At 44.6% G+C, this 115,343-nt stretch carries 97 protein-coding genes and 2 tRNA genes (1 of these 99 running past the window's edge); 58 read left to right on the forward strand and 41 right to left on the reverse strand.

Translation table 11 applies throughout. From position 1 onward, the window contains the following. The first annotated feature begins 10 nt into the window (after window positions 1-10). On the forward strand, window positions 11-6,781 hold the full coding sequence (locus JQC93_RS05005) for a tandem-95 repeat protein (protein ID WP_328833256.1): 6,771 nt from the start codon (window positions 11-13) through the stop codon (window positions 6,779-6,781). Between the two features lie 70 nt (window positions 6,782-6,851). On the opposite strand, the gene JQC93_RS05010 is transcribed toward JQC93_RS05005, so the two are convergent. Continuing rightward, window positions 6,852-8,045: a class I SAM-dependent methyltransferase gene (locus JQC93_RS05010; RefSeq protein ID WP_205157399.1), complete on the reverse strand. Its 1,194-nt coding sequence runs from the start codon at window positions 8,043-8,045 to the stop codon at window positions 6,852-6,854. A 71-nt stretch (window positions 8,046-8,116) separates the two neighbouring features. On the opposite strand from JQC93_RS05010, the gene yccX reads away from it, so the two are divergent. Beyond that, window positions 8,117-8,389, forward strand: a complete 273-nt coding sequence (gene yccX / locus JQC93_RS05015) for an acylphosphatase (protein ID WP_205157400.1) — start codon at window positions 8,117-8,119, stop codon at window positions 8,387-8,389. 42 nt (window positions 8,390-8,431) lie between these two features. Here yccX and JQC93_RS05020 read toward each other — a convergent pair whose 3' ends face one another. From JQC93_RS05020 to JQC93_RS05045, 6 genes are all read right to left on the reverse strand, one after another. Continuing rightward, the gene (locus JQC93_RS05020) at window positions 8,432-8,761 is read right to left on the reverse strand and encodes a TusE/DsrC/DsvC family sulfur relay protein (protein ID WP_205157401.1); all 330 of its coding nucleotides are present in this window, start codon (window positions 8,759-8,761) and stop codon (window positions 8,432-8,434) included. A gap of 93 nt (window positions 8,762-8,854) precedes the next feature. Continuing rightward, window positions 8,855-9,517: a Bax inhibitor-1 family protein gene (locus tag JQC93_RS05025; RefSeq protein WP_205157402.1), complete on the reverse strand. Its 663-nt coding sequence runs from the start codon at window positions 9,515-9,517 to the stop codon at window positions 8,855-8,857. A 192-nt stretch (window positions 9,518-9,709) separates the two neighbouring features. After that, entirely contained in the window at window positions 9,710-10,459 is a 750-nt protein-coding gene (locus JQC93_RS05030) for an amino acid ABC transporter ATP-binding protein (protein WP_205157403.1), read from the reverse strand. 21 nt (window positions 10,460-10,480) lie between these two features. Next, a complete protein-coding gene (locus tag JQC93_RS05035; protein ID WP_205157404.1) occupies window positions 10,481-11,578 on the reverse strand; it encodes an amino acid ABC transporter permease in 1,098 nt (365 codons plus the stop codon). Between the two features lie 12 nt (window positions 11,579-11,590). After that, window positions 11,591-12,793, reverse strand: coding sequence for an amino acid ABC transporter permease (locus JQC93_RS05040; RefSeq protein ID WP_205157405.1), 1,203 nt, complete (start codon window positions 12,791-12,793; stop codon window positions 11,591-11,593). 75 nt (window positions 12,794-12,868) lie between these two features. Continuing rightward, entirely contained in the window at window positions 12,869-13,897 is a 1,029-nt protein-coding gene (locus JQC93_RS05045) for an amino acid ABC transporter substrate-binding protein (RefSeq protein ID WP_205157406.1), read from the reverse strand. Window positions 13,898-14,349: 452 nt separating this feature from the next. Here JQC93_RS05045 and JQC93_RS05050 point away from each other — a divergent pair, with 452 nt between their 5' ends. Then, window positions 14,350-15,297, forward strand: coding sequence for a precorrin-2 dehydrogenase/sirohydrochlorin ferrochelatase family protein (locus JQC93_RS05050; RefSeq protein ID WP_205157407.1), 948 nt, complete (start codon window positions 14,350-14,352; stop codon window positions 15,295-15,297). Window positions 15,298-15,353: 56 nt separating this feature from the next. Here JQC93_RS05050 and JQC93_RS05055 read toward each other — a convergent pair whose 3' ends face one another. After that, a complete protein-coding gene (locus JQC93_RS05055; protein ID WP_205157408.1) occupies window positions 15,354-15,836 on the reverse strand; it encodes a YajQ family cyclic di-GMP-binding protein in 483 nt (160 codons plus the stop codon). Window positions 15,837-15,847: 11 nt separating this feature from the next. Then, entirely contained in the window at window positions 15,848-16,903 is a 1,056-nt protein-coding gene (locus JQC93_RS05060; protein ID WP_205157409.1) for a 3-deoxy-7-phosphoheptulonate synthase, read from the reverse strand. Between the two features lie 175 nt (window positions 16,904-17,078). Here JQC93_RS05060 and JQC93_RS05065 point away from each other — a divergent pair, with 175 nt between their 5' ends. Both JQC93_RS05065 and JQC93_RS05070 read left to right on the forward strand, forming a co-directional pair. Beyond that, window positions 17,079-17,747 (forward strand): hypothetical protein, encoded by a 669-nt coding sequence (locus JQC93_RS05065; protein ID WP_205157410.1) that lies wholly within the window; start codon window positions 17,079-17,081, stop codon window positions 17,745-17,747. An 87-nt stretch (window positions 17,748-17,834) separates the two neighbouring features. Continuing rightward, complete coding sequence (locus tag JQC93_RS05070; protein ID WP_205157411.1) at window positions 17,835-18,311, forward strand: DUF4442 domain-containing protein; 477 nt, start codon at window positions 17,835-17,837, stop codon at window positions 18,309-18,311. A gap of 23 nt (window positions 18,312-18,334) precedes the next feature. Here JQC93_RS05070 and JQC93_RS05075 read toward each other — a convergent pair whose 3' ends face one another. Then, complete coding sequence (locus JQC93_RS05075) at window positions 18,335-19,705, reverse strand: hypothetical protein (protein WP_205157412.1); 1,371 nt, start codon at window positions 19,703-19,705, stop codon at window positions 18,335-18,337. A 206-nt stretch (window positions 19,706-19,911) separates the two neighbouring features. On the opposite strand from JQC93_RS05075, the gene JQC93_RS05080 reads away from it, so the two are divergent. Continuing rightward, window positions 19,912-20,754: a CvfB family protein gene (locus tag JQC93_RS05080; protein WP_205157413.1), complete on the forward strand. Its 843-nt coding sequence runs from the start codon at window positions 19,912-19,914 to the stop codon at window positions 20,752-20,754. A 208-nt stretch (window positions 20,755-20,962) separates the two neighbouring features. Here the strand turns inward: JQC93_RS05080 and rsmF are convergent, their stop codons facing one another. From rsmF to JQC93_RS05095, 3 genes are all read right to left on the reverse strand, one after another. Next, complete coding sequence (rsmF, locus tag JQC93_RS05085) at window positions 20,963-22,390, reverse strand: 16S rRNA (cytosine(1407)-C(5))-methyltransferase RsmF (protein WP_205157414.1); 1,428 nt, start codon at window positions 22,388-22,390, stop codon at window positions 20,963-20,965. Between the two features lie 113 nt (window positions 22,391-22,503). Next, complete coding sequence (locus JQC93_RS05090) at window positions 22,504-25,137, reverse strand: PqiB family protein (protein ID WP_205157415.1); 2,634 nt, start codon at window positions 25,135-25,137, stop codon at window positions 22,504-22,506. Next, window positions 25,134-26,405, reverse strand: coding sequence for a paraquat-inducible protein A (locus JQC93_RS05095; protein ID WP_205157416.1), 1,272 nt, complete (start codon window positions 26,403-26,405; stop codon window positions 25,134-25,136). Before JQC93_RS05095 ends, JQC93_RS05090 begins: the two co-directional genes overlap by 4 nt. A gap of 130 nt (window positions 26,406-26,535) precedes the next feature. Here JQC93_RS05095 and JQC93_RS05100 point away from each other — a divergent pair, with 130 nt between their 5' ends. From JQC93_RS05100 to rmf, 14 genes are all read left to right on the forward strand, one after another. Beyond that, a complete protein-coding gene (locus tag JQC93_RS05100; protein ID WP_205157417.1) occupies window positions 26,536-27,003 on the forward strand; it encodes a GAF domain-containing protein in 468 nt (155 codons plus the stop codon). Between the two features lie 131 nt (window positions 27,004-27,134). Further along, a complete protein-coding gene (proQ, locus tag JQC93_RS05105; RefSeq protein ID WP_205157418.1) occupies window positions 27,135-27,755 on the forward strand; it encodes an RNA chaperone ProQ in 621 nt (206 codons plus the stop codon). Window positions 27,756-27,772: 17 nt separating this feature from the next. Beyond that, window positions 27,773-29,767 (forward strand): carboxy terminal-processing peptidase, encoded by a 1,995-nt coding sequence (gene prc, locus JQC93_RS05110; protein ID WP_205157419.1) that lies wholly within the window; start codon window positions 27,773-27,775, stop codon window positions 29,765-29,767. A 240-nt stretch (window positions 29,768-30,007) separates the two neighbouring features. Further along, window positions 30,008-30,673: a hypothetical protein gene (locus tag JQC93_RS05115; RefSeq protein ID WP_205157420.1), complete on the forward strand. Its 666-nt coding sequence runs from the start codon at window positions 30,008-30,010 to the stop codon at window positions 30,671-30,673. Window positions 30,674-30,823: 150 nt separating this feature from the next. Then, on the forward strand, window positions 30,824-33,442 hold the full coding sequence (pepN, locus tag JQC93_RS05120; protein WP_205157421.1) for an aminopeptidase N: 2,619 nt from the start codon (window positions 30,824-30,826) through the stop codon (window positions 33,440-33,442). A 238-nt stretch (window positions 33,443-33,680) separates the two neighbouring features. After that, window positions 33,681-33,899 carry a DUF2835 family protein gene (locus JQC93_RS05125; RefSeq protein ID WP_205157422.1) on the forward strand — a complete coding sequence of 73 codons (219 nt, stop codon included), beginning with the start codon at window positions 33,681-33,683 and terminating at the stop codon, window positions 33,897-33,899. Between the two features lie 169 nt (window positions 33,900-34,068). Further along, window positions 34,069-38,910, forward strand: a complete 4,842-nt coding sequence (locus tag JQC93_RS05130; protein WP_205157423.1) for an NAD-glutamate dehydrogenase — start codon at window positions 34,069-34,071, stop codon at window positions 38,908-38,910. 46 nt (window positions 38,911-38,956) lie between these two features. Continuing rightward, window positions 38,957-39,967 carry a quinone-dependent dihydroorotate dehydrogenase gene (pyrD, locus tag JQC93_RS05135; protein WP_205157424.1) on the forward strand — a complete coding sequence of 337 codons (1,011 nt, stop codon included), beginning with the start codon at window positions 38,957-38,959 and terminating at the stop codon, window positions 39,965-39,967. A 151-nt stretch (window positions 39,968-40,118) separates the two neighbouring features. Next, entirely contained in the window at window positions 40,119-40,661 is a 543-nt protein-coding gene (locus tag JQC93_RS05140) for a cell division protein ZapC (RefSeq protein ID WP_205157425.1), read from the forward strand. Window positions 40,662-41,165: 504 nt separating this feature from the next. Continuing rightward, window positions 41,166-43,301: a bifunctional 23S rRNA (guanine(2069)-N(7))-methyltransferase RlmK/23S rRNA (guanine(2445)-N(2))-methyltransferase RlmL gene (gene rlmKL / locus JQC93_RS05145; protein WP_205157426.1), complete on the forward strand. Its 2,136-nt coding sequence runs from the start codon at window positions 41,166-41,168 to the stop codon at window positions 43,299-43,301. Continuing rightward, on the forward strand, window positions 43,301-43,537 hold the full coding sequence (locus JQC93_RS05150; protein ID WP_205157427.1) for a glutaredoxin family protein: 237 nt from the start codon (window positions 43,301-43,303) through the stop codon (window positions 43,535-43,537). Before rlmKL ends, JQC93_RS05150 begins: the two co-directional genes overlap by 1 nt. Continuing rightward, complete coding sequence (locus JQC93_RS05155) at window positions 43,515-45,446, forward strand: ABC transporter ATP-binding protein (RefSeq protein WP_205157428.1); 1,932 nt, start codon at window positions 43,515-43,517, stop codon at window positions 45,444-45,446. The genes JQC93_RS05150 and JQC93_RS05155 overlap by 23 nt, the downstream gene beginning before the upstream one ends. Window positions 45,447-45,458: 12 nt before the next feature. Next, window positions 45,459-47,390: a DUF3466 family protein gene (locus JQC93_RS05160; protein ID WP_205157429.1), complete on the forward strand. Its 1,932-nt coding sequence runs from the start codon at window positions 45,459-45,461 to the stop codon at window positions 47,388-47,390. Window positions 47,391-47,526: 136 nt separating this feature from the next. Further along, a complete protein-coding gene (gene rmf / locus JQC93_RS05165) occupies window positions 47,527-47,700 on the forward strand; it encodes a ribosome modulation factor (protein WP_084888053.1) in 174 nt (57 codons plus the stop codon). A gap of 244 nt (window positions 47,701-47,944) precedes the next feature. On the opposite strand, the gene fabA is transcribed toward rmf, so the two are convergent. Beyond that, entirely contained in the window at window positions 47,945-48,475 is a 531-nt protein-coding gene (gene fabA / locus JQC93_RS05170) for a bifunctional 3-hydroxydecanoyl-ACP dehydratase/trans-2-decenoyl-ACP isomerase (protein WP_084888051.1), read from the reverse strand. A gap of 64 nt (window positions 48,476-48,539) precedes the next feature. Beyond that, window positions 48,540-50,198 carry a S16 family serine protease gene (locus JQC93_RS05175; protein WP_205157430.1) on the reverse strand — a complete coding sequence of 553 codons (1,659 nt, stop codon included), beginning with the start codon at window positions 50,196-50,198 and terminating at the stop codon, window positions 48,540-48,542. A 176-nt stretch (window positions 50,199-50,374) separates the two neighbouring features. Here JQC93_RS05175 and matP point away from each other — a divergent pair, with 176 nt between their 5' ends. Together matP and JQC93_RS05185 are read left to right on the forward strand one after the other, a co-directional pair. Then, complete coding sequence (matP, locus tag JQC93_RS05180) at window positions 50,375-50,824, forward strand: macrodomain Ter protein MatP (protein WP_205157431.1); 450 nt, start codon at window positions 50,375-50,377, stop codon at window positions 50,822-50,824. A gap of 57 nt (window positions 50,825-50,881) precedes the next feature. After that, window positions 50,882-51,193, forward strand: coding sequence for a DUF3634 family protein (locus JQC93_RS05185; protein WP_205157432.1), 312 nt, complete (start codon window positions 50,882-50,884; stop codon window positions 51,191-51,193). A 214-nt stretch (window positions 51,194-51,407) separates the two neighbouring features. Here JQC93_RS05185 and JQC93_RS05190 read toward each other — a convergent pair whose 3' ends face one another. From JQC93_RS05190 to JQC93_RS05200, 3 genes are read right to left on the reverse strand one after another with little or no spacing between them, the layout of a single operon-like run. Then, window positions 51,408-53,147, reverse strand: a complete 1,740-nt coding sequence (locus tag JQC93_RS05190) for a hybrid sensor histidine kinase/response regulator (protein ID WP_205157433.1) — start codon at window positions 53,145-53,147, stop codon at window positions 51,408-51,410. A gap of 13 nt (window positions 53,148-53,160) precedes the next feature. Next, window positions 53,161-54,369: an FIST signal transduction protein gene (locus tag JQC93_RS05195; protein ID WP_205157434.1), complete on the reverse strand. Its 1,209-nt coding sequence runs from the start codon at window positions 54,367-54,369 to the stop codon at window positions 53,161-53,163. 12 nt (window positions 54,370-54,381) lie between these two features. Continuing rightward, entirely contained in the window at window positions 54,382-54,735 is a 354-nt protein-coding gene (locus JQC93_RS05200) for a hypothetical protein (protein WP_205157435.1), read from the reverse strand. Between the two features lie 277 nt (window positions 54,736-55,012). Between JQC93_RS05200 and ccoN the strand changes: the two genes are divergently transcribed. The 11 genes from ccoN to ttcA all read left to right on the forward strand — a co-directional run bounded on the left by ccoN (window position 55,013) and on the right by ttcA (window position 64,984). Beyond that, window positions 55,013-56,440 (forward strand): cytochrome-c oxidase, cbb3-type subunit I, encoded by a 1,428-nt coding sequence (ccoN, locus tag JQC93_RS05205; RefSeq protein ID WP_084888037.1) that lies wholly within the window; start codon window positions 55,013-55,015, stop codon window positions 56,438-56,440. Between the two features lie 12 nt (window positions 56,441-56,452). After that, window positions 56,453-57,073 carry a cytochrome-c oxidase, cbb3-type subunit II gene (ccoO, locus tag JQC93_RS05210; protein ID WP_205157436.1) on the forward strand — a complete coding sequence of 207 codons (621 nt, stop codon included), beginning with the start codon at window positions 56,453-56,455 and terminating at the stop codon, window positions 57,071-57,073. 9 nt (window positions 57,074-57,082) lie between these two features. After that, a complete protein-coding gene (locus JQC93_RS05215; protein WP_084888033.1) occupies window positions 57,083-57,256 on the forward strand; it encodes a cbb3-type cytochrome oxidase subunit 3 in 174 nt (57 codons plus the stop codon). Then, window positions 57,253-58,233, forward strand: coding sequence for a cytochrome-c oxidase, cbb3-type subunit III (gene ccoP / locus JQC93_RS05220; RefSeq protein ID WP_205157437.1), 981 nt, complete (start codon window positions 57,253-57,255; stop codon window positions 58,231-58,233). Before JQC93_RS05215 ends, ccoP begins: the two co-directional genes overlap by 4 nt. 89 nt (window positions 58,234-58,322) lie before the next feature. Beyond that, window positions 58,323-58,802 carry a FixH family protein gene (locus JQC93_RS05225; RefSeq protein ID WP_205157438.1) on the forward strand — a complete coding sequence of 160 codons (480 nt, stop codon included), beginning with the start codon at window positions 58,323-58,325 and terminating at the stop codon, window positions 58,800-58,802. Between the two features lie 3 nt (window positions 58,803-58,805). After that, entirely contained in the window at window positions 58,806-61,163 is a 2,358-nt protein-coding gene (locus JQC93_RS05230; protein ID WP_205157439.1) for a heavy metal translocating P-type ATPase, read from the forward strand. Beyond that, a complete protein-coding gene (gene ccoS / locus JQC93_RS05235; RefSeq protein ID WP_084888026.1) occupies window positions 61,163-61,318 on the forward strand; it encodes a cbb3-type cytochrome oxidase assembly protein CcoS in 156 nt (51 codons plus the stop codon). Before JQC93_RS05230 ends, ccoS begins: the two co-directional genes overlap by 1 nt. Beyond that, entirely contained in the window at window positions 61,318-61,968 is a 651-nt protein-coding gene (locus tag JQC93_RS05240; RefSeq protein ID WP_205157440.1) for a sulfite exporter TauE/SafE family protein, read from the forward strand. The genes ccoS and JQC93_RS05240 overlap by 1 nt, the downstream gene beginning before the upstream one ends. A gap of 112 nt (window positions 61,969-62,080) precedes the next feature. Continuing rightward, window positions 62,081-62,830 (forward strand): FNR family transcription factor, encoded by a 750-nt coding sequence (locus tag JQC93_RS05245; RefSeq protein WP_084888023.1) that lies wholly within the window; start codon window positions 62,081-62,083, stop codon window positions 62,828-62,830. A 127-nt stretch (window positions 62,831-62,957) separates the two neighbouring features. After that, the gene (gene uspE / locus JQC93_RS05250; RefSeq protein WP_205157441.1) at window positions 62,958-63,902 is read left to right on the forward strand and encodes a universal stress protein UspE; all 945 of its coding nucleotides are present in this window, start codon (window positions 62,958-62,960) and stop codon (window positions 63,900-63,902) included. 146 nt (window positions 63,903-64,048) lie between these two features. Further along, on the forward strand, window positions 64,049-64,984 hold the full coding sequence (gene ttcA / locus JQC93_RS05255) for a tRNA 2-thiocytidine(32) synthetase TtcA (RefSeq protein ID WP_205157442.1): 936 nt from the start codon (window positions 64,049-64,051) through the stop codon (window positions 64,982-64,984). 69 nt (window positions 64,985-65,053) lie between these two features. Here the strand turns inward: ttcA and JQC93_RS05260 are convergent, their stop codons facing one another. Together JQC93_RS05260 and JQC93_RS05265 are read right to left on the reverse strand one after the other, a co-directional pair. Continuing rightward, on the reverse strand, window positions 65,054-65,692 hold the full coding sequence (locus JQC93_RS05260; protein ID WP_205157443.1) for a DUF2987 domain-containing protein: 639 nt from the start codon (window positions 65,690-65,692) through the stop codon (window positions 65,054-65,056). A gap of 41 nt (window positions 65,693-65,733) precedes the next feature. After that, entirely contained in the window at window positions 65,734-66,579 is an 846-nt protein-coding gene (locus tag JQC93_RS05265; RefSeq protein WP_236009373.1) for a DUF2189 domain-containing protein, read from the reverse strand. Window positions 66,580-66,811: 232 nt separating this feature from the next. Here JQC93_RS05265 and JQC93_RS05270 point away from each other — a divergent pair, with 232 nt between their 5' ends. Beyond that, window positions 66,812-67,843: an extracellular solute-binding protein gene (locus JQC93_RS05270; protein ID WP_205157444.1), complete on the forward strand. Its 1,032-nt coding sequence runs from the start codon at window positions 66,812-66,814 to the stop codon at window positions 67,841-67,843. 42 nt (window positions 67,844-67,885) lie between these two features. Here JQC93_RS05270 and cobB read toward each other — a convergent pair whose 3' ends face one another. Then, window positions 67,886-68,590: a Sir2 family NAD+-dependent deacetylase gene (gene cobB / locus JQC93_RS05275; RefSeq protein WP_205157445.1), complete on the reverse strand. Its 705-nt coding sequence runs from the start codon at window positions 68,588-68,590 to the stop codon at window positions 67,886-67,888. A 183-nt stretch (window positions 68,591-68,773) separates the two neighbouring features. On the opposite strand from cobB, the gene JQC93_RS05280 reads away from it, so the two are divergent. The 3 genes from JQC93_RS05280 (at window position 68,774) to JQC93_RS05290 (ending at window position 72,372) form a co-directional block, all read left to right on the forward strand. Further along, window positions 68,774-71,122, forward strand: coding sequence for an ATP-binding protein (locus JQC93_RS05280; RefSeq protein WP_205157446.1), 2,349 nt, complete (start codon window positions 68,774-68,776; stop codon window positions 71,120-71,122). Between the two features lies 1 nt (window position 71,123). After that, window positions 71,124-72,014, forward strand: a complete 891-nt coding sequence (locus tag JQC93_RS05285) for a mechanosensitive ion channel family protein (RefSeq protein ID WP_205157447.1) — start codon at window positions 71,124-71,126, stop codon at window positions 72,012-72,014. An 88-nt stretch (window positions 72,015-72,102) separates the two neighbouring features. Next, on the forward strand, window positions 72,103-72,372 hold the full coding sequence (locus JQC93_RS05290; RefSeq protein ID WP_205157448.1) for a DUF2960 family protein: 270 nt from the start codon (window positions 72,103-72,105) through the stop codon (window positions 72,370-72,372). A 70-nt stretch (window positions 72,373-72,442) separates the two neighbouring features. On the opposite strand, the gene nagK is transcribed toward JQC93_RS05290, so the two are convergent. Beyond that, window positions 72,443-73,354: an N-acetylglucosamine kinase gene (gene nagK, locus JQC93_RS05295; protein ID WP_205157449.1), complete on the reverse strand. Its 912-nt coding sequence runs from the start codon at window positions 73,352-73,354 to the stop codon at window positions 72,443-72,445. A 235-nt stretch (window positions 73,355-73,589) separates the two neighbouring features. On the opposite strand from nagK, the gene JQC93_RS05300 reads away from it, so the two are divergent. Together JQC93_RS05300 and JQC93_RS05305 are read left to right on the forward strand one after the other, a co-directional pair. After that, complete coding sequence (locus JQC93_RS05300; RefSeq protein WP_205158016.1) at window positions 73,590-74,375, forward strand: sterol desaturase family protein; 786 nt, start codon at window positions 73,590-73,592, stop codon at window positions 74,373-74,375. A 22-nt stretch (window positions 74,376-74,397) separates the two neighbouring features. Next, a complete protein-coding gene (locus tag JQC93_RS05305) occupies window positions 74,398-74,931 on the forward strand; it encodes a C40 family peptidase (RefSeq protein ID WP_205157450.1) in 534 nt (177 codons plus the stop codon). Here JQC93_RS05305 and JQC93_RS05310 read toward each other — a convergent pair. The 3 genes from JQC93_RS05310 to JQC93_RS05320 are packed head-to-tail and all read right to left on the reverse strand — an operon-like array spanning window position 74,928 to window position 77,217. Next, window positions 74,928-75,272 carry a DUF3802 family protein gene (locus tag JQC93_RS05310; protein ID WP_084887997.1) on the reverse strand — a complete coding sequence of 115 codons (345 nt, stop codon included), beginning with the start codon at window positions 75,270-75,272 and terminating at the stop codon, window positions 74,928-74,930. The genes JQC93_RS05305 and JQC93_RS05310 overlap by 4 nt on opposite strands. A 29-nt stretch (window positions 75,273-75,301) precedes the next feature. Next, window positions 75,302-76,258 carry a GGDEF domain-containing protein gene (locus JQC93_RS05315; protein WP_205157451.1) on the reverse strand — a complete coding sequence of 319 codons (957 nt, stop codon included), beginning with the start codon at window positions 76,256-76,258 and terminating at the stop codon, window positions 75,302-75,304. Further along, on the reverse strand, window positions 76,258-77,217 hold the full coding sequence (locus JQC93_RS05320; protein WP_205157452.1) for a response regulator: 960 nt from the start codon (window positions 77,215-77,217) through the stop codon (window positions 76,258-76,260). The genes JQC93_RS05315 and JQC93_RS05320 overlap by 1 nt, the downstream gene beginning before the upstream one ends. A gap of 211 nt (window positions 77,218-77,428) precedes the next feature. Between JQC93_RS05320 and JQC93_RS05325 the strand changes: the two genes are divergently transcribed. Beyond that, complete coding sequence (locus JQC93_RS05325; RefSeq protein WP_205157453.1) at window positions 77,429-78,304, forward strand: fructosamine kinase family protein; 876 nt, start codon at window positions 77,429-77,431, stop codon at window positions 78,302-78,304. A gap of 25 nt (window positions 78,305-78,329) precedes the next feature. Continuing rightward, window positions 78,330-78,533 carry a CPXCG motif-containing cysteine-rich protein gene (locus tag JQC93_RS05330; RefSeq protein ID WP_084887989.1) on the forward strand — a complete coding sequence of 68 codons (204 nt, stop codon included), beginning with the start codon at window positions 78,330-78,332 and terminating at the stop codon, window positions 78,531-78,533. Window positions 78,534-78,562: 29 nt separating this feature from the next. Here the strand turns inward: JQC93_RS05330 and JQC93_RS05335 are convergent, their stop codons facing one another. Continuing rightward, window positions 78,563-79,174: a riboflavin synthase subunit alpha gene (locus JQC93_RS05335; RefSeq protein ID WP_205157454.1), complete on the reverse strand. Its 612-nt coding sequence runs from the start codon at window positions 79,172-79,174 to the stop codon at window positions 78,563-78,565. 86 nt (window positions 79,175-79,260) lie between these two features. Between JQC93_RS05335 and JQC93_RS05340 the strand changes: the two genes are divergently transcribed. Then, window positions 79,261-80,631 carry an MATE family efflux transporter gene (locus tag JQC93_RS05340; protein ID WP_205157455.1) on the forward strand — a complete coding sequence of 457 codons (1,371 nt, stop codon included), beginning with the start codon at window positions 79,261-79,263 and terminating at the stop codon, window positions 80,629-80,631. Window positions 80,632-80,691: 60 nt separating this feature from the next. Here JQC93_RS05340 and JQC93_RS05345 read toward each other — a convergent pair whose 3' ends face one another. Next, window positions 80,692-82,758, reverse strand: a complete 2,067-nt coding sequence (locus JQC93_RS05345) for a methyl-accepting chemotaxis protein (RefSeq protein WP_205157456.1) — start codon at window positions 82,756-82,758, stop codon at window positions 80,692-80,694. A 229-nt stretch (window positions 82,759-82,987) separates the two neighbouring features. Here JQC93_RS05345 and JQC93_RS05350 point away from each other — a divergent pair. Further along, window positions 82,988-83,064, forward strand: a tRNA-Val gene (locus JQC93_RS05350). 39 nt (window positions 83,065-83,103) lie between these two features. After that, window positions 83,104-83,180: transfer RNA gene (locus JQC93_RS05355), tRNA-Val, on the forward strand. A gap of 64 nt (window positions 83,181-83,244) precedes the next feature. Here JQC93_RS05355 and JQC93_RS05360 read toward each other — a convergent pair. Genes JQC93_RS05360 through JQC93_RS05385 form a run of 6 tightly spaced genes read right to left on the reverse strand, consistent with a single transcriptional unit; the run spans window position 83,245 to window position 89,582 of the window. Beyond that, entirely contained in the window at window positions 83,245-84,513 is a 1,269-nt protein-coding gene (locus JQC93_RS05360) for a BatD family protein (protein WP_205157457.1), read from the reverse strand. Beyond that, the gene (locus JQC93_RS05365) at window positions 84,497-86,101 is read right to left on the reverse strand and encodes a vWA domain-containing protein (protein WP_205157458.1); all 1,605 of its coding nucleotides are present in this window, start codon (window positions 86,099-86,101) and stop codon (window positions 84,497-84,499) included. Before JQC93_RS05365 ends, JQC93_RS05360 begins: the two co-directional genes overlap by 17 nt. Continuing rightward, window positions 86,091-87,155 (reverse strand): VWA domain-containing protein, encoded by a 1,065-nt coding sequence (locus JQC93_RS05370; RefSeq protein WP_205157459.1) that lies wholly within the window; start codon window positions 87,153-87,155, stop codon window positions 86,091-86,093. The genes JQC93_RS05365 and JQC93_RS05370 overlap by 11 nt, the downstream gene beginning before the upstream one ends. Beyond that, window positions 87,152-87,634 (reverse strand): DUF4381 domain-containing protein, encoded by a 483-nt coding sequence (locus JQC93_RS05375; RefSeq protein ID WP_205157460.1) that lies wholly within the window; start codon window positions 87,632-87,634, stop codon window positions 87,152-87,154. Before JQC93_RS05375 ends, JQC93_RS05370 begins: the two co-directional genes overlap by 4 nt. A gap of 1 nt (window position 87,635) precedes the next feature. Next, window positions 87,636-88,586, reverse strand: a complete 951-nt coding sequence (locus tag JQC93_RS05380; RefSeq protein ID WP_205157461.1) for a DUF58 domain-containing protein — start codon at window positions 88,584-88,586, stop codon at window positions 87,636-87,638. Between the two features lie 9 nt (window positions 88,587-88,595). After that, window positions 88,596-89,582 (reverse strand): AAA family ATPase, encoded by a 987-nt coding sequence (locus JQC93_RS05385; RefSeq protein WP_205157462.1) that lies wholly within the window; start codon window positions 89,580-89,582, stop codon window positions 88,596-88,598. Window positions 89,583-90,030: 448 nt separating this feature from the next. Here JQC93_RS05385 and JQC93_RS05390 point away from each other — a divergent pair, with 448 nt between their 5' ends. The 4 genes from JQC93_RS05390 (at window position 90,031) to JQC93_RS05405 (ending at window position 94,631) form a co-directional block, all read left to right on the forward strand. Further along, complete coding sequence (locus JQC93_RS05390; protein WP_205157463.1) at window positions 90,031-92,157, forward strand: sensor domain-containing diguanylate cyclase; 2,127 nt, start codon at window positions 90,031-90,033, stop codon at window positions 92,155-92,157. Between the two features lie 110 nt (window positions 92,158-92,267). Beyond that, window positions 92,268-92,732 carry a dCMP deaminase family protein gene (locus JQC93_RS05395; protein ID WP_205157464.1) on the forward strand — a complete coding sequence of 155 codons (465 nt, stop codon included), beginning with the start codon at window positions 92,268-92,270 and terminating at the stop codon, window positions 92,730-92,732. Window positions 92,733-92,744: 12 nt separating this feature from the next. Then, on the forward strand, window positions 92,745-93,740 hold the full coding sequence (locus JQC93_RS05400; RefSeq protein WP_205157465.1) for a Gfo/Idh/MocA family protein: 996 nt from the start codon (window positions 92,745-92,747) through the stop codon (window positions 93,738-93,740). Between the two features lie 12 nt (window positions 93,741-93,752). Then, window positions 93,753-94,631: a TonB-dependent receptor gene (locus JQC93_RS05405; RefSeq protein ID WP_236009375.1), complete on the forward strand. Its 879-nt coding sequence runs from the start codon at window positions 93,753-93,755 to the stop codon at window positions 94,629-94,631. On the opposite strand, the gene JQC93_RS05410 is transcribed toward JQC93_RS05405, so the two are convergent. From JQC93_RS05410 to JQC93_RS05420, 3 genes are all read right to left on the reverse strand, one after another. Continuing rightward, on the reverse strand, window positions 94,628-95,269 hold the full coding sequence (locus JQC93_RS05410) for a DUF2726 domain-containing protein (RefSeq protein ID WP_205157466.1): 642 nt from the start codon (window positions 95,267-95,269) through the stop codon (window positions 94,628-94,630). The genes JQC93_RS05405 and JQC93_RS05410 overlap by 4 nt on opposite strands. A 109-nt stretch (window positions 95,270-95,378) precedes the next feature. Then, window positions 95,379-96,647, reverse strand: coding sequence for a glucose-1-phosphate adenylyltransferase (glgC, locus tag JQC93_RS05415; RefSeq protein ID WP_205157467.1), 1,269 nt, complete (start codon window positions 96,645-96,647; stop codon window positions 95,379-95,381). A gap of 223 nt (window positions 96,648-96,870) precedes the next feature. Then, window positions 96,871-98,367 (reverse strand): DUF3612 domain-containing protein, encoded by a 1,497-nt coding sequence (locus JQC93_RS05420; RefSeq protein WP_205157468.1) that lies wholly within the window; start codon window positions 98,365-98,367, stop codon window positions 96,871-96,873. 104 nt (window positions 98,368-98,471) lie between these two features. Here JQC93_RS05420 and JQC93_RS05425 point away from each other — a divergent pair, with 104 nt between their 5' ends. After that, complete coding sequence (locus JQC93_RS05425; protein ID WP_205157469.1) at window positions 98,472-99,017, forward strand: aldolase/citrate lyase/malate synthase family protein; 546 nt, start codon at window positions 98,472-98,474, stop codon at window positions 99,015-99,017. 83 nt (window positions 99,018-99,100) lie between these two features. After that, the gene (locus JQC93_RS05430; protein WP_205157470.1) at window positions 99,101-100,261 is read left to right on the forward strand and encodes an alpha/beta hydrolase; all 1,161 of its coding nucleotides are present in this window, start codon (window positions 99,101-99,103) and stop codon (window positions 100,259-100,261) included. Between the two features lie 124 nt (window positions 100,262-100,385). Here the strand turns inward: JQC93_RS05430 and JQC93_RS05435 are convergent, their stop codons facing one another. Beyond that, a complete protein-coding gene (locus tag JQC93_RS05435; RefSeq protein WP_205157471.1) occupies window positions 100,386-101,426 on the reverse strand; it encodes a succinylglutamate desuccinylase in 1,041 nt (346 codons plus the stop codon). 414 nt (window positions 101,427-101,840) lie between these two features. On the opposite strand from JQC93_RS05435, the gene JQC93_RS05440 reads away from it, so the two are divergent. The 6 genes from JQC93_RS05440 to purT all read left to right on the forward strand — a co-directional run bounded on the left by JQC93_RS05440 (window position 101,841) and on the right by purT (window position 108,125). Then, window positions 101,841-103,214 carry an L-cystine transporter gene (locus JQC93_RS05440; protein ID WP_205157472.1) on the forward strand — a complete coding sequence of 458 codons (1,374 nt, stop codon included), beginning with the start codon at window positions 101,841-101,843 and terminating at the stop codon, window positions 103,212-103,214. A 144-nt stretch (window positions 103,215-103,358) separates the two neighbouring features. Beyond that, the gene (sbcB, locus tag JQC93_RS05445; RefSeq protein WP_205157473.1) at window positions 103,359-104,774 is read left to right on the forward strand and encodes an exodeoxyribonuclease I; all 1,416 of its coding nucleotides are present in this window, start codon (window positions 103,359-103,361) and stop codon (window positions 104,772-104,774) included. A 12-nt stretch (window positions 104,775-104,786) separates the two neighbouring features. After that, on the forward strand, window positions 104,787-105,146 hold the full coding sequence (locus JQC93_RS05450) for a CidA/LrgA family protein (RefSeq protein WP_205157474.1): 360 nt from the start codon (window positions 104,787-104,789) through the stop codon (window positions 105,144-105,146). Next, entirely contained in the window at window positions 105,146-105,826 is a 681-nt protein-coding gene (locus tag JQC93_RS05455; protein ID WP_205157475.1) for an LrgB family protein, read from the forward strand. Before JQC93_RS05450 ends, JQC93_RS05455 begins: the two co-directional genes overlap by 1 nt. Before the next feature lie 103 nt (window positions 105,827-105,929). Next, entirely contained in the window at window positions 105,930-106,817 is an 888-nt protein-coding gene (cdd, locus tag JQC93_RS05460; RefSeq protein WP_205157476.1) for a cytidine deaminase, read from the forward strand. A 132-nt stretch (window positions 106,818-106,949) separates the two neighbouring features. Next, window positions 106,950-108,125, forward strand: a complete 1,176-nt coding sequence (gene purT, locus JQC93_RS05465; protein WP_205157477.1) for a formate-dependent phosphoribosylglycinamide formyltransferase — start codon at window positions 106,950-106,952, stop codon at window positions 108,123-108,125. Between the two features lie 52 nt (window positions 108,126-108,177). On the opposite strand, the gene JQC93_RS05470 is transcribed toward purT, so the two are convergent. From JQC93_RS05470 to pheS, 4 genes are all read right to left on the reverse strand, one after another. After that, window positions 108,178-108,834, reverse strand: a complete 657-nt coding sequence (locus JQC93_RS05470) for a thiopurine S-methyltransferase (protein WP_205157478.1) — start codon at window positions 108,832-108,834, stop codon at window positions 108,178-108,180. A gap of 71 nt (window positions 108,835-108,905) precedes the next feature. Next, window positions 108,906-109,196 (reverse strand): integration host factor subunit alpha, encoded by a 291-nt coding sequence (gene ihfA, locus JQC93_RS05475; RefSeq protein WP_084887945.1) that lies wholly within the window; start codon window positions 109,194-109,196, stop codon window positions 108,906-108,908. A 419-nt stretch (window positions 109,197-109,615) separates the two neighbouring features. After that, on the reverse strand, window positions 109,616-112,003 hold the full coding sequence (pheT, locus tag JQC93_RS05480) for a phenylalanine--tRNA ligase subunit beta (protein WP_205157479.1): 2,388 nt from the start codon (window positions 112,001-112,003) through the stop codon (window positions 109,616-109,618). Window positions 112,004-112,021: 18 nt separating this feature from the next. Beyond that, window positions 112,022-113,005, reverse strand: coding sequence for a phenylalanine--tRNA ligase subunit alpha (gene pheS, locus JQC93_RS05485; protein WP_084887942.1), 984 nt, complete (start codon window positions 113,003-113,005; stop codon window positions 112,022-112,024). Between the two features lie 307 nt (window positions 113,006-113,312). Between pheS and JQC93_RS05490 the strand changes: the two genes are divergently transcribed. Together JQC93_RS05490 and JQC93_RS05495 are read left to right on the forward strand one after the other, a co-directional pair. Continuing rightward, complete coding sequence (locus tag JQC93_RS05490) at window positions 113,313-114,356, forward strand: DUF3080 family protein (RefSeq protein WP_205157480.1); 1,044 nt, start codon at window positions 113,313-113,315, stop codon at window positions 114,354-114,356. Further along, window positions 114,353-115,343, forward strand: the 5' portion of a protein-coding gene (locus JQC93_RS05495) for a PQQ-dependent sugar dehydrogenase (RefSeq protein ID WP_205157481.1). Its footprint extends 80 nt past the window's final position; 991 of the gene's 1,071 nt are visible here — the first part of the coding sequence; it begins with the start codon at window positions 114,353-114,355; the stop codon falls past the right edge of the window. The genes JQC93_RS05490 and JQC93_RS05495 overlap by 4 nt, the downstream gene beginning before the upstream one ends.

The following is a 115,343-nucleotide window of genomic DNA, read 5'->3' on the forward strand; positions in this document are numbered from 1 at the left end:
TGGCACGATTGTGTCGACCACACCGGTTCTTGCTAACCCATCTCAAGGCTCGATCAACACAGACACTGATGGCAACTTTGTGTTTACACCAGCCGAGAACTTCTACGGCGATGTGGTGGTTAATTGGACCACCGAGGACGACGATGGCGCGACAGCGACCACCACCTCGACCATCACCGTGGGCGATGTGAACGACGGTCCGGCTATTACTGCGGATGATAAGACCACCGACGAAGATGTCGCGGTTGTCTTGACGTTCGATGCGAGCGATGTGGATGGTACGATTGTGTCGACCACACCGGCTCTTGCTAACCCATCTCAAGGGTCGATCAGCACAGACAGTGACGGTAACTTTGTATTCACCCCAGCGGAGAACTTCTACGGTGATGTCGTAATTAACTGGACCACCGAAGACGACGATGGCGCAACAGCGACCACCACCTCGACTATTACCGTGGGCGATGTGAACGACGGACCGGCCATTACTGCGGACAACAAAACTACCGACGAAGACGTTGCGGTTGTTCTAACGTTTGATGCCAGTGACGTGGATGGCACCATAGTGTCGACCACGCCGACTCTAGCGGATGCGACTCAAGGCTCGATCAGCACGGACAGTGACGGTAACTTCGTGTTCACCCCAGCCGAGAATTTCTACGGCGACGTCGTAATTAACTGGACCACCGAAGACGACGATGGCGCCACGGCGACCACCACCTCGACCATCACAGTGACGGATGTGAACGATGGACCAACGATCACCGCAGACAACAAGACCACCGACGAAGACGTTGCGGTTGTCCTAACATTTGATGCCAGTGACGTGGATGGCACCATTGTGTCCACGACACCTGTTCTTGCTAACCCATCTCAAGGGTCGATCAGCACAGACAGTGACGGTAACTTTGTATTCACTCCAGCTGAGAACTTCTACGGTGATGTCGTGGTTAACTGGACCACCGAAGACAACGACGGCGCAACAACAACAACCACCTCGATCATCAATGTAGGCGAAGTCAACGATGGACCTATAGCCGTAAATGACTTAGCAACAACCAACGAAGACACTGCAGTCATCATTAACGTATTGGACAATGATACTGACATAGATGGTGATGAGTTGTCTGTAGTCAGCGCTACAAGCCCGAATGGCAGTGTTGTCATTAATGGTGATGGGACAATAACCTTCACACCAAACAAAGACTTTAACGGTGAAGCGACGATCAATTATGTCATTTCTGATGGTAATGGTGGCACATCAAATGCTGATGTTAGTGTCACTGTGACACCAGACAATGCTGATACTATCTTGAACGACGATAGTATCAGCGTTACCGAGGATTCGAATGCAGTAGGAAACGTGCTTACTAATGACGTTGAAGACGACAGTCCACTAACAGTGGTTGAATTTACCATTGATGGTGTAACAGGCTCCTTTAACGCTGGGGATACCGTGGTACTGTCTGGCGGTGAGTTTACGTTAAATCAAGATGGCAGTTATGTGTTTGAGTCAAACGAAAACTGGCACGGCCAAGTACCTACAGTCACTTACACTACTAACACGGGCGACACTGCCGACCTTAGTATTGAGGTCACCCCAGTTGACGACCCAAGCAAGCTTGTTAAAGATTCTATTACGGTAGATGAAGACACCGTTGCGAATGGAAATGTTTTAGCTAATGACAGTGACGTTGACAGTTCACTGCTGGTTGCTACTTTTCAAATTAACGGTCAAACCTACAACGCTGGTCAGTCAGTGACGATTCCAGGCATAGGTGATTTCACCCTTAGCAGCAATGGTGATTACACCTTTACTCCAATTGCTGACTGGAACGGTAATACGCCAGATATTATCTACACCACCAATACGGGTCAAAGTGAAGGGTTGAGCATTGAGGTGTTACCTGTTAATGATGCACCTGACGCTAATGACGATAACTACTTAGTGAATTCAGGTAGTAGCGTGAGCCTAGACTTAACTGCAAATGACACCGATATTGACGGAGACGATGTAGTCTTAGTCTCTATAGATGGAGTTGCTCTCACTGGTGGCGCGCAAGTTATTACCTTGGGTGATGGCAGTGGTGTGGTTAACATCGACAATAATGGCAACATTGAATTTGTTCCTGCCGATGGGTACGAAGGTGATGCTACCTTTGAGTATGTGATTTCAGACGGCGATCTTCAAAGCACCGGTAATGCCACTATTGAGGTCAATACGGTCGATGCGGAAAACGATGGCGATAATGACGCGATTTACCAAGTAAATGCGGACTTCACGAGTGGAGTGGTTATCCCTGTAGATGGTAATGGTCAGCCGCTGTTTAGTATTGAAGCGATAACTTATGATAGCAATGGCAATGCCGTTACCGGATCTATTTCAGTATTAGATGGTTATGGAATCGGTGTTGCTAACTCTATTCGCGACACGGGGCAAGTGCCTGACCAAATTGAGTTTGATCCAGACACAGGGCGCTCTGAGCAGCTGAAAATTGAGTTTAGCGAACTGGTTAACCAAGTTGATTTTGGCGCCGAGCGGTTGTTTGGTGATGAAAATGGCGGTGAGCAAGGTGCTTGGTCTGCCTACTACAATGGGGAGCTCGTTGCATCTGGTACGTTCGAGAACCCAGCGGGCTCAACGTCCGGCGACTTTACGATAGATACTGGCGATATTGTGTTTGATACATTGGTCTTTGAAGCCAATGAAAACAGTGTCCTTACAGGCGACTCGTCTGACTATGTTATCTCGTCCATCAACGCTTCTGGTGTCGACTTGGGCGATGGAGCCATTGTTGCTAGCGAAGATAGCGGCATCACAATATCCGACCCTGCACAAGGCTTGCTGGCAAATGATAGTGATAGCCAAGGCGACAGCTTTGGTATTACTCATGTGAATGGTCAGCAAGTCACTAATGGTCAAGTTATTGCGCTAGCAAGTGGTGCACTGCTTACGATTTACGCTGACGGTACCTATGGTTACGACTCAAACGGCGCATTTGAATACTTGTCAGCCGGCGAACTAGTCAAAGATTCATTTACTTACACCATTACCGATGAACACGGTGCGACGGACACAGCAACCGCAACCGTCAATGTCATTGGCAACAATGATGTTCCTGTAGGGTCAGAAGACTCGGCAGCGATGGAAGAAGGCGCAGTGCTAGTCTTCAATCCAGATCAGTTAGTCGCAAACGACTCAGATGTTGATGGTGATAGTCTACAACTTGTGACTTTAGCTACCGATGCGTCAGGGTCGGGACAAGTCGACATTTCTTCACCGGGCGCAACATTTACCACCGCACTCGGTGGAACGGTTGTGGTCAACGAAGACGGTACGTTCTCATACCAAGCGCCGTCAGGGCTTGACCATAGTGATTCTGCGACATTAGTTGACAGCATTTACTATCAGGTTACTGATGGAAATGGCAACTCTACTTGGACAGAAGTTGAAATAGATATTAGCGATAGTGTACCTGTCGCAATTGATGACTCTGACAGTGTAGGGTTTGGCGGTGTCGGCTACGGCAATTTAATTGAAGGTGAAAATAACGGTAGCGGTAAAGACGAACTTGGCAACGACGCTACTGAAGTCACTAGCATTACTTACGAAAACGTCACTTACGATAGTTGGGATGAAAATGGCGAGCTAACCATTACAACCGACAACGCTGTGGTCACGTTTAATCAAGATGGTAGTTACCGCTACGAGTCTACTCAGTCTGAGGGGCAAGTAGAGTCGTTTTCAGCTATCGATATGCTAAGCAACCAGGGCATTACGCTTTACGCCTATAGCGACTATACACAAGTGGATGTTAATAACTTAAATGGTGACTCTGCGTCGGTAGTGAGTAATGGTGGCAATGTTGGCATCTATTACAACAACAACGCCGGAAATGGTGACCAAATTCGTTACGATGAAGCGCTGGTTACTAAGTTTAGCGAAGAAGCTCACGTTGCTAACTTCACTTTAGACGGTGTGCAGAACAGCGAAACAGTCTATTGGCAAGCTTATGATGCTCAAGGAAATCTTGTAGATAGTGGTAGCGTTAACAGTAACGACTTAACCATTGCAACTAATACAGGGTTTACAAGTGTTGTTCTTTATACCGGCTCAACCAATAACTTCACTGTTGATAGTGTTGATGTCCAGTATGGCGTAGGCAGCTCGATTGAAGATTCTTTCCAATATGAGCTTACAGATGCAGATGGTAGCACTTCTTCGGCGGAGCTTACGGTAACCCAAGATTCTCTTCCTGACGCAAAAGACAACGTCGCTGATGTTTACGAAGCGGGCCTAGACAGTGGAAGTGAAACTGGTACAGGCAGCAATATTGTGTCGGGCAACCTTCTTGATAACGATGGTGGTATCAGTGATTCCACAGTAATTACAGAAGTGGGCAACCAGACGCCTGTTAATGGGGTGATCACTGTCGATACGGTGTACGGCACATTAACCGTATATGTGGATGACTCAAATGGTCGTCGCGCAGGCGATTTTGACTACGAACTTACTGAAACCTCATCGGGTGACGATGTAGTAGACAGTGTTGAATACGTTATCGAAAATGGTGTCGGTGTAACCGATTCGGCGCAGCTCGATATTAAGATAGTTGATGATGTGCCGATGGTGTCCGACATTGAGCGCAATCTCACGACCGACGCTGACCCTGTTACGACTAACTTAACTTTCGTGTTGGACTTGTCTGGCAGTATGGATTATGCCGCAGGCAATGGTAAAACCTATCTTGAAACAGCCATCGAATCGTTGAGAGCGTTGGTTAATGAAGTCGATGATACTGGTAATGTTAACGTTCAAGTGGTTACGTTCTCGGGTAGTGACATTGAGAACTCAGGTTGGTTGATTGACGACATTGACGAAACCATCAATTACTTGGAATCACTTGAAGCCAGTGGTGGAACCTTATATCACGATGCTTTACAAGAAGTGATGACAAGCGGCGCCTTACCAGCTGCGGATCAGAGCTTTGTGTACTTCATTTCTGATGGTGTTCCAAACTCAGGATCAGAAATAACCGATGCTCGTCAAACTGATTGGGAAGACTATTTAGACACTGCTAATTACGACATCGCCTTTGCCATTGGTATTGGTAATGCACCTCTAGATGAGCTTACACCTATTGCTCACTCGGTCGATCCTAATGACGATGATAGCGAGTACGCCGTTATCGTTGATGACGCTGATGATCTTACAGATACGGTGTTAGAGTATTTCGACAACGGCACTATTACGGGTGAAGTGAAACTGCTCGATACAGAAGGCGGCATTTTGGAAGGCGCTGATGGCGTCTCAATCACAGCCGTAACTATTGATGGCGTGACGTACCAGTATGATGCGTTGACACCAGAGATCACGGTCCAAACAGTTATGGGTGGTGAGTTTAGAATTAACTTCGAAAGCGGTGAATACTACTATGGTATTGAAGTTGATCGTAATGTTCTAAATGAGAAAGAAGTGATTGAGATTCAAATCGAAGATGGTGATGGAGACCAAGATTCCTTGGATCTGACCCTAAACATCGATTATTACGCTGCAATTGATGCCAACGTGAATAACATCATCACTAACGCAGCAGAAGGCACTACGCTGAATGTAGACTCTGACTACTTGCTTCATGGTGATGCAACCAGTTCCGATACCACATTTACTGATATCACTAGTGATGACGTATCGGTGAGCAATACCGATGGGCAAATCACTATCGAAAATGGTAGCAGTGGCGATGTACTTGAGTACTTGATTGAAGGTAACGGTACCTCCGACAGCGCACGAGTCGAGTTGGATTATCAAGACTCGTCACAATTAATCGGTACCAATGCCAACGACATAATTATTGCTCAATCAACGGCTAGTTCCGGCGTGCCAATAATGCTCAATGCTACTGTAAGATCAGGATCGACTTTCAGTACAGCGAATCAATTTGGTTTCACGTTTGCGACAATTGCTGCCGGTCTGTCTATTACTGAGCTAAATATAGATTTGAGCAGCATAGACAATGATGGTTACTGGGATGTGAGCGAAAATATTCAGTTCAATAGCAGTAACTCTGTCGGTATTGATGAATCCAGTAATATCTGGGATGAGATGAACTCTGACTCTGCAATATTAACAGCTAATTTTGCAGAAGGTGACTTCACTTCTGGCGATGAATTCTGGTTCTCATTTGATACCGATTCCTTCGGAAATAACCAAGGCAGTAGTTTTGTAGGAGTGTCATTTAATATTACATTGAGTGATGGTTCAGCTCTCCAAGGAACTTTTGTGTCAGATGGTGCGAACGGTGCAACCGCCGTAATCAGTCAAGGTATCGACAGCTACCTAGATGGCGCTGCCGGTGACGATGTCCTTGTCGGCGGTGATGGAAGCGACCTACTAATTGGCGGCGAAGGAGACGATCTACTGATAGGTGGCAAGGGTAACGATATCCTCACCGGTGGTGAAGGCAGCGATCTGTTTGCTTGGCATGAAGGTGACCTTGATGGTAGCACAGATACAATCACTGACTTTGACCTTGCCTTTGATGTGCAGGGTGATTACCAAGGTGAGAAAGTGGACTTAAGCGATCTATTCCATGACGTTGAAAGTGATGACGTAGGTGCGTTGCTCGATACCATTGCACAAACGGTATCGACTACGGACAACGGCTCTTCAATTACAGTAGATAGATTGGGCGATAAGGTTACGATTGAGTTTGATGGTGTATCTTCTACAGACTTAACCAATAACCTAGCGAATATGTTGATCATCAAAGACGATATATAGTCCTAGAAAGAAAAACGCCAAGTCACTCATTTGTGACTTGGCGTTTTTTTATGAATTGCTTTAGTTGGTATTAAAGCACGCGGCAAGCGAAGCCTTTGAGATAAAAGCCCTCTGGGTAGGCAGTATCACATAGGTGATCGGCTGCTTGTTCGAATCGTTCTATGAACTTTACCGATCGACCCGCGTCTAGAGCAGCATCAGCGACTATTTTTTGGAATAGGCTTTGATCCATGAGACCTGAACAGGAGTAGGTCAGTAACGTTCCACCAGGGTTAAGTATTTCGATGGCTAAGCGGTTAAGGTCTTTGTAGCCGCGACTTCCTGAGGTTAGAGTTGATTTAGAGCTCACCATTTTTGGCGGGTCCATGATAACAACATCAAATTTGGTTCCCTGATCGCGATATTCTCTCAGTAATTTAAAAACGTCTGCGTTTAGAAATACCGCACGCTTTTTACTGATATCGAAATCATTAAGCTCTGCGTTTCGCTTAGCGGCGTCTAAAGCAGGTTGTGATACATCTGCATTGATAACTCGCGTAGCACCACTCTTGAGCGCGTAGAGGCCAAATCCACCAGTATACGAGAAGCAATTGAGCACGGTTTTACCTTGCGTATACTTCATAGCGCGTTGACGACTGTCTCGCTGGTCCAAGTAAAAGCCTGTTTTATGACCATTTACGATATCGACACCAATTTTAACGCCGTTTTCTTCAATGGTTACGCTTTCGGGTGGTAATTCACCGTGAAGCACACCAACACGTTGCTCGAGGCCTTCTTTTTCTCTTACCTTAACGTCCGAACGCTCGTAAATATGGCACGAGGGGAAAACCCGGGTAAGTGCTTTGACTAGTGAGTCTCTATGTTGTTCGGCACCGGCGCTAAGTAGCTGACATACAAGGTAGTCTTTATACTTATCGATGGTGACTCCAGGTAGGCCATCAGACTCTGCAGCGATCAATCGAAAGCCCGTTGCCTGATCGCGCTCGATAATGTCTTGTCTTATGTCGAGTGCTTGTTGGATGCGAAATTCAAAGAAATCGATATCAATATCGCAATTATCAAAGCTCCAAACACGCGCACGAATTTGAGAATTAGGAGAGTAAGCGGCCTTTGCGAGCCAGCGTCCTTTAAAATCTAATACGTCTACAGTGTCGCCTAATTGAGGTTCGCCAATCAATTTTTCAATGGCACGAGAGAAAATCCACGGATGTCGACGGAGCAGTGATTTTTCACGTCCCTTGGCTAGTTTTATTGCTAAAGTCATGTTTGGATGCCTAAATTAAAGTGTCGCCATTTTTCATGAAAGGGCCACCAAAAGCAACTTTGGGAGGGAATATGACACAGAAAACTGCAAAAGCATGGGTATCGGGTCGTGTTCAGGGAGTCGGCTTTCGATATTTTACTGCGCACCAAGCGCAAAAGTGGGGTCTTACCGGTTATGCAAAGAACCTTAACGATGGACGAGTTGAAGTTCTCGCAAGCGGGGATGAATACTCTGTAGAGTTACTGCTGGACTGGTTAAAGACCGGACCGCCGACTTCAACGGTCACCGAGATTGCTGTTGAGTATGTTGACCACGAACCAATGACTCGCTTTAGCATGTATTGACTTTATTTGCTTGCGAGACTGCAAAGGTTTTGACTTTAAGCGTTATAAACACTTGGCCGGTTTAGGCAGCCCCGCAAGTTTCGTGGCTTGCTTAGCAGGGCCTTCTCTAAACAATGTAAACAAATATTTGCTGCTGCCTTTCTCAGGACCGTGTGCTTTGGCTACAGCTTTAACAAGCATTCTTACGGCAGGAGAGGTCTTGAATTCCAGATAAAACTCACGCACAAACAAAATGATTTCTAAATGGTCTTCGGTCAGAACAATGCCTTCTTGCTCGGCAAGCACAGGTATCATCGCTTCTTCCCATTGTGTGTAGTCTTTTAGGTAGCCTTCGGCGTCTGTGTCTATTGACGTGCCGTAATAGTCAAACATAGTCTGCTCGTATCATTTTCGATGGGCGATAGTGTAAACGAGAGCAAAAAAAAAGCCTAGACTAAGTCTAGGCTTTCTATGTCATTCGACAAATTAGTCGTTGTTCATTACACCAAGAATGCTCAGTAGGCTAATGAAGATGTTGTAGATGGATACGTACAGCGATACCGTCGCCGAAATGTAATTTGTTTCTCCACCGCGAATGATGTTTTGCGTTGTAAGCAAAATAACGCCCGTTGAGAACAGAATAAACATTCCGCTCATTGCTAGGTACAGCATTGGCATTTGTAGGAAGATGTTAGCAACCATACCAACAAGCAGTACCACAAAACCAGCCATTAGCATGCCGTTTAAAAACGAAAGATCACGCTTAGTTGTAAGAGCGTAAGCCGATGCACCTAGGAAGGCTAGGGCAGTACCACCCAGAGCAGTGACGACAACGTCACCCATACCAGCGCCAACGTAGGCGTTGAGAATTGGCCCAATTGTGTAGCCAAGGAAGCCTGTGAATAGGAAGGTAAATACCAAACCCATGCTGTTGTCGCGGTTCTTCTCAGTTAAAAAAAGTAGGCCGTAAAAGCCAACTAGCATGATGATTAGACCTGGACGAGGCAGGTTGAAGGCCATTGAAATACCAGCAACAAGAGCCGACCATATCAGCGTCATAGAAAGTAAAAAGTATGTGTTACGCAGAACCTTGTTGGTTTGCAATACACTTTGCTGCTGCGCAGTGCGTTCTACCATTGGACTGTTCATTAGATTCCTCACAAATCTTAGTTGTTACTAGTTATGTAGTGGCAAATGATTAGAATTTCAAGGGCCATGTATTATATAAGTACGAAATCATAAGCGATAAGTTTCAATCCGTTAACCCCAAAATGTAACAAAATATAACACGCAACCTACGCGCATAAAAAAGGGTGACTGTCGTCACCCTTTAATTGCCGCTTAGTGGTGCAATATTTGACTCAAGAAGTTTTGGGTCCGATCAGACTGAGGATTTTCAAAGAAATCTACCGGGTTGTTTTCTTCGATGATCTCGCCCGCATCCATAAATATCACGCGGTCAGCGACCTCTTTTGCAAAACCCATCTCGTGCGTTACACACAGCATAGTCATGCCTTCTTCCGCAAGCTCAACCATTACGTCCAACACTTCGCGAACCATCTCAGGGTCGAGCGCAGAAGTAGGCTCATCAAACAGCATTACTTGTGGACTCATACAAAGTGAGCGAGCGATGGCAACCCGTTGCTGCTGACCACCCGATAATTGACCTGGGTATTTGTCCGCTTGATCCGGGATTTTAACACGCTCTAAGTATTTCATAGCAACGGCTTCAGCTTCTTCCTTTGGCATTTTCTTCACCCAAATTGGTGCTAAGGTGCAGTTTTCCAACACCGTTAAATGCGGGAAAAGGTTAAAGTGCTGAAAACACATTCCGACTTCTCTGCGAACCGCTTCGATATTTTTAAGATCTTCAGTAAGCTCAGTGCCCGAAACCATAATGTGGCCTTTCTGATGCTCTTCTAAGCGGTTAATACAGCGGATCATGGTCGATTTACCCGAACCTGATGGGCCACATATAACGATTTTTTCGCCTTTTTTAACATTAAGATTAATGTTCTTTAGTACGTGAAACTCGCCGTACCATTTGTTCATATCCTGTAACTGGATCATGTACTCTTGTTCAGTTGTCATAATACGTCCTTGACTAAATTCTTATCGCTTGTGACCAGTATGAAGCTTGTTTTCGAGCCAGATAGAGTATCTTGACATACCAAAACAAAATACCCAAAACACTAGCGCGACAAATACATAACTTTCGATTGCAAAACCTAACCATTCGGGGTCAGTGTTGGCTGATTGACCAATACCCAGCACGTCAAACATACCGATGATCAACACCAAGCTAGTGTCTTTAAACAAGCCAATAAAAGTATTTACAATCGATGGAATGGTGATTTTTAAAGCTTGCGGCAGAATAATCAGACGCATTTTTTGCCAGTAGCTTAATCCTAAAGCGTCAGCCGCTTCATATTGGCCACTAGGAATAGCTTGTAAACCACCACGAATAACCTCAGCCATATAGGCAGCACTAAAGAGTACTACACCAACTAGGGCGCGGATCAGTTTGTCTGTTTCCATACCTTCCGATAGAAAGAGCGGAAGCATTACCGATGCCATAAACAATACAGTGATCAGTGGAACGCCACGCCAAACTTCGATGTAGACGGTACACATGCTGCGAATAATAGGCATTTCGGAACGACGGCCAAGGGCGAGAAATACACCAATAGGCAGTGATACAACGATACCGATTAAAGCAATGATTAGTGTTACTAGTAAGCCACCCCATTTGTGGGTTTCAACCACTTCTAGCCCAAATACGCCGCCATATAATAAAATGGCAATTAGAAATGGGTACACGTTTACAAAAAATAACCATATCCAAGTGCGTTTTGGGGTCTTTTCCCACATCAGTGCTGCGACAAAAATCGCAAGCGTTGCATAGAAAAGGCGAGGGCGCCACAGCTCAGCTTCTGGGTAGAAGCCATACATAAACTGTTCCCAGCGCACGCTAATAAACACCCAACATGCCCCTGCACTGGTACAGTCATCGCGTGTTGTGCCAATCCAATCAGCGTTAACAAATGCCCAGTCAACAATAGACAACACCATCGATAGGACTAGGTAGCCGAGAATCAAGCTCACAATGGAGTTGATAGGGCCGTTAAATAAATTTTTACGCAACCATCCTACAACACCTACAGAGTTTGTTGGTGGTGGCAGGTCTGGTTGAAATTGATGTATGCTCATCTGTTATCCCTCTTATCTCTCAACCAAGGCAACTTTCTTGTTGTAGTAGTTCATTAACGCCGACGTTACCAAGCTTAGTGTTAGGTAAACACCCATGGTCATTGCAATAATTTCAATGGCTTGTCCTGTCTGGTTAAGGGTTGTTCCAGCAAATACTGACACCAAATCTGGGTACCCAATCGCCATAGCAAGCGACGAGTTTTTGGTTAAGTTAAGGTATTGACTGGTGAGTGGCGGGATAATTATTCGCATTGCCTGTGGAATAATAACCAATTTTAGCGTGCGAGTTCTTGGCAATCCTAGTGACATTGCTGCTTCAGTTTGGCCATGGCTAACTGCATTGATGCCTGAACGTACGATCTCAGCAATAAATGACGCCGTGTAGATACTTAACGCCAGTGTTAGGGCGGCTAGCTCAGGAATAATGCTAATCCCCCCTCTGAAGTTAAAGCCTTTAAGCACTGGCATCTCAGCGCTAATGGGCATACCTGTTGCGAAATAAGCAATCAGAGGAAGACCGACAATTAGACCAAGACTAATACTGGCGACAGGAGTTTGTTGCCCAGTTAAGCTCTGCTTATTACGAGCCCAAACATACAACACGATTGATGCAATGACTGCGGCTACAAAAGCGGCGATGACAACGCCACTTCCTGGCTCAAACACTGGAGCAGGGAAGTAAAGACCACGGACATTTAGGAACACCGCTTCACCCAAGCTCATACTCTCTCTTGGCGACGGCAATGCTTGCAATACCGCAAAATACCAGAAGAAAATTTGAAGAAGCAGTGGGATATTACGAAAAATTTCGATATAAACGGCAGCCAAACGACTGACTAACCAGTTAGACGATAAACGTGCAATACCGACCGTAAAACCAAGTATTGTAGCGAAAAAGATACCCAATACTGACACTAAAGCCGTATTGAGCAAACCTACGATAAAGGTTCTACCGTAGCTGAAGGTTTCGTCGTATTCGACAAGCGTTAGACCGATGCCAAAGCCTGCCTCCTGATCTAAAAATCCAAAACCGGTAGAGATCCCGCGAGAATCTAAATTACTCAGAGCATTGTTTACAATGGTGTAAAAAAATAGGCCGAGCAAGAAGATGGCAATGACCTGAAAGGCGACCGAGCGGAAGGTTGGATTATAAAGCAGGTTTGTGTTTTTAGGCGGTGCGCTGCGATCCGCCGCATCTGAAGAGTTAGGATTCATACAACTATAACCTCAAATCCATGTAAGGGAAAAAGGGCGGTTTCCCGCCCTAGTGTTATTATTTTTAGATTCCCATTAACGCAATGGAGGAGCGTACATGAAGCCACCAGCATTCCACAGTGCGTTTACACCGCGAGAAATTTGAAGTGGTGAACCTGTACCAACCGTACGTTCAAAGCTTTCACCGTAGTTACCAACTTGTTTGATGACTTGGTAACCCCAATCATCAGCGATACCTAGAGCCGTACCTTTAGGACCGTCAACACCTAAGATACGCTTAACGTTTGGATCGTTTGACTTAAGCATTTCGTCAGCGTTCTTTGAAGTGATGCCGTATTCTTCAGCATTGATCATCGCGTTTAGCGTCCATTTTGCAACGTTAAACCACTTGTCATCACCTTGACGTACTACCGGGCCTAGAGGCTCTTTAGAGATGATCTCTGGAAGTACTACTGCTGAGCTTGGATCTTTAAGGTTTAAGCGAAGTGCGTACAGACCAGATTGGTCAGTCGTTAGTACGTCACAACGACCGCTGTCGAATCCTGCAGACGTTTGAGCAGCAGTATCAAATACTACTGGCTTGTATTCCATGCCTTGTGCACGGAAGTAGTCAGCAAGGTTAAGCTCGGTTGTTGTACCAGACTGAACACATACTGCGGCGCCATCTAGCTCTGTTGCTGAAGAAAGACCAAGCTCTTTCTTAACCATGAAGCCTTGACCATCGTAGTAGTTTACACCTACGAAGTTTAGACCTAGAGCGGTATCGCGATGCAGTGTCCACGTAGTGTTACGTGACAATACGTCGATTTCACCTGATTGAAGCGCAGTGAAACGTTCTTTCGCTGTTAGTGGAACATACTTAACTTTAGTCTTGTCGCCTAGTACTGCTGCGGCTAGAGCCTGGCAATATTCAACGTCAATGCCTTCCCATTCACCTTTAGAGTTTGGGTTAGAAAAGCCTGGAAGACCGGTACTTACGCCACACGTAAGTGCGCCAGATTCTTTAACTTTGTCTAGAGTGCTATCGGCAGCAAAAGCGCTGTTAGACATAACAGCAGCTGATGCAGCAACAACTGAAGCTAGAATGGTGAGTTTATTGGCCATTGTATCCTTCCTGTTATTTTCCATGATGATTCAGTAAATTACTGAAATAACGTTCTACATGTTGTGTATGCAAATGTTTGTTAGTGATCCATTTCTATGCAAGATAAAAACCAATCATTTAAAAAACTAGATTAGGATTGTTGATTACACAAATTGTTAATTTAAAATGATTTTATGTATCTACCTAAGCTATGCACTCTTAGAATGCAGAAATGTTGCGCTCATGTAAATAGTGCAACGTGCATGTTAATAGTGCAGATCGACGTTAATCTTATCTTTAGTTAGTTAGCTGGTCTTTTGAGTTGGCTTTATGGCTTAAATGCAGTTTTAAATATTGATTTTGATAATAATTTCACACTAATAAACTAGTAATTTGAGAATTATGGAAAGCGGACAACCCTTTGTTGCACTACTTTGGTGAGTCACGCCAATTCTTAGGTTAAGGAGACCGTATGCAGTACTTTCCTCTATTTTTTGATCTTAATCACAAGCCTGTGACCGTAATTGGGGGGGGGGACGTTGCGTGTCGGAAAATAGAGCCTTTACTCAAATGTGGTGCTGAGGTGACGTTAATTGCCCCACAAATTCACCCAGATCTGCAGCGATTGGCTGAGCAAAAACAGTTAACTTGGATACAATCTAACTATCATAAATCCTTGATTGAAAATCCAGTTCAGATTTGGGCAACCACCAATCAGCCGCAGGTTAATCGACAAGTGTATGCTGATGCAAAATCGTTAAGGATTATGGTCAATGTTGTTGATGACAAACCGTATTGCGACTTTATTACCCCTTCGATGATTGAACGAGGGTCGATTCAGCTCGCGATTAGCTCTGGTGGAGCATCACCGGTATTAATTCGCAATGTGCGTAAAAATTTAGAAGCGGTGTTACCGCAAAACCTCGCGCTGCTTGCTCAATTTGCGAAACATAAAAGGGATTGGGTGAAATCAAATTATGCGACGGTAGAGAGTCGACGACATTTTTGGGAGGCCTTTTTCGATCTCTCAGAAGTGAATCGTGCTACAAGTGAAGAGCAGCTTGAAACTGCGCTACAGAAATGTCACGACAACCTTCAGCCACGGAAATCTCGGGTCATTGTCGTAGAGTGGGGCGAGGACATTGAATTGTTGTCACTAAAAGCCGCTAGATTAATGCAGTTGGCTGATGTTGTTTATAGTCAGCCAGACCTACCTAGTGAGTATTTGGACATGTCTCGTCGTGATGCCGATAAAAAGAGCTTTTCGACTCTCCGAGATTATCACTTGCTGCTTGATACACTTGAGGCAAAAGATGGTAGCGAAGGGCTGATCCACGTGTTGTTCGTTGCCAGCAACAGCCGTGAGACTTACCAACCGTCGTCGAATCTCGTGGAATACGTTTTTTACGCAAAACACTAACAAAAAAAGCCGGTCAAATGACCGGCTTAACTTCATATATTTTTTGATTAACTATGTTAGTCGCGAAAGTTATCGAACTGAAATGGCTGACCAAGGTCGGCTCCGCGTACTAGCGCCATTGTTGCCTGTAAGTCATCACGTTTTTTTCCAGTCACGCGCACTTTTTCACCCTGAATAGCCGCTTGAACTTTAATCTTCGCGTCTTTGATGGCTTTAACAACTTTTTTCGCTGTTGGAGTGTCTATACCTTGCTTAAACTCAACAAGTTGACTCCATTTTTTGCCAGACGCTGATGGTTCTTTCGACTCCATCGCGTTGACGTCAACGCCACGCTTAGTAAGGTTTCCACGTAAGATGTCGCGCATCTGCTTAAGCTGAAAATCGCCTTCAGCGCTAAGCTTTACATTGTCGTCGATCTTTTCAAAGCTCGCTTCAACACCACGGAAATCAAAGCGAGTCGAAAGTTCACGGTTGGCGTTGTCGACTGCATTACTCAGTTCAACGGTGTCAATTTCAGAAACAATATCAAATGAAGGCATGTTAACTCCTGCTATTTTTGAGTGCTTTTTACTGCATCTGCCAAGATATCTAGCATCGCAACGGTGTTATCCCAGCTCAAACATGGATCAGTGATTGATTTTCCATATTCAAGATTGTCAATGTCCGTCATCGGCTGATTACCTTCTTGTATGAAGCTTTCAGCCATAATGCCACCAATTTGTGTGCTTCCAGAGCGAATTTGCTGCGCAATATCTTTAGCAACATCAAGCTGTTTATTGTGCTGCTTTTGGCAGTTAGCATGACTAAAATCGACCACGACACGTTGCGGAAGATCAAACTCTGCCAACGCTTGGCAAGCGTTCGAAACCGACTCACTATCAAAGTTCGTTCCATTATCGCCACCGCGCAGAATCACGTGGCCAAAAGGATTGCCGCTGGTACGATAGACCGTCATGCGGCCAGACTTATCTGGGGAATAAAAGTAGTGAGACGCTTTAGAAGCGCGCACAGCATCGATAGCGATTTTTACGTTGCCATTGGTGCCATTTTTAAATCCAACCGGGCAGGACAAGGCTGAGGCCATTTCGCGGTGAATTTGAGACTCAGTGGTACGTGCACCGATTGCACCCCACGAAATTAGGTCGGTAATGTACTGACCTGTGATCATATCTAGAAATTCTGTGGCTGTTGCAAGACCCAGTTTATTAATATCAAGTAGCAATTTTCGTGCTTTACTCAATCCTGTTTCTAGCGCATAGGAACCATCAAGATTTGGATCGGTAATTAAACCTTTCCAACCCACAACAGTACGAGGCTTCTCGAAGTAGGTGCGCATCACAATGAAGATTTGATCGCGATACTTTTCCTGCAGCCCGTTAAGGCGTGCTGCGTACTCCATTGCGGCTTCAGTGTCATGGATAGAACAAGGACCGACAATAGCAAGCAAACGTGGGTCTTGACCCGTCAGGATCTGCTCAATAGTTTGGCGAGAGTGCTCTATGTGCTCGGCCACTTCATTTGTCAGTGGGTGAGTGGCAACAAGTTCACTAGGCGTTGGCATCGGACCTAGTGGCTGTGTGCGAAGTTCATCAGTTTTTAAAGGCATTGTTCTAAGCTTTTTCATTTGTGAGCGCATAAGATAGCGGAAAAAGCCGGTGGAATAAACACTTTAACTGTTGCAAGCGGCATAGGTACAAATGTTTGTCGATTGCCGCTAGGGTTTCGAGTCTGAATACGGTAATCTCGTCGTAACAGATTGAAAATGTAGTAAGGAGCTGACATTGAGCAACCAACAGTCTTGGTGTAAACCGATCGTACAACCTGAATCAAACGAAAGTGTAGGCAATTGGATCGATATTCCTACATTGCTTAATGAGCAATCCAGTGATTTAGCCACCCAAATTGAGAAAATCACAACCCAAATGGCGTCTCTGTCTCAAGAAGAGCCGTTGTACCTGGTCTTTCCCAAAGCCGAGCCTCATGCTGAGCCCCTCTGGGACGCATGTTGCACCATTGCCGCTTCGCTTAAGACAACGGGCTATGTACTTAACGTCGTTGTCCCGCATGTTCGCTTAATGAGCGAAGCCGCTTCAGCGATCGATGCGCTGGCGGCGCATGGTCTCCCTCGTGGGATCCCAGGTTTGAAGGTACTCATGAGTATCAGCTGTGCGGCGTCCGCGTTGGCGTTAAACAAGCTTATTTCGTATGTTGACGGCGTTGTTGTAGACGTAGAAGAGTTGGGAATGAGCACGTTCGCAACAGCGCAGCTTGATAGTCCAATGCAATCGAGCGCAGTGTTAGAGCAGTTGGTGTATGACTGTATATTGTCTGCGTCAGAGGCTGGGAAACCTTGTTTTATTGGGCCTTACGGTTTAGTGACGCCGTCACTAAAAGAGCGAGTTACTGATAAGAAGTTACGCATATCTGGTGTGATCAACACATTGAAATAATAAACTTTTGTTAAAAAGTTGTTGTCTTGTTGTGGGTGGAGTAGGATAACTGGTCTAATCAGTTGTAAATTTCTTAGGGAACCCTAAATGCTGTCTCCACTCACTAAAGCCAATCTTGGTTTACTGGTATTTGCTTTTCGTAAAGTCCCCCTCATTTGGATGACACGTCCACGTTTGCTCGCCATTGACGGTGAACAAGTGCAAGTGAAGCTCCCACTCAATCGTCGCAATAAAAATCACCTCAACAGTATGTATTTTGGCGCGTTAGCCGTTGGTGCAGATGTAGCCGGTGGCTTTTTAGCGATGCATAAAGCGCACCTGCTGGGCAAAAAAGTCTCGCTGGCATTTAAGTCGGTACAAGGTGAGTTTTTAAAGCGCCCGGAAGCAGACGCTGTGTTCGTATGTAAAGATGGTGCGTTAATCGACGACATGCTAAACCGAAGCATCGAAACTGGAGAGCGTATTAATGAAGCGGTAGAGATTTTAGTTTATTGCCCAACGCTGTCTAAAGACGAAATCATGGCCCGTTTCGCGTTGACGTTGTCGGTAAAGGTTAAGCCTTAATTCTATCGCCCATTTGAGTCGCTTTAGGACTTTTTCTTATCTAATTCAATTTGTTCTATATCGACAATTTTAGAACGGCTCACGATCAATTTAAATCTAGAGTAGGTAGGCGCGCCATCGTGTCGGTCTTCTTTTACTATCAGATTAATTAAGTGGCGCTTTTCGACGTTCTCGCGGCTCACCTGCCCGTCGTTAAGGCTATAAATGCGATTAGAGTTTCTATCCATGAAACGAGTAATAGGACGTAAATTAAACATCATGCTCTCACGGGTCTGTTCATAACCACTGAGAAATAGTGTTGTCGATAGGGCGGCTTTTGAGTGGTAGTGCAGCACTTGCTCCTCACGCTGTGAAACTCGCGTTTTACGAATGGTTTTGATTCGATCTGGTAGTGATTCAAACCGAGTATAGTCAAGCCATTCCAGCTTTCCGCCCACACGTTTTTTTGTACTAGGGTCAATATAGTCTTTACGCCATTTTGGCTTACCTTTACGTATCCAACGCCACATGACATCACGTAGATCGTCTTTGAATATTTCTCGCAGCGCGTAAATAACACTCATTGCAAACACAAAAGACGCGGTGATTTCACCCAAATAGTCCCGTGCAGCGATTAATGACAACGATACAAACACCATCACCAGACCAGTAGCAATGCCTTTAATAGCCCGGCTTTGGTTTTTACCAACTGTTGAGGTTTTACTTTTAAGTACAATAGGATGCTCTATTAAGCGTCGAAGCAATCGCATTTTGTTGGACAAGCGAGTGACGTCTTCATTGACTTTTTTACTATTGTATTTTTTGAGGACGCGATGCGCTTGTTCGCGCTCGCAAATGGTAATGAGCCTGTCACGCAATAGCGTGTATTCTTTGCCTCTGGGGAGATGCGCGACTAAGGCTAAAAACTTTTGTTCTGTGTACCAAGAGAGGTAGTTGTCGATGTTAACGTAGTAGCGTACCTGGGCTTCTTCATAGGGAACGGAGCGACGTAATTTCTTAAGGATATCAAGAGACAAGTGAATAACTTCGTCCACCTCATCTTCTGTGACAGTGTCACTTACTTTAATCGAAGCACGCAACCCGTTGACCGCTGAGTCAAGCGCAATCACGTATTGATAAGCATATAAACTTAAGCTGACACGGTATTGATTGTCCGATAACTTACCACGCTTTGCTAATCGGCTATGCACCAGAGGGAGGTGAGTTTTATCACTGAAATAAGCTCGTTTTTCGGTCATGGCGCTGTAGTACAGCTCATTCTCGGATAAAACCTGACTATTTATTCCAATTTCACTGGGGAAGAAAAAGTAAAAGTCTAAGTCTAAGCGTTTAGCCGATTCCATGACGTGAGAAACTTTGAGTGTTAATGCGTCTAATTTATCGACTGAAATCAAATGACTATCTCCTTATTGCTCTCCTGCCATGTTACGCAATTGCACTCGCAGATACAATTAACCATGGTCTTTTAAAGAACGGTTTTCAATAAAAAAGGGCACCACAGAGCGGGATCTAAGCATCAATAAACAAATGCTGCAAACTTATGTTCGAAAAACCCTTCTCACAGAGTATACTTAGCGCAAATAAGTAAGTGTGGCCAAGTATGATTAATGTAGGACAAATCAATCACCTCAAGATTGATAGACAAACCGATTTTGGATATTTCTTAGATGCAGCTGACTATGGCAGCGTGTTATTACCAAAAAACTTGGTAAAAACACCGCTCAAAGTGGGTGAGTCCGTTGATGCGATGTTGTATTTCGATTCAGACAACCAACTTTGTGCAACCTGTGAAGAGCCTATTGCGCAAGTAGGTCAGTGGGGTTTGATGAAGGTTGTAGGCGTTAACGCAACAGGTGCGTTTGTCGACTGGGGAATTAAAGCGAAAGATTTGTTAATACCGTTTAGTGAACAGCGCCGTCGATTTGCGGAAGGTCAAACTGTGCTCGTCTATGTGTACACCGATAAAGCCAGTGGCAGAATTGTCGGCACTACAAAGTTCAATAAGCTGTTAGATAAAACACCTGCGACGTACGAAAACAACCAAAAAGTGTCGATAGTGATCGCCGAAAAAAGCGACCTGGGTTATAAAGCCATCGTAGAGGGCACTCACTGGGGGATGATTTTTACATCGGATGTATTTGGAAAGCTGTTTATCGGTAAAACGTTATCGGCTTACATCAAGGACGTACGCGACGATGGAAAAATAACCCTATCGCTACAAAAAATGGGTGTGGCAAAATTTGATGAGTTAAGTGAGCGTATTCTCGATTTACTCAACAAAAAAGATGGGTATTTGCCTATTAGTGATAAATCGTCACCAGAGGCGATTTTTGATCTATTTAGAACCAGTAAAGGTACCTTTAAAAAGAGCATCGGCACATTATATAAAGCACGTAAGATCACGATTGAACGTGATGGAATTCGTCTTACCGATAGCGAGTAATAAGCGCTGATATTACCAAAGTTATTTAGGTAACACCTTAGCAAAGAACTAAAACACCCTGCACTCAACAGGGTGTTTTTTTTACCCAAAAAAGAGCCCAGAACTTATCCTGTTCTGGGCTTAGGGGAATGGCTCTTTTTCAGAGCCTGCGCTAATCAATGCTTTTATTTTAGTACAGGCTGCTAAGAATGCCATTTATCAGGCTTGGTTAGAATGATATACCGTCTCGAACCAGTTCTCGTGGCAATCCATTTTTAATACGATTGCCAACCCATTTGCCTAACCCGATGGGCTTTCCATTGTGCAAAACAAATACAGAGCCTTTCCCTATCGTGGCCTCGCTGGGCCTTATATCTTGTCCTTGATACCACTGCGATAATTCTGCAGACGTTAGCTCTATGCCCGTTAAGTGACTATTTTGTGCAAGGCTCACTACCGTTTGCGCAGACCATTTGATGCCTTTTTTGTGCAGCTCACCTAGTTTACTGCCAATTCGTTGAAAGCGAACACAGTCTAGTAGGGGCGCGATCTCTGTGGGAAATAGCCAAAGCTCTTTGTCTCGCTGCCAAAGATCCAATTGATTCAAGTTAATGTCGAGTTTTAGTTCAGTTGTCAGGCGTTCGCGCGTGTCTAGTACGGTTTTCTTACTGCATCGTTCAAAGGGAAATTTGCCTCGCTTCTTACTCGATTTTGGCGCTGCAATGCTGGCTGTTTTAGTTAGCTTAGCAACAAAGAAACCTTCGCTGTCGTAATGGTGCGGGTAAACGTGTAGCGCACCATTTACCGTGGCAGAGCGGCTAGCACCGTCAAACAGGGTTGTGAGGTCGTCTATACGGATACTCGATGCGAACGTTTGTAGTGCGTGTTCAACAACGTCTTGGTTTTCTAGGTGGTTGAGGGTGCAGGTCGAATAGACCAAGCTGCCACCAGGTTTTAGCGCATAAAAGGCACTCTCGATTAACCGCTTCTGTAGCTCAGCAATATCGCTAGTTGAAGATAGACTCCAGTTTGCCATTGCGTGCTCATCTTTACGAATAGCACCTTCGCCGGAGCACGGAGCATCCAACAAAATCGCGTCAAACTGCTCAAAACAATATTCGCCAAATACCGTAGCATCAAAATGCGTGATTGCGTGATTAAGAACACCGCAACGCTCTAGGTTGTGGTGCAATATCTTGATTCGAGAAGCAGAGAGTTCGTTAGATACTAAGGCGCCTTGATTGTTCATATACACCGCTAGCTGAGTTGACTTAGAACCAGGGGCAGACGCCATGTCGAGCACTCGTGTAGGCTCTGTTAGATTGTTAAACAAAGCAACTGGCGGCATCATCGAACTGGCTTCTTGGATATAAAATAGGCCTGTCATGTGCTCGATACTATTGCCCAGCGCTCGCTCACTTTCATCAGCCTCAATCCAGAACCCTTCTTCACACCACGGAATTGGCGTTAAGTTCCAGCCGTGTTGTTTGGCAATAAGAGCAAACTCTTCAACACTAATTTTAAGCGTGTTAACGCGAATACTTTTTCTTAAGGGTTTTTGACAAGCTTGAATAAATGATTCGAGTTCAACTTTAGAAGCGAGTTGAGTTTCAATTAGGTCTATGTAGGCATCAGGAATAAAAACGTTAGCGTGCACAATATATCTCTGGAATCTAGCAGTATTGGCAGTAGTGTACTGAGTTTATCGATGCCAAACCACCACTTAGTCACCTTGTGCGATTAAGTGGTGGATGCTGATTGTTGGTAGTGCTAAGGCTTAGGTATCGCGGTGCGCCACGCTAGCCATTTTGGATCAGCTTGAGGATGCAAAATAAAGCTGCTGTTTTCTTTGGCAACGGGTCTCAAAGCTTCGTCTGGTGTAGCAAATGCGATCCCACCGTTAATGATACTGTCGATTGTGCCCGCTTTAATGTTTGCACCACTAAGTCCAATAGAGACATCCAACCCCGATTCATTCCAGAAATAGGTGTTGCTGCGGATCAGGTAGGTGAATTCGTTTGAGACTTCAACAGTAATTAGTATTCGGTCAGACAGCGAACCAAGCTCAACATCGACGACTTGGCCGACAGTAAGGTTTCTAAAATGAACTGGAGTGCCTATGTTTACTGAGCTTCTGTGCGGCGTTTGCAGTACATACTGCGTAGTTTGTTGCTCCTTGCTAGTGTAATCAAGGTCAAATTTCAACTGCTTGGCGCTGCTCTCTGCAGGGGTAACATCGATAACAGGCACTATGGCCGCGGATAAGTTTTTAACGCCTTCAAAACTGATTTGTGGCTGTCTTACTGTATAGCGAGTGCCTTTGGTTGCCAAGGCACGAGCGTACTCAGGGTAAAGTCGCGCCGTATAGGTGATTAAGCCAGTATTAAAGTTGGGGTGCATCTGAGTGACTTCGCCAACCTGAACACTTTGGTAGTGAATTGCTGTTCCCACGTTTATATTGTTCGCCACGCCAGAAGTTAACTCTACGGTTGTCCCATAACTTACCGCAGTCTTGTAGCTATCGAAAAGTGTGTAATAACGCCCGGTCTTATTGCTGATTTGTGGCCCGTTGTCAAAGGCTATGGCCCCTTGTAACAGCTTGCTAAGTGGTTGCGCTTCAATGGATACACCTGCGAGCGAGGCATCAACGGTTACGCCAGAGTGAGTCCAAAATACGGTGCTGTCTTTAATGAGATGTTGATAGTTTTTATCCACCAACAGATCGACCACCATCCCTTGGTCTGTCAGTTGATACGATTTCACCTGCCCAACAGGCAAATTGCGATACAGTAGTGGGCTTCCGACACTGACAGAAGGCAATGTACTGCTTAGTAGCTGTACTTTTTGTAGGCCAATAGCGCCATAATTTGCAAGCTCTGCCAATTGCTGGTTCTGATACAGTGTAAATTGATTTTTATCCGAAGAGGTTCCCTGACTGGTAAAACTGATCGATCCCGCGAGCAATTGGGGGACAGGCGGTATGTCTACATTCAGCGCACCATCGGCAAATTGTGCTGATATTTGCGAGTTAAGGTAAAAACGGTTGCCGTTCTTAATTAAAGACGAGAACTCTTTTTCTACCAATACTTCGATAGCGACTTCGTTGCCGGTTAATGAGACGGTACTCACTTCTCCAACCTGAATACCTTTGTAGACGAGTGGGGAGCCACTGGATAAGCCAAAGCTTTGATCTGCAATAAGAGTGATAAGCTGCGCGTTGTTCGTTTGGACGCTGAGTTCATTTTGACGAATAGCAACAAAACGTCTTGCTTTTTCACCTTCTCCCGCAATCAAACTTAAATGATTGCCTTTTATTAAGTTGGCTAGATTTTCTAGTTTGGTCACCGACAATTTTGCTTCTTCAATCACCCAACTTGAGCCTGTATTGAGTAAATCAGCAAACATAGGCTCGACGGTAGCCTTAGCAAAAATTTGCTCGCGGTCTTCCGACAAATAAACGTTATTGATCACACCAATCTCTAAACCTTTGAATAGCAGGGAGGCGCCATTGTTAGCTATACCGTGAGATTCGGGCAGGGCAATAGTAATCGATATTCCTCGACCGGCTGTTTCTACATCAGGAAATAGCTTAAAACTGTGTTTGGCTTCTATGTCGTCGCCTTCTTCAGGTAGATCGACGGCAATGGCACCACTGATCAGTGCAGATAGAGACTCCATTTTAATATCGACACCATCTAGGCCAAATGACGTTCGGATACCGCTGACATTCCAGAATCGACTATTTTGATTAATGAGGTTTTGATAGCGTGGGTAAATGACCGCATCAATATGGATGTCTTTGGATTGCCTATCGAGCTCATAGTTGTATACTTCGCCAATAGGGATTTTTTTGTACAGTATTTTAGAGCCAATATTGATCGAGCCTAAATCCCGTGACACCAATTCAATAGGCAAACCTTGTTTCAATAATGCGTCGCTAGGGCGCTCACTCAGTGCGGTATAGACATACTCTTTAAGTTTTTCTGGCTCACTACTCGGCAAAATGGATATGTAGTTACCTGAAACAAGGGCATCTAGTCCAGTCACACCAGAAATTGACGCTGAAGGTTTCACTAACCAAAACTGAGTATCCTCACCGAGTAATTTAGTCGCTTCGGGGTATATATCGGCATCGACATAAATCTGGCTTAGATCGTCCGCAAGATTGATGTCACGGACCATGCCTATTTCTAGACCTTGATATCGAATCGCTGTGCGGCCTGCAATCAGGCCCTGGGCGTCTTCAAAATAAATTTGTACCTGTTGGCCAGCCTCTTGAATGGCTTTGGTGACAAACCAACCTGCAAGGATGAGTGTCAGTGCTGGAATTATCCAAACCGGTGACATACCACGGTCTTTACGAAGCGTAGGTTTCGCGGGAGAGTGGTTGGCAGGAGTGGTCATTGATTCACCTTTTCATTGATATTACGCCAAATGAGATTGGGCTTGAGAGATTCGGTTGCCAGCATAGTAAAAAATACCACGACGGCAAAAGCAATAGCGCCTAGACCGGGTGTGAAGTTAAGAATTTGTCCACGGTCGACCAATGTCAGCATGATGGCGATCACAAGGATGTCCATCATAGACCACTTCCCAATCCATTTGACGGCAAAGTAAATAGTCATTCGTTGTCGATGAAATCGTTGTCGATCAAACTGAATGGCTAACAATATGTATGCAATGCCAATGATCTTAAAAATCGGCACGATGATACTGGCAATAAAGATAATGGCCGCAATACCGGGCATATCATTCTCAATGAGCGAGGCGATCCCCGATAAGATCGTATCTTCTAACCGTTGCCCGTTTGTAAAGAGAATCGAAATGGGGATGAGATTCGCCGGAACGATGGCGACTGTTGCGATAAGCAGGAATCCCCAAGTGTTGCGGACCATTTTATAGTCGTTACTGGGCTTAATGAGACTTTCACATCGCTCACAATGCCCATGTGCTGATTGGGTTAAGTGGCAATGTGGGCAATCAACTAGGATCGCTTCGCTACTGTGCTCGGCTACGGTGACGCTACTGTGTTCATGTGAAAAGTCGGCATGTCGCGTTTCAAACACTTCCCAATACCGACGACTGCTTAAACGTGTAATGAGCAAGAGAATGAGAATCTGCAAAAGGGCGAGAAATAATAGTCCATGGCGAAAGTAGAGATCGGAGTAATCTTGAAGTTTGAAGGCCGAAATGGCGATGGAGATTAAAAAAACATCCAACATCATCCAATGCTTGAACCATTGAATAGCGGTTAAGCTACGTTTCAACCAGCGACGACTTCGATACCGAATTGCCCACTCAGCCATAAAGGTGGCAACAAGAACAACAGCTGGAGTAATTATGGTGGTTAACCCTACAAACAGCGCCAGACTTGTAAAGCCATCGTGATACAGTGCAGCGACGCCACCCCATAAGCTGGCAGTTATCCATTCACCAATTAAACGAATGGATAAAAAAGGTTCGAAAAGAGCTGGGTAGAATAGCACTGCGCAGGCAATCGCTAGAGGGAGGTTGCCTGCAACATTTATGGATTTTCCTCGATAAAGCTGAGTATTGCAGCGTGGGCAATACGCACTCTGTTGTTCAGGCAGCGATAACCATTCCACCGCAAGATCGCAGTGCTGGCAAACTCGAGTTTGCGATTTCAATGATGTAGAGGCTTGAAAACTCACTCATTAGTACCCAGATATTGATTATCACACTCTCAGTGTATAGTGCTTTGACAATGGTGCGAACCTATTTGTCAAAAAATGCAACAAAACAATTATTAAATCAAGCAGATGTAAGAGAATTAAAGTCATCATGGAAAGAACTGATTATAGCAGTATTACGGCACAAGCTGTCGCACTTACAGAAGGCGAAACTAATTTAGTCGCTAACCTATCTAACTTGTCAGCCATATTGGATATGGCTCTTGCCGACATTAATTGGGTGGGTTTTTATCTGTTTGAAGAGAGCAGTGAGCAATTAGTGCTGGGACCATTCCAAGGTAAACCTGCGTGTGTAAGAATTGAGCCTGGTAAAGGGGTATGTGGGACTGCATATGCTACGCAAAGTATTCAACGTATTGCCGATGTCCATCAATTTGAAGGGCACATCGCTTGTGATGCCGCGAGTAACTCAGAAATCGTCCTGCCGCTATGGGTCAATGGTGAATGCATCGGGGTACTCGATATAGACTCTCCAAATTACAATCGCTTTACTGAAGATGACGAACAAGGTCTGCAGCACTTTATCACTCGAGTTGGTGAAACTTTGTCCAACATCTAAGGCGTTTTTCAAGAGAAGTGTAATTAATTCTACTTAAACACACTGATGACGGTGGTTTTTGATTCCTTTCTCTCTATAATACAGCCCAGATTTTAAATAAAAATGCGCAACGAGAGTTACCAGGATCCAAAATGGAAAACACAGATAAATTGAAAACTACCAACGAAGTTATCGCTTATGTTGCTGAATGCTTCCCTAAGTGCTTTACTTTAGAGGGCGAAGCGAAACCTTTAAAAATTGGTATTTTTCAAGACCTTGCTGAGCGATTGGATAAAGATCCAAAAGTAAGCAAGACGCAACTTCGTCAGGCGCTTCGCAAATACACTTCTTCTTGGCGCTACTTACATGGCGTTAAAGCAGGTGCCATTCGTGTTGACCTTGATGGCAACGACAGTGGTGTACTTGAAGAAGAGCACGTAGAACATGCGAAAAAAGCTCTAGCAGAAAGCAAAGCTCGAGTCGTTGAACGCCGTAAAGAGAAAGCGGTTAAGGCGAAACAAGAAAATCGTACTGCGAACGCTGAACCAAAAAAGAACAAACCACGTAAGAACAAGCCTAAGCAAGAGAAAAAACCAGAAGTGACTCGTTCACCAATGGAGCAAAAGGATGTTGTTGCTGGTAAAACCGTTCATGTGAACATGGGCAAAGGTGATATGCCAGCGACAATCGTAGAAGTCAACAAGGATGACGTACGTGTTCAGTTAAACAACGGCCTTCAAATGGTTGTTAAAACGGAGCATTTACGCGCCTAGCGGAGTAATTCTCACTGATGAAAATTCGTTTTAAGCGTACTATGATCGCAGCCAGTTTGTTTTTGGCTGCGAGTAGTTATGCGGTTGAGTCTGAGCTGTCAAAGTCAGACCTTCCGATCCTTTCACCAGAAGCACAACATCAGACTGCGGCCAAGCGTGTAACCTCAAGGTTTACTCGATCTCATTACAAGCATTTTAGTCTCGATGACGAATTTTCAATTCGAATTTTCAATCGTTACATCGACATGCTCGACTACAATCGCAGTATCTTTACTGAGGCTGACATCGAGTCGTTTGCAGAGCAATCTACGACACTTGATGATGAGTTAAAAAGTGGTACAAACAAAGTCGCTTTTGACATCTACAACTTGTCGATGCAAAAACGTTTTGAGCGCTTTCAGTACGCATTATCCTTGTTAGATAATGAAATCACCTTTGATGGCGATGAGACGATTGAACTGGATCGCTCTGAAGCTTCATGGCCAACCAGTCAAGCCGATATTGATGAGTTGTGGCAACAACGAGTTAAGTATGACGCGTTGAATTTGGCTTTGGCCGGAAAAGAGTGGGAAGAGATCAAAGACGTTCTCACCAAGCGCTATAACAACGCAATGAAACGTTTGACTCAGTCTCAAAGCGAAGATGCTTTTCAGTTGTACATGAATGCATTTGCGCGTGAAGTGGATCCACATACGAGTTACTTATCCCCACGTAATGCTGAAACTTTCCAGGCAGAGATGAATTTGTCGCTTGAAGGTATTGGCGCAGTTTTACAAATGACCGACGATTACACTGTCATTCGTTCATTGGTTGCTGGTGGTCCAGCGTCAAACAGTAAAGCTTTAAACGAAGGTGATAGAATCATCGGTGTCGGCCAAGATGGCAAAGATGTTGTTGATGTCATTGGTTGGCGACTGGACGATGTGGTTGCGTTAATTAAAGGGCCTAAAGGCACCAAAGTTAACCTGCAAATTTTACCTGAAGGTAATGACGCAAAAAGTCACACTGTCACTATTGTTCGTGACAAGATACGTTTAGAAGACCGAGCTGTAAAATCGGAAGTCATTGAAAAAGATGGTAAAAAGTTTGGTGTTTTAGAAGTACCAAGTTTTTATGTCGGCTTGGCTAAAGATACCGATGCGCTAATCAGTGAGCTGAAGAACGATAATGTCGACGGTATTATTGTTGATCTACGTAACAATGGTGGCGGGGCATTGTCAGAAGCAACAGCACTGTCTGGCTTATTTATTACCCAAGGTCCTATTGTTCAAGTTAGAGATAGCTATGGACGAGTGACGGTGAATGCCGACAATGGCAATACCATAAGTTATGACGGTCCATTGACGATTCTGGTCAATCGATACAGTGCATCAGCCTCTGAAATTTTTGCCGCAGCTCTTCAAGATTACGGTCGAGCAATTGTTGTAGGGGAAAATAGCTTTGGTAAAGGTACTGTTCAGCAGCATCGCTCTTTGAATCACATCTACGATTTATTCGACAAAGAATTAGGGTACGTGCAATACACTATCCAAAAATTCTATCGGATCAATGGTGGCAGTACTCAAAATCGAGGTGTCGTTCCTGATATTGCTTATCCGACAGCGATCGATCCTGCTGAAACCGGTGAAAGCGTAGAAGATAATGCATTGCCTTGGGATCAGATTGACGCTGCTAAATATCAAGTGCTTGCAGATCGTTCTCAGCAAATCCAATCGTTGACCACGCAGCACCAGGCGCGTATCGCAGATGATTTGGAATTTCAGTTTATCGCTGAAGATATCGAAGATTACAAAGCCAAGAAAGAGAACAATGTTCTTTCACTAAATCTAGAGGCACGCAATGCCGAGGATGATGGTGAAGAAGATCTTCGACTAAAACGAATCAATCAACGACGTGCATTAGAAGAGCAAGAGCCCTTTGCTTCGCTTGACGATGTACCTGATGACTATGAAGCGCCGGATCCATATTTAGATGAAACCGTCAGCATAATGTTAGATATGATTAAAGCGTAATTAGCATTGCAATATGGCTGATTGAAATAAGCCCTTAACTTAGGTTAAGGGCTTTTTTTTGCTTGTTCATTAGGCATTTTCGAGTAGGTGACAATGGAGATAAAGCGGGAAATGTATAAAGAACGGCTCCCTTTGTACCAGGTGGTGTAGATAACCCCAAAGTGTGATATTGATCCAAAAAATTGCGAAACACGTATATATAAACCAAGCTTACTACAGTAAATCGGGTGAGGGGGATCTATGCATAGAGCCTTTAATGCGTTTTTTATATCAATCGTTTTGACGCTGGTATCTTTTTCTAGCGCCGCTGAAAATAACCGTAATACGTTTGACTATCCCTTTTTGTTGGGTGATTGGTACTTACTTAACCCTAATGTAGACAACGGTAATGACGATTTTAGAACCATTCGCCTTTCATTTACTTCTAATTTCGATTTCTTAATTCAGATTCAAAAGCGCGACTATAGTGTCGACCAGTGGTCAGGCAGTTACAGTGTCGGTGATGAAGCTATTGTTCTCGGGCTCAATACTGATGTTCCTCAATATTACGAATATAAGATCAGTCACAACAGACTGTTACTGAACGGAATTACCTTCTATAAATTGTTAAACAAAGAAATGGCGGGCATTTGGACCAGTGAAAGTTTGTCCGGAGAGGATCTTTTAGCGAGCAATGTGTCGAAAATGGATCTGGTTTTACAACCTGATTTTGTTTTCTTGTTCCGCTCGAGCAATGACAGTGGTGCTCAATCTGTACATCATGGTGTCTACTACATTGAAAACGATCAATTGATTCTGCTCTACGAAAACGGCGAACATGAGTCAACCTTTACGCTTCAAGATGACCAGCTAACTTTAGAGGGTGAAGAAAGCGACATGTTTGCGGTACTAAATAGAGTGAAATGACATGATGTTTTAATAATTGATTGATTTACAGACAGAGTGCGAGGTATAGCGGTGGCTATGCCTCGCTTTTTTATTGTTAAAGCTTGAATTTATAACAGAATGCCCTTATCAATAAGGGTATTGTATGGAAACAAGTGTTTAGGAAATAGAATGACCACTCAGTCAAACGAAAACAAACCTCAAGCGAAGTACCGCAAAGATTACCAAGCGCCATCACACCTTATTCAAAAAACCGAACTCTACTTCAATTTAAATGAAGAGCAGACTCGCGTTATTGCCACCTCAACGGTTACCCAAAATGGTGAAAGTAATACTTTGTCATTGGTTGGTGAGCAGCTTAATTTAGTTAAATTGCTAGTGAACGATGTTGAGCATTCTGATTTCGAGAAAAAGGAAGGCGTTCTAGACATTTTTTCCCTTCCTAAAGAGTTCACTCTTACCATTGAAACAGAAATTGACCCTGTGAGTAATACCGCGTTGGAAGGGTTGTATAAATCTGAGGGTGCTTACTGCACTCAATGTGAAGCAGAAGGTTTTCGCCGAATTACGTATTTCCTAGACCGACCGGACGTATTGGCAATTTACACTACAACCATTGAAGCCGACAAAAAAGCGTACCCCTACTTACTCAGCAATGGTAACAAAATCGACGCTGGTGATTTAGACAATGGTCGCCACTGGGTTAAATGGAATGACCCGCATCCCAAACCAAGTTATCTGTTTGCGCTTGTCGCCGGTGATTTTGATGTTGATCGCGACGTTTTCGTTACGCGCTCTGGTCGCAAAGTTGACCTAGAAATATTTGTGGATAAAGGCAATTTGGATCGTACACCTCATGCCATGCTGTCTTTGAAAAACTCAATGAAATGGGATGAAGAACGATTCGATCTGGAGTATGACCTCGACATTTACATGATTGTTGCCGTCGACTTCTTTAATATGGGGGCGATGGAAAACAAAGGGCTAAACGTCTTTAACTCCAAATTTGTGCTCGCGAATAACAATACCGCCACCGACGCCGATTACCTCGACATCGAACGCGTTATTGGCCACGAATATTTCCACAACTGGACGGGCAACCGCGTGACGTGCCGTGACTGGTTCCAACTAAGTTTAAAAGAAGGCTTAACAGTATTTCGTGATCAAGAGTTCTCATCTGATCTTGGCTCTCGCGCTGTCAATCGTATTTCGAACGTTCGCACCATGCGTGGACCGCAATTTGCTGAAGATGCTAGCCCAATGTCACATCCAATTCGCCCTGAAAAAGTGATTGAGATGAATAACTTTTACACCTTAACGGTGTATGAGAAAGGCAGTGAAGTGATCCGTATGATGCATACGTTGTTGGGTGAGGCTCGTTTCCAAAAAGGGATCAAACTTTACTTCGAACGTCATGATGGTACTGCGGCGACGTGCGACGATTTTGTTGCTGCGATGCAAGATGCATCTGGCGTAGATTTGTCTCAGTTTAGTCTTTGGTATAGTCAGAGTGGGACACCGCAACTTTCGGTCACCAGTCGCTTTGATGAACAATCGAAAAGCTTTACGCTAACGGTGAGTCAAACGACACCGTCGACTCAAGATCAGCAAACCAAACGCCCATTGCATATCCCATTTGATGTTGAGCTTTACTCATCGACTGGTGAGATCATACCAATGGTGATAAATGGCCAGGTGGTGGACAATGTACTTAGTGTTACTGAAGAGTCTCAATCCTTCGTCTTTGAAAATATCGATGCAGCGCCAATCCCGTCATTGCTTCGTGAATTTTCTGCGCCCGTTAAACTGGAATATGATTATTCCGATTCGCAACTCGTTACCTTGCTCAATCACGCGACAAACGCGTTTGCAAAGTGGGATGCGGGACAGATGTTGCTGGCAAAATACATTAAGTTAGGTGTCGAGGCATATGCTAAGCAAGCAGAATTTGCCTTAAGTCAGGATGTGCTTGATGCATTTAGAGGTATCTTACTCAACCCGGATCTAGATCCTGCATTTATTAGCGAGGTACTCACAATTCCATCACACAATGAAGTGTCTGGATGGTTTGAGACGGTCAATGTTGATGCAATAGCGTCTGTGCTGAAAAGCATGAAAGTGCAATTGGCCAGTGAGCTTGAAGATGAATTCAGTGCGATGTACCACAGTTTGGTGCAGCACAATTACGATATTTCTCACTCGAGTATTGGTAAACGTGCGCTACGAAATCTAAGTCTAAGTTACCTAGCGTATTTGCCAAAGTATGGCGAGACCGTGAAGGCGCATTATGACAATGCGAACAACATGACCGACAAAACCGCTGCACTATATTGTGCTAACAGTGCGTCATTGACTGTGCGAGAAGGCTTAATGGAGCAATTTAGTTCCGAATGGTCGCACGATGGTTTGGTCATGGATAAGTGGTTTATGCTGCAAGGGTCTAATCCAAGTTCGACTGCGTTACAAGGAATCAAGCACGCTATGACGCACAGTGCGTTTAGCTTAAAAAACCCTAACCGCACTCGAAGTTTGATGAGCAGTTTTTTCAATGCAAACCCTGTTAACTTTCATGCAATCGATGGTTCCGGTTACCAATTTGCTGGCGAGATCATCGCGCAAATGAATACCATCAACCCGCAGGTAGCGTCTCGACTGATTGATCCGTTGCTTAAATTCAAACGCTTTGATGCTACGCGCCAAGATTTGATGAAACGTGAACTTGAAAAACTTCGTGGCATGGATGGTTTAGCGGCAGACTTGTTTGAAAAAGTCACCAGTGCACTGGCATAGTTCTAGGCTGGACTAATACCAATCGAAGCAATTAGCTGGTCAGATAAACGCGAAGGAAAATCGCTGATAGCAAGGTAAAGATTGCCGTAGATAGTTGTTCTACCAACATTATCTTTAACGCCGTTATCAGTGATTGTAACGAGCAAGAATGATTCGGTCATTGCTTTGGTTGGTATAGAAATGGGTAAGGGGAGTGAATGCTCCTCTTACTTTTTTAATGATTAAACACGCGATAGTAATGAAACAGTTTCACTTTTCAATCAGCCTCACTCCACAGGAATTTAAACTGGCGTACGCCGGCAGTGTAAAACACGTGATCGTTCTAACGGACGAGGGAAGTCGCGTGCAAATTCCAGTGATGCGATTGCAACCTTATTTACTTCCTAACGGTGTTTTTGGACGCTTTCGCCTTATTATTGACCAGAACAATAAGTTTGTTCGGTTGGAAAGGCTATAGAACCTTCACTACAAAGATAGATATTTAGCACCTCGGTCACATTCCCAAATATTCACCTATTAGCACCCCACAAAAATCTAACGTTTAGGCAATAAACCCATTACAATATTGTTATCGACATTGTGTTGATTTGCCTACAATAAAAGATAAAGATTTAGTGGAGCGTAATATGCCTGCACGTGAAACCCTAGTTCCTGTCCTACTTGAAAAAGTTTATCACCTAATAGCAACAAAAATTGATGATGAGCAGAGTCCGCTCGTCTTAAAGCTCGCAAAGCATCTATTCAGTAATATCTCACACGATGATTTGTTACAGCGTAATGAATCAGATTTGTACGGTGCGATTGTCAGTATATGGAAACATCTGTCAGATACACCAAATGCACAGCCTTCTGTAAAAGTATTTAATCCAACGGTGGCACACCACGGTTGGAAGTCTACCCATACCATTGTTGAAATTGTCATGCCTGACCAACCGTTTTTGGTCGACTCTATCAAAATGTGTTTGGCACGATTAGACATAACTTCGCATCTCATGCTTCATGGCCCAACGGTTATTCAATACGAAGAGGGTGCGATAACGGACATCGACAAAAATTCTCAAGGATTCAAGCATTCGATATTCCATATAGAAGTCGACAAAATGAATGACAAACATTCGATGCAGGCCTTGGAGCAAGAGTTGAATGAAATTATCGCCGATACTGATCTTGTGGTTAGAGATTGGCAACCGATGGCGGATCGTTTGCAAGAAGTGATCACCGAGGTTGAGACATATACCGAAAACGTCAATATCGACAATCAACATGTCGCCGAGACGGTGAGCTTCCTTCGCTGGTTAAGTGATCATAATTTTACCTTTATGGGGTACAAAGAGTTTCGACTTTTAAAAGAGTCAGATGAAACGGCGTTGACGCCAACCGAGGAAAATGGTTTAGGGCTGTTTAGCGAGCCTAAACGAGTAAGGGCGGTCAAGCTGTCTGAGTTCTCGGCTGCTGCACGAAGCGAAGCTCGCAAACCTTATTTGCTGATCTTAACCAAAGGCAATAAACCCTCGCGGATCCATAGACCAGCTTACACCGATTACATCGGAATAAAGATCTTTGATGGCAAGGGTAAGGTGATTGGTGAGCATCGCTTTACTGGTCTGTATACATCTGCGGTGTACAACCAAAGCGTGGCAAATATTCCTTTGGTTAAAGAAAAAGTCTCTAGGATCCTTGAGTCTAGCGGATACTTAGTTGGATCGTATTCCTACAAAGCGTTAAATAACATCCTAGAAAACTACCCACGTGACGAGCTACTCCAAGCCAAAGAAAAAGAGTTGCTGGACACTGGAATGGGCGTGGTGCAAATGCAAGATCGCGATTTAATCCGAGTGTTTGTACGTAAAGACCCATTTGGACGATTCCTCAGTTGTATGGTGTATGTGACCAAAGACCGGTACAACACAGAGTTGCGTAAGCAGACGCAAAAGGTGTTAAGTCGTTATTTTGGCACACAAAAAACGGTAGAGTTTACAACTTACTTCTCGGAAAGCCCACTTGCGCGCACGCACTACATCGTGCGTGTTGACGATAACAGCATGGATGTGGACGTAAAATTGATTGAGCAGAATTTGATGGAAGCTTCTTCGAGCTGGGACGATCGTCTCAAAGAAAGCATTGTAGCAACCTACGGCGAAAATGACGGACTGGCATTGTCTAAAGAATACATGCATGCCTTCCCGCGTTCGTACAAAGAAGCGATGCTCCCTGGTTCGGCAATCGCTGATATTCAAAAACTTGAAGCACTCAGCAATGACCAACGTTTGGGTATGCTTTTCTATCGATTACAAGAAGAACGCAGTAGCTCGAACGCCGTTCGATTGAAACTGTACAATTTGAATGAGCCATTGCACCTTTCTGACGTGATGCCAATGTTGGAAAACTTAGGATTGCGTGTGATCGGTGAGTCTCCTTACGAGATCGAGCGAGGCAATGGAGAAACAAGTTGGATCTTGGACTTCTCGATGCTGCATAAGTTTGATACTGCGATTGATCTTGAGCAATCAAGAGATCGTTTTCAACAAGCGTTCGCGGCCATTTGGAACGGACAACTTGAAAATGATGGGTTTAATCAACTGGTGCTTGGTGCGGATCTTAACGCGAGAGAAGTTACAATCTTACGTGCCTACGCTCGTTACATGCGACAAGTCGGCTTCCCATTTAGCCAGAGTTATATAGAAGAAACATTAGTTAATCATACTGATATCGCTCATCTGCTGGTCGAATTGTTCCATGTGCGCTTTGATCCAAATATAGGTCAACGAGAAAACAAGCAGCAGCGGATCATAAAGCAGATCGATACCGCGCTCAATGAAGTCGAAAGTTTGGATGATGACAGAATCATTCGCCGCTATTGTGAAATGATGCTTGCGACGGTTCGAACGAATTATTATCAAACTCTTAACGGGCAACCGAAAGCTTCGCTATCTCTTAAACTATTACCTGCCGAGATACCAGAAATACCGAAACCTGTTCCCGCATTTGAAATTTTTGTGTATTCGCCAGACATTGAAGGTGTGCATCTACGAGGCGGTAAAGTTGCTCGAGGTGGTTTGCGTTGGTCGGACAGACAAGAAGACTTTAGAACAGAAGTGTTGGGTCTAGTAAAAGCACAACAAGTTAAAAATACCGTTATAGTTCCAGTAGGGGCTAAAGGCGGATTTGTGTGTAAACATCAGCACAAATTTAAGACTCGTGATGAAGTGTTCGCTGAAGGGCAGCGCTGTTACAAGCAATTTATCCGGGGCCTATTGGATCTCAGTGACAATTTTGTCCAAGGAGAACTAACACCTCCAACCAATGTGGTTCGTCACGATGAAGATGACGCTTATTTCGTGGTTGCCGCCGATAAAGGTACAGCGACATTTTCGGATCTCGCGAACTCAGTATCTGAAGAATACAATTTTTGGTTAGGTGACGCGTTTGCCTCTGGAGGATCAAACGGTTATGACCACAAAGCTATGGGGATCACAGCCAAAGGTGCGTGGGAGTCGGTAAAACGTCACTTTAGAGAACTTGGCATTAACTGCCAAACAACTGACTTTACCGCAATGGGTGTCGGTGATATGGCAGGGGATGTATTTGGCAATGGCATGTTGCTATCGAAACACATTCGTCTGCAGGCGGCGTTTAACCACATGCATATTTTTATCGATCCAAATCCGGACTCTGCGAGTAGTTGGATCGAGCGTGATCGTTTGTTCAAACTGCCACGATCTTCGTGGGAAGATTATGATCAAGCGTTGATCTCGACGGGTGGGGGGATCTTTTCTCGAAGAGCAAAATCGATCCCGCTCTCGGTAGAGATCCAGCAAATGTTAGGTACAGACAAAACCAAAGCGTCTCCAAACGAATTGATCCAAATGATTCTAAAAATGGAGGTTGATCTGCTATGGAATGGTGGGATCGGTACTTACGTGAAAGCATCCACAGAGACTGATTCGGAAGTTGGCGACCGCGCCAATGACGCACTACGCATTAACGGTAACGAGCTTAGAGCGAAAGTTGTTGGTGAAGGGGGAAATTTAGGACTCACGCAACTTGGGCGAATTGAATACGCGTTAACCGGTGGTCGTGTAAACACTGATTTTGTTGATAATGTTGGTGGCGTAGACAGTTCTGATAACGAAGTAAATATAAAGGTGTTGCTAAACAGTGTGGTTGCTGCTGGCGACATGACAATGAAACAGCGCAATCATTTACTGGAAGAAATGGAAGAAGAAGTCGGCCAAATTGTGCTCGAGCATGCTTATTGCCAATCTGAGTCGATTTCTATTAGTGATACACTGGGCGCATCAGGTGTAAAAGAACAACTTCGATTCGTTCATCAACTTGAGAAATCCGGGCAACTGGATCGTCAATTAGAATATTTACCTAATGACGAAGACTTTGCAGAAAGAGAAAAGTCGAATATTGGATTATCCCGACCAGAGCTGTCTGTATTGGTGGCGTACGGCAAGATGGGGCTGAAAGAGCAGTTGGCGTGTGATGAAGTAGCGGGTGATGAGTACCATGCGGCGCAATTGACTAATTATTTCCCGTCTAAATTACGCACCGAGGAGTTACAGCGTAACATGTTGGCGCACCCATTGCGTGCAGAAATAGTTGCTACTGCGTTAGCCAATCAAATAGTCAATGAGATGGGGTGTAATTTTGTTGCACGCCTGCAAGAAGAGACCGGAGCTAAAGTTGTCGACATTGCCAACGCTTATGCGGCAGCTAGGCATGTGTTTGGCATGGGACATTGGATTGAAAAGATTCGCCGATTGGATAATGTGATTTCTACAGAAGTACAATATGAGCTGCTGTTTACCATTCGCCGTGTCTTACGCCGCTTAGCTAAGTGGCTATTACGAAATCGTTCGCATAAATTGTCCGTCGTCGAAATCATTGAGCAGTACCAAGGCGATGTCGACAAAATTGTGGTTAATTTAGATCGCTTCTTAGTCGAGACTGAGGTGAATGAGCACGAGCAAGTTGCCGAGAATTGGCAGCAGCAGGGGGTGACCGCTGATATTGCCCATTTCGTATCGCGCTTATCGTCGTTGTACAGCAGTTTTGATATCTCAATCGTTGCTAAAGAGTGCGGTCACTCAATAGAAGTGGCTGCCAAACTTTACTTTACGTTAGGTGATCGACTGTCACTTCATTGGTTCTTAAATCAGATCAATAACAAAGTGGTCGACAACAATTGGCAAGCACTAGCAAGGGCAGCATTTAGAGAGGACTTAGATTGGCAACAGAGACAATTATCGAGCCAGGTATTGCGAAGTCAATGCATCGATAATTTTGACGATGTTGCACAAGTCATCGAATGTTGGATTGAGTCGAATTCAGAGCCAGTAGCACGTTGGATGAGCACGTTGGATGAATTTAAGGTCGGTTCTACACATGAATTTGCAAAATTCTCGGTCGCAATGCGCGAGTTGATGTTATTAAATTTGAATTGCGAGTCAAAAGAGTAAATAATAACGCCCCGTTTATACGGGGCTTTTTTTTATCGGAGGCACAATGCTCTACCGTCTAGCCAGACTTGGCTTGTTTCAATTCGACGCCGAAAAGGCGCATGATCTTGCAATTCAATATCTTCCTAAAATCACCGGAACACCGTTAGATTTCGCCTTTCGTCAGCGCTTGCCGCAACGTGAAGTTGAATGTATGGGGTTAACGTTTAAAAATCCAGTTGGCCTTGCGGCAGGACTGGACAAAAACGGTGAATGTATCGAGGCATTTGGCGCAATGGGTTTTGGCTTCGTAGAAGTTGGAACAGTAACACCGCGTCCTCAACCGGGTAATGACAAACCACGAATGTTTCGATTAGTCGAAGCAGAAGGCATCATTAATCGCATGGGCTTTAATAACCTTGGCGTTGATAATCTTGTAGAAAATGTTAAACGTGCCAATTTTGATGGTGTTCTTGGGATCAACATTGGTAAGAACAAAGACACCCCCATTGAAGAGGGTAATCAAGATTACATAATTTGCATGGAAAAAGTGTACGAACATGCCGGTTACATCGCGGTTAATATTTCTTCACCGAATACTCCAGGGCTTCGCAGCATGCAATATGGTGAAGCGTTAGATTCCCTGTTGTCTGAGCTAAAAGAAAAGCAACAAGAACTTGCAGCCAAGCATGGGAAATACGTACCGGTTGCATTAAAGATCGCACCGGATCTTGATGATCATGAAATTGAGCAAATTTGTGAGTCTTTGCTTAAGTATGATATCGACGGTGTGATTGCAACCAATACCACGCTTGACCGCTCAATGGTTTCTGATTTGAAACACGGGCAAGAGTCGGGCGGATTAAGTGGCCGACCTGTTCAACTGCGAAGCACGGAAGTGGTTAAACGTCTTAGCGAGCTATTGAAAGGTGAAATTCCAATTATTGGAGTAGGTGGGATCGATTCATACGTTTCGGCAAAAGAGAAAATGCAAGCAGGAGCAAGTTTAGTACAGGTTTACTCCGGCTTCATTTATCACGGACCAAAATTGGTCGCTGATATTGTAAAAAATATTTAAGTATTAGCATAAACGAACGTAAAAAAGAGGAAGCTTGCTTCCTCTTTTTTTTTGCCGATCCCTTTGTAGAATTATCGATGCAGTGACATGTTGTACGGATTTTTGAGCGTCACTCTCGTTGTTTGATAATGAGCGAAGTAGAGAAGGACCTATGCTGAAACTTAGCGATACATGGAATTGGTATTACGACCATTCAAAATCTGCACTGATGCTGGACCTTGATGACGGCATGTTATTCAAAGCCAACCTTAAGACCAAGGATCTTATTCCTTGCGCATTCCAAACCAATCAATTCAATGTCGAAGATGCACAGGCGTTCCATACGTTTCGTGATTCCATTGCGACACTTCCGCTTAATGAGCCTCGCCAAGCAGAGCTCAATTTAAACTGCGTCGCTGCAAAGCGCTTCCACAAGCCTGTTCAACCCAAAAGCTGGTTCTTTGATGCCGGTAATGGGGTAGACATTCCTTGTGAAGGTATGCTGGTGCAGATGCAAAATAGCTTAAACCAGGGTATTTTTATTGTCGTAGAAGCTGGCGACAATGCGAGTATTTGCGCGTTAGTTGATCTTCAAGACTTTCAACTTAACGGCTATAAAACGTTAAAGTTTGGTGACATGGTCAAAGTCATGCACGATAGAATGACGCACATCGAATATGTTGAAGTGGCTCAGCCCATTTCTATGGTGTCGTAAATCTGCGTTTTCGTTGGACCCAGTAACCTCCAAACCGAACTCATAACCCCATAAGTTAGAACCAACTTTGGCCATTCGGCTGTATTCACATTGGCAACATGTCCAACTTCTTTAGCTATGATTGTCTAAATCGTGAGCTAAGTCGCTACTATTTCTAAATTAATTTTTACTCATCTGATTCCAATTTATCTTGGTTTACTAGCATTATTTCCCTGTTTTGAGCGTTTGTGTTGCTTTTAAAGTACGCATAAAACCTTCTGGTCTATACCAGTTTTGCGGTAAATAATTATGCATTAGATGCTGAGGGCCCCATAATTTAAGGTTATAAAGCATAGTAAGTGGTCACTTATTAATTGTTGAACTTAAAGAGATGAATTTATCGGGTCATTGACGAACACTTAGCCAGATACGAGGATTTATCGAATTTCTACTGTGAAAACTGTGCCTAATAGAGCGGTTTCGGGATATAATTGTCCGATTAAACGCGCACCAATTAAGAGCACAATGAAAAAGATATTAGCGATTACCGCCAACGGCTTAGAGCAACTGCTGGCCGATGAACTTACCGACTTGGGTATTACAGACTATAAACTTACTCAGGCGGGGGTATTTTTTAAGGCGGATCTGGCTACGTTATACCGTTGTTGCTTGTGGAGCCGAATCGCGTCCCGATTTGTTGAAGTGCTCAGTGAGTTTGATTGTCGTGACGATATGGATCTGTATCTGTCCGCTTCTTCAGTTTCGTGGAGCAAGCATTTTAGTGCTGCTAAAACATTTGTTGTTGATTTCAACGGAACTAACCGAGAAATTAGAAACAGCCAATACGGTGCAATGAAGGTAAAAGATGCCGTTGTTGACCATTTTGAAAAAGTGGGCGATCGACGTCCGTCGATCAATAAAGATCAGCCGGATCTGCGCATTCACTGTCGTTTGCACAAAGAAAAAGCCCTAATTGGTCTTGATCTAGTCGGAGGCGGGTTACACCACCGTGGCTATCGTTTGCAATCGGGCCGTGCGCCGTTACGTGAAACGCTAGCCGCCGCAATTATTAGTCGCTGTGCATGGCAAAAAGGCCTTCCATTGTTGGATCCTATGTGTGGTTCAGGCACTCTGGTGCTAGAAGCGGCGATGATAGCGTGTGATATGGCACCGTCTGTAAACCGACAGCAGTGGTGCTTTGAATCCTATAAAGATTTTGACTACGAACTATGGGCTGAGATTAAAAGTGAAGCTAAAGTCAAAGCGCGCAAAGGCATAAAAGCGTGTGAGTCGACATTTTTTGGCTATGACATGGACAGCTATGTCATTAAAACCGCTCGTGATAACGCACGACGCGCAGGATTGGATAGTCTGATCGATTTTCAAGTCGCTGACGCGACTCAGATTGATAAGCCGCAAGAGTTTGAACACGGTGTTATCGTATGCAACCCACCATATGGTGAGCGACTCAGTAGTGAACCAGGCTTAATCGCGCTGTATACAGAATTAGGCGTTCGCCTAAAGCAACAATTCTCTGGCCATAAAGTATCGCTGTTTTCGAGCTCTGAAGAGCTGTTAAGCTGCGTGGGTATGCGAGCAGATAAGCAATATAAGATGAGCAATGGTGCGTTACGTTGTCACCTGAAAAACTATTCTATTTCCGAAACGGCTGCGCAGCAAGTCCAAGAGAAACAAGGTCAAACCGCAGAGGCGCCGTTGGTGGCTGGAGATTTTGCCAATCGATTGAAGAAAAACATTGGCAAATTGTCTAAATGGGCTAAAAAAGAACAGCTTCAATGCTATCGCTTATATGACGCGGATCTGCCCAACTATAACGTGGCGATTGACCAATATGACGATCACTTGGTGATCCAAGAATACGCAGCTCCAAAAACCGTCCCAGAAGAAACCGCAAAACGCCGATTGACTGAAATCGTACGAGCGACTATCGCGGTTACAGGGGTACCGGCTAACAATGTTGTGCTTAAAGTACGAGAAAAGCAGAAAGGGCGCAGTCAATATCAAAAATTGTCGACCAATAATCATTTTATGGTCGTTGAAGAATATGGCGTAAAACTTCGAGTAAACTTACACGACTATCTCGATACTGGCTTGTTCCTCGATCATAAACTGACCCGTAAGCGCTTAGGGGAAATGGCAAAAGGATGCTCTTTCCTAAACTTGTTCGCATACACAGGCTCTGCCACTGTGCACGCTGCCGCTGGTGGTGCGGCATCTACCACCACAGTGGACATGTCCAATACTTACCTCAACTGGGCGCAAGAGAACATGGCTGAGAACGGCCTTAAAGGTAAGGAGCATCAATTTGTTCAAGCAGATTGCCTTAAGTGGCTTGCTGCAGAACAAAATCAATACGATCTCATCTTTATTGATCCGCCTACGTTCTCTAACTCAAAACGCATGGAACAGACATTTGATGTCCAACGTGATCACATTGCTTTGATGACCGATCTTAAACGTATCCTTAGTGCTGAAGGGACCATCGTGTTCTCTAACAACAAGCGCCACTTTAAAATGGATTTGGATGCCCTTAACGAGCTTGGACTGTCGGCAAAGAATATTTCGTCTCAAACCTTGCCACTGGATTTCGCGCGTAACAAGCATATACACAACTGCTGGATCATTACTCACGCAAGCTAATGGTCACGTTATACAGTACTCAAGGCTGTCACCTATGCGAACAAGCACTTCAGATTTGTACTGAGCTTGGAATATCGCCAGTAGTGGTTGATATTGCGTATGATGAGACTCTCTTTAAACAGTATGGCTGGGTTATCCCAGTCGTAAAGGTTGCGTCTAACGAGCTAAATTGGCCGTTTGACGCTCAACAATTATCTCAATGGTTAACAATACATGGCATTACTCACCATTCATAATGGTCAATTGGCTTACGGCGATACTCCACTGCTCGATAGAGCGGACTTTACACTTGAAGACAATGAACGAGTATGTCTAGTGGGTCGAAACGGCGCGGGTAAGTCCACGCTGATGAAGGTTATCGCGGGATTAACCCAAATGGACGACGGCAAACTGCAAATTATGCAAGATGTTGTCGTGTCTCGCCTTGAACAGGATCCGCCTCGCAACGTCAGTGGGACAGTATTTGATTATGTCTCTGAAGGGCTCGCAGAGGTTGGCGCTATTTTAAAACGTTACCATGACCTTCTTGATGTCGTGGCGATCGATCCGAGCGAAAGCAATTTCAAGAAGCTGTCTAATGTACAAGAGCAGTTGGATCATCTTGGCGCGTGGCGTTTTGAAGATCGCATTAAGAATGTAATGGCGGCGCTTAAGCTTGAAGGCGAAACATTGCTTGGCGATTTGTCTGGCGGTTGGCAGCGTAAAGCGGCGCTCGCGCGTGCGCTGGCATGCGATCCCGATGTGTTGCTGCTCGACGAGCCAACCAACCACTTAGATGTAGATACTATTGAGTGGCTTGAGAACTTTCTAAAAGACTTTAAAGGCTCAATCATATTTATTTCGCACGATAGGGCGTTTATCCAGTCAATGGCGACTCGAATTGTCGATTTAGACCGCGGTAAGTTAGTCTCATTCCCAGGGGACTACGCAAAATATCTATTAGAGAAAGAAGAGCTACTTCGTGTAGAAGAGCTTCAAAACGCCGAATTTGATAAAAAGCTTGCGCAAGAAGAAGTCTGGATAAGGCAGGGCATTAAAGCTCGTCGTACTCGCAATGAAGGGCGCGTTAGAGCACTCAAAAAACTTCGCCAAGAGCGTAAAGAACGTATTGAAGTACAAGGTCGTGCCAATATTAACATTGATGAAGGTGTTCGAAGCGGCAAAATTGTCTTTGAAGCGCAGAACCTCAAGTTTGGTTTTGAAGGCAAATCGATCATTGATGATTTCAGCTTTAATATCATGCGCGGCGACAAAATTGCGCTTATCGGGCCCAATGGATGTGGTAAATCGACCTTACTTAAACTGTTGTTAGACAAACTGGAACCAACAGATGGAAAACTTCGCTGTGGAACCAAGTTAGAAGTGGCTTACTTTGATCAATACCGTGAAATTCTCGATCCAGAAAAAAGCGTGATCGATAATCTTGCCGACGGCAAACAAGAAGTCACAGTTAACGGACGTGAGCGCCATGCGTTAAGCTACTTACAAGATTTTCTATTTTCGCCACGACGCGCCAGAACACCAGTAAAAGCACTGTCTGGCGGCGAGAAAAATCGCTTATTATTGGCTAGAATATTCCTTAAGCCTAATAATTTATTGGTGCTTGATGAACCAACTAACGATTTAGACATTGAAACGTTGGAACTTTTGGAAGATTTACTTGCCAATTATAATGGCACTTTACTACTTGTGAGCCACGATCGTGCTTTTGTTGATAACACAGTAACGTCCAGCTGGATTTTTGAAGGGCAAGGTCGTGTTGGCGATTATGTTGGTGGCTACCACGACGCACGTCGTCAACAGCTTCAAGCAGCAAAGGCTCGCGGTGAGCACTTGGTGACAGCGTCACAGAAAAAGGCCTCTAATGAGAAAAAGGACAAGCCTAACGCACAAAATGTCCCGGCAGAGCCTGTACAGAAAGCGAAAAAGCTGTCATACAAGTTACAACGTGAGTTGGATGAACTGCCACAGAAATTAGAAACACTCGAACAAGACATCGAAGCGCTACAAACTCAAGTGAATGATGCGCAATTTTTCTCCCAAGATGTTACGTTTACGCAACCGGTTCTTGATGAACTGGCTGCCAAGGAACAGGAACTCGATATTGCCTTTGAGCGCTGGGAACAGCTTGAAGCAATGAAATAGGATTATATCGTTTTGATTAAAAACACCTTTAGATTAAGTACCATCGTAGTAGCCTTACTGACAGCGACAAGTGCGCATTCGGCTTTGTATCAAATAGTTGAAGTCAACTTGGAAGGTCAGGGCAACGAGGCTTATGGCGTTGCTGTTACAGAAATTGACAGTATCGAGAATTGCTTTGAAACCACATGTACGAGCTCGGATGTTCAAACCGGTAACGAAATACGAAATGGTACTGATGGCTTTCCGTTTAAAGATGAAGCACCTCTGGCGTACGACAATCGATTTCATATCCTCAATCAAAAAGATCTAGAGTACTACTGTGACCGTGAGCGGGGCTACAACAGTTGTGAAAACTGGGCGATCTCACAGTGGTACGGCTCCAATGGTTTTGGTGGGCTGAGACGTGAACGTGAAGCATATTATGAAGGGTATTACGCGAATGCAAAGGGCTTTGTCGATATGACTGAGCAAATGACAGCCCCACTGCGCTCTAGCGCAGTGAATGAATCAGCACCGTTTTTAAGCGGTACCAATAATGTGGTGATAACCAACTTTACGAGCGGTAAAAATGTCATTGGTACCACAAGTAGTGGTTATTATTCCTTAGGCACTACTTATGGATTTGGTTATCGTGAACGCGGCTTTGTCGATAATACTTTGCTATTGCCTAATCAAAATGGAGGTATGAGCGAAAAAATGGGGCGTTCCATGGCATTCGACTCTTTCGATCTTGATGGAGTAACCTATGTCATTGGTAGTGCGTCGGTGTCAGATTTTGCACAAGGCGATAGTAACAAAGATTATGGGGGTGACCTCGATAATTGTCCAAGTGCATCTTATCCAGGTGAGTTACGCGAGTGTCATCATTTTGCGTTTGCTACCAAACCGTACATTTGGTCGTTAGAAGGTGCAGGTGAGTCTGTTACTGGCTCGCCAATCGCTGATTGGGCCCATGGTGAAAGCGGAGGCTCGAGGAATGATTACACGGCTTTAGCCAGTGCTAGAGGGGCAGCCATACCTACAGTTGGTTCCTATGTTGGTAAGCCTGTGCTTGCTGGTTATAACGTAGTTCGTCCAGATGGTGATAACAATTACGGTATGCAAGCTGGAATTTACTACCCAAACGATGCGTTTTCTTTAGCAGCAGTTGATAGTGTAGTACCGTCAAATCAATGGACCTTCAAAAGTATTGCTAACGCAACCATTTATGACGGTGGTGAGAACGCTTATATCTACAGCAACTCAAGAACCACAGGTATAAGTGAGAACATGATCGCTGTCGGCGAGTCTAAACTGCGTTACAACCGAGCTTTGAATGGTGCCTTGGCGAATAGACTTTTTTGGGCTGATGCGAACTCTTCAACCCCAACAGCGAACTATTTCCTAGACGGCGTGTTCTTTAGTGGTGCCGGCGGTAAAGCTAATGCAATCAACAATTTCAATGAGGTTGTTGGGCAAGTTGATGCAGAAAATGCTCGTGAGGATGGTGGTAAGCAACGTCGCAAGCGCGGATTCATTTACCCATTAGGAGACATCAATGGGCTAGCAACGGCAGAGACTGCAGCAAAAATTGAAGCAAGAAGTACTATTTTGAAAAACAAGTCTTGGTGGATTGATGATCTTACCAACGGAGGCTCGTTTAGCGACGCTAACAATGCTTATCGTATTATTGAAGCGGGTTCAATTAATGACGCTGGTGTAATTAGTGCTACTGCAATTAAGTGTGTTGGTGGGTATGACACAAACGCGCACAACTCCTATTGTGGTGGCGGTACGCAGACTGAAAAGGTGGTTGCAGTTACATTGATTCCTATCACAGGCGCTACTTCAGCGGACATCGTTGAACGCAGTGCGGACGTTGCACCAGTAGTACGTCAAGGTGCTGGACTCGGCGCTTGGCTAATCGGATTATTCGGGATCTACATTTTTAGAAAGCGCCACTAATAACTAACAGAAGTCTAGCGCAGCTCACAATTAGTGTGCTGCGCTTTTTTGTTTCTTGAGTATTACGCTTTTATGAACAATTCTTAATAGGTGGAGACATCCACAGATTAGTAAAGCTCATACAGAGGGAATGACTATGAAGAGACAGAAAAGGGATCGTCTAGAGCGCGCCCAATCTCAGGGTTACAAAGCTGGTGTTAATGGCCGTTCAGCTGAAACGTGTCCTTACCAGCAAGTGGATGCCAAATCCTATTGGCTAGGAGGTTGGCGTGATGCAAAACACGACCGGGATTCAGGGCTAATCAAATAGATATCCAGCTCTTCGTATTTTGGCCCGAAAGGGCCATTTTCTTACCTAATTGACGCACTATAACTAAATGCATTGGTCGCATTTGTCGAACAGACCTTGAGTTCAATAAAATAAGAGGTTGGGGGATCTTATCTAGTAAGTAGATAATGAGTGGGCTAGGGCTTATGCTTTTAGCATTAGACAATCAATTGAAAAAAATAGGCCCCCCTAAAGGGCGACCTATTCTGAGCAAATCTTTAAGCTATTAGAAAGCGGACGTATCTTTAAATAGACCAACTTTTAGATCTTTGGCTACGTAAATCTCTTTGCCATCGACCAATACACGGCCGTCAGCCATACCCATAACCAGTTTACGGTTTACAACGCGCTTCATATGAATCTCGTAGGTGACTTTTTTGGCAGTAGGCAGTACTTGGCCAGTAAATTTAACTTCGCCTACACCCAATGCACGACCTTTACCTTCGCCACCAATCCAACCAAGGAAAAAACCCACCAATTGCCACATTGCATCAAGACCTAAACATCCTGGCATTACTGGGTCGCCCGGGAAGTGACAGTCAAAAAACCAAAGGTCTGGCTTAATATCTAGCTCAGCCACAATCAGGCCTTTGCCAAAATCACCTTCAGTTTGAGACATCTTCAGCACACGGTCCATCATCAGCATATTAGGTGCTGGCAATTGCGGTCCTTGAGGGCCAAATAGTTCGCCGCGACTAGACGCGAGAAGATCATCTCTGTCGTAAGAGTTTGCAATATCGCAAGGTTTTTGAGTCATTGTAATTTTTCTCCATATTGGGTTTAGGCATCTTAGTGAACACGTGTAAGCCAAACAACTCCGATCAGTCCATCTTAAGCCATTGCTTAAATTTTTGTAACACAGTTTGTGATGGGTGTGGGTTATCTAATTGGTGGATCCTATCCTCAATTCTATTTACCACAGATTGTTCCGCGTTTTTAAACGGCATGCCAATCAAAATTTCTAACGCTTGGTCTACGTTATCAACGCACCAAATGTGGAAGCGTCCTGCTCGAATGGCTTCGATGACGTCTTTATGCAAGGCCAGGTGACGCAAATTGGCTGACGGCATAATAACGCCTTGTTCACCGGTTAGCCCTTGGTGATGACACACATAGAAGAAGCCTTCTATTTTCTCGTTGAGGCCGCCTACGGCCTGTACTTGTCCAAATTGGTCCATAGCACCAGTTATTGCGATGTGTTGCTTGATCGGTGATTGTGACAAAGCGCTAGACAGCGCACAAAACTCTGCGAGTGACGCGCTGTCGCCGTCAACTTCGCTGTAGGATTGCTCAAACACTATAGAAGCGGAAAACGGTAAGGGTTCATCAAGTTTCATTTCACTGCTAATGTATGCTTGCATGATCATCATACCTTTAGCGTGTAAATTGCCGCCTAAATCTGCCTTGCGCTCTACGTCGGCAATGTCACCGTCACCAAAGTGGACCACACAAGAAATTCTCGCTGGCTCACCATAACTAACTGGGTGTCCAGGGATGTCAACAACGGTCAATCCATTCACTTGACCAATCTGCGAGCCTTTGGTCTTAATCACGACCTGACCATCCAGAATATCGTCTAGAGCTCGATTGACTAAGTAAGACTCACGATAAGCACGCTTTGCAAGCGCCGCTTCAATGTCTGACGCTGAGATTGCCTTGCTTTGGCTTTGTAGTAACGACTCAGATAAAAGTCGCTCGATCCAAATTGGGCAGAGTGGAGTGTAGTGCTGTTCTTCACAGGCGCGAGCACCTGCGGTGAGTACTTTAGTTACCGCGTCACTATCAGCTAAGCTTATATGAAGTGGCTCAGCAAGGTGTTTTAGCCAGCCTACATAGGGTGCGACATTGTTTTGGTCTAATTTAATCTCTAATTCTATCTCGCTAAACAGTGTCATTGAAGACAGTGCCGCCGAATCATGGTATTCAACATCAGAAATTTGGTTTCGGTCGCCAACAAAGATCAGTTTAGCGTTTGTAGAATACGTAATTCGTGCCGACAGAGTGGGTCCGTGCAAATGGCATTTAGTGACGGGCTCACCCATTATTAGCGATTTAATTTTTTCCCACGAACCAGGCTCTGTCATGAGTGTCCGGATAGGTAATACAATGATGCTCTCTGGGTGCGACTCAAGTAAGCCTATGCTTTGATTCAGTATTTCGCCATTTTCAGCGACGGAGTAATGTCCAAATAGCTGTGCCAACGAACTTGATTCTGTGGTGATCACATCGATGTTGTGATGTGATGATGACACCATACGTCTTGCGGCATCTGTAACTAGTTGTCGGTAACGAGTGTTGTCGAGCCCACACACCCACATCAAACGGCAATGGCGCTGGAGCTCTATGAAATCGGATAGGGCTGCGGCGAACCTAGGCTGTAATTGCTCAAATGAAGTGTGAGGTATAGACGATACGTCTTCGATTATCGGTGTTAACTGAAGATAACTAGGAGTGACTTTTTCCCAAGAAATTGACTGCATTGTGGTGTTTTATCCTTTTAGCTTGCGCACAGTATATCAGAGCGCGACGCATTACCTAGTAAAAGGACAAAAACCGTCAAATTTGTGAGATCGTTAGGGCACTTTATGGTGCAAAATATTGAGAAATCGCACAACATGGGTTACGCTGTCACCCATGACCTCAAGGAAGAATAGTGATGAAGTATCAGCAACTTGAAAATTTAGAATCCGGTTGGAAATGGAACTACCTGATTAAAAAATGGAAAGACGGCGTTTCAGTTACTCGTCACATAGATTCCAGCGCTCAGCAAGCGGCGATTGATGAATTACGTGCGCTCGAAAGCGATCCTACTCAAGTCATTGAGTGGATCGATGAGCATATGTCACCAGAACTCGATGTTAAATTGAAGCAAGCAATACGTGCAAAGCGTAAGCGCCACTTTAATGCGGAGCAAGTTCACACCAAGAAAAAGTCGATCGATTTAGATTACCAAGTTTGGGAAAAGCTGTCACAGCGTGCCAATGAGCTTGGCTGTACGTTGTCAGATGCGATCGAATATCTTTTATCTGAAGCATCGCGAAGTGAAAAAGCGAGCCAAACAGTCACGTCACTCAAAGAAGATCTCACTAAATTGCTGGCACCTTAACGAGCAGCTTGGTCTGCTTACTATTGCCACGTTGTACCATGTTAGAGGAATGAAGCTATGTTGATGACCACAATTGCGATTGCAGCTATTGTAATATTTCTTATGGTGTTTATCGATCGCCCAAACAGTAAGTTTGTATTTAAAAGTGGCGAACTGGTTGCGAAAAGAGGTCAAGTTGGTGCTAAGTTACTGCATGACTTTAAAGAAATTGCAGAACGTAATGACGTAACTGGCACCATTAAAGTGTATCAGCGCAAGTCCAACGACAAATTAGTGATCTCCAAATCCGTACCAAATAAAATTCAACAACGCTTTAGAAATGTGTATCCACACCAAGTGGCTAAAACCAAAGGTAAACGCCGCGCTTAATAGAAGCTCTGAAATTAGAGGTTACCAGGGTATTCGTGTGACAAATTCAGTCATATACACAAGTTAACTGGCTTATTTGACAATAGATTTTATTGCGCATAATGTATATTATGTTAAATATGGTTTATGGGAAGCATTCTAGGTTTAGCCATTAAGCCCTATTGTTCAACGTAATCCCTACCTTCAAGTAATGTTGAGCGTTTTGTGAATCAATTTAATTAGCCGCAATATCGTTATTGCCAGAAATAAGGTGTTGGTTTATCAGCGCCTGTTTAATTTCATTAAGTCTCACAGGCTTACACATAAAGCCACTCATTTTGGCGTGCTTGCACTTCTGTCTATGAGCTTCATCGTTGTGGGCTGTTAAAGCAATGATTGGTGCTGTAACGCCCATTGTATTGAGGATTTGGGTTGTTTCAATGCCGTCCATTTTGGGCATCGAAAGATCCATGAATACCAAGTCGTAATAATTCACGCCGTTTTCTTGAACCAAGTCTACGGCGTCAAAACCACTCGCCGCTTCATGGCAGTTTACTTCAAGTTTTTCGGTCATCAGTTTAATGAGTAATCGATTGGAGTCACTATCATCAACGACCAACACCGTTGGTGAGTCAATTTCATCGCTGTCGCTCGTTTCGATAAAATCGTTTGATTCGTTTACTTTCATTTGCTGGTCGCACGGCAAACTGACACAAAATGTACTGCCCACGCCATATTGACTAGTGACAGTAATTGTCCCGCCTAATAGTTCGGTCAATTGCTTTGAAATCGATAGCCCTAATCCTGTACCGTCATATTGACGCGTAGAGGTATTGTCGGCTTGGCCAAAAGGTTTGAATATGGTTTGTAGATCTTGTTCCGATATGCCAATACCCGTATCAGTAACAGCTAAATGTATCTGTTTATTGGATTTTTTCGCAACTACTGTGATTGTTCCTCTATGAGTAAACTTGGCTGCATTTCCAATCAGGTTAAACAATATTTGCTGTAAGCGACTTTTGTCAGAGATGAATTCGTTTGGTAGGTTATCTGAAAATTTGATGTCTAGCTTTACGCCTTTCGCCTCTAATTGAGTTCTAAAGTGCGATGCACTGTTGGTGACGGTGTCACGCAGATTTACACTGTTAAACTTAACAGATAAAGTGCCCCGCTCTAACTTGGTGATATCTAGTAAGTCGTTGATTAATTGTAATAAAAGCTCACTTGAATCTTCCATGCTATTAGCCAATTGTAGCAGTCTAGCTTCTTGATTTTCGACTTTGAGGATATCGAGCATGCCCAATATGGAATTGAGCGGTGTACGCAGTTCGTGCCCCATCATTGCGAGAAATTCAGATTTAGCCTTGTTGGCTTGTTCAGCGTCCAGTTTTGCCTGATTTAGCGCTAGCGTTCTGTGTTCAACCATCGTCTGGAGGCGCATTTTATAATCGAAATCGAGCATAGCACGCTCGAAAAGTGGTTTAAGCCGATGCAGTGCGTCTCTTAACCTTGGTGAAAAGCGCTGCTCCGGAGAGTCAATGAGGAATATAATCGACTGGCTTGACGTCGATGATACGCCGGTCATTAGCACCAGGCTTTTCTTTGTATCTTGGTGATGACAAAGTCCGGGGATTTGGGTGTTATCAAACAGAAACAGCGTCTCACCATTCAATACCCGTTCAAATTTTGTCTGCATGGGCCAGTTAGCGATGGTAAACAGTGTTTTGTCAGTGGACAGTAGCGTGGTGAAAGCGTTGGCGTTGGTTCGAGATATCACGACCGCTTCTTTGAATTCTATGAAGTTTTTAAGACCAGTAACCAATTGATCAAAGATTTCGGACGGCGTTGACGCTTCGCCGATAGCGGATAAAGATGAATGTATCATCATGTTTTCTTTGATTAATTGAGATTCACGCGCCCTACTTCTTTGCAGTTCGTGCAATACCTGATTGTACTTTTCTTTTAGGCTATCCAAATTGCGTTACCTTCTAAGAGAATGCCACGGTGGAGATCATTAAGTTTCCGTGTGCATTTTTGCCTTCGACAGTCATTCCCTGTTCACCGAAGGTAAATGGACACAAAAAAGGTACGTTGTTGTAGGTGTCATTAAGTTGTTTGGCAATATGAGGTAGATGATCATAAATGCTGTACATTGAGCCTGCGCAAAACATTGAAAGATAAGCGGAAGGTCCCAGTGGCGACATTAAAGATGCGCTCGCGTCGCCAACGATTCTCGCCACTCTGTCTACCATATGTTCATGGCTACCAATCATTAATTTAATATTTACTCCCTGTGGCATTTCTGCAAACAGTTCAATTGAACCATCGTCACATAAACGAACTGGGTGAAACAGGTGATAGTATATTTCGTTTTCGGCACTGATGTATTGAACGCCAAGAGGTACGTGACCTGTATGTTGCATCAAATCCTGATATTGCTCATCGTGCAGTATCGACTTTGTCCAGGCGCGATAAACAGACGCTGCTGGCAGATCGTCTATTGATAGGACAAAGCGGCCGTTTGCTGCAGTCACTACCCCACTTTTTCTGGTGGTGATATAACCGGTACCAAAAGAGGTGTTTAGATTGGCGTTGCCATAGATAAACGTGAGAGAAACACCCTGAGTAACTACACCTTCTTGGGTGAAAATGCTCCATTTCCCTTCAATATGATCGTCTGCTGCAGTGCCCCCCAGAACGGGAACCTGCAGACCAAAATAGTTGTCAATACATTCAAGGACGCCTTCTTCAGTCCCTACGGTCCCATGCATCAATATAAGTCCAGGCACTTCACCTTGGCGATTAGATTTTTCTATTGCTTTATCAATGGCTTTAGTTGTTTTGGTACAGACTTCATCGCGCTCGTTAGTATCAAACGTTGTTATGGCATTACAGGTCCAAAAATGGGGATCTAAAGTATAAGATACCCCAACGACAGGGCCCTCAATAAACCCTTTGTTAGTCAGTACACCGCGGCACGTGGAACAGCCATGAATTGGCGTATTTGGGTAGTGCTCACGAAGGAGCTGTTGCAGCCGCTTCGCGTCATAGTGATGGGTGTAATAGATCAACATTGATTGAGCTCTGATTGGCCCAACCTCGGCTACAAGTTCTTCTATAGCTTGATCTGCCGTAGGTTGAACACTGACAGCAATGCGGTGTGACTCCTGCTGCATTGAAGCGGCTATATTGTCCATGACACCATCACCTTATTGAGGGAGTTGATTAATAGTAAGTCGTTGATGACCAGATTCCAACACTAACCCCTTGGTATTGGGCGTAAAGTTCATTTCTGTTAGGTCAGCCGTGTCATCCATTGGTTGCCCGTCGATTGCGGTAACCGAAAAATCTATATTTTGCGAACTTTGTAATTTTAGACCGACTTTAGACCATTTTAGCGTCAATTTATGCTGTTCAAACTCTAAGTTACAAACTTGTTGCACAGTGCAATTGACTTGTTCATCACTAAAAATGACGGTACGCCATACGAATGCAACAATGAGCAACAACATTGTCAAGAGTATTTGTATGAGTCTTGCTCGTGTTAGAGGCTGTGCAGCCATATATTTTGTTCCTTTGTTACTAAGTTCAAAGTTTTAGAAATAAAACGTCAATGCCGTATTAACTGTAAGGTTAATCCACTGTCATTGATTTGTTAATTCCAGTATCATTTACCACGAAAATGCCATTTTTCTAAAACGGATTTTGTAAAATTCTATTATTTAGCCAGTTTTTGCTGCTTAAATCAGCATTTTTACAGTTTGGATGGCATTACGACATAAAAACAAATGATAGTGTCGTGTTGGAAAGTGTAGTTAATAAGAAATTGGAAGCATGCAAATGAGCCAAGAAGCGCAGCTTGAACAAAGCTACAACTATACTGTCGTACGTCAATTTACCCTTGTCACCATTTTGTGGGGTATTGTCGGAATGGCAGTTGGGTGTTTAATCGCCGCTCAACTCGTATGGCCACAGCTCAACTTTGATACGCCGTGGTTAACTTATAGCCGATTGCGTCCACTGCATACTAATGCAGTGATTTTCGCGTTTGGTACTAGTGCCCTTTTTGCAACCTCATACTATGTGGTGCAAAGAACCTGTCAAACCCGCCTATTCGGTGGTCCACTGGTTGCGTTTACGTTCTGGGGATGGCAAGCCATCATCCTAGCAGCCGCAATCACCCTACCCCTCGGTTTCACCTCTGGTAAAGAGTATGCGGAACTTGAGTGGCCAATCGATATCGCAATTGCCTTGGTATGGGTTTCATACGCGGTAGTGTTCTTCGGAACGCTAATTAAACGAAAAACCTCGCACATTTATGTTGCAAACTGGTTCTTCGGTGCGTTTATCCTTACTGTTGCTGTGTTGCATATTGTAAATAGCATGGCGGTGCCTGTGTCACTGGGTAAGTCATACTCTATTTACTCCGGTGCCGTGGATGCGATGGTCCAATGGTGGTATGGACACAACGCCGTAGGTTTCCTACTTACTGCGGGTTTCCTTGGCATGATGTACTACTTCGTACCTAAGCAGGCTGAGCGTCCAGTTTATTCATACCGTTTATCCATTGTTCACTTCTGGGCATTGGTTTCCCTTTACATCTGGGCGGGTCCTCACCACCTGCACTACACAGCACTACCTGACTGGACTCAGTCTTTAGGTATGGTTATGTCTTTGGTTCTGTTCGCTCCTTCTTGGGGTGGCATGATCAACGGTATTATGACGCTGTCTGGCGCATGGCATAAACTCCGTTATGACCCAATCCTTCGATTCCTCATTGTGTCACTGTCTTTCTATGGCATGTCGACCTTTGAAGGTCCAATGATGTCAATCAAGACGGTGAACGCACTTTCTCACTACACGGATTGGACCATAGGTCACGTACACTCTGGCGCATTGGGATGGGTAGCAATGGTATCTATCGGTTCTGTGTACCACTTAGTGCCTCGTCTATTCGGTCAAGAACGTATGTACTCTGTTAGCCTAATCAACGTGCACTTCTGGTTAGCAACTATCGGTACAGTGCTTTACATCGTTGCAATGTGGATCTCTGGCGTTATGCAGGGTCTGATGTGGCGCGCAGTAAATGCCGATGGTACGTTGACTTATAGCTTTGTTGAATCAGTACAAGCTTCTTACCCGTATTACACGGTTCGCTTTATTGGCGGATTTATTTTCCTAGCTGGCATGTTCTTAATGGCGTACAACACCTACAAGACCATCGCAGCTCCGAAAAATAGCCTAAAAGCTATTCCACAACCGGCGTAAGGAGAGAGCAACATGGCAAATAATTCAAATAACCGCCACGAAATCGTCGAGAAAAACGTCGGCTTGCTGGCTATTTTGATCATCATTGCAATCAGCTTTGGTGCTTTGGTTGAAATCACTCCATTGATTTTCCAAAAGCAAACGACTGAGCCTGTGGATAATCTTCGTGTTTATTCTGCTCTCGAAATGGAAGGTCGCGATGTTTACATTCGTGAAGGTTGTAACGTATGTCACAGCCAAATGATCCGTCCTTTCCGTTCTGAGACAGAACGATACGGCCACTACTCTGTAGCGGGCGAGAGTGTTTGGGAACACCCATTCCTTTGGGGCTCTAAACGTACTGGACCTGATCTGGCTCGTGTCGGTGGACGTTATTCTGACGAATGGCACCGTGTTCACTTGATCGACCCACGTGAATTAGTACCAGAGTCAAACATGCCTGGCTTCCCTTGGTTGGAAGAAAATGTTCTAGACGGTAAGTTGACCCAGCAGAAACTTGAAATATTCAAGAATCAGTTTGGAGTTCCTTACACTGACGAACAGATCGCTAACGCGAAGTCAGACGTAGAAGGTAAAACAGAGATGGATGCCATCATTGCTTATCTTCAATCTCTTGGCCACGCGATGAAATAAGGAGCGACTATGGATATTGGAACTATTCACAGTATTTGGACTGTCCTTCTTTTTGTTAGCTTCTTCGGCATTGTCTGGTGGGCTTACGGCAAAAAGCGCAAAGCGCGATTTGAAGAAGACGCCAATCTAGTGTTTGCAGACGAGCAGCAGTCATCGGAAAATCAGGGAGAAGATAACAAATGACTACATTTTGGAGTTTATGGGTCATCATCATCACCGCGGTCTGTCTGATCGGCGTGTTTGCCATACTTGTGTGGTGTCTAAAAGACGACATGGGTGTGAAAGACGGTGAAGATATGGGCCACGAATACGATGGTATTCGCGAGCTTAACAACCCGCTGCCTAAATGGTGGACATACTTGTTCTTCAGTACAGGTGTATTTGCGGTTGTCTATCTTCTACTCTTCCCAGGAATGGGTAACTTTCCTGGCCTACTCGGATGGACAAGTTCGGATCAAACCGTAACCAACATTGAACAGTCTCGTGCATCAATTGCACGTTCACAAAGTGAAAAGACGCTAGATAAATACGCGAAAGAACTTGATGACGCCGAAGCCTATTTTGGTGAAGCATTTAAGCGCTTAGCGTATGAAGAAGATGGTACAACTTTCCGCTCTATTCCTGCGATTGCAGAGAACGAAGAAGCGATCAAAGTTGGCCAACGCCTTTTCCTACAAAACTGTTCGCAGTGTCATGGTTCGGATGCACGTGGCCAGAAAGGCTTCCCTAACCTAGCAGATGCTGCTTGGCTATATGGTGGTGAGCCTGCCGCGATCAAAACAACGATCATGGAAGGCCGCATTGGTCAAATGCCGGCGTGGAATGACGTGCTTGGCGAAGACGGTGTTCGTGAAGTGGTGAGCTACACCCTCAGCCTTTCTGGGCGTAAGGTGAATGCTCGTGAAGCCGCAGCAGGTAAAGCGAAGTTTGCTGTATGTGCCGCGTGTCATGGTACAGACGGTAAGGGTAACCCTTCAGTTGGCGCACCAGATCTCACAGACAACATTTGGTTGTTTGGTGATTCACGCGCTGAAGTAACACAAACAGTTGCATACGGCCGCTCAGGCGTCATGCCCGCTTGGAAAGACATTCTAGGGGAAGAGAAAGTTCAGCTTCTCTCTGCTTATGTCTGGAATCTTAGCAACCAAGAAACAAAATAGTAAAACGATATTAACAGCCCCTTTTCTAGGGGCTGTCTTTTCCCTACTCTACACACTTCATTACAAATTAAACTTAAGAGAACTTTTTTATGGTACAGCCTTGGTATAAGCAGTTTTGGCCCTGGTTTCTTATTGCACTGCCGTTGACGGTGGTTGTGGGGACTTTATATACCGTGTTTATCTTCTCCCAGAATTCAGTGTCACTCGTTGCTGAGGATTACTATAAAAAAGGTAAAGGCATTAATGTCGATATCTCCAAAGTTCGTGTTGCCAATGAACTTAACCTATCTGCACAAATTAAAAGCAGTGATGGGGCAATTATCATTTCGTTTAATAAAGGCGATTTAGAACACTACCCCGCACTCAATGTTGCAGTAACGCATCGCACACTGGCAGACAGAGACTTTAACGAGTTGGTCAGTGCCAGCGCAAATGGTGAGTATCGTTTAGCGCTAACGCAAGATATTGACGGTCCATGGTTCATTGAACTGTCTCCACACAACCATGAGTGGTTAATCCAGGGACGTGTTAGCTTCCCTACTTCTGAATTTACGCCACTGGCAAACTAGGCAATGACAAAAGAGTGTTATCACTGCGGGGAAGATGTCCCCGCAGGCAGTGATTTTCATGTAGAAATATTGGGTGAAGATCGCGAGATGTGTTGCGTGGGCTGCGAAGCCGTTGCATCCACTATCGTTGAAAGTGGTCTAACGTCCTACTATCAGTACCGCACAGAGTCTGCAGAGCGCGTCGATTTAGTTCCTAAAGAGCTTCTCGAGTTGTCACTTTATGACAATAAAGACGTTCAAGCGGAGTTCGTTCAGCACCAGGATGGCGTGTTAAAAACAACGCTATCGTTAGAAGGTGTGTCTTGCGCGGCCTGTGCCTGGTTAATAGAGAAACAGCTCAATCAAATGCCAGGCATCGCGTCAATTCGTGTAAACACATCGACTCATCGTGCCATGGTAGAGTGGCAAGACGATGCCATAGAACTGAGTGAAATACTCACGTCTCTACACCAAATTGGCTATAAAGCCGCTCCCTTTGAAGCTGATGCTCAAGAGCGCGATTACCATAACAGCATGAAGCAATACCTATATCGATTAGGTATTGCAGGCCTTGCAACGATGCAAGTTATGATGCTGGCGGTAGCATTATACTTAGAAGTGTTTGGAAGCCTTGAGCCAGAGTTTAAGCACTACTTTAGGGTTGTGAGCTTAATCTTTGCCACACCAGTCCTACTCTATTCGGCACTGCCTTTTTATATCAATGCTTATCGCAGTCTAAAAGGACGGACATTGGGGATGGATGTGCCCGTATCGCTGGCACTTATCTTTGCGTACGTTGCTAGTTTGTGGGCAACAGTGACACAGCAAGGCGAAGTCTTTTTTGAATCGATCTCAATGTTTACCTTCTTTTTGTTGCTGGGTCGGTTTTTGGAGATGCGTGCAAGACGAAAAGCGGCGGCAGCCAGTGCAAACCTTCTCAAGCTCGTCCCCACCTTGGCAACCACCATTGATGGTGAACAAGTGCCAGTTAAAAGTTTGCAAGTTGGAGACAAGCTAAGAGTATTACCAGGCGAGCATATTCCCGCTGACGGTGCGTCTTTATCCCCGGTTGCACATGTTAATGAATCGATGCTGACCGGTGAATCGATTCCGGTAAAGAAAGCCTGCGGAGACCCTGTATTTGCTGGATCAGTAAACGGTGAAAGCGTCATTGAACTTGAAGTGACGGCGTCACGAAATGACAGCGTGCTTTCAAATATTGTTCGCCTTCAAGACGAAGCTCAATATACCAAACCAAAGATTGCTGAAGTGGCCGATGTGGTTGCTCGTTATTTTGTCGCCGTGATATTAGCCATATCTGCGTTAACGTACACGTATTGGACCATAAATGGTTCTGATGACGCCTTTTGGATATTGCTGTCGGTTCTTGTTGCCACCTGCCCCTGCGCATTATCTTTGGCAACCCCTACCGCTCTAACCTGTGGCGCGTCTCAACTTGGTCGCCAAGGGTTATTGATGAGAAAGTCGCACGTTATAGAAACACTTTGTAAGGTGAACCACGTTGTTGTTGATAAGACCGGCACACTGACCCATGGTGAATTTACTATCTCTAAGATAGAGGCAATGGACGAATTCTCAGAGCAACAAGTGATTGCGCTTGCAAGTGAGCTTGAACGTCATGCTAATCACCCTATTTCTAAAGCGTTTACCGCCTTTGAAAGCCAAGTCAAATTTGACGAGGTGGAAAATGTGGTTGGTAGCGGCGTAAAAGGGATCTTAGGTGAGCACGAGTATCGCATTGGCTCTATGGCGTTTGTTTTAAATGGCGAACACCAAAGCGACCCGTCGGTAATATACCTGTCGTGCAATGGTCGCCTCATAGCACGCTTCCATTACAGCGATCCAGTGAGAGAGCAAAGTGCTGATTTTGTTGCTCAACTCCAATCGCTAGGGATTAAAGTAACGTTATTGACCGGTGATATTGAACAAAATGCCCAGCAAGTTGCTCACGAAGTTGGGATAGATACGGTTGTGAGTGAAGCCAAGCCGCAACAAAAACTGGAGTATCTACGACAGTTGCCTAAGGATGATGTGACACTAATGGTCGGTGATGGTATCAACGATGCGCCAACATTAAGTGGCGCTCACCTGTCTGTGGCTATGGGCAGTGGTACCGACATCGCAAAAACCTCAGCCGATATGGTATTGCTGGGCGATAAGCTTGAAAAGATACTCAGTGGGCGTACCATTGCGTTAAAGACACGTCGTATTATCCGCGAAAACTTGGCTTGGGCTTTGGGGTATAACCTCATTATTTTGCCGCTTGCCGTGATGGGGCTAGTCGCTCCATACATTGCGGTTGTAGGCATGTCGGCCAGTTCGCTGATTGTTGTTACTAATTCATTGAGGTTATTGAAGTAATGGAAAGTCTCTACATCCTCATTCCTATTGCAATAGTATTAGTAGCCGTTGCCGTCGGAGTATTTCTTTGGGCAGTTAAATCAGAGCAATTTGAAGACCTTGATCGTCAAGGACATAACATTCTGTTTGAAGATGACGAGAAAAAACAACCTTAATGGATCTTGATTTAGCAGGCGCGTTTGCGGTTGGCCTCTTTGGCACTACACACTGTGTTGCTATGTGTGGTGGTATCTCTACAGCACTCGCAGCCACCACTCAAAAACCGGTCGCGCTCTTTTTATACAGTGTGGGTCGGTTATTTAGCTATTCATTATTTGGCGCGTTCATCGGCGGCGCTGTTGCAAGCTCGGTAGAGTTAAGTGGTTGGAACCAAGGGCTCGACATTCTTCGGGTTTTTGCGGGCATTTTGATGGTTCTATTAGGCTTGTATATTGCAGGTTGGTACAGAGGCATCTCTGTCATCGAAAAAGCCGGTCGCGGATTGTGGCGCCTGCTAACTCCACTAGCTCAACGCTTGTTGCCACTCAAACATTCTATCTATGCACTTCCGCTTGGTATGCTGTGGGGATGGCTGCCATGTGGGTTGGTTTATTCGATGTTGAGCTGGGCTGCGATGTCAGGCAGTGCTAGTGGCGGCGCTCAAACAATGTTAGCGTTTGGGATAGGCACGTTGCCTGCAATGTTGTCTCTTGCGTTCTTTGCGCAATACGTGCATAAGCTCACTTCGTCGTCTTGGGTACGTAAAACTGGTGGCATATTGCTTATCTTGTTAGGTCTATATACCTCACTCAACGGTGTGATTTAACCGCTGTTTTTAGCAATTTCCTGCTCTGTTCTGGTGCTCTTAAGTTAAAAACCTATCCATTTTTTATTTAGTTTGGTAAAATATTGACGTACATCAATTATCAGTTAGTACTATGATTTCAGAAAAACCGGCAACAAATCGCGTACAATCAGGTGGCTGTGCCATCCACTGTCAAGATTGCAGCATCTCTCAACTTTGCATCCCTTTCACATTAAGTGACAGCGAGTTGGATCAACTCGACCAAATTATTGAGCGCAAAAAACCAATTCAGAAGAGCCAAGAGCTGTTTAAAGCCGGCGACGAGCTGAAATCCCTGTACGCTATTCGTTCAGGAACCATCAAAAGCTACACCATCACCGAGCAAGGCGATGAGCAAATCACGGCATTTCATCTTGCGGGCGATTTGGTAGGTTTTGATGCAATCAATCAAAACAAACACCCGAGTTTCGCGCAAGCGCTTGAAACCTCAATGGTGTGTGAAATCCCATACGAAATCTTAGACGATCTTTCAGGTAAAATGCCTAAGTTACGTCAGCAAATCATGCGTTTGATGAGTAATGAAATCAAAGGCGATCAAGATATGATTTTGCTACTGTCTAAGAAAAACGCTGAAGAGCGTCTTGCCGCGTTTTTGTATAACTTGTCGGAGCGTTTTTCTCAACGTGGTTTCAGTCCGCGTGAGTTCCGTCTTACTATGACGCGCGGTGATATTGGTAACTACCTTGGTTTGACGGTAGAAACCATTAGCCGATTACTTGGTCGTTTCCAAAAAGCTGACATTTTATTGGTAAAAGGCAAATACATCACGATCAACGATCATGATGCACTAATGACTCTTGCTGGCGTATCAAAAGAGTCGTAATCCCCTGTCAAAGTGGCTCACTTAGTGAGTCACTTCAATAAATCCCCAATTTCTTTCCTAAACATATAAAAATTCAACGCTTATTCGGCTACAGTTAAACTAGATCCTACGACATAGTGGTGACTGTATGAGTATTTATAACAACATCTTAGTGGTTGCGGACATCAATAATGATGAGCAACCTGCATTGGCAAGGGCCATGCAATTAGGGCGCAAGAGTAAAAGTCCCTGTAGTGTCACTTTTTTCCTGTCGATATACGATTTCTCCTATGAGATGACCTCGATGCTGTCGAGTGAAGAACGCGATGCAATGCGTGCAGGCGTTGTGCACCAGCGTACGCAATGGATGAAAGAAGTTGCTGAGCCATATTTAGATAATGACATCACTCTAGACATTAAAGTGATTTGGCATAATCGACCTTACGAAGCAATCATCGAGCAAGTCTACGCGGCCGGTCATGAGATTGTGATCAAAGCGACTAGGCAGCACGCCGCTTTAGAATCGGTGCTATTTACCCCAACCGATTGGCACCTCTTGCGTAAATGCCCTACTCCTGTATTGCTGGTTAAGAATCATGATTGGCCAGAAAATGGTCATATTGTGGCATCGGTTCATGTTGGTTCAGAGCAAGAGTCTCACCAAAAGCTCAATCAAGCGATGGTCGAGCAAGCGCTCGATTTGTCAGAGCGCCTAAATGCAACACCGCACTTGGTAAACGCTTATCCGCTTACACCGCCTAATATTACGGTAGAATTGCCTGAATTTGATCCTACGTTGTACTCCGACTCGGTTAGAGGTCATCACCTCAAAGCTATGAAGGAGCTTAGACAGCACTATGGGTTACCTGAAGAGCAAACCAGTGTAGAGCAAGGGTTGGCGGAAGACGTGATTTCTAAGTCGGTCGCCGATTTGAAAGCGGGTTTAGTGATTCTAGGAACAAGTGGCCGCTCTGGGCTGTCAGCGGTGTTTATTGGCAACACAGCAGAAAACGTCATTGATAAGGTCGATTGTGATCTCTTGGCGCTCAAACCAGAGGGATACATCAGTCCATTAGATCCTAACAGTGTTTAAGTGAAGTAATGAATTACTTTGGGGGAGCTTTGCTCCCCTTTTTGTTGCTCAAATTTTTCTGGACTCGATAGGTATTCTGCGTATCATACCGACTCACTTTTGCCGCAGCTGCGGGTGCACAATTTAAGAGTCAAGGTAACCACATAATGTCAGAGCAACAGACTGAGCTATCGAAAGCGCAACAATACAACTTCAATAAGCTTCAAAAGCGCATACGACGCAATACTGGTCAAGCTATTGCAGATTTCAATATGATTGAAGATGGCGATCGCATTATGGTGTGTTTGTCTGGTGGTAAAGACAGCTTTACCATGTTGGACATCTTACTGAGCTTAAAAAAGAGCGCGCCCGTCGACTTTAGTTTGATCGCGGTTAATCTTGATCAGAAACAACCTGGCTTCCCTGAAGATATTTTGCCTCGCTATTTAGAGTCTTTGGGCGTTGAGTACAAGATTATCGAAGAAGATACTTATTCAATTGTTCAAGATAAAATCCCTGAAGGTAAAACAACCTGCTCGCTCTGCTCTCGACTTCGTCGCGGTATTTTATATCGCAATGCCAAAGAGTTGGGTGCGACAAAAATTGCTCTCGGCCATCATCGTGACGACATCATCGAAACGCTATTTTTAAACATGTTCCATGGTGGCAAGATGAAAGCGATGCCGCCAAAACTTGTTTCTGACAACGGCGAACATGTAGTTATTAGGCCATTGGCGTACTGCCGCGAAAAAGACATCATTAAGTATGCTGATCTAAAACAGTACCCAATCATTCCATGTAACCTTTGTGGCTCACAGCCAAACTTACAACGTCAAGCCATCAAGCAAATGCTAAATGGTTGGGACAAGCAGTTTCCTGGGCGTATTGAGACGCTCTTTAGATCGATTCAGAATGTCGTGCCTAGTCATCTAGCTGACTATGAGTTGTTCGATTTTAAGTCGATTGACCGAGACTCAGGGGTAATTAATGGCGGTGATATTGGCTTTGATAAAGAAGAGTTCAACGATGTATCGCCAGCAGACGATATCGGTGTCCAAGCGTTTGAACCCGGTGAAATGCTCAATGTGACACAAATCGATTAACAAAAAGGCCAGTTCAATTTGAACTGGCCTTTTTGGTTGTTTACGCATTCTTATTCTACTAACAGCGAGCTATTGCTGTATGTACGGCATGATTCGCGATGGAGACGTTGGTAACGTTGCGACTACCCCATCCTTCAGGTCCGCTAATGTAATGTGCGCTCGATGGCCTGTTATTGGCAGAGTCTGATTGTTGCTAAGCATCACTTCGCCAGTTTCAAGTTCGATAAATTCTAACGTAATGCCTGAAATTGTGGGTGCGAACCAACTAGAGAACATCCCACTGATGTCTTCCAACAACAACTGAAATTCTGGAATGACAACTTCAAGGTAGTCCGAATGAATGTCTAGTGCATAAGGTTCGTTGGCGACCAAAGCAACTGAGTAATCACACTGAGTTGTTGAGTCGGTATGAACATAGACTAATGGGTTGGCGCTTTTTAGGTTGCCATCTAACGGCAGCGGTAACTTTCCACTTGGTGGGAACGAAAGCGTTTCATAATGCGCTTCTTTTTCCATCCAAGACTTTTCTACGCTGCACGGTAATTGGGTGGTTGGGTTGACAAAGTACACACCAGTTCCAACAGCAGTGTACTCTTCTTTTAGGCTATATTTCAGTTTTGAGTAGAGCTCAGAATAGCTAAAGCGATACTCGGTGGCTTGCGCTTGAAAGCACAGTAGCATGCACAGTGGTGCTATCCACTTATTCATTTAATATTCCTTGTCCATCTTGGGAATGTATTGCTGAGGCATTACGCGTCAAAGGTGTCACGTCCACCAGAAGGCTTTTGTACGTCGGGCTCACTAGGCTGTGATTCGGTGTGCGTCGTGCTCGACGGATCCGCTTTAGTTGCAACAACGGTCAAAGTGATGCCAAACATTTCACGGTAAATAATCGCTTTTACGTGGAAGTAAAACGGCAACGTGATCACCAAGCCGATCCCATATAAGGCAATCGATAAGAAAACGAAGGTCACCACAATGCTATACAGCGCAGCCAACGGCAAGATTTTACGGTTACAGGCGCGCAGTGAATACCAAAATGAGCGCATTGGCGACATGCGTTTTTCGCAAATTAACAATACCGAGTGACTAAACACCAAAGACAGGTAGATTGAGAGCATAGGGACTAAGTTGCTAGATGACGCTTGTAAAATTAGCGAGGCTAGCGTTGCCAGAATAACCGGTACGGTAAAGGCCAACCCTTTAGTAATGTGCGAAAGCTTGGTGTTAAACCCAGTTGCATGGCTCATCGCCATCATACAAAGGCTTGCAAAAATTGGGGCGCTAATCACTTCGTAGCTAAAGTTCGCCATAAATATGGCTTGAAAAATACTTTCGTCTACAGGTGAATCCATATTGGCAAACGCATCGATTAAGACCCAAATATCGCCTAACTGAAGCTTGAGTGCGGCGTAGAATATGGACAATTGCAACAGCATCAGCAAAAGGATAGCTGGAGTAAATCGAGCAAAGTGTTGCAGCGTTAGTTTCCATGCCTCACTAAGAATGTCGCCCACTTTGAGTGAATACTTTCCATTGAGGGCGCGGTCTATGCTGCCCCCAACATTAACTTTGTTTGTGCTTTGTGTGTCCATGAAGCCAATATGAGTTCGATTTAGATGCTCGCTAGTATACCTTGTCTAGAGCCGAGCTAAACCTAAAATATGAGGTACAGCACTTCGTATGGTCACAAAAACGACCGCCAATTCGACATGTGAACTTAGATGACTTAATCTTAATAGAATGTGAAATGAGTTTGATTCCTATGTAGGCATGGATATAATGCCAAACCTATATTCATTGACACTAGGTTGTTAACGTACCCACATGATAAGCCCTTTAAGACTCTCTTTGTTGATCCTACCCTTGTATTCACAAGCGGTTTTAGCGAGTTCTGAGTTTGTCATCGTCTATGAACAGCACCCTCTTACTGACTCTCAATCGGAACGTCTTAGTGTTTTGCTAGAGCGCCCTGTGACTCAAATACAGGCCGATAGCTTTGAGGCTATCGATACGTACCTCAAAGAACGCCAAGTGGATTTAATGCTAGTCAGCAAAAATCACTATCGTCAGCTGCCTCAATCAAAAGTTGAGGTTATCGACGGCGACATTGACTGGAAGATGGATAATTGGCAATACGTTGATAAAGAGACTGTTTCTTCACATCGTTTCTACCCATACAGTGTCGATTTTACGAGCTTGGCGATCAATGTCGACATGTTACCTGAGTCGCTAATAAGTAATTGGACGGACGCATGGGATACGCAATGGTCTGATCAAATCGCGATAACTAAGGACTATCAGTCATTATTTGTCGTAGCGTTAGATATGCTTGGCTATGACTTGGACACGACCAATCCCTTAGAGATCCATTCGGCTTATAAACTGCTAAAAAGCTGGTTGCCGAACATACATGAGATATCTAGCAGTACTGAGATTGAAATGGCGTTTTTGTCAGGTGAAATTGTCGTTGGTATGAGTACAAGCAGTGGCGTGTATTCTGTGACCCAAGAAGGATCGCCAATGAAAATGCTTTGGGACCTGGACCCTATTATTCGTACCACTTATGGCTTTACAGTGCCAACGGGGGCACTGAGTCGCGAAAAAAGTATAGAAGCGCTCAATTGGTTAGTAACGGGAAGCAATGCCGCTGAATATGCCTTGTCGTATCGACGGGTAAGCGCGATTGCTGCGAGTAATGACATTTTACCCGCTTATTTTACCGGTGATCCAAACTTATACCCACCTGCAGACAAATCGACAGAATTCAGAAATCTTGAAGAATATTCAGGCAAAACCGAACTCTATAAAGAGTACTTTGATGCCTTATGTGAAGAGCATGAACAATTGGCCTACTAGTCTATTCTCCGTTACCGATTAGACATTGGACATTCAAATAGGCTAAATAATTTCAGCAATGAGCTCTGGCACCACTTGGCTCGCTTTTCCGTATCGCTTTTCAGCAAACTCACTTTCTAGTGCACTAGGTTCGAGGTTTAACTCGATGGTATGCGCGCCATGCGCTCTTGCTTCGTGTACAAACCCCGCTGCCGGATAGACAACCCCCGATGTACCAATAGAGATAAAGAGATCGGCTTGACTTAATGCGTCGTAGATTCGATTTAGCTGCAAAGGCATTTCACCAAACCAAACTACATGGGGCCTCATTTGCGCCGGTATTTGGCAGCAATGGCAAAGGTCACCCGTTGTAAGGTCACCCTCCTGTACAACCACTTGGCCACTTTCACTACACTGAGCTTTCAGCAGTTCCCCGTGCATGTGCACGATATTTGTACTTCCAGCACGTTCGTGCAAGTTATCGATATTTTGAGTGACTAACAATACAGAGCCGTCGATACTCTGTTCTAGCTGTGCCAGCGCTTCGTGCGCTGGGTTAGGAGCAATAGCGGGATCCAACAAACCTTTACGTCGTTTATTGTAAAACTGTTGAACAAGATCGGGATTGGCGTGGAAACCTTCAGGTGTCGCCACATCTTCGATGCGGTGATTTTCCCACAGTCCGTCATGGGTGCGAAATGTTTTGATCCCCGACTCTGCAGAGATTCCTGCACCCGTTAGTATTACTATATTGTTGAAGGTTGCCATCCCTGAACTCCCACCTCTATGACCTCACTATAACCATATCAAGAGCATGGCTTTAAAGAAACCTATTGCACTTAGACCTTGGTCGCACCTTTAGTGAAAAAGACACTTTTTTGCGACAGGTGTTCGCTTTTTGCCAATGGCTGTCTAAAATTTACCTATAATCATCCACTTATAGCGCTATGTATGCCTAAATTAAGTTTGCAGTTGAAAACCTTATTGTATTGCTTGTTGTTTTTGGCCAGCGTGCCTAGTTTCGCAATAGAGCTGAATGCCGATCAGGCCCCAGTGGCTTCAAAGGATGTTAAAGCCCTGCAGCAGAAACGTCTTGAACTGCCTGAACCTGCGTTTCTGGAGGCCAGTCACCAGTCTGAGATTCATCGCTTGCTTGGTGACAGCATCGAGCTGCAATCGGTTTATAGAGACAAATTTTCTAAAGGGATTAAAGAGTACCGTCAAGACATTATCGAGTGGCGCGAATTAGAAAACTTGAGTTATAACTTACGCTTGATTGGTGCATCTAAAGAAGCGCTGCTGGCGAGGGCGTCGTCTGATGTGCAAACACAGGTGACAGGTTTTGGTCCCTCTGGTGTGCTTCAGTTTAAGCTTGAGCTCGATATTGCGCAGTTGAATGCTCAATACATTGTCTACTCTCAAATTCGAAGTTTTAAAAAGCTTACTGCCGATCTTTTCATCTCTCCTATTCCCGTCATTTGGGTTGCAGTAAAAGTATTATTGGTGATAGGCGTTCTAATGTGGTGGTTGTCCAACAGCAAGCGCCTGATCACGTTGTTCAAAACTCATTTAATCGACTCAACCGTTAAACCTGGCTTGTGGGTTCGTCTAATCTGGTATGTGAGTCGCGCGGCAAACTCTATCGCCTGGTTATTGGCGCTAACCGCGACGCTACGTCTATTGTCGACCATCCCTAGCTTATCTCAATTGGCAGTATTGGAAATCTTTACTTGGTGGATCTTGGGTGGCTCTATTGCAATAAGCTTTATTTTAGAGTTTGTTTATCGAAATAGTCGGCGCCGATCTCCGGCTATCACGGCGCTGAGGCTGAGTACCGTTCGTTGGTATGTTTGGAGTTTTATCTTTGTCGGGGTGACACTACAAATCGCCGAGCGGATGTTAGGTCAAACCACCATATACTATTGGATCCTGTCTTTGGTTTGGTTCTGGTTTGCCTTGGTAACGATTAAAGTTTTAAGGAAATGGCGCCCTATTACCTTTGAAATTTTATCGGAAATGAAGGACAAACCTGTTTGGGTCCTATGGGCTGAGAAACGCCAAAAAACGCCGCTAATAAGCTGGTTAGCGACAACCATGGGTATTGTGTGGATTGGCTATTCGAATATTCAACACTCTGTGGTGGCTGTGTTATCTCGATTCACATTCTTTAGCCAAGCGCTTGCGTACCTATTCAAAATAGAAGTGGCTAAACAGCACTCCAATGAACAAAAGCAAGGTACATTAAAGCGTGTTCGAGGCGAGGAAGTGTTTCGCTATGTGTTGCCTGGCAATGAGGACAGTACACTGATTCAATATGCTCAACCCGAGTTAAAGCAAGTTGGCAAATATGTGTTAAGCGAAAGTCCCGCTGTTGTGGTCATATCCGGTGAACGAGGTGTTGGCGTCACAACATTTATGAAGCAACTACTGCACAAAGTTAAACGTGCAACGCCTATCTATTTGAACTCCCCTTACGCTGGCTATCAAGAGTTAATGAAACAAATGTCATTGGAGCTAGGTCTTGGAGACGATACGACTGATAGTGATATTCTTGAGCATTTGAGACACAGTGAACACACTTATCTGTTTGCAATAGACAATGCCCAACGGTTAGTTAAGCCAATGGTTGGTGGGCTCAATGACCTGCTAAAAGTCACTAATCTGTTGCGTCAATCTCAGCAGAATCATCGCTGCATGCTGGCTATCGAGAAGTCGAGTTGGCGATTTGTCGACCGAGCACGGGGCGAGCGTTTGCTTTTTGATTGGGTCGCTTTCTTGCCTAAATGGAGTGAGACTCAGATGGCAGAATTATTACGCAGTAGAGTATCGTCCGATCCTGCCTTCCCGCTCTCCTTTGAGGGGTTAAGCGTACCAAAGCAGTGGGACCACGAAGATATGGATGACGAGCAGCGTGCTCAAACGGGATTTTACCGAATTCTGTGGCACTACGCCGATGGTAACCCTACTGTGGCGTTACGATTCTTCCGTTATTCACTTAGACGAGACAAAGCAACGCAACAAGTGGTCGTTAGGCTATTTCAAGCTCCAGAGGCCGATGAACTTGAGAAAATGCCCAAACCGATGCTTGCAGTACTGAGGTCCATTGTGCAGCTTGAAGTTGCCAGCCAAGAAGAGCTGTCAAGATGCACCCAACTTTCTGTGGCAGAAGTGCTTGGGACCTTGCGCTACTTTCAATCACGCGGATACATTGAGTGGTCTGACGATAAAGCCAGAGTCTCCGATCACTGGTTTCGACAAATCACAAATGTCCTTCATCGTCAGCACTTGTTGGTAAAATGATATGCGTATTTTAATTGTTCTTCTTACCGTACTGTTTTCTTCAACAGTGTTTGCAACCGAAGCCATACCAGACGTAGAAAGCTTGCAGCAATTTGCCAGCCTGATCCGTTGGAGTGGTGTGTTCTTCTCTATGGTTATTGTGTTTGCAACCTGGTTGCTGCTGCGCTTTATTGACTCTGTTGTAGAAAATGTGAGTAACCAGTTTGTCCAATATCGCATGGTGCTTCAAAAAGCCCAGTCGTTCTTTCAGTTCTTTATGTACGTTTCGTCCGGTTTGATTGTGTTCATGATTAGCTTTCGAATAAACGATCACATATTGGCACTGATTGGCGGCACACTCGCGGTATCGGTCGGTTTTGCTTTAAAAGACTTAGCTGCGTCGTTCATCGCAGGACTTACGGTTATGATTGATCGTCCGTTTCAGGTCGGTGACAGGGTCACCTTTGAGGGGAATTACGGCGATATTACCACCATTGGCTTACGGTCAGTGAGAATGCGTACGCTGAATGACGATATCATCACCATACCGAACAATAAATTTTTAAACGAAGTTGTGGTAAGTGGCAACTATGGTGCGCTCGATATGCAAGTCGTTATTCCCTTCTTTGTAGGACTGGACCAAGATATCAATCTTGCGCGTACTTTGATTCAAGAAGCTGCATCCTCGAGCCGATATATTCACCTCCCTAAGCCTGTTGTGGTGTTAGTGAAACAAACCATCACCGATAATTACTTAGCTATCCAACTGACTTGTAAGGCGTATGTGGTAGATACCGCCTATGAAAAGTTGTTTGAAACCGATATCACGCTGCGAGTTATGGAAGAGTTCCATAAACACGGTATAGCAGCGCCTAGGATAGCGACCTCACAAATAAACTATCAGTCAAACTGATGGACAATAAAGGGTTGAACTTAGCGGTAATTGGGGGATAATCGCCGCCCTGCACTTGCAATCACTCAATATCAAACAGGTAATCGGTATGGCTCGTATCATCGAATATGTTTACAAAAAAGAATCTAAAGAATTGCTCTTTTCTTATCAACAGTTTCACTCGATTCATGAAGCCGTGGCCAAAGAAGAAGGCATCGATATTACCGACTATCTTAAGATGGAAAAGCAGCTAGAGGCTGTAGCCGATACCAAGGCCGTCAGAGATTACCGAGATACACATTTTAGAAAGTTAGGCTTTGGCACTATTCGCTTAAAGCCAAAAGCAAACCAACCATTGGGCAAAAAGAACCAAGCTTGATCTTGGATTGAAATGAAAAGCAAAAAGCCAGAGTGAATCACTCTGGCTTTTTAGTAAGCATAACTAATAGTTAGTCTTTAATATTAAGGAATGCAGCACCGCGTACACCGCCCGAGTCACCGTGCTTCGCTTTCATGATGCGAGGCACGCGTCCGACTGACATCAGGTGCTTAGGAATACGCTTAGGCATTTCTTCGTAGATTAATTCAAAGTTAGATAAACCGCCGCCAAGAGCGACAACGTGTGGGTCATTAGCTGTGAAGATATTGGCAAAACAAATGGCCAGCAGCTCCATAAAGCGATCCACGTGCTCAAGGGCTTTAGGCTCTTGATTGTTATACTCGCCAATAATATCAATGGCTTTTTTCTTCTCGCCATAATAATGCTCGTAGATCAGCTCAAAACCACGACCCGAAAGGTAACTGTCTAGACAGCCTTTTTTACCACAACCGCAACCCAGCAATGGTGCGTTATCACCAAGGTGGAACCACGCATCGATAGGTAGGCGTGTGTGCCCTACTTCGCCTGCAATGTGTGAATAGCCAGAGAACACTTTACCGTCAAAAATAAATCCACCACCAAAGCCCGTACCTAAGATCAGGCCTAGCACTGATGGAGAGTCTTTTAACTCGTCGTCCCATGCTTCAGACAGTGCAAAGCAGTTTGCATCGTTCTCGATCTTTACGGGACGTGCAAGTTTTGCTTCAAGATCACGGCGCAGCGGTTTGCCTTTCGCAGCAGGAACATTAACCGTCAAAACCGTGCCATCTTCAGCACTTTCCATACCTGGAAGACCAATACCAATTTTACCTTGCTCACCGAATTGCTGGTCGTATTTTTCAATAAGACCGACAAGGGTATCAATCAGCAGCTGATAGTCATCTGTAGGGGTTGGTACGCGCTCTGTGGCTACGCGATTTAAATCACTATCAAATGCACCAAACTCTATTTTAGTGCCGCCGACATCAAAACCGTAGTACATGGTCAGTTTCTCCTTAGTATGTACAATTAAACCGTTTTGGCTAAACCCTGATAAGGCACAGACAGAACGGCTCAAACCCTAAATTATCCTTATATCTACGCCTGCAATCCGTGACGCTGTGCAGATAAATGACCGAACAAAAGTGCGTTTGAACAACATTTCTTCAATTGTGTTGCCAACCGAAGTCAATTTGATAGAAAATCAAGGGGCGTTTAAGCTCAATAAGGCAAGTCGTATGGATGCAGGGACACTTCGCGGTACAATCTTTATCGTTTGGTTAGTCGTGTTATTGGTCAGTGAAAGGATCAATCCTCGTCGGCCATTTACATCGTTGACAGGCAAACGAGTACTCAACAATTTTGCTTTGGTAATGCTCAATACTGCAATAGTGTGGATTGTGTTGCCATGGATCGCGTATGACGTGGCAGTTTGGGCCAAAAGCCAACAACTGGGGCTATTTCATCAGCTCACCATTCCAGTGCCAATCAAATTTGTTTTGAGCATAGTGCTACTGGATCTGGTGATTTATTGGCAACACCGAGTGTTTCACACCTATTCTTGGCTGTGGTCATTGCACAAAGTACATCATGCCGATACCGAATTCGACACCAGTACAGCGCTGCGCTTTCACCCCATCGAAATTGTCCTCTCAATGCTGATTAAAATGGCTGTGGTATGCTTGCTAGGGATTGATCCTATCGCAGTGATTGTTTTTGAAACGCTGCTTAATAGCAGTGCTATGTTTAATCATGCGAACTTGTATTTAAAGCAAAAACTCGATCGCAGTTTAAGATGGGTGATCGTAACCCCCGACATGCATCGTGTACATCACTCAGTATTTCGTGAAGAGTGCAATGCCAACTATGGGTTCTTCCTATCGATATGGGACAAACTATTTGGCTCCTATGTTGCACAACCAAAAGAGGGTCACAACGATATGGTCATTGGACTCAATCAATTTCGTGATGCTAAAGAAATGGCGGTTCATCGAATGATGTCACAGCCCTTTAGACATAAATAATAAAGGTAAAACGGGGACCATCATGAGAGTTAAATCAAACCGAAGTGCGTTGAGTGCATCAGCATTGGTGGTCTCTTTATTGCTGGTGTCAGGGTGTGCAAATGACCCAATGAATGAACTCTCCACCTCGAGTACCGAAGTGCTATCAAATCAGCACAAACAAATGCACAGCAGTTTTATGGATAGCTATATGGCGTGGAAAGGCACTCCCTACCGCTTAGGCGGTAGCACGCGAAGTGGCATTGACTGCTCTGCGTTTGTGCAGCAAGTTTACCAGGAGTTTGGGCAGCGCTACCCTAATTCATTGTCTTACGCCATGCTCCCAAGAACCACTGGCAGTCAATGGGAAGCGTCTAACGAAGTATCAAACAGTCAGGTTCAAGTCGGCGATCTGGTCTTTTTTAGAACCGGGGTAAAACAGCGTCATGTCGGGGTATATATGGGCAGTTATGATTTCTTGCATGCTTCAACATCCAAAGGAGTGATCATATCTTCATTGACCACACCTTATTGGCGTCAGCACTTTGAAAGCTTTAGACGACCAGGCAATCGCTAATCGTATACGGTTACAGCCGAATCAAACATATTCTTGATAAGGCCAACGTAGTCTTCTAAAAATTCGACTTGTTGGTTCGTTGCTGGCTTGTTCCAAACACTGCTTAATATCTCAGCAAGATCCGCGACCAGCGCGTCCACTTCTTTGAGTAACTGAAAGCGAATACTGGTATGCATAGATGGGTTTTGTTCGAATAGCGCCATGATGTTTGAAGAAATCATGTCAGTGACGATCTCTTCGACGGTTTCTGTACCCACATCGCCTTGGGAGCTCGCAAATAGCGATAAACTGGTGGCTAAGTACTCAATAAGTGAATGATAGCCTTCACTTTCTACAACCATAATGACTCCTTAACACGGTTACTTAATAACTACTGACCCACTGTCGCCTGATTTCGGCCGTTTTGCTTAGAAAGATACAGGGCTTTGTCGGCCGCCTCAATCCAATTTACATGACTGGTAAACTGTTGAGAAAACTCACTAACACCTAAGCTGATGGTAAAGCTTAAACTTTGAGATTCATGTGTTACCTGCAGTTTTTCGACCCTCTTGCGCAGACGATCGGCAAAGAACATCGCCTGATCAGCACTCGTATTGGGTAATAACACCGCAAACTCTTCCCCCCCGTAGCGACCTACATAATCAGAGTCGCGAGCGGTCTTTGACACCATTTTAGCCAGTTGACGTATTACTTCATCTCCAGCGGGGTGACCGAAGTTGTCGTTGACCTGTTTAAAGTGGTCAATATCAATCATCACCAATGTATCAGTTCGTTTGTGCAAACCACAATAATGGAAATGATTTTTGAGCTGAGCTTCCCAACTTGAGCGGTTTAGTAGCTGCGTGAGCCCGTCAGTTTGACTTAACTGCGACAGTTTTCTATTCGATGCGTTAAGCTCCAACTTGTTCTGAGCGATGTCGGTAACATCTTGTAAGATGATACTAAAATGGGTGACTTGTGCTGTGAGTGACTTAAGCGGTGTGATCACCATATTTTGGTACATGGTATCCATACCGTGAGTCACCGGTGAGTAGTTTTTAAACTTAAACACATAGGGACGGTCTTCCCAACAGGAGAAACCTTTGGTGCTGAGTTTGCCACAAGTATTAAGTTTTGCGATGAGCCACTCCACGGGGAGATCAGGGCAAACTTCAAATAAGTTTTTACCCATAATCTTATCGGCTCGGATCCCGCTGTAGGATTGCATAAATGTGTTCCATGCAACCACATTAAAGTCTAAGTCGATGACGACCAGTCCGGAGTCCATATTGTCCATGATCTGCATTGCCCAATGGAAATCAGACATATCCATGGTAACGTCATTCATTAGAAAGTCTCCATAATGTCGTAAATTGCTTGTCGAGACTTATCATCCAGTAAGAACAATACTTCACATTCAAAGTTAAGATGCTCGGTGCGATAGGTAAACTCAATCGTAAACACTTGCGCGTGTGGCTTTGAGTCCTCGACTTTGTACATATCGGGGGTCAGAGTCGTAGGCTGCCTTAGCACCACGTCGACGTTAAGTTGTTTAGACAACGACGTTAAAAACGACGCGACTAACAGGTTACCGATATTTAGTACAATCTCGTTGAACGTGGAGTGCTCTCGAGAGAACCCCAGTTTTTCGCCAATGAGCGCGATGTCTGTCCCTTCCATACACACAATGGCTTCACCATGTAGACCGCTGCCGACAAATCGCTGAGCAACAGCAATCGAGGTTTCTCGATCCAATGCGTCAGTGATCATCATATCCAACTCACTGCTTTCTAGCGGGCCAACATTTGGAATGGGTAACGTGATGAACTCTCCAATGAAATCGGACACCACCGCTGCCCCTGCGCCCAACGCGACATTACAAATTTCTTTGAATTTAATGGTGGGTGATAAGTCGTCATCTTGATGGTCATTGGTTTTATCTTGTTTTTCGATAAGACCAAGTTTCTCTATTAGAGATTCAAACTTACTTTTTTCGAATGGCTTTTTGATAAAGCCATAAGCGCCTAATGAATAGCATCGGTCGATTGCCTGTTGCTGTACATCGCCAGACACAACAATGGTTTTTAGAGGGTGATCCGTAATGGGCAAATGTGCCAACACTTCAAATCCATCCATTACTGGCATTGTGAGATCGAGAAACAGAATATCAATGCTCTCTGCTTTTATAATTTCTAAAGCTTCAGCTCCGTGCTCGGCAAAAAGTATCGGATGATCTGTGTAGAGGGTTATCGTACGAGCTAGCGATTTTCTCGCTAGTCCGGAATCATCACAAATTAGAATTTTCATTATACAGTATGGCGGTCCTTTAATGCCGCTATAGTATATTGTGATCCCGATCAGTTCTAGAGTTTTTGTCAATTTGTTGCGTAAAAAACGATGTTACTCACAGCTATAGGTTTATTTTGTGCTTTTGTTAACAGGTATGCAGGAATAACTCTTCTACAATAACAATATGGCAAGTAGGTGAATTCATCATTGACCGTCTCAAGGAGTCCGTATGTGGAATGCAATCGCTAAGCAGTTAAGTGATACTTTGCAGTTTGATTTCAAGATTTTGGAACGAATGCGGATCTCAGGAGGCAACATCAATGAGAACTACGAAATATCGGATGGAGAGCAGCGCTACTTTGTAAAAATTAACGCCTCTGAGTTCCTTCCTATGTTCGAGGCTGAGCAGGATAATCTCACTACCTTGAGAAACACCAATACAGTGAATGTACCGGAGTTTATTACACTGGGAAAAACTCGCGGGAATGCATTCATCATCCTGAATTACTTGCCAACGAAATCACTTTATCAATGTCGAAACAGTCTGGAATTTGGTGAGCAATTGGCTGAGCTCCATGCTATTCATACGCAGCTCGAATACGGTTTTGATAACGATAACTACATTGGCACAACGGTTCAGCCTAACCGGTGGCATAAGAAATGGGCTCAGTTTTTTGCCGATCAGCGGATCGCGTGGCAACTGAGTTTGCTGGCTGAAAAAGGCATACGGGTTGCGCAAGACAACGACGCATTGCTCGACAGTGTCTACTACGGTCTAAAAAATCATAACCCTTCCCCATCGTTGCTTCATGGCGACTTGTGGAGCGGTAATGCGGCTAATGGTCCATTTGGCCCGCTCTGTTTTGATCCTGCTTGTTATTATGGGGATAGAGAGTGTGATATTGCGATGACCGAATTGTTTGGTGGTTTTGATAGCGACTTTTATAGAGGCTATCAGTCCGTGTATCCGTTAGCTGACGGCTATCAACGCCGCAAGTCTATCTATAATCTTTACCATGTACTCAACCACTGTAATCTGTTTGGTGGACATTACATTCAACAGGCGGAACAGATGATTGATGAACTAATGCTAAGCTATTCATAGAGTGGTGGTTTGGTAGGAGATCAATATGAAAACATTCAGCGAAAAAGGCATAGATTGCCCTCATTGCGGGCATCATATTCGGGTATCAGTGGATGCGACCAATGGCGATCAAAGCTTTTATGAGGATTGTCCCGCATGTTGCTGCCCTATACATTTGAGTATGCATGTGGACGAGCAACATGATCACATCGACTTAATGGTCGACGCTGACGACGAGCAAATGTACTAAGCCACCCAATTAGAGTGGCTTTGATAACACTATTGACCCCTTTGTTCTAGCACACGCTCGACAGTATCAACGATCGCTTGGGTTTGAGGATCAATTTCAATATTCACTTTGTCATCGACTATGCGATGACCAAAACAGGTTCGCTCAAGTGTTTCCGGTATCAAGTAGACACAAAAACGGTCTTGTTCGACTTCACCAATCGTCAGTGAACAACCGTCAATCGCAACGAACCCTTTATGAAGTATGTATTTGGCCCAACTTGGGTCAATGCTAAACCATATTTGTTGTTGCTGGTGACCTGGTACTATGTGTGTAATCACTGCCTGACCAACGATGTGGCCTGAAACTGTGTGACCTCCTATTTCATCACCAACTTTTGCAGCACGTTCAATGTTCACCTGATCATTGGCTTGTAACTGTGACAAATTGGTTTTGTGCAGAGTCTCTTGCATCAGGTCAAAGGTGACCTCTTGATCATTTTGCGCTGTCACTGTCAGACAACAGCCGTTATTTGCGATAGATGCACCTAGTTGAATGTTACTCGACAGACCTTCTGGCAGCTCAATGGTGAGCTTTCTAAACTGTGGCTCGTCAACGACTTTGACGACTTTTCCCATACCTTGCACAATTCCGGTAAACATTCTTCCTCACTTAGGTTTCATCACAGCGTTAACTGGATTATTATTCGCGTTCTTTTCCTGCTATTCAATTGTTTTTTAGGAATGCTATGCAACGTTATGTACGCGAAACCAATCACCTTGTACGCCTAGCAACGCCAGTGCTTATTGCTTCTGTTGCACAAACCGGTATGGGGTTTGTCGACACAGTGATGGCGGGTGGTGTGAGTGCAACCGATATGGCGGCCGTGTCGATTGCGGCCAGTATTTGGCTGCCCAGTATATTGTTTGGGGTTGGTGTACTAATGGCTCTGATCCCCGTCGTAGCACAGCTTAACGGCTCTGGTCGCATTGAAAAAATCGCACCAGAAATTCAGCAGGGCGTGTATCTGTCGTTGCTACTCGCAATACCGATAGGATTGGTGCTTATTCAGACGCCTAAGATCCTGTCGTTTATGGGTGTCGATGTGGCGATGTCCCAAATAACCAGTGGCTATATTGATGCGGTGATTTGGGCAATTCCAGCATTCTTGTTATTTCAAAATTTCCGCAGCTATACCGACGGTATGTCTTTAACCAAACCTGCCATGGTCATTGGGTTTGTAGGGCTGCTATTGAACATTCCTTTAAACTATATTTTGGTTTATGGAAAACTGGGTTTGCCAGCGTTAGGTGGCGTAGGTTGTGGTGTCGCGACAACAATTGTGTACTGGGTGATGTTCTCTCTTATGGTGGGGTATGTCGCTAAAGCCAAAAAGCTGCAAAAAATCGGTTTGTTTGAGCGCTGGTATGCACCTAATTGGAAAGAGCAATGGCGCCTATTTACCCTAGGATTACCCGTTGCACTGGCGATGTTTTTTGAAGTCACCCTATTTGCCGTAGTGGCTATATTGGTTGCGCCGCTTGGCCCTATCGTTGTCGCGTCGCACCAAGTTGCCATTAACTTTTCGTCGATGATCTTTATGCTTCCTATGAGTATTGGCGCTGCAGTCAGCATCCGCGTTGGGCATAAACTAGGCGAAAAAAGTACAGATGGCGCCAAAGTTTCGACCCGAGTCGGCCTGATTGCAGGGTTAGCGACGGCGGTTGTCACAGCGTTATTTACCGTGTTTTATCGTGAACAGATCGCGCTACTTTATACCGACAATACAGAAGTGATCGTACTTGCGGGACATCTATTACTGCTTGCCGCGATTTATCAATGTACCGACTCAATACAAGTCATCGCCGCGGGTGCACTAAGGGGCTACAAAGACATGCGCTCCATATTTGTGATCACTTTTTTCGCATATTGGTGTGTTGGGCTGCCGTTAGGTTATGTGTTGGGTCGCACCGACTTGCTGGTTCCTGCATTAGGTGCAGAAGGGTTTTGGTACGGATTTATCGCCGGCTTGTCTACAGCGGCGCTACTGCTGTTTATGCGGATAAGATGGATGCATAAACAATCGGATCACGTACAGTTTCGATTTGCAAACCGATAAAAATAAAGGCGCTATAAGCGCCTTTATTTTATTGAGTGTTAACGCCATAAGCGGACAATTCTACAACGCATAGCTTTCTAATTGGGATTGCTGGGTTTTAGAGATGTTGGCAACCTTTTCAGCGTCGTCAACCAAGTGGTTTAATTGAGTTTTCACTTGATTGGCTTTATCCATCATTGCGGCGATGGTCAGATTCACTTCTTCCGTAGCACTTTGTTGCTGCTCTGCAGACACCGATATTTGTTCTGAGCGTTCGTGGATGGTCTCTACTGAATGCGCAATTTCGGCAAAGCGTTGCTCCATTTGGAGGTTACTTTCGAGTGCAATCTGCATGTCTTTTTGACTCGTAAGCACCAACGATTTTGAATGTTGCGCCGTCGATTGTAGGTCATCGACCATAGTGCGTATATTGGTGGTTTGTTGGGTAGTTTCGCTAGCCAGTTTACGCACTTCATCCGCAACTACCGCAAATCCGCGCCCCATATCCCCTGCCCGTGCAGCTTCAATAGCTGCATTCAATGCCAGTAAGTTAGTACCTTCGGCAATATTGCTGATCACACTGACCATCTCTTCGATCCTCACCACTTTTTGATCTAGCAGTGCCATTGCTTGAGCACTAGTACTCATTGATGTTTCAAGTTTGGTGAGTAGCTCCGAGTTATGGTGGACCGTTTTAGTGCCTTGTAAGGATTGGTCTGAAGTGATTTGAGTCTCTTGATTGGTTTCTGTGGTGAAGGCAGCAATCTCTTTAATGCTCGCTTCAAGTTCATTGACCGCTGAAGCGACAGTCTCAACGTACGCCGCTACCGTATCCATATTTTCGTGGGTATATTTTGCCGTCTCAAACGAACCATGAGCGTCGGTATTGAGCTCTGTACTGCTTGCGCTTACCTTACTTAGAGAAGTCTTTGTTGAGTCTGTAACTTGATTGAGCATCTGGCTCAGTTGACGTAATTCTTTCGGGCCCTCTGTTTCACACGCTTTCTTTTGATAGTCCAACTGCACCAATCGAGTTAACCCTTCATGCATCACCTTCACGCCCTTTTGTAACCATCTGCTAAGTGCAATTGCACTAATAAAAATAGTGATAGCGATAACTAAGCAGGCAATCCATAACGTCGCCTTGGTGTAGTTAATGGACGACGAAATGGTATTTCCTTGTAACAATAATTGGTTCTCTAATTCGTCTGCAATTAACGAGCTGTTTTGAGTAAGTTGTTCGGTGTTTTGCGTCAGTTCAGCAAGGGTTGCTTGCGCGGTTTGATCCAGTTGAAAACTATCCATCAATTGTGAAACGACACCATTTCGCTGCATACCTTCTAACACAATGTCGTAGGCGGACGTTAAACTCGGGAACTCTTTGATATCCGGTTTGATTTCTGCGTAGTCGTCGTAAGCAAGTTCAAGCCCTGCCAAGCGTCCTCGCAGGTCGCGATAGTGCTTTTGCGCCTGCGCAGCGCTGTCTGCAGCCAAAAACAGCAGGAAAGAACGTGACATTGTAACAGCAGCGTCGCTAAAGCGGTTTGCCGCGTCAACAGCGACCGGATGATCTTCCGACAAATAAGAAGATATACGGCTCATTTCAGGGCCTATAGAATCTATACCGTATTGAAACTGCGCAATATTTTGCTGAGAGCGACTACGGACATCTAATTGACTTCGTTTTGCATCAATAAACTGCTGAGCAAGCGTTTCATTGTCGATGTTCAGCTGTAAGATTTCTTCAAGTAGTGGGTCGTTGAGGGTAGTGAGTCGGCTCTGCAGCGATTGAAAATCGCTGACTGACGCATGATTGAGTGTTGCCAACGTAGCTAACTGGACTTCAAGCTCCTCTAACGTATGAGCATTACCCGCCAAATTAAAGTGCATCAGCTTAATGAGTGCATTCTGAGTAAGATTTACGTTGTTAAACGCGACTGGAAGTTCGTGTTGTGACAGCTGACTGAACTCGTCATCAATTGAGTCGACGAGAAAAGAACTTCTAAAACTCGCAATAACACTGACTAACAGCACAACACCAAACACAGCGATAATGGCATAAATGATCGACGTACCGCCGTTAGTCTTTGAGGGTATTCTTGTGGACTTAGCCTGTAGCGAAATGTCTATTAAATCAGCGTTTTTCAAGTTGCTCTCCTAGCAATCTAAACTTTCGTGCGATACTAGGCAGGCTTTGTGACAGTCACGTTGCAGATTTACGTCAAATTGATGAAGCCGTATTTGAGACGGTATCGGGGGGAGTTTGGGGTTGTAGTAATGGATGGTGCTCGATTGTTAAGCAGTCAGATCACGTTGGTACAATATTTTGTTGCACCGAATTCGGTCTCTAGGTAATATCCTCCCCGTTCAAGACGTTGCGTCCGTAGCTCAGTTGGTTAGAGCACTACCTTGACATGGTAGGGGTCGGTGATTCGAATTCACTCGGACGCACCATTCTTGACTGCATAGGCAGTTAGTTGAACACACAAATTTGGGTCCGTAGCTCAGTTGGTTAGAGTACTACCTTGACATGGTAGGGGTCGGCGATTCGAATTCGCCCGGACCCACCAAATTACAACAAAGCCTCCCTAGCGGAGGCTTTGTTGTTTTAATAATACCCTATATATTTTTGAATCAACGTAACTTTCTCCATGTCGCTACCAAGTTGGTTTTAAGTTTTGGTTTTGAAACGTTAGGACGATAACGATCTTTCTGCAGTTGCTGCGCGTTTTCATCCCAAGGGGACAAAGCTTGAGAATCAACGAGAGTTAATTGGTTGTGGTCACGTTTTACTTTTCGATAGAGCACCGACTCACTTTTACCCCAGTTCTTCTCTCGCATAGCCTTCGAAAACTGATACCACAACGGCATCGTATCTGTTGCCTTTCTTCTGTTTATTTCTTTGATTAAGCGGTAAAGCCCATAGCCTAACGCCCCTAACCCGACCAGCAACACGCTTAATTGAATACTGTATGCCCGTACAAACGAGCTAAACGTATGTTTCACTGTCCACTCTTGGCTTGGCAGCGATAATCGTTTTTCGCTGTTGGTTTTGGTATCCCACCAAACCACCTCTACTTCTGGCAATACTAAGCTTCCGGCATCTTGTACAACTAAAGTGATTTTTTCAGTGTGGCTAGAATTTCGAGTACCGCGCACTTCTTTGTCTAAGAACTGCCCTTGCGCTAGGTAAGCCGTAGAGCCAGATGTTTGATAGTCATTTTTGTCTATCAAAACTGGAAATAACATGGACAATGACGATTGAGCAGTCAAAGTAATTTCTCTTTCAATCGAATCTCCCACATTGATTAACAACTCATTTTGTTCTGTATTTTCATCGCCAATTTCTTTTACGCGAGTGACTGTGATGTTCTCGGTCAATTTAGCGTTTTGTGCGACTAACCAATGAGTCTCATCCGATATGTAGGGAGAAGGAGTAAAAGACGTGAAGTTGAGTGGCGAGGTAACTAATTTACCGACTATCGTTTCTCCCTCGTGCTCTACGCCAACCTCTATAACGATCGATGGAATAATATAATCGCCTGATTTTTGAGGAAATATTGGGATCTCCCACAATTGATTTATGTATTTTTTACTATTAATACGTTTTACCGAGTTTAGTGCAAAGGGCCCTTGTGGGAGAACAACGGCATTGTCGACCTCAAAGTGATTAATTTTGGTCCCTTGCGAAAACTTGGCGCTTTCCGGGATAGAAATATCGATGATTAAAGTGACTTGAGACGCAATAGGGATCGGCTCTTTGATATTGAGATAGTGAGTTGCGACGATCTGCTCTTGCCTCACTAAGTCTGAAACACTGGTAGCAAAAGAGGAGGTAAAAAATAGCCCTAGTACTGACAAGATAACCAGTTTTTTGAGCAGAAGATTAATCATTATTTTCATACCCCACCGTCGCTTTGCCATCTTCTAGTTGATAGTAAAATTTCGATGAAAGGAAGTTATCGAGTTTACTTTCGACTCGCTTCATCCATTTTTCACGGACTTTTGCATCGGCTAAAATTTCTTCGGCCGATAAAGTTTCTTCTATAAGTTGCGATTGATCGACTTCCGTTTCGGTGCCGTCACTGGTTTGAGGTTTATCGCCCAATTCCCTGCTCGACTGTTTTTCTAAGTTGTTATCTTGGCTCTCTGAAAAGTCATTAATCTGGTCGATTATCCGCTGCATCAAGTCGCGATTTTCTTTAGCGCCAGGGAACTCTGGTTGTAGCTCGACGATCTCATCAAACATAGCGCGAGCTGCGACATACTCGCGTTGTCGTGCCAATGAGTTGGCTACCCCAAACTTTGCGACAGTGGAATCTTCTCTGAGGTAATAACTCTGCGCGAGTTTGTATTCACCTGCTAGGTAATAGCTAGTGGCTTTCCACTGGTTGGACTCAAAAGTGACCGCCGCTTCTTTGTATTGAGCCTTATCGAACAGTAACTGACCTTGCTGATCGGGGGTGAGCCAAAGATCTTTAAACTTCCAATCTGCAGCTTCAACCGGCTCGGAGTACATGGTGAAAGACGACAGTGTGAGAATAACAGACCATTTAACCAGAAAACCTTTTCGAAACCACAATAGATATAAGGCAGCAACGATGAAGGTTAATGGGTAGCCCCCATCTGCCCATGGCATTGTATTGTCTTCACTTATTAGTAAGTTATTGTTGGTTTTATTCACTATCCACGTTACATCGTCTGCATCAATGGTGGTGGTCATAAGATCACCACCAACAGCATTGGCTAGATCTTGTAACGTTTTTTCTTCATAAGGAATGTCGGATTGATTTTGGTTGTTTCCCATACCCAGTATCAGTAGCTGATGAGCGGAGCTATCAAAATACTCGTCAAAACTTGCTTGAGTACGTTCATTCACCCCATCGGTAATCAATAGAATGGTACTTGGTGTTGGATAACCTTTTAACATGCTGTCTATGAGCGCTACGGTGTACTCAGCGAACTTACCTTCCCTAGGCATAATTTTGCCAGATATGGACTCTAAAAGTGGAGTGAACACTTTTTTATCTTTGGTTAATGGCATAGCGATATGGGCACTGCCCGAATAGACAATGAGCCCCGTCTTGCCTGCATCTCGAGCATTGAGAATGTCTTCGATTTTTTGTTTGGCTCTTAATAATCGAGTCGGCGTCACATCACTTTGCAACATAGACTCCGACACATCCAAAATGATGACCATGTTTGTGGCATCTTCCCCAAAAGGTGAGGCTTCTTTTTCCCAGGTTGGACCAGCAATGACGACAATGGTCGTTAACCCAGCAAATAGCGTCAGTTTCAACGGCAGTTGCTTAGACCACCCTTTCTCTCCAACACTTAATACTGAGACCAAGTGTTTAGGAATGACCTTCATCCAGTCTTGTTCTTTTTTCTTGCTTCGCCAATTTAAGAAAACCAGTACCGCAAACGGCAGCAACAACCAGAGCCACAATGGACGAATAAAATGGAATGCTTGCAAAGAATCAATCCACATTTTGGCTTCCTTCCTCTGATACTGTCGATCGGTGAGAGAAGTACCGCTTTACGGTATAAAATGTCATCATGATTAAGTAGTTCAGTAACAGCAGCAGCATAGGAACATAGTGCACCGAGACTTTTGGTTGGTACGTGAAGCTTTCGAAAAAAGCGGGTTCTAAATCTGAAATTGTTTGATATATCAACGACAGTTCTGACGGTGATAGTGCTACAAACGACTCCCCTTTTGTAAGGCTAGCAACTTGCTCAACCACTTCCATGTCCATCGCATTTTCACCAACGGTTTTAGGATCGCCCATCGCGACCATATGAATACGAATATCATAAGAGGCCGCAATTTTTGCCGCTTCGATAGGAGGCACTAAACTGTCGGTGTCGTTGCCATCGGTTAATACAATGAGTACTTTTTGTTTTACAGGAGCGGCGCTACTGTCGTTGGAATCGGAGCTTTCTAAAAGATCTTTTTCGTCTTCTATAAAAGTTTTAATACCTAAACCTATCGCGTCACCAAGGTGAGTACTTTGACCTGCCATTGCTACGCGAGTTTCTAAAAGCAAGTCGACCCATGTACTGTGGTCAGCAGTAAATGGCGCCTGTAAAAATGCAGAATCACCAAATAGGATCAACCCTAGCCTGTCGCCCTCACGCTGTTCGCTAAACTCAACAAGAACATTTTTTGCGGCATCAAGACGTGACAGTTTTTCACCTTGTTCATCAACGAAATCGTCCGTTGCCATTGAACCGGATAAATCGAGGACAATCATCAGGTCGCGACCGGTCACTTCACGCGTTTGCGGCTCACCGAGCCAGACGGGTTTTGCCATGGCAATGACCAATACAGTCCAGCCAAACAAAAGCGACGCTTTTTGCCAACGCGATGATTTTAGCTCAGTGGCACCTTTGCTTGCTTTTAGCCCCATAACATCAACAAGCACATCAAAGAACGGGACCTGAAGCGCCGACTGTTTAGTACGGTATGCAGGAGCCAAGCGATAAACAAAAAATGGCAGTATCGCTAGAACTAATGCCCAAGGGTGAGAAAACTCAATCATTGACTCACCTCATGCTGATTAATCCATTGTCGACTTTTGTCTATTAATTGCTCAAGCTCCGAGTCTGAGATCTCGTTGCTTTGCTTGGGATCATACAGTGCTCGCTGCCATAGCCGGGCTTGAGGTGAATCAAAGTCGATCTTTGAGCTCTTATCTAAAAACGTCAGCCACTCACCGCCATGTAAACCTGCAACCTCGGTCACGCCAAAAGCAGCGCTGGCTGTCTGTTTTAAAATACGATTAAGTTGCATTATTTTGTCTGTTTTTGAGTGCGAATTGAGGGTCGATAGTGCCTTAATGGCATCACGTCGGTATCGATTTAATCGCCACGCTTTTAGCTTTTTATATGAGTAGTAGCAGATAAGAATCACTGCCAGCCCAAGCAACACTTTCCAACCAATGGTTTGTGGAAGCATTGAGACCGTCGCTGGCGGCTCTAGCTCCACCAATGGGTCAAGAAGAATGTTATTACCCGCCATCCTAGTTTCCCCTCATCGACATTTGAAAATCGTGAATATGGTTGCCATCTGTGGAAACTTGAATATAGGGTGCGGATCGGGTCGTAAACAGATGTTTTAGCCGAGCCAATTCCGATTTAGCATACTCCTCGTATCGAGTAGACAGGTCTTTAGCGTCTTTCGACAAAGCAATCTGTTGTGCGCCATTGGTTGCGTAAAACTCAGCGGTAGGTTGTAGTTTGTGCTCAAAGATGTCGCTCACCATAACACCTAATACGTCATTACTGCTTTTTAGGATTTGCAACTGCTTGGTCGCTTGCGCATCGAGACCTTTAAAATCGCTAAACATGATGACCAATGCGCCTTTTAGCTGCATTTGTCGTAATGTTTTGAACGCGAGGTTTAGGGATTGCGTAGCAGATTGCGGCACCTCGTTCGACGCTGAGAGTTGGTGGTTATAGGCTTCAAAACTCTTTACTATTTGGAGGGTATTTTTTTGACTGCGCTGAGGAGAAATCCATGAGTGACCATCATCATTAAAGGTTAAGCACCCTACTCGATCACTGTCTTTTAATACTTGCCAGGCACAAATTGCGCCTAATTCGGCAGCAACTACTGATTTCATGGTGTGTTGCGATGAGAAAAACATACTTTTACGCTGGTCCACAACAAGGATCACCGGTAGATCTTTTTCTTCACTGTAAACACGTACATAGGGTTGACGAGTCCGCATGGTGACTCTCCAATCCATCGATCGAATATCGTCACCTTCATGATAGTGTCTAAATTCTTCAAAATTTAAACCTCGCCCCCTAAAGCGTGAAAGGTGGCGTCCTGACATAAGGCCAGAGGCTTTATCATAAGGCGTTAAAGTGAAGCTGTTTTTCATGTACTTGAACTGAACTAAACGATTAAAATCGGTATAGATTCTTGGGTCAAGTTCTGGATTCTTCTGTTGCTCCCTGACAGCCATGGTACATCCCTAAGTTAGCAGTACATGTTGTAAAATTTCGTCTATAACTTCAGTGCTTGAGATCCCTTCCGCTGCGGCGTCAAAGGTTAAAGATATTCGATGTCCTAAAATGGGATGCACAACAGTTCGAACATCGTCAGGGGTTACAAAGTCTCGCCCTGCAAGCCAAGCACTAGCCCGTGCACAGCGATCTAATGCGATGGATGCCCTTGGGCTCGCCCCGACTGCTACCCAACGACCTAATGCGCTATTTGGGTAAAGTTCAGGCTCACGAGTCGACATAACAATATCGACAATATACTGTTCGACATTCTCTGCAATATGAATCGATTTAATGGCTTCTTTGCCTTCCAACACCGCATTCACATCAAACTCGGGTTTATTTGTGGTGGTTGATTGTTGTGAGTGGTGACTTTTTTCTTCAGACCGAACAAGTCGAATAATATCTAACTCGGCATCAACTTTTGGATAGGCGACATCGACTTTCATCAAAAATCTATCCATTTGCGCTTCAGGCAGTGGGTAGGTTCCCTCTTGCTCGATTGGGTTTTGCGTAGCAAGTACCATAAAAGGTTGAGGTAGATGCACAGTATCACCAGCCGCCGTAACCGTTTCTTCTGCCATCGCTTCTAGTAATGCAGCTTGAACCTTTGCAGGTGCACGGTTTATTTCATCGGCAAGTACGATGGAGTTAAAAATGGGTCCGGGCTTAAACGACAGATCAGGCTTGCCGCCGACTTCTCGGTATACTTCAGATCCGGTAACGTCCGAGGGTAATAAATCCGGTGTAAACTGGATGCGCCCAAACGCCAGTTGTAAATTGTCGGCCAGTGCTTTAACCGAACGTGTTTTGGCTGTGCCTGGCAACCCCTCTAACAACACATGTCCACCACTTAACAGCGAAAGTATTAAGGCGCGTACGACGTGCTCTTGCCCAATAACGGACTGATTTAGCGTATTTTCTAAATCAATAATGTTCTGATTAGCCGAGCTCATGAATTAAATCCTTATATGTATTAATTGTCGCAACGTTTATTCGCTGATTAGGCACCGTTTGATGATTTTAAAGCTGATAAAACTAATAATTATCAGTCAAGTACGTCTTACTGCACGTTGTTTATATGTTGTTACTAACAATAGTCGATAAACCATTTAGTAGCCTGTTATTTCCAGTTAACTGTCGTCGTGTCGCGAGAGCGTAATTGAAAACTGCGCAGTAGATGGGCGAGTTACTCTGCTAACTTTTTTTAAAAGCAAGCTTGTTTATGAAGTCTAGCTTACAAAGTCGACCCTTCAGTACCGCAACATTACGGTTTCATCGTTTTCAGGCAATGCAATAATGGTAGTTACGCATCAAGCGAAGGCTAAACAAAGCCTAGCTTTAGTGCGGTTTTAATTCACTTACAGGCATCGATACGGTATCATCGAGTTCTAGGAGCGTATAATGACGAAAAATTCCAGAAACGAGATGATCGCGCTAGCGAGTCAACTTCGTACTCACCCTGACATTGCTGGGTTAGACTTCATCGAAAAGAAAATTGAAGCAGTCAGTGCGAAACACGGCGTTTCGATCTTTGCTACATTGCGTCATTTTCTAAATGGCATGAGGGCTATCCGCTCAGATCAGGATGAATTGGCTATCGAGGAGTATGGATCGTGTATTCGCATAGCTTCCGATGGAGATTACGTCCTAACCGCTATCTCACACCTCCTAACAGCAACCATTCACTACGAGCAAGAAAGAACAGAACTTGCCAGCGTTCATTTTAAAGCCGCCCTTGCTAACGAACATCGACTCGACACGGGAACGCTTTCTTGGATCTTAGTTAATATTAGTGGTTTTTATTGTTTTCTAGGCAATTACGAACGGGCTTTAGAGTGCGCCAGTAAGGGCGCTGAGCTTTCGTCTTCGTCATTTAACGCGTATAACTATTGCGTCTGCTTACTCAATATTGGATATGCTCATACACATCTTGGCCGTAGTCGCGAAGCGGTCTCTGTATTAGAAGATGCGGTAGAGATTGGCACTAAGAATAACAATTCACGACTGTTGGCGATTGCGCACTCCTATCTTGCACGCAGTTACGCAAGTCTCGACGATTGTGACTTTGATAAAACCCAACAGCTCTTTTTTACTGCGCGCCAATATTTTACCGATGCGTTATCCGTTAACGATCAGGTTGAGAATGAGATTGGGATTGCACGGTTTTATAATAAGCATGCGCGATACATCGAAAGCGTTGAAGTGTGTGATGCGCTATTTGCCCAGCTTAGCTCTGAATTAAGACCAATTGCTCGCAGACGTGCCTTAGAGCTGCAGTGCGAAGCCCTATCGGAGCTTAAGATGTGGGAGCGCCTTGCTAAGGGTGAGAATCAACTTCGAAGATTAGTGTCCAGCGCGCTGGATGAACATGAAACAGCAAGGAACGAAAGTGTTGTCGAAGAGGTTGAAAGTACAGCAGAGCAACAAGAACAGCTTATTAATAGCAAAGTCTTCGAGAATTTAGACGCCATCAATACCATTGGCCAAATGATTGCAACAAGTGACAACCTTTCTAAAACACTGCCTAAGATATATCAGCAAGTGAACACTGTGTTCCCTACTTTTGAGTTTGGGATAGCGCTTTATGATAACGCTAGCGATATCTTAGATTATTGTTATTTTTACGATGTGAATGGTTCTGTTAAAGGAAAGCGTGTCGACTGTAATAAAGGTGACAACCTCGGGGCTTTTGTCGTTAACCACCTTCAAACGGTTCATATTAACTCGGTGGCTTCAGATACTCTCTCACCTTTCCTTAATACAGAATACAAAGATGCGAGCAACCCAGTTGTTAATGACGAAGAGTGCCACTCGTTACTCATGACCCCTATTGTGCTCAAAAATGAGTTACTTGGCGTTCTGTCATTGCGGGCGAAAGAGGTTGATCAGTACCACTCCTACCACCGTCGTCTGTTTGAGCAGTTGGCTAACTTCATTGGTATATCGCTGATTAACTTGCAGCAGAAAGCGAGATTATTGATCGCCAATCAACAGCTTGAAAAACTGTCGCAAACAGACCCACTTACCGGTTTGCGTAATCGCCACCAATTGAGTGAGTTGTTTCATGACTCGCTAGACTCCAGCGTCGTCAACTCAACCAGTTTTTCATTAGCGCTTATCGATATTGATTATTACAAGCGGTTTAACGACACTTACGGACACCAAATGGGGGATAAAGCGCTGGTGTTCGTGGCTAATTTGCTTGCTGAAGGTTTTAGCGACAGCAAAGCACACCTGTTTCGATACGGTGGTGATGAGTTTTTGCTGCTTGCAGAAGGGTTAAGTCAAGATGCATTGGAGCATCGTTTACGGTCGTTATTGGATAACTGCTATGCACTGCACATCGATGGGATCAATACTCCAATCACCTTGTCAGTTGGCGCCGCGATTGCAGAGTGCCCAGAGCGTGGCACACGTTTTAATCTATTGTTTGATTTGGCTGACGAAGCACTCTATCAAATCAAGAATCAGGGTAGAAACGGATATAACGTGCGCACCTGTAAAAAAGAACAGCTGCTAAGTGACTAATGCAGATTCTAGTCTCGCCTAAACCAGAATCACTAGACATTTTATGTTGTACGCCATAGGCTTACTTAACCTGATGTTTTCTATACTTTCAGATTAAGGATACGCGTACAATGATTTCAAAATGGTCTAAACGCTTTTTCCAGATGGCCGAGCTTGTTGGCTCATGGAGTAAAGACCCCTCGACTCAAGTTGGTGCGGTGATCACTAAGAACAACCGTATCGTCTCGGTTGGTTTCAATGGCTACCCTCACGGTATTTCCGATAGTGCTGAAACCGACGAACGAGAGCTAAAATACCTCAAGACATTGCACGCAGAAGAAAACGCCATCTTATTCGCAAAACGCGATTTAGAAGGCTGCGAAATATGGGTGACTCATTTCCCCTGTCCAAACTGCGCGGCAAAAATAATTCAAACAGGTATTGCATGCGTGCACTGTCCAGAGCAAACCGAAGATTTTATGTCCCGCTGGGGCGATAAAATTAAAATTAGCCAAGAAATGTTCATGCAAGCCGGTGTTCGTGTGGATTGGCTGCCGTTAAAAGATTTGGCAGACAGCCAAGAAAACGTACGATAACAGGAAGTGATGATGAAAAATGGACCTTTTCGCTGGGGTATCCTTGCTCCGGGCAATATAGCTAACCGTTTTGCACAAGCCTTTGAAGCTGTAAATAATGGTGTGGTTTATGGTGTCGCTAGCCGAAGTGTTGAACGAGCGCAAGAATTTGCCAACCAACACAACATCCCGACCGTTTATAACTCGTACGATGCGCTAATTCATTCGAGCGACATCGACGCTGTTTACATTTCCAGCCCTCATCGATTTCACTTTGAGTTGGTGAAAAGCTGCTTGTTAGCGAAAAAGCCAGTGTTGTGTGAAAAACCCCTTTGTGTCACCGCGAAACAAGCAAAGGAACTCATCGCACTTTCACAACAGCAAAATACCTTTTTAATGGAAGCGTTGTGGACCCGCTGTCTGCCGCTGTGGCAACAGGTAAGAGATTGGATCGCAGAGGGACTTATAGGTGACGTTGTCACTATAGAATCAAGCTTTGGCTTTGTCTTTCCCAATGATCCAAACAACAGGCTCTACAACATCGAATTAGCCGGCGGAGCCTTGTTGGACACAGGGATTTATAATCTTGCAATGTCTGAATTTGTGATGCAAAAAGCGCCACTAGCGGTGCATTCTTCGGTTGAGAAAAGTGCGACTCATGTGGATCAACGTACTACGGGATTGCTTGACTATGGTAGTGCAACCAGTGTGTTTACCTGCACATTAGTCTCCGAATTAAGTAATACTTTTAATATTTTCGGAACCAAAGGCCGCATTTCTATAGACGCCAATTTCTGGGAAGCTCAGCACGCAACTTTGACCCCAGCGAATGGCGAAAAGAGAGTGAGTCATACCCCTTACCGAAAGAATGGGTTTGAATATCAAATTGAAGAAGCGCAGCACTGTATTGAAGCGGGTAAATTACAGAGTGATCGTGTCAGTCACGAATTCACCTTACGAATGGCCAACATTATGGATGACATACTTGAAAAAGGCGGCGTCAACTACCCATTTGCACCACGCAGCTAAGCGAGCTTAAACATGAAGCACAATCGCGCTATTTTTCTGTTGGCGATGACAGCAACGCTACCTAGTGCGGCGTTTGCCGAAGGCTTTGAGCTACCTATCTGGAAATCGGATGCTGAGGCGTTAGGCTATGTGCTCCCTGAGGCGTTTGGAATCAGTATCGGCTATATGCATGTTGAACAAGGCATTAATGTCGATAGCATTAGCTTTGATGGGTTGAAGTTTTTGGGCAGGCCATTGCCTGAGGACTTAATAGGCATCACGACTAAAGACAGCTTTCAAAAAAGTGATGTTTTGACGCTTCGAGCCGATATGTGGTTGTTTCCATTTCTTAATTTCTACGCTATTGGCGGCAAAATCAAAGGCTATACCCAAACAACCATAGATGTGGCTATAGACATTCCAATACTTAAACCAGAGATAAATGATCTTCCATTTAAGCTCGATCTCGACGGGAATATGTATGGAGGTGGTATTGTCCTTGCTGGTGGCCACGGAAACTGGTTTACGCTCGTAGATGCTAGCTTCACCAAGACTAACCTAACCGTGATTGACGGCGGTATAGATTCGTTTGTCGCGACACCACGTGTTGGCTATGACTTCACCAATCATGGCACTCCAATTAGAGCTTGGATCGGAGCACAGTATCAGGATATTCAACAAAGCCTATCAGGTAATATCTCAGACTTAGATTTGCCTAGTGAGTTGGCGAATTTGATTGATTTAGTCAATACCGATGAAGAAGGTCGATTTAACGTCGAGCAAAGCTTAGCGACAGACTGGTCGCCGGTGGCTGGATTTCAATACACATTCAATAAAACGTTTAATGTGATTGGAGAGTTTTCGTTTGGTGAACGACAAAGTGTTTTCGTAACTTTGGATACGCGTTTTTAGTGCTCTAGAATATTTTCAATATAGTTGCAGTTTGGCGCTCGACTGCACACCCAAAAGCGGCGTCCAACCACCTCACCTTGTGTTGCCGTTCTAATTACTAGCGGACTACCGCATTTTTGACAAAACTTGGCGCTTTTGGTGTCGGTTTCTAGTTTTAAGTATGGCGATAGTTTTCGGCTGATTGCCGAGACGCGATAAGCGTGTTGTTGATTTAACGAAATCACAGGAATATTGGCGCTACGGCAGATGGCCAATATGGCTTTTTCCCGATCTGCTTTGTGTTGACTGATCTTTTTACCATCATCTATGACGATGGTACACACTACCTGCCCACTTTGTTTATCCACGATGACGTAGTCTAAAGTTGCTTTTAGCGCTTTAGCATAGGCGCGTGAACGTTTTTTAGCATTGGACTCTTGCGGCACAACAATACTGGACAGCGCAACCTTGGATTGCACCAAAGCTTTGTCTTCAACCGCTTCGAGTAACGCGATATTAAGCGCATGTTCTACATCGCTAAAATAGCGTTTTCGAGCTGTATAGCGGTACTCTTCTGCTACATACCGTTTTAGAACTTTACTTCTAACGATAAGGTAGAAAACAACCAGTACCAAAAATAGTATTGCAATTTCAAACATGCACGTTCCGATGTTGTGTCACTTTAGCCAACTAAAGTGTAACAGCCAAAAAAAACAATTGAGAGCGATTTCGCTCCCAATTGTATGATTTGGTTAGAAAGTGATTGGTTTATTTAGCTTGGTAGTTTTCTAAATCACTTGGCATTACCAATACAACGCCTTTTGCGGTCACTTCAAAATACTTAGCATCGTGTTCAAGATCGTCACCAATAACAATACCGTCTGGAAGTATTGTGCCTTCACCAACAATAACTTTCGTTAGCTTACAGTTTTGACCAACGACTACTTCTGGTAGAAGTATCGAGTCACGAACAACAGACCCTTCATCCACATAAACAGAGGTAGAAAGTAGAGAGTGATCGATAGTCGCGCCTGAAACAATAGTACCTGCAGACAATACGGAGTCAGTCGCCGCCCCACGGCGTTCTGGCTCATTGAATACAAACTTGGCACCTGGCAACTGCGACTGTGTTGTCAATGTAGGCCAGTGACGGTCGTAAAGGTCTAACTCAGGCTTAGGCGACAAGATGTCCATGTTCGCTGCGTAGTATTCGTCTAGATCGCCCACATCACGCCAATACGCGGTTTCACATGGATGACCTTGAGCACTGAACACATAGCCACGTACATTCAAACGCTTAATGATTGCAGGAATGATGTTATGGCCAAAATCATGTTGATACTCAGGATCTCTTAGTGCTTCAACGAGTTCACGCTCTAATACTTCTTTATTAAAGATGTAGATCCCCATAGACACTAGCGACTGGCTTGGATCGGTCGGACTTGGTGCAGGATTGGCCGGTTTCTCTTGAAACTCGATGACATTACCTTCACCATCAATGGCCATTACGCCAAACGCACTTGCTTGCTCAATAGGTTTGTTAATGCACGCAACAGTTACATCGGCATTGGTTTCAGAGTGGAAGTTCAGCATGCGCGAATAATCCATCTTATAGATGTGGTCACCGCCCAGTATAAGAATACGGTCAGCGTCCATTTGACGGATCAAATCTAAGTTTTGGTAGACCGCATCGGCCGTTCCACGGTACCAATCGTTACCAGTACGTTGTTGGGCTGGAACAATCTGCACACCATCGCCCAGTGCGTTGGATGAGAATTGCCAACCACGCTGGAGATGTAAAATGAGGTTATGGGCCATAAACTGGGTAAGAACGCCTACCGAGCGTATGCCAGAGTGATAACAGTTAGAAAGTGCGAAATCGATAATCTTGTACTTACCCGCAAATGGAACAGCAGGTTTGGCTACATCTTTGGTCAAGCCTTTTAGACGTGTACCTTTACCACCAGCTAGAACCAGAGCGATCGTGTTCTTAAGCAAACGATTGCTTGGGTGGTGCGAATATTTATTGTGGGGCATGTGGGGGTCTCTCCTAGTGTTATTATTAGCCGCATTATTGTCATACTATTTGTGCGGTTTCTTGACTATACCCCCATTAGATTGCGTTTTTTTTGAAGCAATCCCAAATCCTTGAACTCTGTCGATTTAACTGCTCAAAAATTGCGCTTACGCAAACAGTCGCCTAACAATTTCACCCCTACACGTCAAAGTTGTGTAACAAATGACCAATCGATCTACCACTTTAGTAGCATTTCGGCTCTCGTGGACAAACGGTTCCTCTCGAACAGATGATTCGAGCGGGTTTTTCAATGCCTCTTTCTATCCACCCTACATTTAGAATCTTAGATACTTTGCTTAATGCGGTTTTTATGGAGGGAGCGATTGTCACCTCACCTTGATGAGACACACACGCCTCTTTGAGTTGTTGTGCCATTTCGATGCTATCGATACCTTGCGCTGCAATCGCAGGGTTTAAATCCAGTCCTGCACATAACACTCTATTGTTACCTGCAGGATCTCGCATATACACGGATTCACAACAATAGATCCTAGGTTGTCCAGCAACATCCAACACCGAGATTTGCGCTGAGGTCCCATCACTTGGAGTTGAAAGCATGCGAAAGACTGCCCAGTGACGACAAGGATCTTCAACTTGTCGCATGTTGCCCCAAGGTAATGGAATACCGTTACCACGATAAACGGCTTTTAGCTTGCCTGGTCCATAAGCATCAAAGTAGTGCCAATTGGGGTAAGGAGATACTACCGTCATCCTTCTCATTGCCACGGACGGTGAGACCTGAGCTAACTGATGACTCGCGATTTCATAGCCATTTCTATCGAGCAATTGTCGAAAAGGTACTTTTGGACACAGCAATGCACCAGCAAAAAAACTGGATTCAAAGTCTCGCCACGCATCTAGAATGTCGGCAGCATTAAGATCGAGGTTATGATTTTGTGCATCGTTCCAATTTGAGTGATGCCCTACTCTTAAACTGGTTTTCACCCCTTGCTCGTTGTGTAAAACGCAATGCCCAATATATACGGCAAGGTCATATTTAAGTCTTGTAGGAAATTGCTTAAGCATATCGTTTAGATAAATATGACCTGGAGGTTCAAAGTGCGAGGTTATGATCTCTTTTCCGTCAATCCCCAACTCATTACGAATAGATCGCGGTGTCTCAGAGATCCAATGGATGCGCACACCTAACTGTTTTGCGATATCCATGAGGTCTTCGACGCTAAGCGGTAATCGTTTACCACCAATCTCTTCCGCTCGCTTCTCAAGGTCAGGAAAATGATTTTGATTGTTTTCTTGATGAGCTCGAATCAATAGTTGAGCAAACTGTCGCCCACCTATTCCTGCCTGTGACAGTAATTCTGGGATAGCATTTTGAAGAATGTCGGGAGTAAAAAGAAAGCTAGGCTCTAACGCGATTCCGGCGAGCCCGCCTTTACCAGATTTGTGAGGCGTAATATCGGATTCTTCTGGCTCATCATCCAAAAACCATTCAAACGGTTTTTGAAACACGTCTGCAATAACTTCTAGCATATCGGCACTTGGTATTCGTTTGCCCCGCTCAATCATAGATAAGTAGGACACCGAAGGCGCATAGTCTGGATTGATCCGTACGCATCGAGTGGACAGGTCCTCCATGGTTAAATTATTACGCTTGCGCAAATTTCTAACCTTGGTTCCCAAGAAATGTGTCTGTCTAGCTAGAGAGTTTTTACTTTTCATTTTTGTAAAATTCACACTGTGAAATTTTTGTTGTGAAATTGTATACAAAAAACAGGTAGTCTACAAATGAAGCAGCAAAAAAGTAAAAACATCAGGAGCACACTATGACTATGACCCATCGAATCCATGACGAACACTCTCCCAACTCGTTGTCAGAGAACCCTATGACACCGCAATTGCGTGAAGTTAAAAAAGCCAAACCTTGCCAACAACATGTTGTGAAATCATTTTTGGATAAAAACTTTCCACTGGATGGGGGCTCTCACCAAGACGTAGCGAGCTACTACGTTTATTACTGCAATCTTATGGTGTGCTTTAAGGATGGTCGCTTAAGTGGACTTGTAAAACCGAGCCAGTTTGTCGCGTTAGGTGGCCACAAAGATTCGCCTGAGGCGCTGGTGTTTAAAAATGACAGTGGCTCACACCTTGAGTTAACACTTGGGAAACGACGTGGTGCTGATGGTCTTGTGACAATTTCCGACCTGCAATTAGAAACTCAAACAACCCTAAGCGCCGATAATCTTGGTGGTGTTAGATACTGGGTAAGCTTGATGGAAAACAGCAATCAAGGTGCACCGATTGCTCACTTAGAAGATAAAGAATATCGTAGCAAGCGAGACGATGACTACCAATTAACTCGATTCGTTTAATTACACGACTTTCTTCTGATGCTGCAACGGCTTGAATGAGTTACACTTATTCAAGCCGTTATCATTTAGAAAGGACTCTTTAAATGACTATCCTTCGAGCAACAGTCGTTGCCGCTTCACTCGCTACTTTACTTGTTGGCTGTTCTCAAACAACGGATCCTGTGTATATAGCCAATGACAACATCGCACCGTACAAGCAAGCAACATTCGATCAGTATCTAGCCGAAACAGAGCAATGGCTAATCGAACATAGACATTTTGTCAGCGATAATCAGCAAAAAGAACTCGATGCAGTTATGCCGTTCGAAATAGTACCTAGCAATCCTAACGGTGAAGGTATATTGCTTGTTCATGGTCTGTCTGACTCGCCCTACTCCTTTGTCGATATGGCCCCTGTACTGGCGGAACAAGGCTACTTAGTGCGAGCTATATTGCTACCAGGTCATGGCTCCAAGCCCGCCGATCTTCAATTGGTTGAGTTGGAAGACTGGAACGAAATCGTCGAACATCATACTCAACTGCTGCAAAATCAAGTCGATAAAGTTTGGCTTGGTGGTTTTTCGACAGGAACAAACTTAGTCACGCATTATGCAGCGTCTCACTCCGATGACGTTGAAGGGTTGATTTTGGTCTCTACCGCTTATCATCCGCGCGATCCAATGGCTAAATACACGCCCTATGCGAAGTGGTTTAGCGATTGGGTAGATCAAGAGTTAGAATCCAATCATACCCGTTACTCGTCATTTTCAATGCATGGTGCTGCTACTTATTATCAAAGTACTAAGCAGGTTAAAAGTCACATAGAAAATAAGCAGGTCTCGCTGCCTACCTTTATGATTTTAAGCGAGGCAGACGAAACCATTGATTCTCAATATGCTGTCGACGCGTTTCAAATGAACTTTACTCACCCAAACAGCCGTGCTCTCTGGTTTGGTGAGACAGCTTATGCCGATACACGTATAACCCAGTATTCCATGGATCTGCCAAAGCAGCAGATATTCAGTGGCAGTCATTTATCGCCACTTTTCTCTCCAGAAAATACGGTTTACAACAAAAACGGTGAAATCCGGTTCTGTTTTGAGCAGCAGCCTGAAACGTCAGCAACGCCTTGTGAATTGTCGAATAATGTGTGGTTTGGTGCTTATGGATTAGGTGATGAGACAGCACAAAGGGCGCGGCTCAGTTGGAATCCGTATTTTGATGAAACGATGGACGCACTACTGGTGTTTTTAGCCGAAAACTAAGGCGTGTTCTATACGTATAATAAAGGCGCTATCAATAGCGCCTTTTTTTGTTGCACCGTGACTCGGTGCGACGGTCTCAATGCAATGGTCTTAATCCAATGCTCTTAATCTAATAGCCTTAGCGTTATGCATCGTAGACTAACTGCTGATTCTCATATCTTGTGGCGACTTTACAGACCATTAATGCGGCTCTTTGACCTACAACGACATTAGGGTTTGGGAACACAACCGCTTCGTGCGCCACTTTGGTGGTCAAAATCTGCTCGCCGTCATGCCCAAGGACATCGCCTAACTCAAATGACGTAAAGTTTTCTACATCTTTAGCAAAGTTAAACTGGAAGTTTTCAAAGTGGCGAGTGATGGTTCTATTGACTCGATAAGTGATGATGGATTGAGGTTGTGGCGGTAAAGGACGATCTGTGATGAGGCACGTGAGCGCATCAAAAAATGGTTGGATCCGAGCCAAATCATTTTGCCATAAAGGTGCCACTTGCCCCAACTCTACCGTCACTGCTTGTGCGCTGTGATTTTCCGCCGAATACCAACTGCAAGTTGGGCTTGGGGAGTTAGATAAGAGTACGGCTTCTAGTTTAGCTGCGTCCATAAATTCAACCAGCGCCTGACTCCTAGTGGGGTTTAACGTTTTTGGACTCACCGCAAAGGTATAATGTTTAGAGCCGCGGATTGCGCAATGCAAATCGAAGTGCCAGCGTGTTGCGGGATCAGTGCCAGCGAAAAAGGCATCAATGTGCTGCTTTATGCGCAACGCAATAGCCGTCTCTTTATTAGAATAATCGGGTGCGTCGCCAAACAGTCTATTTAAGTTTTCCACTACAAACCTTGAATGACTGAGCGTCGCTTCTGGGTGGCCAAAAAACACCAGCAAACGATGTTTTGATTCTATTTTCCCACTTAAGATTTCAGTAACGAGTTGATTGACTGATTCCATTGGCGCAGTTTCGTCACCGTGTACACCACTAGAAATAACAATATGTTTAGTATCTGGCGTCATCAGTGCTGGTTCAATAAGCAGATAGCCGCTTTCCAGTAGACTGACGTTGGTCAAATTGTCTAACGTGATGGACTTCTCAGTGACAGTGTCACGGCCCGTAAGTCTGTGATTTTCGAGGGTGTCATGTAAAAAACTTTGAGAAAACAACGGCATTCTACCGCACTCCTTGTTTCTGATGATGGTTAACTTCGATTTGTCGATTGCAAACGATGACTGAGTTACCAAAACCAGTCTCAAAGTTTCAAAGCCCAACGATCGACGCTGATTTTTCGATCATAACCGATATAGCTCTCTAGGTTGAATTGAACATTTTTTTTTGAGAGCCACTTCAAGCCTGTTAATCGAAATTTTTTCTTTGTTCAATTGTTAAGCGCGGGCGGGCGGTAACTCCCTAATAGTGTGTGTTTTTGCATCGATATCATTACAAATGTTACGGATATAGTTTGCGGTTATGATTAAGAAGAAAAAGGCATTTAGAGAGATTAAATAGACACTGTATGCTGCCGTTCTCAATATAGAGACGTTTAGTCGGTTGATTTTAAAACTCCAATAATATAGGAACTCATTATGTCAGTTGCTGTCATCGCAAACTTAGCGGTATTTGCTGCATTGCTCGCTTTCTTATTTAAGCAGCAGCGCCAAGAGCGCACACTCTCTTTCCTTGTTCTAACCGGACTCATTTTAGGCAGCGGTTTTGGCTTGGTGCTTCAGCTAGTTTATAGCGATTCAGCCGCCATCATTAAAGAGACTATCGACTGGACTAATGTGGTCGGCAACGGTTATGTTGGCCTACTAAAAATGGTTATCATGCCATTGGTTCTCGTGTCTATGATTTCAGCGGTGGTGAAGCTGGATAACTCTGGCTCTCTTGGCAAAATCAGTGGATTAACTATTGGTGTGCTGATGGTAACGACAGCCATCTCAGCATTGATAGGGATCGCAGTTACACAGGCCTTTGGTCTAACGGCTGAAGGACTGGTAGAAGGCAGTCGCGAAACTGCTCGAATCGCGCTATTAGAGAGCCGTGCAGATCGTGTGAGCGACCTCAGCATTCCACAAATGCTACTAAGCTTTATTCCTACCAATCCATTTAATGACTTAACCGGTGCACGCTCAACATCCATTATTGCGGTAGTCATTTTTGGCATACTTGTGGGCATTGCTGCGCGCAAAGTAATGCAAGAGAAGGAAGAGCTAGAAACACCAATTCGTACTTTTGTCGAAGCCATTCAGTCAATTGTTATGCGCTTGGTGAAAATGATCATGGCGCTTACGCCTTATGGTATTGCTGGACTAATGACTAAAGTGGTGGCGACATCGTCAGCCACCGATATTCTAAACCTATTAGGCTTTATTGTAGCGAGCTACGTAGCAATTGGTCTTATGTTTGTAGTACACGGTCTGTTGGTATCCTTTTTCGGTGTTAGTCCAAAAGAATATTTCAAAAAGATTTGGCCTGTGTTGACCTTCGCGTTTACATCTCGAAGCTCGGCGGCAACTATTCCTCTTAACGTGGAAGCGCAAATCACCAAGTTGAAGGTTCCGCCAGCGATTGCAAATCTTTCAGCATCCTTTGGAGCGACTATTGGTCAAAATGGGTGCGCTGGTATCTACCCTGCTATGCTCGCGGTTATGGTTGCTCCAACGGTAGGCATTAATCCAATGGACATAGGTTTTATTACCTCTCTTGTTGCTATCATTATGATCAGCTCATTTGGCATCGCTGGTGTGGGTGGCGGTGCTACCTTTGCAGCGCTTATCGTTTTGCCAGCCATGGGCCTTCCTGTGACGATAGCGGCGCTGCTTATCTCTATTGAGCCTCTGATCGACATGGCTCGTACTGCACTGAATGTATCAGGCGCAATGACAGCGGGTACCATTACCAGTAAAGTTCTTAAGCAAGAAGACTCACCGACAGAGCTTGAATCTGCTAACGCATAAATTGTAACTTTTTTAATCAAGCCAGCCTCCCGAGGCTGGCTTTTTTTGTTTTTAAAGCTCAAAAGTGTCTTAAGCTTTGACTTTGAATTGCTTTGAAAAATAGAAGGTGCTGTAATAAAGAAAATCTAATACTGGCTTGATGTTATGAGCAGCGGAAAAACGTTTTTCTTTTTTGATTACGAGACTTGGGGTGTAAACCCAGCCACAGATAGGCCTTCTCAATTTGCAGGAGTTCGCTGCGATGCTGAGCTCAATATTATTGGTGAGCCACTGGTTATTTACTGTCAGCCACCCACGGATTACCTTCCTAGCCCTGAAGCGGTATTGTTAACCAAAATCACACCCCAAAAAGCGCGCCGTGAAGGTTTACCTGAGCCAGAGTTTATCGATAAAATTCATAATGAGTTGTCTAAGCCAGACACCATCAGCTTAGGTTATAACAATGTCCGCTTTGATGACGAAGTTACACGTTATACCTGCTATCGAAACTTCATTGATCCTTATGGTTGGAGCTGGCAAAACGGTAATTCCCGGTGGGATTTGTTGGATGTGATGCGCGCTGTACATGCCCTACGCCCCGAAGGAATAAATTGGCCTGAAAACGACGATGGTTTACCCAGTTTTAAACTTGAACACCTTTCTGCCGCTAATGGCATAGAACATGAAAATGCGCACGACGCAATGGCGGACGTTATTGCAACGATTGAGCTTGCTAAAATTGTTCGCGCAGCTCAACCCAAAATGTTCGATTACTTACTGTCGCTGCGTTCAAAAAATGAACTGACCAAATTGGTCGATGTAGTAAAACAGACCCCACTGGTCCACGTATCGGGAATGTTTGGCAGTGAAAGAGGCTATACCAGTTGGGTGGTGCCTATAGCGTGGCACCCGACCAATAAAAACGCATTAATCGTCGTAGACCTTGCGCACGATCCCGAGCCACTGCTTACGCTAAATGAAGACGAGATAATGACTCGCTTATACACCAAGCGTTCCGAGCTGGGGAGCGATCTACCTGTTCCGGTAAAAGTGATCCACCTCAATAAGTGCCCAATTCTGGCTCCGCCTAAAACGCTCACACCAGAGGCGGCAGAAAGATTGGGCATCGATCGCGCCCTGTGTCTGCAACATCTTGAGGTGGTTCGTAGTAATCACGATATAAAAGAGAAACTATTGTGGGTGTTTAGCCAGCAGCAAGAGTACCCAGAAAAATCGGACGTTGAAAGTAAGCTCTATGACGGCTTTTTTAGCCCTGCGGCGCGCTCTGCAATGGACATCATTCGTCATTCTTCCCCCGAGCAGTTGGCAGTGCTAGATATTGAATTTGACGATCCAAGGATCGCCCCGCTGCTGTTTCATTATCGGGCTAGGCACTACCCGCACACATTGTCGCCGGATGAGCAGCGTCAATGGCAAGCGCACTGTTATGACTATTTTTACGACCGACTACCGGACTATAAATTCAATTTAGAGGCCCTATACAACCAGTACTATGGCGACGAAAGTAAGCGAGGTCTTATCGAAAGTGTTAGTCATTATATTGAATCACTCGAAAACTGAAGAGCGCTATAGGTGAATATACTCCTTCGATACATTACCTCTGCGGCACTAATCGTACTGTGCTTATTTATTGGCAATACGTTGCAGCAGGTATTGCACCTCGCGGTACCTGGCAGCGTAATTGGCTTGCTTCTGCTGTTTGGTTTGCTGGTTTCAGGTGCGGTAAAGCCAGTGTGGGTGGAAAAGTCTGCCTCATTGTTGATCAAATATATGATTCTACTGTTTGTTCCTGTCAGTGTTGGTGTCATGGTTCATCTGGATACGTTAGCCGATAACTTTTGGATGATTATTATCAGTACTGTTGGAGGGTCATTAATTGTATTGGTAGTTATGGCTCTACTTTTAGAACGAATTCTAGTGGGTAAAAAATAATGGTTTGGCTATTTGTCACTGTTGGTGTGTATTTTTTTGTTCGCTGGTTATGCAGTAAAATTAACTCGCCTTTTGCCAACCCTTTGCTGTTGAGCATGGCCATTATCATTCCATTGCTGCTCTGGTTTAATGTCCCCTATCACATCTATTATCACAATAACGACCTGCTCAACCACTTACTGGGGCCCGCAGTTGTAGCCTTGGCTTACCCGCTCTACGAGCAACTGCCTGCCATACGCCAGAATTGGAAAGTGATCATTACCTGCTGTTTTGTCGGTTCACTCGCTGCGATGGCCAGCGCAATAGGATTAGCGGTCGTTATGGGGGCTGAAGAGGCGTTGCTTGCGAGTATATTAGGGAAATCTGTCACCACAGCGATCTCAATGGAAATTGCCGAGCAATTTGGCGGTGTCCCAGCGATTGCTGCGATATTAGTACTATTAGCAGGGATTGTCGGTGCGCTATTCGCCTACCCTATTTTTAGCGCATTAAACATAACTCACCCGATAGCTAAGGGCTTAACTATGGGGACGGTATCTCATGCGCTAGGGACCGCTACCTGTTTTGAAAAGTCGCAACAAGATGCTGCGTTTAGCTCCCTTGCACTGGTGCTTTGCGGTGTTTTTACCTCAATTCTAGCTCCGCTAGTATTTACCGTTGCGCTACACTCAATCATGTAATCAATTACATTGTGAAGCGACACTAGATTCACAAAAATGATCGCCATTAAATGCATTGTGATGGCTTATGATTGACCAAAACGACGATCCTTTAAGGTTTACTATGCACTCTCAAAGAGAAATGATAATCCAAGCGTTACCCAACGCTCTACAACAACCGGTCCGTGACCTAATGACGGCGCCTGGTTTTGATGCCACAATTGCCAAACAGAGTGTTAAAGCCCTTTCCGATGCATCCGGATTGGATGAGTCGCAATTAAAGTTGGCCTTGTTGCCATTGGCAGCCTCTTTTTCTTACACACCCATCTCAAAGTTTAATGTGGGGGCCATCGTGACGGGTAAATCTGGTAAATTGTATTTTGGCGCCAATATGGAATTTACCGGAGCACAGTTAGGTCAAACGGTTCACGCAGAGCAGTCCGCTATTAGCCATGCTTGGATAAAAGGCGAAACGGCAATAACCAATATCACCATTAACTACAGTCCATGCGGTCACTGTCGCCAGTTCATGAATGAGCTTGATTGTGCAAGTGAGTTTGACATTCAATTACCGGATCACGCTCCCCAACCTCTTCATTATTATTTACCCGATTCATTTGGGCCAAAAGATCTTGATGTTACCGAGGGGTTAATGCACCCAACGTCTCATGATTATTCTCTGGACCAACAACACCCACTGTTACAGCGCGCGGTTGATGCGGCAAATATGAGCCATGCCCCTTATACGGGTGATCATAGCGGTATCGCAATTGAGTTAGCCAACGGTAAAGTTTTCATTGGCTCTTATGCAGAAAATGCTGCCTTTAACCCTTCTCTGCCACCATTGCAGGTTGCGCTTTCACAAGTTCTAATTCACGGGTTTCAATTTAGTGATATCCAATCGGTAGCGCTAGTTGAAGCTAGTGGTGGCGCGATTTCGCATCTTGCTGATACACAAGCTACGTTAGACGTGATTGACCCAGACATCCCTCTTATCTATACCAATATCTAGTTGGTAGCACCTAAACGTCTGAGGCTGCTTAAAATAAGCAGCCTTTATTTTTTGTTTACAAGCAAACGATTGCGTCTAGAGTAAAAATCCGTATCATGCGAGGGAAAATTTCTACAACCATTTGAGGTGTATATGATTGGCTCGGCAACATCGGTATCCGCAACAAAAGTCTTACTGCTTGGATCGGGAGAATTAGGTAAGGAAGTGGCTATAGAGTGCCAACGTTTGGGATACTACGTCATTGCTTGTGACAGTTATGCACACGCACCGGCTATGCAAGTGGCCCATCAAGCAGAAGTCTTGGACATGCTAGATGGCAACGCGATACGTACGTTGGTAGAGAAAGAGCAACCTGCTTATATTGTTCCTGAAGTTGAAGCGATAGCGACTGATACGCTGGTAGATCTCGAAAGCGAGGGGTTTACCGTCGTACCTAAAGCAAATGCTACTAAGCTAACCATGAACCGCGAAGGTATTCGCCGACTTGCTGCAGAGGAGCTTAAACTGCCAACCTCTCCTTATCAGTTTGCAGATACCGTCGAAAGTTTTTACGCCGCCGTTGCCGACGTTGGTGTCCCTTGCGTAGTTAAGCCAGTAATGAGTTCGTCAGGCAAAGGCCAAAGCGTAATTAAGTCTGTTGACGATATCGATGCGGCTTGGCAATACGCTCAAGGCGGAGGCCGTGCAGGTGCAGGTCGTGTGATTGTCGAAGGGTTCATCGATTTTGATTATGAAATCACACTTCTTACGGTAAGCGCTTGCGATGGAATTCACTTTTGTGCACCTATTGGCCACCGTCAAGAAGACGGAGACTATCGAGAGTCATGGCAGCCGCAGCAAATGTCATCAGCAGCTAAAGCAGAGTCTGAGAGAGTGGCTGGCGCCATTGTTAGCGCCTTGGGTGGCTATGGACTGTTTGGTGTGGAGCTGTTTATTAAAGGTGATAAAGTTATTTTTAATGAGGTCTCTCCTCGCCCGCATGACACTGGCTTAGTGACGTTAGCCTCTCAAGAGTTGTCTGAATTTGCTCTGCATGTACGCGCGTTCTCTGGTTTCCCTATTGGCGACATCGTTCAATATGGCCCTTCGGCTTCTGCGGTAATATTGGGGCAAGGTACATCAGAAAACTTGCGCTATAACGGATTGGAAAACGCGCTTGCAGTTCCATCAACCCAATTACGCTTATTTGGTAAACCCAATATTAATGGCAGACGCAGACTTGGCGTTGCTATCAGTCGTGCTAAGGGTATTGAACAGGCCGTTGATGCTGCGAAATTGGCTGCAAGCCGAGTAGAAATAGAATACTAACTGTTAGCCAATAAAACAAAAAGCCCGAGAGTGACACTCTCGGGCCTTTTACTCATGGCTTTTCTAACAACCACACTTGTTCACTAAAACGTGAAACACCCGATTTAGCTTTCTGCTGCACAAATTCACTCTCATCACTGTCAATCAAAGTGATGGTATAGTCACTAAACAGTCGTTCTATTTCTTGGCGCTCTACCGAAAATGGAGGGCCTTGCTTTTCGTGTTGTGGGTAACTCAAGGTAATGAGTAACATTTTCCCGCCACTTACCAATAGCTGGTCCATGCGTTTTGAGTAATCAATACGAAGCGTTTCAGGAAGCGCTATAAGCGCCGCGCGATCGTATATTCTGTCTACTGGTGTTAATGGTGCTGTAAAAATGTCGCCCACGTAGATAGAAATCTCGTCAAACTCATATAGCGAGTGTGATGAGTCTAAGGTAATGACGGTTGGTGTATATAAATGTTCCGCAAAAAAACTCTTAACCGCAATGTCGCTCAATTCACAGCCGATAACGTTATTATGAAATCGTGATAACCAAATGAGGTCTTCGCTTTTACCACACAATGGGACGAGAACTGATTGCTCTTTTGTGGGGGCTATTTTAAACCAGTGCTTTTCTAAGTGAGGGTTTACCTCAATTTGGTGAAAACCAATTTTATTGGACGCCCACTTTTGATGCCAAAAGTCGTGGTCTTGTTGTTCCTTCATTGCACCCTTCTTATTTTTTGCGATGATTAAAAAAGGCCACCGTAGTGACCTTTTTATTGAAGAGCTTAAAGCTATTTTTTTAAGCTTTCTACTCTAGATTTTAGTTTTTGACCTGGACGGAAAGTAACAACCCTTCTTGCGGAAATTGGAATATCTTCCCCAGTTTTTGGGTTACGTCCTGGACGTTCATTTTTGTCTCGCAAGTCAAAATTACCAAATCCAGACAATTTCACTTGTTCGCCATTCTCTAGCGCGCAACGAATCTCTTCGAAAAATTCTTCTACAGTATCCTTTGCATCCCGTTTGCTTAATCCTACGTTCTCAAACAGGTATTCGGCTAAATCAGCCTTAGTGAGCGCCATATAACATTCCTCAACGTTAACATTCGACCATCTTGTAGCTGCAGTGGATACTGAGAACAGACACTCTTGTTTAAGAAGCGCTACTGTCAAAATCACTACTGCTATCAATCACATATTGCGACTTTTTAGAAAGTGTATGCCATACAAATGAATTTCGCCAATATTTTTCGCAATAAAATTGTCAACTAGATTAGTGACTTACCTTGTAATTACTTATTTTTTGTACAGCAATAGAGGAATTACCGCATTGGCCACCCAATGATAGTGAAAATGACTGCTGTAGTGGTATATAACGGAATATCCATTCAGTGCCCGAGTTGTGACAATTGACACTAAATTGTCATTTGCCCAATAAAAAAGAGGCCCTATAGGGCCTCTTCTGCTTTATATTCAGTCACTTGGGCTATTAGTTTTAACTACTAATCGCGTAGTGATGCACCAAATGACTCAGAGATGTGCGTAACGATGGAGTTAACCGCACCAGCAATATCAGAGTCTTCAAGGGTGCGCTCTACAGATTGCAGTGTTAAAGCGATTGCAAGGCTCTTCTTACCCTCTTCTACCCCTTTGCCGACGTACACGTCAAAGAGTTTGGCATCGACCAAGAACTCGCCACCATTTTCTAGACACGCTTTAACAATGTCACCTGATGCAACAGAGTCATCGACAACAACAGCAATGTCACGACGGTTAGCAGGGAACTTAGACAGTTGCACGGCTTCTGGGATCACCTTAGTGTTAATTGCTGACCATTCGATTTCGAAAACGATAGTACGGCCATTAAGACCAAACTTACGCTCAAGCTCTGGATGAACAGTACCAATTACACCGACTTCCTGGCCATCTACGATGATTGCTGCACATTGACCTGGGTGTAAAGCTGGGTGACTGGTTGGCGCGAATGAATACGCTTTCTCGTTAGCGGTCAATTCTAAAACAGCCTCAAGGTCACCTTTCAAGTCAAAGAAATCAACAGAGTTGGTTTCGATGTCCCAATGTTCTTCACCACGAGTACCTGCGATAACACCCGCGAGCATTGGCTCCTGTTGCATGCCATTTTCAGCCTGCTCCGACGGAACAAATCGTAATCCGTATTCAAACAAACGAACGCGCGGTTGCTGGCGTTTTTGATTGTGGACAACGGTATTAAGTAGTCCTTGAATAAGACCAAGACGCATCGCGGACATATCTGCCGAGATTGGGAAAGGCAGTACCAATGGCTCAACACCAGGAACAACTAATTTTTGCTGCTCAGGCTCGACAAAACTGTAGGTGATCGCTTCTTGATAACCGCGATCGACCAATAAGTTACGCACGCGCTTAAGCGGCATGTCGGCTTCAACGTGGTTGTGCATTGTTAGCGCTGCAACGGGATGTTGATTAGGAATGTTGTCATAACCGTAGATACGGCCGACTTCTTCAATTAAATCCTGTTCGATAGCGATATCAAAACGCCAAGTCGGTGCGATAGCACTCCAACCTGTATCGGTCGTTGAAACAGTTAGACCAAGACGCTCTAGTATTTCAACTACGTCGGTGTCAGCAATATGATGGCCTAGGAGGCTATCAAGCTTTTCACGTCGCAGTGCAACTTTATTAGGTTTTGGTAGTTCTGCGTCAGATTCAGCCGCTACGATTGGCGCAACTTCACCGCCGCAAATATCAACCAATAGCTGAGTAGCACGCTCCATTGCTTTATACTGTAGCGAGTAATCAACACCACGTTCGTAACGCATAGAGGCGTCAGTGTGCAGTCCATATTTGCGTGCTCGGCCACGAATATGATCTGGTGCAAAGAATGCGGCTTCTAACAGAATGTCTTGAGTGTCAGTCGTAACCCCCGAATGCTCACCACCAAAAATACCCGCAATAGCAAGCGCTTTGTTGTGGTCGGCAATGACGAGTGTATCGCTAGACAGTTTGGCTTCGTTGCCATCAAGCAGAGTCAGTTTTTCATCTTGCTCAGCCATACGCACAACAACGCCACCTTCAATCTTAGAAAGATCAAATGCGTGCATTGGGTGGCCTTGCTCAAGCAATACGTAGTTTGTGATGTCAACGACTGCATCAATAGAACGAATGCCACAACGGCGCAGTTTTTCTTGCATCCACAGTGGAGATTGCGCTTTCACGTTTACATTCTTAACGATTCGGCCAAGATAACGTGGGCAAGCTGCAGGCGCTTGTACATCGATTTCAATAGTGTTTTGAAGGGTGTTAGCCGCGTTTTCAAAAGCAGGCTCTGTCACATCTGCACGGTTTAACACGCCGACTTCACGGGCCAGTCCGCGAATACTGAAGCAGTCAGCACGGTTTGCGGTTAGGTCAACGTCGACCGTCACGTCGTTAAGCTCAAGAAAATCACGGAAATCTTTACCGATCTCTGCAGTGTCGCTTAGCTCCATGATACCGTCTGATTCAACGTCAATGCCGAGCTCACTGAAAGAGCAAAGCATACCGTGTGAAGGTTGGCCGCGAAGTTTTGCTTTCTTAATTTTGAAATCGCCAGGCAAGACTGCCCCGACAGTGGCAACCGCCACTTTGATTCCTTGACGACAGTTTGGTGCGCCACAGACGATGTCGAGAAGTTCTTCCTCACCCACATCGATTTTTGTTACTCGAAGTTTATCGGCGTCCGGATGTTGACCGCATTCGACAACTTTACCAACTTTAACGCCGGTAAAAGTGCCAGCAACAGGTAATACATCGTCTACTTCTAGACCGGCCATAGTAATTTGGTGTGTAAGTTCGTCAGTAGATACTGAAGGGTTTACCCACTCACGAAGCCATAATTCGCTGAATTTCATTGTGATGAACCCTCTGGATTACTTGAATTGTTTAAGGAAACGAAGATCGTTTTCGAAGAATGCACGCAGATCGTTTACACCATAACGAAGCATGGTTAAACGCTCTACACCCATTCCGAATGCAAAACCAGAGTATTTCTCAGCGTCGATGCCTACACTGCGCAATACGTTCGGGTGAACCATGCCACAGCCAAGGACCTCTAGCCATTTACCGTTTTTCCCTTTTACATCAACTTCTGCTGAAGGCTCAGTAAATGGGAAGTAAGAAGGACGGAATCGAATCTCAACTTCTTCTTCGAAGAAATTACACAAAAAGTCATTTAGGATGCCTTTTAGCTGTGCAAAGTTGACGTTTTCGTCTACCAACATACCTTCTACTTGATGGAACATTGGTGTATGTGTTTGGTCGTAATCGTTACGATATACTCGGCCTGGTGCAATAAAACGGAACGGAGGCTTGCCGTTTTCCATCGTACGAATTTGCACACCAGAGGTATGCGTACGAAGCATAAGATCAGGATTGAAGAAAAAAGTATCGTGATCGGTACGTGCCGGATGATCTTCTGCGATATTGAGTGCATCGAAGTTGTGGAATGCATCTTCGATTTCTGGACCAGATTCAGTTTGAAAGCCTAACTCACCGAAAAATTGCTCAATACGTTCGACGGTACGAGTCACTGGGTGAAGTCCACCATTTTCAATACGACGACCAGGTAAGGTTACGTCAATGGTTTCTGCGGCAAGTTTTGCTTCTAACTCGGCGCGCTGCAAAGCGTCTTTACGAGCGGCAATGGCTTGCTGTACGACACCTTTTGCTTTGTTGATCTCTTGACCGGCTGTACGGCGCTCTTCTGGTGGTAATTTACCCAAGCTTTGTAGCTGAGCCGTTAGCTCACCTTTTTTGCCTAGGTACTGTACGCGCACTTCATCCAGTGCGACTAACGAGTCTGCGCTTTCAATCGCAGTGTTCGCATTAGCAATAATCTCTTGTAGATGTTGCATCGTTTCCTCAGTTAACCAAATCTAAGCGTTGGTCAAGTTTTGGGTAGTGATCCCTGACGGAATCTGGGTTTTTATATAGCCCTACATAGTAACGAAAGACATCTGGAAATCCAAACCGAAATCAGGGTTTAACGAAAATTTATATGCGGATTCAAAGGCTAATGATAAGAATTGGTTATTCACGGTAAATATAAGGGTTTTCAAACACACAAATGCGCATTAATCGCTCAGCAGTGATGATAATTGAACTGTACATTGGATGCTTGCGTATACTCATACAAACGTCAGATTTAGAACGGGGGAAAAGGTGAAAAATAAACAGAAACTGTTATTCGCTATGATCCTCGCAGCATTTGTTGTGCCTGTCGCCCTTCTCGTGATTAATCTTGTTCAAAAGTCGCCACAGAATGACCTTAAAGACTATTTACAAAGAATAGCGCGCGTTCAAAACGCTCAAATCATCGAATGGGAATTCAAGCCATTTATCTCACCGAGCAGACGGACGTTCTATCAACCGGTAGAGCGGTTAACCATTGGTATTGTTGAGTCAACTCAGTTACGAAAATGCGATTTGCTCGAAATGGTGTACCTGCACAATGACGCTTTAGGAAAAGTACAAGATCCATTTCGGAATCTCGACTATCAAGTCAATGTTCTCATTGGCCTAGAAAGGTGCATTAAGGGGCGCGACCTGACGCCAGAGCTGACGAACAAACTTAAGAATATTGTTAACGAAAAATGGAAACAGTTACCGATGCATATTAATAATGCCTTGTTTTACTCCGAAGCGGGTCATAAACAACGCTACAGTGAACAGTGGTTATCGATTGATAGTACGCCTGCTAATCAGTTTTATCGCGATCTTGCTAAGGTGTTGGACGAGTTAATCATTGGGTATGAACTGAAAGACTTGCCGCTTCAGTTCACGGTCGTTGCCTATCAAGAGCAACTAGAGAAAAACCGGCATATCGGTGAGCTACTGTATTCCCTGCACTTTACCAATCAATGGCTAGAGCAAATCAACCAACAGCTGACGCAGTACGATTCAAATGTGCTTTGTTCCACTGGAAGACAGACGGAACAAATAACCATCATGCTTAACATTTTTTCAGAGCTTTACGTTAAGCGGTTGCAGCCGTATTTTTCTCAGTTGAATCAGCATTATCACTCAGTGGTCCCCTTGCTCGAAATCTATCAGCACCCTATTCTATTAATACAAGGTAGTGAGGACCTCACTGAGCACTATCTGAGGTTTAAAACCAACCTACAACAGCATGTCGAGTACTGGACGCAGTTAAGAGAACGTTGTGGCGTATCTATGCATCAATTAATGGGAAGGGAAAGTGAATGAAAAACTGTGCGTTGGCCGTATTAGCAATGAGTGTTGCGTTGCCGAGTTATGGGTATCAACTAGAAAAAGTCTATGATGGACTCAAGGTGCCTTGGAGCGTTGAGTTCGTTTCAGATACCAAGGCGTATGTTACTGAGCGCAATGGTGGTATTTTGTTGATAGATTTGGCAACAAAAACGCATCAATCGCTCCCTGTACCGGAGCATATTTACACGTCGGGCCAAGGTGGACTGCTTGATCTTTCTCTGTCGCCAATTGCCCCCCAAAAGTTATACCTAACGTACAGTAGTTCTAAAAACGGTAATAGCAATAATAATGGCGCAGCGACGGCGTTGGCCGTTTTTAGCCCACAGCAACCGCAGAACGGGTGGTCAACACTTTTTACAGCGTCAATGGAAGGCAGTGGTGGAAGACATTTTGGAAGTCGATTGCTCGTCGATGAGCAACATATTTACATGACCATAGGAGAAAGAGGTGAGCGTGAGGCAGCTCAGCAGCTTTCCAATCACAATGGGACGATTATTCGTTTAGATCACAACGGCAAGCCCCCAGCATCAAACTTTTTTAGCGAGCAGGCACTTCCAGAAATATTCAGTTACGGCCATCGAAACCCTCAAGGTATCACTCGTGATAATGATGGTCAGATTTGGGCAATTGAGCATGGTCCCAGAGGCGGAGACGAAGTGAATAAAATCACGTTAGGGTCGAACTATGGCTGGCCGGAAGTATCGCAAGGCAAAGAATATTGGGGGCCAATATCGGTAGGAGACCCCACCTCCCCCCCTGGCATGCAAGAACCAGAGTTGGTGTATACACCATCAATCGCGCCGGGATCATTGTTCTTTTATTCCGGTGATCGCTACCCAAATCTAGACGGTAAATGGCTTGCAGGGGCACTAAAGCTAATGCATGTGAGCGTGATAAAACAAGTGGATGGAAGGCTTATGGAGGAGCTACGACTGTTTGAAGATTTAGGTGAAAGGATCC

It is taken from the genome of Vibrio ulleungensis, from assembly GCF_016900875.1.
Classification (GTDB): domain Bacteria; phylum Pseudomonadota; class Gammaproteobacteria; order Enterobacterales; family Vibrionaceae; genus Vibrio; species Vibrio ulleungensis.

Coding starts and splice junctions, on each gene's coding strand:
- ihfA (WP_084887945.1), bottom strand. CDS start 109,196: ATGGCGCTCACTAAGGCTGATTTAGCCGAATACCTGTTTGAGAACGTA.
- JQC93_RS05140 (WP_205157425.1), top strand. CDS start 40,119: ATGCTGAAACTTAGCGATACATGGAATTGGTATTACGACCATTCAAAA.
- JQC93_RS05455 (WP_205157475.1), top strand. CDS start 105,146: ATGGTTTGGCTATTTGTCACTGTTGGTGTGTATTTTTTTGTTCGCTGG.
- JQC93_RS05025 (WP_205157402.1), bottom strand. CDS start 9,517: ATGAACAGTCCAATGGTAGAACGCACTGCGCAGCAGCAAAGTGTATTG.
- prc (WP_205157419.1), top strand. CDS start 27,773: ATGAAAATTCGTTTTAAGCGTACTATGATCGCAGCCAGTTTGTTTTTG.
- JQC93_RS05390 (WP_205157463.1), top strand. CDS start 90,031: ATGACGAAAAATTCCAGAAACGAGATGATCGCGCTAGCGAGTCAACTT.
- JQC93_RS05115 (WP_205157420.1), top strand. CDS start 30,008: ATGCATAGAGCCTTTAATGCGTTTTTTATATCAATCGTTTTGACGCTG.
- purT (WP_205157477.1), top strand. CDS start 106,950: ATGATTGGCTCGGCAACATCGGTATCCGCAACAAAAGTCTTACTGCTT.
- JQC93_RS05100 (WP_205157417.1), top strand. CDS start 26,536: ATGGAAAGAACTGATTATAGCAGTATTACGGCACAAGCTGTCGCACTT.
- pyrD (WP_205157424.1), top strand. CDS start 38,957: ATGCTCTACCGTCTAGCCAGACTTGGCTTGTTTCAATTCGACGCCGAA.
- JQC93_RS05260 (WP_205157443.1), bottom strand. CDS start 65,692: ATGAATAAGTGGATAGCACCACTGTGCATGCTACTGTGCTTTCAAGCG.
- JQC93_RS05335 (WP_205157454.1), bottom strand. CDS start 79,174: ATGTTTACCGGAATTGTGCAAGGTATGGGAAAAGTCGTCAAAGTCGTT.
- JQC93_RS05195 (WP_205157434.1), bottom strand. CDS start 54,369: ATGGACAATATAGCCGCTTCAATGCAGCAGGAGTCACACCGCATTGCT.
- JQC93_RS05285 (WP_205157447.1), top strand. CDS start 71,124: ATGCGTATTTTAATTGTTCTTCTTACCGTACTGTTTTCTTCAACAGTG.
- JQC93_RS05365 (WP_205157458.1), bottom strand. CDS start 86,101: ATGTGGATTGATTCTTTGCAAGCATTCCATTTTATTCGTCCATTGTGG.
- JQC93_RS05070 (WP_205157411.1), top strand. CDS start 17,835: ATGCTGTCTCCACTCACTAAAGCCAATCTTGGTTTACTGGTATTTGCT.
- ccoP (WP_205157437.1), top strand. CDS start 57,253: ATGACTACATTTTGGAGTTTATGGGTCATCATCATCACCGCGGTCTGT.
- JQC93_RS05040 (WP_205157405.1), bottom strand. CDS start 12,793: ATGAATCCTAACTCTTCAGATGCGGCGGATCGCAGCGCACCGCCTAAA.
- JQC93_RS05375 (WP_205157460.1), bottom strand. CDS start 87,634: ATGGCGGGTAATAACATTCTTCTTGACCCATTGGTGGAGCTAGAGCCG.
- JQC93_RS05270 (WP_205157444.1), top strand. CDS start 66,812: ATGATAAGCCCTTTAAGACTCTCTTTGTTGATCCTACCCTTGTATTCA.
- JQC93_RS05200 (WP_205157435.1), bottom strand. CDS start 54,735: ATGGCTGCACAGCCTCTAACACGAGCAAGACTCATACAAATACTCTTG.
- JQC93_RS05385 (WP_205157462.1), bottom strand. CDS start 89,582: ATGAGCTCGGCTAATCAGAACATTATTGATTTAGAAAATACGCTAAAT.
- JQC93_RS05010 (WP_205157399.1), bottom strand. CDS start 8,045: ATGACTTTAGCAATAAAACTAGCCAAGGGACGTGAAAAATCACTGCTC.
- JQC93_RS05425 (WP_205157469.1), top strand. CDS start 98,472: ATGACTATGACCCATCGAATCCATGACGAACACTCTCCCAACTCGTTG.
- JQC93_RS05060 (WP_205157409.1), bottom strand. CDS start 16,903: ATGCCTTTAAAAACTGATGAACTTCGCACACAGCCACTAGGTCCGATG.
- JQC93_RS05435 (WP_205157471.1), bottom strand. CDS start 101,426: ATGCCGTTGTTTTCTCAAAGTTTTTTACATGACACCCTCGAAAATCAC.
- JQC93_RS05405 (WP_236009375.1), top strand. CDS start 93,753: ATGAAGCACAATCGCGCTATTTTTCTGTTGGCGATGACAGCAACGCTA.
- JQC93_RS05300 (WP_205158016.1), top strand. CDS start 73,590: ATGGATGCAGGGACACTTCGCGGTACAATCTTTATCGTTTGGTTAGTC.
- JQC93_RS05150 (WP_205157427.1), top strand. CDS start 43,301: ATGGTCACGTTATACAGTACTCAAGGCTGTCACCTATGCGAACAAGCA.
- JQC93_RS05380 (WP_205157461.1), bottom strand. CDS start 88,586: ATGGCTGTCAGGGAGCAACAGAAGAATCCAGAACTTGACCCAAGAATC.
- JQC93_RS05340 (WP_205157455.1), top strand. CDS start 79,261: ATGCAACGTTATGTACGCGAAACCAATCACCTTGTACGCCTAGCAACG.
- pheT (WP_205157479.1), bottom strand. CDS start 112,003: ATGAAATTCAGCGAATTATGGCTTCGTGAGTGGGTAAACCCTTCAGTA.
- JQC93_RS05430 (WP_205157470.1), top strand. CDS start 99,101: ATGACTATCCTTCGAGCAACAGTCGTTGCCGCTTCACTCGCTACTTTA.
- nagK (WP_205157449.1), bottom strand. CDS start 73,354: ATGTACTACGGTTTTGATGTCGGCGGCACTAAAATAGAGTTTGGTGCA.
- JQC93_RS05280 (WP_205157446.1), top strand. CDS start 68,774: ATGCCTAAATTAAGTTTGCAGTTGAAAACCTTATTGTATTGCTTGTTG.
- JQC93_RS05055 (WP_205157408.1), bottom strand. CDS start 15,836: ATGCCTTCATTTGATATTGTTTCTGAAATTGACACCGTTGAACTGAGT.
- JQC93_RS05155 (WP_205157428.1), top strand. CDS start 43,515: ATGGCATTACTCACCATTCATAATGGTCAATTGGCTTACGGCGATACT.
- ccoS (WP_084888026.1), top strand. CDS start 61,163: ATGGAAAGTCTCTACATCCTCATTCCTATTGCAATAGTATTAGTAGCC.
- JQC93_RS05225 (WP_205157438.1), top strand. CDS start 58,323: ATGGTACAGCCTTGGTATAAGCAGTTTTGGCCCTGGTTTCTTATTGCA.
- JQC93_RS05230 (WP_205157439.1), top strand. CDS start 58,806: ATGACAAAAGAGTGTTATCACTGCGGGGAAGATGTCCCCGCAGGCAGT.
- ccoO (WP_205157436.1), top strand. CDS start 56,453: ATGGCAAATAATTCAAATAACCGCCACGAAATCGTCGAGAAAAACGTC.
- cobB (WP_205157445.1), bottom strand. CDS start 68,590: ATGGCAACCTTCAACAATATAGTAATACTAACGGGTGCAGGAATCTCT.
- JQC93_RS05030 (WP_205157403.1), bottom strand. CDS start 10,459: ATGACAACTGAACAAGAGTACATGATCCAGTTACAGGATATGAACAAA.
- cdd (WP_205157476.1), top strand. CDS start 105,930: ATGCACTCTCAAAGAGAAATGATAATCCAAGCGTTACCCAACGCTCTA.
- JQC93_RS05080 (WP_205157413.1), top strand. CDS start 19,912: ATGATTAATGTAGGACAAATCAATCACCTCAAGATTGATAGACAAACC.
- JQC93_RS05310 (WP_084887997.1), bottom strand. CDS start 75,272: ATGGTTGTAGAAAGTGAAGGCTATCATTCACTTATTGAGTACTTAGCC.
- JQC93_RS05045 (WP_205157406.1), bottom strand. CDS start 13,897: ATGGCCAATAAACTCACCATTCTAGCTTCAGTTGTTGCTGCATCAGCT.
- JQC93_RS05290 (WP_205157448.1), top strand. CDS start 72,103: ATGGCTCGTATCATCGAATATGTTTACAAAAAAGAATCTAAAGAATTG.
- JQC93_RS05400 (WP_205157465.1), top strand. CDS start 92,745: ATGAAAAATGGACCTTTTCGCTGGGGTATCCTTGCTCCGGGCAATATA.
- JQC93_RS05020 (WP_205157401.1), bottom strand. CDS start 8,761: ATGTTTGACTATTACGGCACGTCAATAGACACAGACGCCGAAGGCTAC.
- pheS (WP_084887942.1), bottom strand. CDS start 113,005: ATGCAACATCTACAAGAGATTATTGCTAATGCGAACACTGCGATTGAA.
- JQC93_RS05395 (WP_205157464.1), top strand. CDS start 92,268: ATGATTTCAAAATGGTCTAAACGCTTTTTCCAGATGGCCGAGCTTGTT.
- matP (WP_205157431.1), top strand. CDS start 50,375: ATGAAGTATCAGCAACTTGAAAATTTAGAATCCGGTTGGAAATGGAAC.
- JQC93_RS05325 (WP_205157453.1), top strand. CDS start 77,429: ATGTGGAATGCAATCGCTAAGCAGTTAAGTGATACTTTGCAGTTTGAT.
- JQC93_RS05050 (WP_205157407.1), top strand. CDS start 14,350: ATGCAGTACTTTCCTCTATTTTTTGATCTTAATCACAAGCCTGTGACC.
- yccX (WP_205157400.1), top strand. CDS start 8,117: ATGACACAGAAAACTGCAAAAGCATGGGTATCGGGTCGTGTTCAGGGA.
- JQC93_RS05185 (WP_205157432.1), top strand. CDS start 50,882: ATGTTGATGACCACAATTGCGATTGCAGCTATTGTAATATTTCTTATG.
- JQC93_RS05440 (WP_205157472.1), top strand. CDS start 101,841: ATGTCAGTTGCTGTCATCGCAAACTTAGCGGTATTTGCTGCATTGCTC.
- JQC93_RS05130 (WP_205157423.1), top strand. CDS start 34,069: ATGCCTGCACGTGAAACCCTAGTTCCTGTCCTACTTGAAAAAGTTTAT.
- JQC93_RS05420 (WP_205157468.1), bottom strand. CDS start 98,367: ATGAAAAGTAAAAACTCTCTAGCTAGACAGACACATTTCTTGGGAACC.
- fabA (WP_084888051.1), bottom strand. CDS start 48,475: ATGACTCAAAAACCTTGCGATATTGCAAACTCTTACGACAGAGATGAT.
- JQC93_RS05305 (WP_205157450.1), top strand. CDS start 74,398: ATGAGAGTTAAATCAAACCGAAGTGCGTTGAGTGCATCAGCATTGGTG.
- ccoN (WP_084888037.1), top strand. CDS start 55,013: ATGAGCCAAGAAGCGCAGCTTGAACAAAGCTACAACTATACTGTCGTA.
- rlmKL (WP_205157426.1), top strand. CDS start 41,166: ATGAAAAAGATATTAGCGATTACCGCCAACGGCTTAGAGCAACTGCTG.
- JQC93_RS05175 (WP_205157430.1), bottom strand. CDS start 50,198: ATGCAGTCAATTTCTTGGGAAAAAGTCACTCCTAGTTATCTTCAGTTA.
- ttcA (WP_205157442.1), top strand. CDS start 64,049: ATGTCAGAGCAACAGACTGAGCTATCGAAAGCGCAACAATACAACTTC.
- JQC93_RS05240 (WP_205157440.1), top strand. CDS start 61,318: ATGGATCTTGATTTAGCAGGCGCGTTTGCGGTTGGCCTCTTTGGCACT.
- proQ (WP_205157418.1), top strand. CDS start 27,135: ATGGAAAACACAGATAAATTGAAAACTACCAACGAAGTTATCGCTTAT.
- rmf (WP_084888053.1), top strand. CDS start 47,527: ATGAAGAGACAGAAAAGGGATCGTCTAGAGCGCGCCCAATCTCAGGGT.
- uspE (WP_205157441.1), top strand. CDS start 62,958: ATGAGTATTTATAACAACATCTTAGTGGTTGCGGACATCAATAATGAT.
- JQC93_RS05090 (WP_205157415.1), bottom strand. CDS start 25,137: ATGACCACTCCTGCCAACCACTCTCCCGCGAAACCTACGCTTCGTAAA.
- JQC93_RS05360 (WP_205157457.1), bottom strand. CDS start 84,513: ATGAAAATAATGATTAATCTTCTGCTCAAAAAACTGGTTATCTTGTCA.
- JQC93_RS05315 (WP_205157451.1), bottom strand. CDS start 76,258: ATGAATGACGTTACCATGGATATGTCTGATTTCCATTGGGCAATGCAG.
- JQC93_RS05370 (WP_205157459.1), bottom strand. CDS start 87,155: ATGATTGAGTTTTCTCACCCTTGGGCATTAGTTCTAGCGATACTGCCA.
- sbcB (WP_205157473.1), top strand. CDS start 103,359: ATGAGCAGCGGAAAAACGTTTTTCTTTTTTGATTACGAGACTTGGGGT.
- pepN (WP_205157421.1), top strand. CDS start 30,824: ATGACCACTCAGTCAAACGAAAACAAACCTCAAGCGAAGTACCGCAAA.
- JQC93_RS05265 (WP_236009373.1), bottom strand. CDS start 66,579: ATGGACACACAAAGCACAAACAAAGTTAATGTTGGGGGCAGCATAGAC.
- JQC93_RS05245 (WP_084888023.1), top strand. CDS start 62,081: ATGATTTCAGAAAAACCGGCAACAAATCGCGTACAATCAGGTGGCTGT.
- JQC93_RS05320 (WP_205157452.1), bottom strand. CDS start 77,217: ATGAAAATTCTAATTTGTGATGATTCCGGACTAGCGAGAAAATCGCTA.
- JQC93_RS05125 (WP_205157422.1), top strand. CDS start 33,681: ATGAAACAGTTTCACTTTTCAATCAGCCTCACTCCACAGGAATTTAAA.
- glgC (WP_205157467.1), bottom strand. CDS start 96,647: ATGCCCCACAATAAATATTCGCACCACCCAAGCAATCGTTTGCTTAAG.
- JQC93_RS05215 (WP_084888033.1), top strand. CDS start 57,083: ATGGATATTGGAACTATTCACAGTATTTGGACTGTCCTTCTTTTTGTT.
- JQC93_RS05330 (WP_084887989.1), top strand. CDS start 78,330: ATGAAAACATTCAGCGAAAAAGGCATAGATTGCCCTCATTGCGGGCAT.
- JQC93_RS05410 (WP_205157466.1), bottom strand. CDS start 95,269: ATGTTTGAAATTGCAATACTATTTTTGGTACTGGTTGTTTTCTACCTT.
- JQC93_RS05470 (WP_205157478.1), bottom strand. CDS start 108,834: ATGAAGGAACAACAAGACCACGACTTTTGGCATCAAAAGTGGGCGTCC.
- JQC93_RS05035 (WP_205157404.1), bottom strand. CDS start 11,578: ATGAGCATACATCAATTTCAACCAGACCTGCCACCACCAACAAACTCT.